We start from the raw sequence: 112415 nt of genomic DNA, 5'->3' as shown, positions 1-112415 counted from the left end.
GGCGATCCTTCGGGCGCGCTCATTGCGCCGAAGCCGTGGCCGCCGCGCTCGAAGAAATGCGCCTCGACCGGCACCTTGGCCGCACGCGCCTGGGTCAGGACGTCGATCGACTGGTCGAGCGGGACCAGCCCGTCATCTACGGCATGGACCAGGAATAGCGGCGGCGTGCTCGCGCCGATCCGGCGTGGCGTGTCGTAGCGTGCCTTCGTCGCCGCGTCCGGATTGGGGCCGAGCAGATTGTCGCGCGATCCCGAATGGGTGCTCGGCGTCGACAGGCTGGCGACGGGATAGACCAGCCCTGAGAAGCGTGGCTTGGCCGATTGTCGGTCGGCGGCGTCGACGGGCGTATAGACCGCGTCTTCATATCCCACGGTCAGCGAAGCGGCGAGGTGACCGCCGGCCGAGAAGCCGACAATGCCCAGATTTGCAGGATCGATACCATAGCGGCCGGCATTGGCGCGGATCAGCCGCATTGCGCGCTGCGCATCCTGGAGCGGGACGTCCGCCTGCCGGTCCCAGCCTTCGGAGGGCAGGCGATAGGAGAGCGCGAAGACGGTGATCCCGTGCGGGTTGAGCGTCCTGGCGACGTCGATCCCCTCATTCTGGATCGACACGAACCCATAGCCGCCGCCGGGAATGGTCAGCACCGCTCGGCCATCGGGACGTTCGGGGCGGAAGACCGCGACGATCGGATTGGCGGTGCCACGCAGCCACAATTCCTGGCGTCCTGCGGGGCCGTTCATCGACGGGTTCGGCGTGGGCAGCTTGGCGCGCGCACCCGGCGGACGGCCGGGCCAGAGCGGAAAATGCTCGGCGGGCGGCCAGGGCGTCATGGCGGCGGGCGTCGCCTGCCCGGCGGCCTTGGCCGTCGCATGGGCGGTGAGCGGCACGGTGGCCATCGCCCCCAGCAACGTGCGTCGATCGATCATGGCATCCCTCTCCTCAGCGCATGGGAGCGCTCATCCCCCACGAAACTGCCGGGGCGGGAGAGGGGGAGCAAGCAAAAAGAAAAGGGGCGGAAACCTTGCGGTTCCGCCCCCGATCTCAATGGCCGTATTTCTTGATCCCACGTCGACGCAGCTTCTCGCGCTTGCGGCGACGGCTATACGGGATTGCGAAGGCCAGCCCGGCAACCAGGACGAAGCCGATGATCACATAGGCCAGCTGTTCGCGTTCAAGAAATTCCAGCATTAGTCGAAAATCGCTCCCCAACGACGCTTCACGCGCTCCCGCCAGTGGCCGCGATGATAGGCGTCCGAGGCGAGCAGCGGCATCACCGAACCCGCTTCCGCGAACACCATCTGCTCGAGCGCGGTATCGACCTTGCCCCAGCTCGCCGCTTCCTTGAGCGTCGAGGACGAGCAGGCACCGTCACGAACATCGGCCACCGTGATCTGCACCGCGTATTTGTGCATTTCGACGTCGTCATGGCCCAGGATCTCGGCACAGACAACCGTGTCCTGGATGAAATTCTTCGGCACGCCGCCGCCGATCATCAGAAGGCCGGTGGTGCCCGCCTTGATCTTGATGTCGGTCAGTTCGCGGAAGTCGGCAATGGCATCGAGCACCATGTAAGGCTTGCCTTCCTTGGCGCGCTCGACCTGATGCTTGACCAGACCGAAGCCGGCCGACGAGTCGACGAACGCCGGGCAGAAGATCGGCACGTCATGCTCATAGGCGAGCTTGACGAGGCTGTTTTCCTTCTTGCCGTGCTCGGCGAGATACTTGCCCATCTCGCGGATGAAGGCGCGGCTCGAATAGGCCTTGGGCTCCAGCGAGTCCGCGATCTTGCCGATCGTGTGGTCGCAGTCCTGCAACTGCTCTTCGTCGATATAGGTGTCGTAGATGCGGTCGATGTAGAGCGAACGCAGCGTGTTGTCGTCCGGCACTTCCAGCGCCTGGTAATGCTTGTGACCCAGGCCTTCGAAGAAATCCATGTCGACGATCGACGCGCCGGTCGCGACGACGCCGTCGATCATGTTCGAGCGCAGCAGTTCGGCATAGAGGTCCATGCAGCCGCCGGCCGAGGTCGAACCCGCGATGACGAGGAAGATCGAGCAGTCCTTGTCGGCCAGCATCTGGTTATAGATGCCGGTCGCGCGCGCCAGGTCGCGGCTGGTGAAGCTCATCTTGCCCATCGAATCGATGATCGGGCGGGCGTCGAACTTGGTGATGTCGATATGCTCGACCACGCTGGAGAGCAGCTCGGCCTTGCGGTTGTCGTTGATCGTGTCGGTCATGATGGTTCCATCATCATCGAGAAGCCGTCGTCGTTATTGGGGACGCGGTAACCCGGCTGGCCCGGTCCTGCGGCCAAGCGCGGGAACGGGTATGGGAAGGGGCCTTATCGCGGTCGAAACCGCAATGCCACCCCATTCCCCTCCCGCCGGAGCGGGAGGGTTATGAAGATTGCTAGTGACGCTGGGTTACAGCTTGACGACGTTCGCGGTGCGGACCTGCTCGGCCTCGTCGCGGTAGACCGACAGCATCGGCTCATCGTCGGTCACGACGAACTCGTGACAGGAAAAGCCGTTGAACTGCGTCCGCATCGCCTGGCCGTACGCGCCCAGCATCCCGATCTCGAAATAATCGCCGGTATTCGTGTCCGCGGGCAGCGGGAACGGACCCTGCATGAAATCGAGATCGTCGCAGGTCGGGCCCCAGAAGCTGAAGTCCATGTCGCGCGCGTCGGAATCCGGCTCACGCAGCAGCTGGACCGGATACTTCCACCCGATATGCGCCGCATCGAACAGCGCGCCGTATGCGCCGTCGTTGATGTACAGCTCGTTGCCGCGGCGACGCTCGACGCGCACCACGACCGATGAATATTCGGCACACAGCGCCCGACCCGGCTCGGCCCAGAGTTCGGCCGAATAGGACACCGGCAGGCTCTCGAACGCGCGGTGGATCGTCTCGAAGAAACGCTCCAGCGGCGGCGGGGTCATGCCCGGATAGGCCGAAGGGAAGCCGCCGCCGACATCGATCACGTCGACCGTGACCGCCGCCGCGACGATCGCCGCACGCACCCGCTCCATCGCCGCCGAATAGGCGTCGGGGGTCATGGTCTGGCTGCCGACATGGAAGCAGATGCCGAGCGCATCGGCGACCTGGCGGGTCGCGATCAGCAGGTCCTTCGACTCTTCCAAGCTGACGCCGAACTTCGATCCCAGGCTCAGCTTGGCATATTCCGACGACACGCGCATGCGGACGCACAGGGTCAGGTCGGTCGCGCCGTTCGTGGCGCGGACGATCTTCTCCAGCTCTTCCAGGCAGTCGAGCGAAAAGGTGCGGACGCCGTGCGTGAAATAGGCCTCGGCGATCGCCTCTTCCGACTTCACCGGATGCATGAAGCAGCAGACGGCCTGCGGGGCGACCGACTTCACCAGACGAACTTCCGCGATCGAAGCGGTGTCGAAATGGGTGATGCCATTGTCCCACAGGATCTGGATCAGATCCGCAGACGGATTCGCCTTCACCGCATACATCGGCCGGCCCGGAAACTTCTCGACGAAGAATCGGGCGGCGCGCGCAGCGGCGTGCGGGCGAAGCAGCGTGACCGGATCAGCCGGACGACGCTTGGCGATGTCGATGCCGCGCTCCAGATTGGAGGGGACGGCGGTCGAGTGGGCAGCTAGCCCCAGCGCGCGATGATTCTGGTGCAACTCAAGGGACCTCCAATTGCCTGACGGCATACGGTGACAAAAAGCTGCCTTGCGGTTGGAAGTCCCATGGGGCAGCGGAGGCGCGAAATAGGGTCCGCTTTTTCGATTGTAAAGCGGTAGAAGGGGCGTCGGAGATAAAAAGTGACAATCTTAAGACAGCCGACAAAAGCGGGGGTCCGCGACGCCGCCGAAAAGATCGCCCGCATCCTGCCGCCGAGCCCGATATTTCCCTTGTCGATCAAGGGGAAGAGGGTGGTTTTCAAGGCCGAGAACCTGCAGCCGGTCGGGGCCTTCAAATTGCGCGGGGCATGGCACCGATTAACCGCGTTGGACGAGGTTTCGCGGGCGCGAGGCGTCGTCGCCTTCTCCTCGGGCAATCATGCGCAGGGAATCGCCTGGGCCGCACGCCGACTGGGTATCGCCGCGACCATCGTCATGCCGGCCGACGCGCCGCCCTCCAAACGCGAAGGCACGCTCGCACTGGGGGCGGAGATCGTCGATTATGACCGCGCGACGCAGAGCCGCGAGTTGATCGCACGGCAACTCGCCGAAGCACGGGGCGCGACGCTGGTACCCAGCTTCGACGACCCCTGGGTGATCGAGGGACAGGGATCGGCGGGGATCGAGGCGGCGGCGCAGATGGCCGCGCTCGGCCTGCCGGCACCGGGCCATGTGGTGACGCCGTGCGGTGGCGGCGGCCTGGCGGCGGGGCTGACGCTGGCGCTGCCCGATGCGCGGATCACCGTGGTCGAGCCCGAAGGCTGGGACGATATGCGTCGCTCGCTGGAGGCGGGGTGGATCGAGCCGGTGGGCGACAATCCGCCACCGACCGCCTGCGATTCTCTCCAGACGACGCGCGTGTCGCCGCTGACCTTCGAGGTGCTGGCGCGGCGCGGGGCGGAGGGCGTCGCGGTCAGCGAGGCCGAGGTTGCGACGGCGCAGCGTTTCGCCGCCGATCGGCTGCGGCTGGTGGTCGAACCCGGCGGCGCGGTGGCGCTGGCCGCGTTGCTGGCGGGCAAGGTCGCGGCGGAGGACGGCATGCTCGTGCTGCTGTCGGGCGGCAATGTCGACCGCGCCGCCTATGCGCGCGTGCTGGCGGGCTGATGGAGGCGATCGCCCAGGCCGCGCCGGGGATCGCGATGCTGGCGGCCTTCGCCTGCGTCGCGGGTGGCGTGGCGACGATCCGGCGCGGGGATCGGCGCAAGGGTGTGCTGATGCTGGTGATGGCGGTCGTGCTGGTCGGCAATGTGCTGATCTGGACGTTGTAGCGTTCCGTCCTTTTAGGTTCCGTTCCCCGGCGAAGGCCGGGGCCCAGTTCCTTTGTCGTTCGGGGTGCGCGATTTGTCGGAGGCAGATGTTGCGTGCCAGGAGGCTTCGACGCCGTGCCGATTCTCCTACCCACCACATAGCAACTGGACCCCGGCCTTCGCCGGGGAACAGGGAATTTTGCGGTCCGTGACCTCCACCACAAACCCCGCTAAAGCCCCGCGCATGTTCCGCATCGCTCGCTGGGCCATGAAGGCCGTGCTCGCCTTTGTCATTTTCAGTGTCGTGTGGGTCGGCATCTATCGCTTCGTGCCGCCGCCCATTACCTTCACCATGCTGGGCGATGTGATCGGCGGGCATGGCGTGACCAAGGACTGGATGCCGCTGTCCGAGATGGACCCCGACATGGCGCGCGCCGCCATCGCCGGCGAGGATGCGCGTTTCTGCTCGCATAATGGATTCGATTTCCAGGCGATGGCCAGCGCCGCCTATCGCAACGCCAAGGGCGGCCGGATTCGCGGTGGTTCGACGATCAGCCAGCAGACCGCGAAGAACGCCTTCCTGTTCCAGAATGGCGGCTATGTCCGCAAAGCCTTCGAGGCCTGGTTCACATTCCTGATCGAGACGCTGTGGGGCAAGCGGCGGATCATGGAGGTCTATCTCAACATCGCCGAGACGGGGATCGGCACCTATGGCGCCAATGCCGGGGCGATGCGCTATTTCGGGCATGACGCCTCCCGACTGTCGCCCACCGAAGCGGCGCGGATCGCGGCGGTGCTGCCGCTGCCCAAGAAGCGCGAGGCGGTGGCGCCGACCGGGTTCGTCCGGCGGCATGGCAATGTCATTGCGCGCTATGTCGGGGTCGTTCGGCGGCAGGGGTTGGATAGTTGTATTCGGTAGGGTGGGGGCTCGGTGAGACACCGTTCCCTCCCCCATCCCCTCCCGCCTGCGGGAGGGGCGTGCCTGGTGCGATCTGGTGGTCTTAAAACGTATCGAATGGCGCTTGTCATCTGACAGGAACACGCCCCTCCCGCAGGCGGGAGGGGATGGGGGAGGGCGGTTGCCACGCGCTGCGAGGCTTCTCGCTTGACCCCACATCGCACCACAATCGAACTACTCCCAGACCCGTGCGGTGATTTTCGTATATCGCCCCCGCGTTGTCGCCTGCCTCACCCGCGCAAACTGGGAGGGGCGGGCACAACCTGCGCGGCAGTCACATTTCGGGCAGTAAACAACCGTGCGGCATTCAGGCCATCCATAGTTCTATGCTTTTGACGAAACTGGCGCATCAGTTACGGAGCCGGGCGCGATCCGCTGACGTTCGGCCGAAAAACCCCACCACCGCTGATCGACCCCGACGCAGCGGCCAATCCCCCCGCCATCACCACCAGCCGGACGCAGATCAGCCCGGCCGGTGGCAAGTCACCTTATTTCGCGTCGCCGGAAATCGCGTCACCGGCCTTCTTGGCGGTATCCCCGACGCTCTTGGCAGCGGAGGTCACGGCTGCGTCACGGCGGTTTTCCGCGCCGCCCCGGCTGAACAGGTAGAAGCCGCCCACCAGCACCGCGATCAGCAGGACGATGGCGATCGCCATGCCGCCACCGCCGCCGCTGCGACGCTCGATCACCGTGGTGTGCGGCTGCTGATTGCCATAGGTTTCGGTAACGCGTTCATCGGCCATGACATTCCCTCCTTTATTGATGGGGAGAGCAACGCCATGGCTGCCATGTCGTTCCCGAAACGACGGGACCGGATCAGAAGGGCAGCTTGAAGCCCGGCGGCAGCGGCAGGCCGCTGGTCATCTTCGACATCTCGCTGCCCGAGGCGGCATCCGCCTTGGCCCGCGCATCGTTGATCGCGGCGGCGAGCAGGTCCTCCAGCATGCCCTTTTCCGACGGCTGCATCAGCGAGTCGTCGATGGTGATGCCGATGATCCGGCCCTTGGCCGACGCCTTGACCTTCACCAGACCGCCGCCGGAGACGCCTTCGACCTCGATATTGTCGAGATTGGCCTGCGCCTTTTCCAACTCGTTCTGGACGTTCTGGGCCATCGCCAGGATTTCGTCGAGATTCTTCACATCATGCTCCGTTCACACTGCGTTTGCCGGGCCATTCCATCAATTCGGCCTCGGGGAAAGCCTCTCGCGCGGCGCGGACCATGTCCGATTCCCACGCGGCGGTCTTGATCGCTTCCTCGGCGGCGACCTGCTGCTCGTGCAGGGTCGGCTGGCCGGGGACGTCCTCCAGCGTGACGCGCCAGTTCTGGCCCGTCGCCGTCTTCAGCGCCGCGATCAGCTCGCTCAGCGTATCGGCCGCGATCGGGCGCGATCCGCTGAACACCATCTCCGGTGGGGTGTAACGCACGAGACGCGCGCCGTGACGCAAACGCGCCGCCAGCGCCAGCTGCCCCATATCGTCCAGCCGGTCGATCATCGCGACGAAGCTGTCGGGCAGCTTGGGCGGTTCGGGTTCGGCGGGTGGCGGGGGTGGGGCGAGCGCGACCGGTGCGGCGGCGGGCGCCGTCTGTTGCGTCACCGCCGGCGCGCTCGATGCCGCGACGCCACCGTCACGGATCTGCCGCGCCAGCTCGCCCGGATCGGGGAGCGTCGAGGCATGGATCGCCCGTAGCAGCGCCATCTCCGCGGCCTCGATGGGCAAAGCGGCGCGCGCGACTTCGTCATGCCCCTTCAGGAACAGCTGCCACAGCCGGTGCAGCGCGGGAAAGCTGAGGGCGCCCGCCCATTCCTCACGCGCGGCGCGCTCTTCCAGCGGTTGCGCGGCGTCGGGCGGCGTGCCGACCTTGGTCAGGGTGATGCCATGCACCGTCTCCAGCAGCGAACGCAGCACCGATTGCGGATCGACGCCATAATCATATTGCCGCCGCAGTGAGGCGAGTGCGCCTGCGCCGTCGCCATTCAGCACCAACCCGAGCAGGTCGCGAACCGCGCCACGATCCGACAGGCCCAGCATCTCGCGAACCGCCGTTGCGGTCACGCCTCCGCCCTCCAGATCGGCATGGGCGATCGCCTGGTCCAGGATCGACAGGCCATCGCGCGCCGAGCCTTCCGCCGCGCGCGCCACCAGCATCAGCGCCTCGTCCTCGGCCGCCACGCCTTCCTTGACGCAGATGTCGGCGAAATGCGCGGCCAGCTTGTCCGCCGTGATGCGCCGCAGGTCGAAACGTTGGCAGCGCGACAGGACGGTGATCGGAACCTTGTTCACTTCCGTAGTGGCGAACAGGAACTTCACATGCGCGGGCGGCTCCTCCAGCGTCTTCAACAGCGCGTTGAAGGCGTTCTTGGAGAGCATGTGGACTTCGTCGACGATATAGATCTTGAAGCGCGCCGAGACGGCGGCATAGCGCGACGCCTCGATGATCTCGCGCACGTCGTCGACGCCGGTATGGCTGGCGGCGTCCATCTCGATCACGTCGATATGGCGACCCTCTGCGATGGCGCGGCAGGGCTCGCATTGGCCGCAGGGCTGGATTGTCGGGCCGCCGTTACCGTCCGGGCCGACGCAGTTGAGCGCCTTGGCGATCAGCCGCGCGGTCGAGGTCTTGCCGACCCCGCGCACGCCGGTCATCAGGAACGCATGGGCCAGCCGGTCGCGCTTGATCGCATTGCCCAGCGTCTGGACCATGGCATCCTGCCCGATCAGCGCGTCAAAGGTCTGCGGCCGGTATTTGCGCGCGAGGACGCGGTAAGCCTCGGCCTTGGCAGGCTGGGGCGGTTCGCCCAGGTCGAACGAATCAGCCATGACGGGTCGGACAAGTCGGGGTGAGGGAAATCATCGCCGACCAACATAGGCGCTCGGGCGCGCGGCGTCATCAACGGATACGCCGATGGTCGATCGGGCATGGCGTTTACAATGTGCGGAGGGTGGGAGCCGGGACGACCCGCAGCGAAATCGTTACGGCTGCTTCCGTCAGGACCTGACCGGGTTGGCGACGACTACGTCCGCCCGACTCCCGGTCGCGCATATGGCGAAACGGGGCCGGGGGATCAAGTCCTTATCCCACGGCCCCGCGCGCGACGAAGATTTACGCCTTAGCGATAGGTGTTGAAGCAGCGGCGCACCGGACCGTTCCAGGTCCGCTCCCAGCGGCACACGACGCGCGGGCGGCTATAGCCACCGCGATGCCAGCGCGGGCCACGGTTCCAGCCCGGTCCGCGATCCCAGCGGGGGCCCCGATGCCAGCCGGGGCCACGATCCCAGCCCGGTCCGCGATGATGCCAGCCGGGACCGCGATCCCAACCCGGCCCGCGGCCCCAGCGGTCATGCGGCGCGGCGTCGGCCGGCGCGGCGGCGATACCCGTGACGGCGATCAGGCCGGCACCCAATACAGCAAGAAGTTTCATAACGCTTTACTCCCGGTCGTCTCGCCTGTCAGCGAGCATGGGGAGAGAATGGCGAATCGGCGATGATTGCGTGCTGAACCAGTTCGTTATCCCAGGTTCAGGGAATGCGGACGCTACACCCCGCCATGTCGGGCGTCAGTATGATCTGGCAGGCCAGCCGGCTGGTGCGGGTGGCGTCGGGCACCAGGTCGAGCATGTCTTCCTCCTCGGCGGCGGGGGCGGGCAAACGGTCGAGATAGGCGGGGTCGATCAGGACATGGCAGGTCGCACAGGCCATCTGCCCGCCGCATGTGCCCTCCAGCGGTTGCCCCGCACGCTGGCCGGCGCGGAGCAGGGTTTCGCCGGGCATGGCCTCGGCGGGGATGGCGTGACCGTCGCGGGCGATGAAGGTCAGCGCGATCATGGCCGCTGCGCCCTGGCGGCGGTGACCAGTTGGTCGATGGCCTGGATCAATTCCTCCTCGCTGGTGTAGCGGCCGAAGCCGATGCGGATCGATGATTTCGCCTGGGGCACCGACAGGCCGAGTGCGGTCAGCACATGGCTGGTCCGCCCCGATCCGCTGGCACAGGCGCTGCCGGCCGAAAAGGCGATGTCGCGGCAATCGGACATCAGCCGTGCGACATCCAGCCCGTCGCGGCGGACATTGAGATTGCCGTGATAGCGCTGCGCCACCGATCCGTTGATCGTCCAGCCTGTACCCAGCCGCTCGACCGCCAGTGTCCAGAGCCGCTCGACATGGGTGGCATCCTCTTCGGTCCGCATCGCCATCAGCCGTGCCGCCGCGCCGAACCCGGCACAAAGCGCAGGGCTGAGGGTGCCCGAGCGGCCGCCCTCCTGATCGCCGCCGTGCAGCAGCGGGGGGAGGGTAATGCCGTCGCGTATCCAGAGCGCGCCGATCCCCTTGGGACCGTGGATCTTGTGAGCGGAGATCGCGACCATGTCGACTGACGTGGGAATGGCGATCCGGCCATAGCCCTGTACCGCGTCGCACAGCATCAGCGCGCCTGCTTGATGGGCTTGCTCGGCCACCGCGTCGATCGGCTGGACGGTACCGATCTCGTTGTTGACCAGCATCGCGGCGACCAGGCCGGTGCCGTGGGGCAGGGCCTGCGTAGCAGGATGCGAACCAGAATCACCCCTTCCCTTCAGGAGTGGCAGGTCGGTCATACCCCCGGCATGACCTAAACGATGCGGGGCATCGTTTACGTGCCACTGGGTCGGGGGTGGGGCGCTTCCACCGGCGTATGGCCCGTGGTGAGGCCCCACCCCAACCCCTCCCCTGAAGGGGAGGGGCTCGCGCTGATCCGAGTCGATGTAATCGGAGCCTGTTGCGACCAGCCCCTTGCCGTCGACCGGCAAGACGGTCAGCGGCCGCCCCGTCGCGGCGGCACTATCGAGCACGGCAGCATGTTCGATCGCGGTGGTGACGATCCCGCCATTTGCGCCCTTGATCGCCCAGTTCAGCGCCTCGGTCGCGCCGCTGGTGAACACCAGCCGCCCCCCCGGGGGCAGCAGCGCCGCGACCTGATCGCGCGCAACTTCCACGGCGGCACGCGCCTGTCGCCCGGCGCGGTGGGGTGAGTGCGGATTGGCATGGCCCTGCTCCAGCCAGGGGAGCATCGCCTTCAGCGCTTCGGGCGCGAGCGGGGTCGTCGCCTGATAGTCGAGATAGATCACAGGACGCGCTTCCCCCGTGCGATCGCGCGCCAGGCGCTGACGAAGCGGTCGACATCCTCGCGCGTCGTCGTGCGGCCGAAGCTGACCCGCACGACCTCGCGCCCCGCGTCCACATCCCAGCCGAGCGCGGCGAGGACATGACTCGGTTTCAGGCTGCCGCTGGCGCAGGCGCTGCCCGCCGAGACCGAGATTTGCGCGAGGTCGAACTGGATCAACTGCGCCGCCGATGGCTTGCCGGGCATGTGATAGCTGGCGATGGCCGGATGACGGCGGCTGGCGTCCGCGACGACGATCCCGCCGGAGCGACGGATCGCATCGTCCAGATGCGCGCGAAGTTCCGCATGGTCCGGCTCCGCTTCCGCCAGCGCGGCGGCATAGCCCAGCACGCCCGGCATATTCTCGGTGCCGGGGCGATAACCGCGCTCCTGCCCGCCGGTCGGTGCCAGCAACGCCAGGTCGCGGACCAGCAATGCGCCGATCCCCGGCGGGCCGCCGCGCTTGTGCGCCGACAACGCGACGAGGTCGGCATGCTCGATCACCTCCGGGTCCGCGCCGGGGGGCATCTGCGCGGCGTCGAGCAGCAGGATATGGCCGGCGGCATGGATCGCCTCGGCCAGTTGCGCGATCGGCTGACGCACGCCCGTCTCGCTATTGGCCCATTGCACCGTCACGACCGCGCGCGGGCCGCTCAGGTCGGGGAGGCGCAGCACGCCGTCGGGCCCGACCGGCATGACGATCGCCTCCGGCGCGGCACGCAACACCGCATCATGGTCGATCGCCCCGACGAAGCGCTGCTCCGCCATGGCTCGGGTCAATGCGATCGACAGCGATTCGCTCGCACCACTGGTGAACAATATCTCGTGCTTCCAGCCCAGCGCGCGGGCGACGGCGGCGCGGGCATCCTCCAGCGCGCGCTTGGCGGCGCGCCCCTCGGCATGGGGGGAGGAGGGGTTGGCCCAGATCGCGCACCCCTCCGCCAGCGCGGCACGCGCCGCCTCGGTCATCGGGGTGGTGGCGGCATGGTCGAGATATAGGCGAGGCAGGGCTTGTTCCGTCTTTGAAATGATCGAACAATTGCGAAAATGGCGTGTCGGCCTATATAGCGCAACGTTCCCGGCGCTCCACCAGCGCGCATCCAGATCGGCGAGTTTTGATGCCCGAAGTCATTTTCCCCGGCCCCGAAGGCCGCCTCGAAGGCCGTTTCGCTCCCGCTCCGCGTACGCGTGCGCCCGTCGCCATGATCCTGCATCCGCACCCCAATGCGGGCGGCACGATGAACAACCGGATCGTGCAGGAACTCTACAAGACCTTCCAGCGGCGCGGCTTCGCGACCCTGCGCTTCAACTTCCGCGGCGTGGGCAAGAGCCAGGGCGTGTTCGACAACGGCATCGGTGAACTGTCCGACGCCGCCTCGGCGCTCGACTGGGTGCAGAGCTTCCACCCCGAAGCCTCGACCACCTGGATCGCGGGCGTCAGCTTCGGCGCTTGGATCGGCATGCAGTTGCTGATGCGCCGCCCCGAAATCCGCGGCTTCATCTCGGTCGCGCCGCCCGCCAACATGTATGACTTCACCTTCCTGGCGCCGTGCCCCTCCTCGGGCATCATCATCCAGGGCGAGGCCGATGAGGTCGCGACCCCGGCGGCGACCCAGAAGCTGGTCGACAAGCTGCGCACTCAGAAGCACATCACCATCCATCACGATACGATTCCGAAGGCCAACCACTTCTTCGAGCATGAAATGCCCGAGCTGATGGGATCGGTGGACCGCTATCTGGACATGCGACTGGACCCGAACTCGCCGATCCGGTGAGTTGATCGGCTTGCGGAATGGAAAAGGGCCTCGGTGAAAACCGGGGCCTTTTTTATGTGGGGCGATCAGTCGGCCAATGCCATATCGATGGCTGCCTGGGCATGTAGCGCGGTCGTATCGAAAATTGGCACCGGGCTGTCGTCGGGACCGATGAGCAGCATGATCTCGGTGCACCCCAGGATGATTGCTTCGGCACCCTCTTCGACTAGGCGCCGGATGATAGCGCGATAGGCGTCGCGGGACGACGCCAGCACCTGGCCCGCGACCAACTCGTCATAGATCACCTGATGCACCGTCGCGCGGTCGACGGCATCGGGAATCACGACGTTCAGCCCATGGCGATCTGCCAGTCGCCCCTTGTAGAAGTCCTGTTCCATCGTGAAGGCCGTGCCCAGCAGCCCCACCGTGCGCAGGCCCGCCGCCTTGATCCGTTCTGCCGTCGGATCGGCGATGTGCAGCAATGGGATGCCCGTCGTCGCCTCCACGGCGGGGGCGGTTCGGTGCATGGTATTGGTGCAGATCACCAAGAAATCCGCGCCAGCGGCCTCCAGTTTTTGCCCGGCGTCGGTCATGCGGGCGGTCAGGCTGGCCCAGTCGCCCTTGTGCTGAAGCGCTTCGATGTCGGCGAAGTTGAAGGACCAGAGAAGGCACGATGCCGATGCCGTGGGACTCAGCCGTTCGCGAACCCCCTGATTGATGAGGCGATAATATTCGGCTGAGCTTTCCCAGCTCATCCCGCCTATCAATCCTATCGTCCGCATCTGCTCACCCCCATGGCTGTCATGGGCAAGATAGAGGGATGGACCGAACTCACAAGGCGGAGCGAACGATCTGGTTCGCCGCCGCCACGCCCGTCGCATGAGCCCCATGCGCGGTCGAAAAATCCTCGCGCGAGCAGGCCTCGCCCGCGAACAGGATTCGATTTTCGACGGGCTCGGCTAATGTCTGGCGGGCGCCAGCGTGGCCGACCGTCGCGTGACTGTAGCTGCCGCCGATCAGCGGCACATGCCGCCAGCGGGTCGCGTCCAGCGGGGTGAACCGCCGCCGCCAGTCGCTCCCCAGCAACGCCACCAGTTCGTTGATGGCGAAGGCCGCCGCCGCGCCGTCTTCCTCCAGCATTTCGGCGCAGGGGCCGCCGAAGAAGCTTTCGACGATCGGCCAGTCGAAGGGGGAGAGGCGGTGGCTGGCGGTGCAGGCGCTATGCGGATTGCCGGTCAGATGCGCATGAGCGGGCCAGGGCAGGGGTCCCTCGACCGACAGGAAGACCTTGTCGGCGATGCCCAGCGGCAGGTTGGCGGCGGCGTCCTGCTTGGCGGGGAGTGGTGGGTCGAAGGTCAGTTTGCCCTCCGCTAGCACCGTGGTGGGGACGGCGACGATGACGTGATCCGCCTCGATCGTACCTACCGAGGTGTCGATGCGGATCGTCCGGCCGCGATGGTCGATGCGCGTCGCGGTGACGCCGGTACGGATGGACAGCCCGGCGGCGTGATGCGTGACGACGGTGCCATAGCCCTCGACCACCGCCCAATTATCGTCGGTGGCGGCATTCTCATAGGCTGCCCAGTCGTGCAGCGACACTTCGGCCAGCGACGCGCCATTGGCATAGCCCGAGATCGCGTCGATCATCGGCCGCCACGGATCGTGCCTGTCGACAAAGTCCGACAGCGGCCGATCCGGCCCGTCGAGCGCGGCCATCGCGGCCTCCTCGAACCGGGCATAGGCCTCGCCCGAGGCGCGCTTTTCGTCAGGGGAAAAGCCCAGGTCGTTCCACTGGACCTGCCAGTTGGGCGAGCGGCGATCGACCGTGAAGCCCGCCTGTTCGGCAATGGCGGTCCAAGGGTTGCGCCCAGCCGAATGGAGCCAGCCACAACCATGATCGACGACATGGCCGGTCGGCAAGCGGACGCTATGCGCCCGCCCGCCCAGCCGGTCCGCTGCCTCGATCAGCAGGACCTCGCGCCCCGCATCGTGCAGCGTCCGCGCCGCCGCGATTCCGGCCGCGCCGCCGCCGATGACGACGGTACGGCCGATCATGCTCAAGCGGCCGCCAGCAGCCGCTTTTCACCGGCGATGCGCATCATCGCCTTTTGCAGCTTCTCGAACGCGCGGACCTCGATCTGGCGGACGCGCTCGCGGCTGACGCCATAGACCTGGCTCAGCTCCTCGAGGGTCTTGGGATCGTCGGTCAGGCGACGTTCGGTCAGTATGTGCTTCTCGCGGTCGTTCAGGTCGTCCATCGCGCTGACCAGCATGTCGTGGCGGACATCCGCCTCCTGCTGCTCGGCCACGACCGAGTCCTGCAAGGGCGCGTCATCGGCCAGCCAGTCCTGCCACTGGCCCTCGCCATCCTCGCGCATCGAGACGTTGAGCGACGTATCGCCCCCCATCGCCATGCGGCGGTTCATGCTGATGACCTCGTCCTCGTTGACGCCCAGATCGGTGGCGATCTTGGTCACGTCCTCGGGGCGCAGGTCGCCATCCTCGAACGCGTCGAGCTTCGACTTCATCCGGCGCAGGTTGAAGAACAGCTTCTTCTGCGCCGCGGTGGTGCCCATCTTCACCAGGCTCCACGAGCGCAGGATATATTCCTGGATCGAGGCCCTGATCCACCACATCGCATAGGTGGCGAGGCGGAAGCCGCGATCGGGCTCGAACTTCTTCACGCCCTGCATCAGGCCGATATTGCCCTCTGAGATCAGTTCGGAGGTGGGCAGGCCATAGCCGCGATAACCCATCGCGATCTTCGCCACGAGACGCAGGTGCGAGGTGACGAGCTGCGCCGCCGCCTCCGGGTCGCCATGCTCCTGAAAGCGCTTGGCGAGCATATATTCCTGCTCCGGGGCAAGGATCGGGAATTTCTTGATCTCGGCGAGATAGCGGTTGAGCGACTGCTCCCCGCCCAGTGCAGGAATCGTCGCCGGGACGTTGCTGCCTTTTGCCATGATCCTTATCTCCCTTTCTGGAGCGTCATTCCGTCCGTCCCGTCGCCGGGCGCGAGGCGGTCTTCTGCTATACGTGAAGCCGGCTGAACAGTTCCTGCATGTCGGGCGGCATTGGGCTCTCAAACGCCAAAGCGTTACCACTTATGGGATGAATAAAGCCCAGATGCGCCGCGTGCAGGGCTTGGCGCCGGAAATCGAGTTCATCGAGCAGGGCTTTTTGAGCACCCTTTGTTCTACCATAGACGGGATCGCCCAGCAAGGCGTGACCCAGCGACTGCATATGGACGCGCACCTGATGCGTGCGGCCCGTCTCCAGCCGGCATTCGACCAGCGCGGCGTTGTTCAGCTTTTCGATGGTGCGGTAATGCGTCACGGCGCGCTTGCCGCCCTGCACGATCGCCACTTTCTTGCGGTTCTGCGGACTGCGCGCGAGGGGGGCATCGACCGAGCCATCGGCGGGACGGGGGATGCCCCCGGTGATCGCGCGGTAGCGGCGGTCGATCGAGTGCGCCGCGAACTGCTTGGCCAGCCCCTCATGCGTGCGGTCGGTCTTGGCCGCGACCATCAGGCCGGAGGTATCCTTGTCGATCCGGTGGACGATGCCGGGCCGCGCGACGCCGCCGATACCCGACAGCGATCCGCCGCAATGATGCAGCAACGCATTGACCAGCGTGCCGTCCAGATTGCCCGCGGCGGGATGCACGACCAGCCCGGCGGGCTTGTTGATCACGATCAGATGCTCGTCTTCATAGGCGATGACGAGCGGAATATCCTGCGCCTCGTTATGCGCCGGTGTCGGGGCGGGGACCGCGACCTGGAACAGATCGCCCGCCGCCGCGCGCTTGGCGGGGTCGCGCGCCATCACGCCGTCGCGCGTCACCGCGCCGCTGGCGATCAACACCTTCAGCCGCTCGCGCGATAACGTCGGCACCGCATCGGCCAGCGCACGGTCCAACCGCCAGCCATCCGCTGTGGGCGCGATCCGCGCATCGATGATGGAAACCCCCCGGTCCATGGCTTAGTAAATTGGGCATGACCGTAACGATTTCAAGCGAGGCGCTCGACTTCCTGTTGATAACCGCCGCCGCGTCGCCCGACCGCGAGGTGTGCGGGCTGTTGCTGGGTGAGGAGAACCGCATCGTCGCGGTCGTGCCCTGCGCTAATGTTTCGCCCGAACCCTGGCACCGGTTCGAGATCGATCCGGCCGCGCTGATCGCCGCGCACCGGTCCGCGCGCGGCGGCGGACCGGCGGTGATCGGCCACTATCATTCGCACCCGAACGGGCTCGCCGCGCCGTCGCCGCACGACGCCGCCGATGCCGCCCCCGATGGCACGATCTGGCTGATCATCGGCGGCGGGGCGGTCACCGCCTGGCGTGCCGTCGCGGCGGGCCGACGCCATGGCCGGTTCGATCCGCTCACGCTTGCTTGCGCCGACGGCCCGCCCACGTCAAAAAGGGAAACTTCGTCAAGGGATTTTGCATGACCGTCAGCCCGGTGGATTTCGCGAGCCTGCTCTGTTCGCGACTGTGCCACGATCTTCTGTCGCCGGTGGGGGCGCTCAACAACGGGCTGGAATTGCTCGCCGACGAAACCGATCCGGCGATGCGCGCGCGGTGCATGGAATTGCTGGCCGACAGCGCGCGCGCATCAGCCAACAAGCTGAAATTCTTCCGCCTGGCCTTTGGCGCTGGCGGCGGCTTCAGCGAGCGGGTCGACATGGCCGAGGCGAAGGCGGCGATCGAGGGGCTGCTGGTCGACAATCGCCGCACCACGCTGGGCTGGCTGGTCGAGGCGCCGTCGCTGCCCAAGCCGGCGGTGCGCATCCTGGTCAATCTGGCGTTGATCGCGGTCGAGGCGCTGGCGCGCGGCGGCACGATCGACATCGGTGCCGAGGCGGGGCGCGAGGCGATCGAGATCGCGATCCGGCTGGAGGGGCCGCGCATCCTGCTCGACCCCGAAATCCGCCGCACCCTGATGGAGGGGCAGGGGATCGAGCCGCTCGGCTCGCGCACCGCACCCGCCTTCCTGATCCACACGCTGACGGTCGAGCATGGCGGCATGACCCTGGTCACCGAGCCCGCGCCCAATACCATGATCCTGGGGGCCGCGATCCGGGCTGGGTAAACGCCCTTTTAATCTTGTGGCGGCAAGACGGGGTCCGAAATCTCGGTGTCCCGGGGAAATATGGACGACCTGCTGCAGGAATTCATTGCCGAAACCCGCGAGACGCTGGACGCGCTGTCCGGCGAGATCGTCGCGTGGGAAGCGGACCCTGCCGATCGCGGGCGGCTCGATGCGATCTTCCGCTTCGTCCATACGGTGAAGGGCAGCTGCGGCTTTCTCGACCTGCCGCGCCTTTCGCGGCTCAGCCATGCCGCCGAGGATGCGCTGGCGGCGGTGCGCGACGGCGGCCGAGTGCCCGACACGGCGCTGGTCAACGGCGTGCTGGCGATCGTCGACCGGATCGGCGCGGTGGTCGAGGCGATCGCGGCGGGGGTGCCGCTCGATGATTCGGACGACGAGGCGCTGATCGCCGCCCTTTCGCAGGTCGAGATGCCGATCGCCGCGCCCAGCCCGCGCCGGGTGATGACGGCGGCCCGCGCCGCGCCGCGCAGCATCCGCCTGAACGTCGATCTGCTCGACCGGATGATGAGCGGCATGTCCGACATGGTGTTGGCGCGCAACGAACTGGCCCGGCGGTTGCGCGACGACGTGCTCGACCCACGTGTCGAGGCGGCGCTCGACCGGCTGTCGCTGACCGTCGCCGATATGCGCGATACGGTGACGCGCACCCGGATGCAGAAGGTCGACGCGCTGTTCGCCGCGCTTCCCCGCATGGTGCGCGACACGGCGGCGGAGCTGGGCAAGGCGGTCAATCTGCGCATCGAGGGGTCGGACGTCGATCTGGACCGCGAGATGATCGAGATGATGCGCGACCCGCTGGTCCACATCATCCGCAACGCGATCGACCACGGGATCGAGTCACCCGCCGAGCGCCGGCGGTGCGGCAAGCCGCCCACCGGCCAGATCTGCGTGACGGCGCGCCAGTCGGGCAACCAGATCCTGATCGAGATCGAGGATGACGGCGCCGGCATCGACGTCGGCCGCATCGCCGCCAAGGCGGTGGCGAGCGATCTGCACAGCGCCGGCCAGGTCGCCGCGATGAGCGCGGCGGACCGGCTGAACCTGGTGTTCGCGCCTGGCCTGTCGAGCCGCGACACCGTGTCCACCCTGTCGGGACGCGGCGTCGGCATGGACGTGGTGCGCGCCAATATCGAGCATGTCGGCGGCCGCATCGCGCTGGACAACCGGCCGGGGCGCGGGCTGGCCATCACCATCCAGGTGCCGCTGACCCTGTCGATCATGTCGACCATCGTCGTCGCGGTCGGTCGGCAACGTTTCGCGCTGGCTCGCCAGTCGATCGAGGAGATCGTCCGCGTGCGCGGCGACCAGGTGCGGATCGATCCCGTCGGCCCGGTCCAGATCGCGACCGTGCGCGGGCGGCGGCTGCCCATGCTGCCGCTGGGGACCTTCCTGCGCATGGGGGACGACGCGCCCACGACGCTGGTCATCGTCGCGACCCGCGACGGCGACTATGCGCTGGGCGTCGACGATGTGCTGGATACCGAGGAGGTGGTGGTCAAGCCCGCCGCGCCGGCGGTGATGGCGACCGGCCTTTATGCCGGACAGACTTTGCCCGACAGCGGGCTGCCGATGCTGCTGCTGGACGGCAGCGGACTTGCCCAGGCGGCGGGGCTGCGCTTCGATCGCGGCGCGGATGTCGCGGCGGCGGCGGAGGTCCAGCGGGCGACCCCGGCCCTGCTGTTCGACGATCTCGACGGATCGCGCCGGGCCATTCCGCTGGGAGCGATCGACCGGGTCGAGAAGGTCGCACCCGGCGCCATCCACCGGTCGGGCGGGCAGCTCCGCCTGATTGTCGGCGAGACGACGATGCCGCTCCACGCCGTCAGCCACGAGGCGCTGGCGAGCGCGGCCGGGGACGCGACCGTCGAGGTGTTGCGCCTGACCGATGGCGAGGCCGAATGCGCCTATGCGATGGCCGGCGCGATCGAGATCATTCCGCTGCCCGCCGATGTCGCGCCCGCCGCCGGTGGCGGTGCGATCCTGGGCGTGACCGTGTGGGAGGGGCAGGCGATCGAGATCATCGATCCGCTGGCGCTGTTCATGGCCACCACGCCGGCCCAGTCCGAAGGCGCGGCGCCGCTCTGCCTGCTCGACGGGGCGGGTGCCGAGTGGATGGACCGGTTCCTGCGTCCCGCGCTGGAGGCACATGGCTATCGCTGCGCGTTGCGTCTGCCCGATGGCGAGGCGGCCGATGTCCGGCTGGTCATGGACGACGACGCCTCCACCACGACGCTGGTCAGCGCGCCGGTCGTCCGGTTGCGACGTGACCGTGACGGGCCGGCCGATCCCGACAGCATCTATCGCTATGACCGGTCCGCGCTGATCGCCGCCTTGGCCGGCCATGCCCGCCGGGGAGGCCGCTGATGCCCTTGTTCCTGATCGCCCGCATCGCCGGGCAGGGTGTGGTGTTCGACGCCGATCAGGTCGACGCCGTGGTCGATATCGGCGAGGTGGTCGACGTGCCGCGCGCCGATCCGTCGATCCGGGGCCTGGCGGCGCTGCGCAGCCGGGTGGTGACGGTGGTCGACACCCGGCTGGCGCTGGGGCTGGAGCCGGTGGCGGATCATGTCCGGCGCGCGGTCATCACCCGGCAAGACGGTCATTATTACGCGATGCTGGTGGACGAACTCGACGATATCGAAACCTTCGAGACCAGCCCGATGCCGCACACGCCACCCGCGCATGGCCGCTGGGGCCGGGCGGCTGATGGCATCGTGGTGCGCGACGGCGAGCCCTTGCTGATCCTCGATCTGGCGCGACTGGTGCCGCAGGGAAGCGCGCTGGTGTGCTGACCGATTAACCCGGTCCTTACTTTCGCCCGGCTAAAATGCCGCAAGGTCCCGGCGGGATCGGTTGCAGTAGAAGGCGTGCCGCATGAAAACCTGTCTGGTCGTGGACGATTCCAAGGTGATCCGGAAAGTCGCGCGCCATATCCTCGAGACGCTCGACCTGGAGGTCCGCGAGGCGGGGGACGGTCGCGAGGCGCTGGAGGCCTGTCTCGAATCGGTGCCCGACGTGGTTCTGCTCGACTGGAACATGCCGGTGATGAGCGGGATGGATTTCCTGCGGGCGCTGCGCGAGGCCCGGATCGAGCCGCGTCCGCGCATCGTCTTCTGCACCACCGAAAACGGCATGGCGCATATCCGCGCGGCGATCGATGCGGGCGCGGACGAATATATCATGAAGCCGTTCGACCGCGAGACGCTGGAAAGCAAGCTTCAGCTCGTCGGCATGATCTGACGTCGACGCCCGGACTTTTGCGCGGAGCCGCCCTCGCATGGCCTCTTCCCCCTATCCCAGACCCGCGATGCCGGATGCCGGCACCCGCATCCTGATCGTCGACGATTCGGCGGTGGCGCGCGCGCTGATTGCGCGACAGATCGAACCCCTGGCGCGCTTCGCGGTCGTCGGCGCGGTCACCCATGTCGATGCCGCGCTGGCCTTTCTGGCGGAGCATGACGTCGACATCATCCTGCTCGACGTCGCGATGCCCGGCATCGACGGCATCACCGCGCTGCCCAGGCTGCTCGCCGCCGGGCGGGGCGCGCGGATCATCATCGTCTCGTCCTCGACCCCCGATGGTGGCGCGGCGACGGTCCAGGCACTGGCGCACGGCGCGGCCGACACGCTGGTGAAGCCCCAGCCGAAAGGGCTGTCCGAATTCGGCGAGGCCCTGCGCCAGAAGCTCGACGCGCTGGCGGTGCCGAACGGCGTGACGACCCTTGCCCGCGCACCCGTCGCGCCCCTGCCGGCGACGCGCGGCGCCTTGCCCGACATCATCGGGATCGGCGCGTCGACGGGCGGCATCCATGCGCTCGCCAAGCTGCTCGCGCCCTTGCCAGCGACGATGACGGTGCCGATCGTCGTGACCCAGCATCTGCCCGCGTCGTTCATGTCCTATTTCGCCGCGCAGTTGGCCGCGGTCGCGCGCCGGCCCTGCGACGTCGCCCAGGATCGCCAGCGGCTGCGTCCCGGGCGCATCGTCGTGGCCCCCGGCGACGCGCACATGACCTTCGCCGCCTTGCCCGATGGCGGTGCGGCGATCCGCCTGCAATGCGGACGCGCGCGCAGCGGATGCCTGCCCTCGGTCGATCCGATGTTCGCCGCCATGGCGCGCGTCTGGGGCCGGCGCGCGCTCGGCATCGTGCTGACCGGCATGGGCCGCGACGGGCTGGAGGGGGCGGAGACGCTGAAGGCGGCAGGGGGGACGATCATCGCACAGGACGAGGCGAGTTCGGTCGTCTGGGGCATGCCGGGCGTGATCGTCGGCCATGACCTGGCCGACATGGTGCTGCCGCCCGAAGCCATCGGCGCGATGCTGGCGCAGGCGGTGCAGCAGTGATGGCGTCCGGCCTGCGATCGGTCCCGCCCAAGGCGATCGCCCCGCCGGCCCCGCCCATGGCATCGATCCAGGCGCTCAATGTGCTCGCCGCCCTGCTGGAGGCGCGGACCGGGCAACAGATCGTCCGCCATCGCTCGACTCGCGTCGACACCGTCCTGTTGCCGCTGATGCGCGAGCGGCGGCTGGACACGCTCGACCAGCTCGTCATCGCAATCCTCGACGGCAGCGATCCGTCGCTGGCGGGGCGGGTGGTCGATGCGCTCGTCAATTGCGAGACCTCCTTCTTCCGCGATCCGCATGTCTTCGATACGATCGTCGAGACGATCGCCGCCGTCGAAAAGACGGGCCGCCGCGCCCGCATCTGGAGCGTCGGCTGTTCGACGGGGCAGGAACCGCTGTCGATCGCCATGGCCTTTGCCGAACGGCACGAACGCATCGGCACGCCCATCCCCGAGATCGTGGCGACCGACGTGTCCGAGGCCGCGCTGGCCCGGGCGCGGGCGGGCAGCTACACCCAGTTCGAGGTGCAGCGCGGGCTGCCCATCCGCCATCTGGTCCGCTGGTTCGAGGGGCGCGCGGACAATGAATGGATCGTCCGGCCCGAACTGCTGCGCCACATCGCCTTTCGCCAGATGAACCTGGTGTCCGACCCGCCGCCCGGCGGCGGCTTCGACCTGGTACTGTGCCGCAACGTCATGCTCTATTTCGCGGCAGACCCCAAGCAGCGCGCCTTCCAGACCCTGGCCTCGGCAATGCGGCCTTCCGGCGGGCTGATCCTGGGCGCGGGCGAGACGGTGATCGGGCAGACCGACCTGTTCCGGCTGAACCCCGGCGGGCGTGGGCTATACGAAAAGATCGATGGGGACACCGTGCCGCGCCCGGCATGATCGGCATATCCATCGGCGATCGATGCCGCTAGACGGGACCCAAGCGGACCGGGGCCGTTCAGGAGGTTGCATGACGATCGTCGACACGCCGTCGCCCAATTTCGACGAGCGGAGTTTGCCCATATCGATGATCGTCCTGCACTATACGGGCATGCAGGATGCGGAATCGGCGATCGCGCGGCTGCGTGATCCGGAGGCCAAGGTGTCCTGTCATTATCTGGTCGCGGAGGATGGCACCGTGCTGCGCATGGTCGCCGAGGAGAACCGCGCCTGGCACGCGGGCAAGTCGCACTGGCGCGCGATCGAGGACGTCAATTCGGCCAGTATCGGCATCGAGATCGTCAATCCCGGCCATGACTGGGGCTATCGCCCGTTCCCCGACGAACAGATCGCCGCCGTCATGGAACTGGTCGCCGACATCCAGAAGCGCCACGGCATCACGCGCGGCAATATCGTCGGCCATTCCGACATCGCGCCGGCGCGCAAGCGCGATCCGGGCGAGCTGTTCCCCTGGGGGACGCTCGCCCGGCGGCGGCTGGCGCTGCCGCGTCCGACCAAGAACCTGATGGACCCGATGTGGACCGAGGCGGGCTTCTGCCTGGCGCTGGAGCGGTTCGGCTATGACGTGACCGACCGGATGGCGGCGATCATGGCGTTCCAGCGGCGCTTTCGCCCCGAACTGATCGATGGCGAGATCGACGCGGAATGCCGGATGATCCTCCTGGCGCTGCTTCTGCCGCGTCCGCAGGGGGATGATTGAGGGGGGCGGGGCGTGGGCTTCGATTGCGCTCAGCCTGAACGGCTGTTGGGGTAAGGCCCCATTCCACCCTCCGTTCAGGCTGAGCGCAATCGAAGCCCACGCGGAACCGGCATTGCAAGTCCCTCATCTTGGGCACGGTCCCGGTCATGGGTGGGGAGGGTCAATTGATCCCGTCGGCGCTGTTGCTGCCGCGCACTCACGGGGATTACCGAGAACGATTCCCTTGGCCTTCGACTTCGCTCAGGCTGAACGGGGCGGGGAAGGGGGTTACCCGAACAGCCGCTCAGCCTTCACCCCAACAGCCGTTCAGGCTGAGCGAAGTCGAAGCCCGCGCGAGCCTGCCGACCACAAACCCCTTGCCCTGCGCCCCATTCCCGCTACAGCCGCCCGCAGTCAGAGGGCCGGGCGGCCGCGGCCTCGGGAAACCGGGGGCGAGGAAAGTCCGGGCTCCGCGGAACAACGGTGCCGGGTAACGCCCGGCGGGGGCGACCCCAGGGACAGTGCCACAGAGAGCAGACGGCCACGGCTTCGGCCAGGTCAGGGTGAAAGGGTGCGGTAAAAGCGCACCGCGGGTCCGGTAACGGAAACGGCATGGCAAACCCCACCGGGAGCAAGACCGAATAGGGATGGCATGGCGCCGCAAGGCGTCGGGGCGCGTTCCCGCCCGCTATCCGGGTTGGTTGCTTGAGGCGATGTGCAAGCATCGTCCTAGAAGAATGGTCGCCCATCCGGCCTCGGCCGGTGGACAGAACCCGGCTTACAGGCCCTCTGGCTTTCCGCCCCGAAATAGGGCAGCTTCCTTGCCGCGAGAGCTTGGGAGGGCTTTGGGGAATCATGACATCGACGATTTTCGCGCGCGCCGGTCTGGTCGGACTGGTCGTCGCCACGGGTACGGCCGCCATTGCGCAGCAGGCGACGCCGCCCGCCGCGAAGCCCAGCGCGCAGCAGCAATATGACGCCGCCACCGCGCTGGACCAAGGCACCGACGCCAATGCCGCGCTGGCCGCCTGGACGGCCTTTGCCGCGCGGTTCGAGCCGGGGACGCGGACCTGGGCAATCGGCACGGTGCGAAAGGGCGGCGCGCTATACCGGCTGGCACGGCTGGACGAGGCGGCCAAGACCATCCGTACCGGTCTGGCCGCGCTGCCCGCCACGGATGCGACGCTGGCCGAGGATCGCTTCAACGCGCACATGATGCTGGGCAAGATCGCGGCGGACTCGCTCGACTATGCCGATGCGACCGCCGAATATGGCAAGGCCGAAGCGGCGGCGACCGATGACGCGACCCGGGTCGGCGCGATGCTGGCCGGTGCGCGGATGCAGGTCTTCACCGATCCCGCCGCCGCGCAAGGGGCGCTCGACCGGGCCGACGCCATCGCCGCCCGGATGAATCTGGGCAAGACGGACCAGGCGGCGCTGGCCCAGGCGCGGCTACGGCTGCTCCTCAACACCGGTCGTTTCACCGAGGCGAACAGGATGGGGCCGCGCGTCGTCAATCTGCTGGGCGGGCTGACCCTGAACAAGGTCGATCTGCGCGACGTTGCCGCGCGGTCCGATGCGGCGATCGCCGCGCTCCTGGCTCACGATGCCGACACCGCGCGCGAATATATGGCTTACACCGGGGCCGGGCGGTCGACGAAGGGCAATTTCGTCGCGGCCAATCTGATGGAGCCGCCGGCCTGTGGCGGTGACGCCGATCTGAAGCCCGACGATGTGGCCGTCGTGCAATTCGGTGTCGGAGACGACGGTACCACCTTCAACGTCGAACCCATGTATTCCTCGGGCGGGGGGCAGAAGGCCTTGGCCTTCGCGCGCGCCGTTCGCGGATGGGTATGGACGCCCGAGGATTTGAAGACGCTGCCGCCCTTCTTCCGCTATAGCGTGCGGTTGGAAATGCGCTGTTCGACATCGTTCGCCCGGCCGTCGATCTGGCAGGATTTCGACAGCGCCTTTGGCGATTGGCTGAAGACAAAGGGCATGGCGCGCGCCGGGTCGGATGTCGGCGCGCGGGGCGGCGGGGCGGCACTGGAGACGCAACGCGCCGCGCTCAAGAGTGCGGAAAGCTCGGGGCAGGCGCCCGCCATTCTGGCGGCGAGCGACACGCTGATGCGCAATCCGGTGCTCGGTGCCGAGGAACGGCAGGCACTGGTGGCCAAGGCGGATGCGCTGGCGGCGGCGCAGTCGGATATGCCCGCCATGGCCAGGCTGCGGTTCGCCATTGTCACGCGCACCTTGCAGGGACGCGAATTCTGGCGCGACCGACGTTATGCGACGGTCGTATCGCCGATGCTGAGCGAAAAGCCCTATGTCGATGACGTTCAGGCGCGCAATGCGCTGCGCCTGATCATCGCCGACGCCATCCCGTGGAAGGACAGCGATCCCTATCTGCAGCAGGTGGTGGACGACGCCGCGCTGCCGGCGCGCGATCCGCTCAAGGTCGGCGCGCTGATCCGGCTGGCCTCGATCGCGCAGCGGCGCGGCAACAGCGAACTGGCGCGCCAGACCTTCGAGAAGACGGGGCTTGCCGCCTCGCAATGCGCCACGCTCGATGCCCAGCCCAAGCCGGTGTTCCTGAACAACGGTTCGTCCTCCTTCCCGCAGGAGGCGCTGCGCTGGGGGTTCGAGGGTTGGGTGAGGAACCAGTATGACATCGACGCCGCCGGCCGCGCGCAGAATGTCCGCACCCTCGTCAGCTATCCGCCCTTCATCTTCTCGACCGCGTCGGAAAAGATGATGCAGGGTGCCCGCTTCGACAAAAGCTATCGTCCCGATGGCGGGCTGGGCTGCGGCGCGAGCGTCACCGGCGTGCGCTTCCAGCTGCCGGGCTGAGACCGGCGGCGATGGCCGGGCCGCGATCGGGCGGCCCGGCCTGTCCGATCAGACCAGCACCTTGCCCGGCCGCTCGATCCCGTCGAGATCGGTGGTCGCGTCGATCTCCAGCAGGGTTTTGATATGCCCGTCGCGGATGTCGTAGACCCAGCCATGCAGCCATAGCTCGCGACCCTCGGCGAAGGCCTTCTGGATCGTGTCCAGCCGCGCGAGGTGGCGCAGCTGTTCCATCACGTTCACCTCGACCAGGCGATTGACCTTGGCACCCTCGTCGGGCTGCGCCGCGATCTCGTCCTGGTGGCGGTGAAGCACGTCGCGGGCATTGCCCAGCCACCGGTCGACCGGCCCCTCCGTCCCGCCGTTCAGCGTGGCGAGCACGCCGCCGCAGCCATGATGGCCGCACAGGATGACGTGGCGGACCCTCAGCACATCGACCGCATATTGCACGACCGACAACAGGTTCAGGTCGTCGTCATGGACCAGATTGGCGATGTTGCGGTGGAGGAACATGCCGCCCGGCGGCGTCATGGTCATCTGCTCGGGGGTCACCCGGCTGTCCGAACAGCCGATCCACAGAAAGTCGGGTTTCTGCCCCACCGTCTGGCGCTGGAAGAAGTCGGTCTTCTCCTCGAGGAGTTCGGTCGCCCAAGCCTTATTGGCGAGCAGCAGCTGCTTATATTCCCTCATGCGTAGCGCACTCCCGTCGATGGGGCATTGATCAACGGGGCGGTCCGCTCGGCGATGTCGCCGCGCACGATGACGCTGATCCCGCGATAGTCGGCGCCCTTGATGAAGGCGTTGATGATGTCGACATTGTCGAGATCGACATAGGAGGTCGAGGACAGGTCGATCAGCAGGTTGGCGCCGTCCGGCACCTTGGCCAGCGACTTCTGCAATTCGTACTTGTGGATGAAGTACAGGTTGCGCCGCGCCCGGATCAGGCAGTCGCCATCGTCATAGGCATAGGTCAGCGCCGGACGGAAGTTGCGCGCCACGACGAAGACGAAGCCGACGACCAGCCCGACCAGGATGCCGATCAGCAGATCGGTGCGCAGGATCGCCAGGATGGTGACGATGAAGGGGATGAACTGGCTCCACCCCTGCTTGAACCGATCGGTGAACAGCTTGGGCTTGCACAGCTTGTAGCCGGTGGCGATCAGCACGGCGGCGAGTGCGGCCAGCGGGATCTGGTTGAGCAGGACCGGGATCAGCGCGACCGATAGCAGCAGCCAGGTCGCGTGCAGCATCGCCGACATCTTGCTCTCGGCCCCGGCATCGACATTGGCCGAGGAGCGGACGATCACCGAGGTGACGGGCAGGCCGCCGAGCAGACCGGAGACGATGTTGCCGCCGCCCTGCGCCATCAATTCCCAATTCTTGTCGGTGGTGCGGCGGCGCGGATCGAGTTCGTCGACCGCCTTCACGCTCAGCAGCGACTCCAGGCTGGCGACGATCGCCAGCGTGATCGCGGTGGTCCACACCGCGCCGGTGCCGATCGCCGAGAAGTCGGGCAGCTGGAACTGGCCGAGAAACTCCGACGCGCCGCCGGCGACGGGCACGCGGACCAGATGGCTGCCGGTCAATTGCCATGCGGGCTGGAACGCGCCCAGCAGCATGTTGCCGACCACGCCGATGACGACGACGACCAGCGGCCCGGGCAGCAGCCGCAGCGGACCCTGCTTGGGCTTGGCGTGATCCCACCAGAACAGGAAGGCCAGCGACACCGCGCCGATCAGCACCGCGCCGGGTGCGATGTCCTGGCTGACGCTGGTCCACAGATCGGTGAAGGTGTTGCCGCCGGCGCGGCTGGCATATTCGAAGCTGCCCTCGAAATCGCCGTCATAGCCGATGGCGTGGGGCACCTGCTTCAGGATCAGGATCAAGCCGATCGCGGCGAGCATGCCGGTGATGACGGCCGAGGGCACGAACTCGGCCAGCACGCCGGCGCGGGTGAAGGAAAAGGCGAGCTGCAACACGCCCGCCAGCATCACCGCCAGCAGGAAGACCTGGAAACTGGGCAGCCGCTCGATCGCCTCGAACACGATTACGGTCAGGCCGGCGGCGGGGCCGGAGACGGATAGAGGCGATTTGGACAGGAAGCCGACGACCAGGCCGCCGACGATGCCGGCGATCATCCCGGCGAAGGGCGGCGCGCCGGAGGCGACCGCGATGCCCAGACAGAGTGGCAGCGCGACGAGCGCCACCACGATCGACGCCGGCACATCCGCCCTTGCGGTGGCCAGAAAGGAACGACTTTGGGCCACGGCGGCTCCTGATACAGCTGGGCGTCCGCATATGTCCGGTACGGACATGACTATATGATGACTTATATTTCATGTACGAGGGAACCATTGGCGGTCAAGCGATTCAGTAGGGGGCGGCCGGCGCTGTCTCACAAAGCGCATCGCTTGATGCTTGCACCGGCGCGCAAGTCGCCTAAATCGGCTCGGTGGCGCGATCTTCTACCCGATCCAATGACTGGGGCTTTCCTCGCTGGCGCAGCTATGGCGCGTCGCGCGAGGCCAAGCCCGTGCGTATCTGCGACCGGCATGGCTGCGACCAGCCGGGCAACTGTCCCGCGCCCAAATCCCCCAACAGCCCCGACCGCTGGTATTTTTGCGAGGCGCATGCCGCCGAGTATAATCGCGGCTGGGACTATTTTCAGGGGCTGAGCGCCGAGGAAGCCGCCGCGCGCGAAGCGTCGGAGCGGCGGACGAGTGCCGGCTACGCCCAGTCCAAGCACCAGGCCTGGGCGGGGCCGGGCGACGGCACCCGCTCGCGCGACGAGATGCGCGCACTCGACGCGCTGGGGCTGGAGCCGGACGCCGAGTTCGACTTGATCCGCGCGACGTGGCGCGGGCTTGCCAAGGCGAACCATCCCGACATCCGCCCCAATGATCCGGAGGCGGCGACGAAGTTCCAGCAAGTGCAGGCGGCCTATGAAGTCCTGCGCGCCGCCGAGGAACGGCGCAGTTGGAAGCCCGAATGATCCGTCGCGCCAAGTCGGAATGGGAAGCGACGGTCCTTGTCTGCGGCAAATGCTCGAAAAAGGTCGGCGGCGGGTTCGGGCCGAAGGGCAAGACGTCGCTCGCCAAGGCGCTCAAGCGGATATTCGGCAAGGGGCGCAAGGCCTCGATCGGGGTGGTCGAGACCAAGTGCCTGGGGCTGTGCCCGAAACATGCGGTGACGTTGGTCGATGGGCGTCGGCCGGGGGAATGGCTGGTGGTGACGCCGGACGAGGATGTCGAGGCGATCGCGGCGCGGCTGGGGCGGGGTGGTTGACGGGCGGGCGTTCGGGCGTGGCCTTCGACTTCGCTCAGGCTGAGCGTAGCGAGGGGCTCGTACCTTTTGCCAACCTCCGTTCAGCCTGAGCGCAGTCGAAGGCCACGGGGATTGGATGCTTCCGGGGTGTTTCATAGGTCGGTCTCGGTGAGACCTATTTCCCTCCCCCATCCCCTCCCGCCTGCGGGAGGGGCGTGCCAAGCGGTTGGCGTCAGGCTATTTCGACAAACCTAACCCGGTTTTCGACAGTTAAAGACCGCGTGCCACTTGGGCCTCTGGCCGCTCCCCTCCCGCAAGCGGGAGGGGATGGGGGAGGGCCGGGTGTCTCACCGAGCCCACACCCCGAAACCTCAATACCGCCCAGCCGTCTCCCGAATCAGTGCGATCATGTTCGGAATTCCCTGGGTCCGGTTCGAACTCAACTGGTTCTTCAGATCGAATGGCGCCAGCTCGCCCTCGATGTCGGTCGCCAGTATCTCCGCCGGCGTCCTGTCCTGCACCGTTTTCAGCACCAGCGCGATGATCCCCTTGGTGATCGCTGCATTGGAGTCCGCCAGGAAGTGCAGCCCCGCGGCGTCCCCCTTCATCGGATAGACCCAGACCGAGGCCGAACACCCGCGCACCAGCGTGGCGTCGGTCTTCAGCGCCTCGGGCATCGGCTCCAGCGCGCGGCCGAGGTCGATCAACAGGCGATAGCGATCGTCGGCGTCGAGGAATTCATATTCGTCGCGGATTTCGGCAAGATCGGACATGACGCCGCGCTACCGCGAACGGCGCGCCGCGACAACCGTTGCTGGCTAAGCGTTCAGGGCGCGAGCAGGGCGTCCACCGAACCGCCATTGCGCGCCAGTTCGGCCGCCACGCGGCGACGCCCTTCATAATAGGCCAGCACCCGCGCATTGGGATCGCGCGCGCGGATCAGTGCCTCGTCCTGGGGGCGGATGCTGGTTTCCCGCGCGACATAGTCGGGATAGCCCTCGCGCTTCCAGGCGGGCAGGCGCAGCGCGGCCCATTCGCCGATATGGTCGGCGACCAGCCGGTGGGTCATCTCATGCGCGATCGTACCCGACAGTGTCCGGACGCCGCCAAGGGGAGCGCCGTTGGTCACCCGGTCGGCCGCGACCGAATGACGGTTGAAGATCAGCGCGTGGGCGAAAGGGCGGCGAAAGGCGATCGCGTCGCTCGCCCCGATCGCCAGCATCCGCCACCGCCAGCCGCCATCGGTCAGCACCACCTGCCGCGCCAGCCCCGGCCGGTCGAGCGGGCTGGCGGCCAGCAGCCGGTCGGCCCGTGCCAGCACCCGGCCCATCGCGGCCCGGTCGATCGGCCGCTCCGCCAGCACCGTCGTGGTGCCGAAATCGGCGCGATAGGGAAAGGCGAGCGCGGCGGGGACGTGGACGATCCCCGCGACGATCACCGCCCCGCCGCACAGGGTCCGGGCGGTCCAGCGACGGATGGCGGCGAAGCGGACCATGATCAGAGGTCGACGCCGGCGGCGATGGCTTCGAGCTTGCGGATGCGCTCCTTCAAATCCGCCATCTCGATCCGCGACGCGGCCGAGGCGGCGGGCGGGTAGGGCATGTCGTGGTTACGCTCGAATTCGCGGCTCTTCAGCTGCAACCAGCCGCGCCAGCCGGCCAGTCCGGCGGTGACGATCATCGCCAGCCCCGCCAGGCCTGCGGTCGCGAGCACGATGTAGAGATTGGTGTCGGTCATGATCCGGGCTCCCTGTCCGTATCAATGGGTGGATCAGCGATCGCGCAGCCGCTCGATCTCACGGTCGAGATCGATGCTCTTGCGTTCGTCGGTGATGACGCGCTCCAGCACCTGGATGCGCTCCTTCAGCTGCTGGATTTCGCCGCGGAGCGCCTGGGTATCGCGGTTCCCTTCGCCGCGCAGATGTTCGACCATGTCGAGACCGGGCGAGCGGCGATGCTTCGCCTTGAAGATGCTGGCGACCATGACGATCGCGACGATCAGAACAACCATGAACTGTCCGCCGGACATAGCGGTAACTCCCCTCTAAAATCTTATGTCAGTGTTCGATGCGGGCGGGCGCTTCGCCGCCGATGCGCAGGGCATCGATCTCGTCGCTGAGCGCCAGGCCGCGATCGGTGATGATCCGTTCCAGCACCCGGACACGTTGTTCGAGCCGCTCGGTCTGGGCGGCATATTGCGCCGCCTTTTCCGCGACCATCGAGGCTTCGGTGGCCAGCTGCTTTTCGCGAAGGGCGAACCAGGGCTTCATAAAGACACCGCCGATGATCGCGACCAGGCCGCAGCTGATGCCCAGGATCGGGATAAGGATGCCGAGGACGGGGACCAGATTTTCCATCGCCTATCTCCCCCTCAGCGATCGCGCAGCGCGTCGATTTCGCGTGCGGTCCGCTCGGCGGGGTCGGTGGCGATCCGTTCCAGCACCGCGATCCGCTCTTCCAGTCGAGAGACCTGGCCGACCAGCTTCTGGTTCTCGGCGGTCAGCAATTCGACCTTGCGACCATCGGCGATGTCGCTCTTGTGCGTCATCCCGCCCCAATCATTTTCCAGGCTGTAGCCGTGCTTGGCACGTATCCAGGTGGTCACGACCCAACCGATCGTCGACATTGCGATGATCGCCAAGACGAAACCCGGTCCTCCCCAAGACATAATCCATACTCCCATAGGATAGTTGATGTATCAGCGCGGTCTTCAGCGCAGGCGGTCGATCTCGTCGGCCAGCTGGCGGTTGCGGCTGGTATAGTGAAGTTCGATATCGGCCAGGCGACGGTCGAGATCGCGGAACTTCGAGCGGACCTCGGCGGTCGAGCGGCGCGGGTTGCTGCGTACGCCCTGCCAGAACTTGGCGTCCTCGTCCGACTGGTACAGGCCCAGCGGCTTGGCGGTCGCCATCCAGGCGATCAGCAGATAGGCGAGCGGGACCCAGGGCATGCCGACCCCGGTGATGGTCAGCAGGACCGCGGCGACGCGGACCCACATCACATCGACGCCGGTATAGTCGGCGATCCCCGAACACACGCCCTTGAACTTGGCATTCTGCTTGTCGAGGTAGAAGTTGGTGCGGCTGGCGGTCATGTCAGTTCCTCCGGTCGAGGCTGTAGTCCTGTTGGCCTAGGCGCGGTTCGGGGCGCCATTCGGACTGCGACAGGCTGGGCTTGAAGTTGGGATTGTCGGCGGCGACGATCCGTTCGACGGTGTTCACCCGGTCCTCGAGCCGCCGTGCGAGCATGTGAAGCTCGTCGAGCAGCTGCTCGTCCTCATGGGTGATCTTGGGCGCCTGCTTCCACTTGGTGACATAGTGCAGGATCAGCCAGGGCAGCGCGATGAACAGCGTGAGCATCGCGATGCCGGGGGTGATGATGTCCTCCATCTCACTCCCCCTTGTTCAGGCGCGCCTTGAGCGCGGCGAGTTCGGCATCGACCCGGTCGGAGGCGCGCAGTTCGGCGATCTCGTCCTCGAGCGTCTTGGGGTTCGACCCCAGGCCCAGCGCCTCGGCGCGACCCTCGGCCTCGTCCACCTTGCGCTCCAGAATGTCGAAGCGGCTGAACGCGTCATGCGTCTTGGGCCCGTTCCACATCTCGCGCAGGCGATAGCGGTTGTTGGCGCTTTCCAGACGGGTCTGGACCGCATTCTGCTTGGTCCGCGCCTCGCGCAGCTTGTTCTGCAGCTTGGCGATGTCCTCTTCCGACGCGCGCAGCGCATCGTCGAGCACCTGGACCTCGGCCTTCAGCTGGTCGGCCATGTCGGCGGCCTTCTGGCGCTCGATCAGCGCGGCCTTGGCCAAGTCCTCGCGGTCCTTCGACAGCGCCAGCTCGGCCTTTTCGGTCCAGCTGTCCTGAAGCTGGTCCAGCTTCATGATATGGCGGCGGATTTCCTTCTGGTCGGCGATCGTGCGGGCGGCAGAGGCGCGCACCTCGACAAGCGTCTCCTCCATTTCGAGGATGATCATGCGGATCATCTTCGCGGGGTCTTCCGCCTTGTCCAGCAGGTCGGCGAAATTGGCAGCGACGATGTCGCGGGTGCGGGAGAAAATGCCCATCGGATACTCCTTGATGGCGAATGGCTTGGTTATGCGATCGGCGCCTCGATCGCTGCAACCGGAGTCTGGTTCTGTGCGGTGGCGACATGCGCGGGGGCGAGGGCGCCCATCAGGCAGGTGGCGCTCATCACGACGGTGCAGGCGATGGCGGCGATCTGGCGGGTGAAGGTGGTGGCGAACATGGTGGAAACTCCCTGATCTTTTTGTTTCGGTCCGCTCATCGGCGGGATGTCAGAAGCATTGCAGGAGCCGTGCCAATTTAAAAAAATGGCGGAAATCCGCGGGTTTTAAAAATAGTTGCGATCTGACAACGATTGTGCGCTTGCCAAGCGTTGGGAAAATCCGCCACCTGTTGGGAATGGATCGGACGAGTCAGGTCATCGGCCAATCGGGGGCCTTTCTGGATGCACTGGAACGGGCCAGCCGCGCCGCCGCGCTCGACCGTCCGGTGCTGGTCATCGGCGAGCGTGGCACGGGCAAGGAACTGGTCGCCGAACGTCTCCACCGCCTGAGCGGGCGATGGGACCAGCCCTTGGTCGTCATGAACTGCGCCGCGCTGCCCGAAACGCTGATCGAGGCCGAATTATTTGGACATGAGGCGGGCGCGTTCACCGGCGCCACCAAGGCGCGGGCCGGGCGGTTCGAGGAGGCCAATGGCGGCACGCTGTTCCTCGACGAACTCGGCACCTTGTCGATGGCGGCACAGGACCGGCTGCTGCGCGCGGTGGAATATGGCGAGGTGACGCGGATCGGTTCGTCACGTCCTTTGCGCGTCGATGTGCGTATCGTCGCGGCGACCAACGAGCATCTGCCCGACAAGGTCGCCGCGCACCAGTTCCGTGCCGACCTGCTCGACCGGCTGTGTTTCGAGGTGGTGACCCTGCCTCCCTTACGCGCGCGCAAAAGCGACATCATGGTGCTGGCCAATCATTTCGGCCGGCGCATGGCGGCGGAGGTGGGTTGGGACGACTGGCCCGGTTTCGGCGCGGCGGCGACCGATGCGCTGATGGAGCATCGCTGGCCCGGCAATGTCCGCGAACTGCGCAATGTCGTCGAGCGTGCGGTCTATCGCTGGGACCGCGAAGGGCCGGTCGATGCGATCGAGATCGATCCCTTCCGCTCGCCCTATCGCCCGCAGGGGCAGTCGCCCGCCGCCGCGAAGAGCGAGCAGGGGAGCGCACCCGCCGCCGCCGAGCCGGTCAGCGACGGCGATGAGGTGGCGGCGTGCGATGTCGGTCCGTCCGACTTCAAGTCGCGTGTCGCCCGCTTCGAGCGCGAGTTGCTGACCCGTGCGCTGGCCGAGAACCGCTTCAACCAGCGCACCACCGCCGAGGCGCTGGGCCTGTCCTATGACCAGCTTCGCCATGCGCTTCGTCGCCACGATCTGATCGGAACGGTTGCGTAACCGCGCTCGGGGAGCCATTTGAGGCGCCCGGCGTTGCCACAGGCAAACCCCAAAGGAGCATTTACGATGGCTTTCGAACTGCCGCCCCTTCCGTACGACTATGACGCGCTGGAGCCGGTCATCTCCAAGGAGACGATGACCTTCCACCACGACAAGCATCACGCTGCCTACACCAACAAGCTGAACGAGGCGGTCGCGGCCGACACGTCGCTGCAGGGCAAGTCGATCGAGGACATCCTGGCCAACATCTCGTCGGCCCCGGCCGCCGTCCGCAACAATGGCGGCGGTTTCTGGAACCATGACTTTTTCTGGAAGATCATGACCAAGCCCGGCACGACCCAGCCCTCGGGCAAGCTGGCCGAGGCGATCGAGGCGTTCGGCGGTCTCGACAAGCTGAAGGAAGAATTCAACACCAAGGGCGCGGGCCAGTTCGGTTCGGGCTGGGCCTGGGTGATCGCGGACGCCGAGGGCAAGCTGAAGGTCACCTCGACCCCGAACCAGGACAACCCCCTGATGGACGTCGTCGAGACCAAGGGCACGCCGATCCTGGGTAACGACGTGTGGGAGCACGCCTATTACCTGACCTATATGAACGACCGTCCGGGCTATCTGAAGGCCTGGTGGGACGTGGTGAACTGGGACGAGGCCGGTCGCCGGTACGAGGCGGCGGTCGCGTAAAGTCACGACTATCCGTTTCGGATAAGGAAAGGGCGGCGCCGATGGGGCCGCCCTTTTTCGTTTTGTGCCTTACTTTGCGCCAAAGTCTTTGTAATCGCGCGGTGATCGCCAATCCTTCCGCTGCGCCTGTATTAAGCGACGATGGTTTATTTATTCGAAGTCGTCCGCGTATTTCTCGTTAGGCCGAAAATCATGTATAGGCTTGTCTGAAGAGTCTTTGATAAGGCTCGGCGCGTCGGAGGAGAAGGAGGCGGTGATGCGATCCAAGTATCGGGTACTTGGCGAGTTCCTGGGAAGTGTCGCGGCCATGGGCATATGCTTCTCGGCGGCGGGGCCGGTCTTCGCGCGGGTGGGCGTATCGTCGCCCGATGTCGCGACATCATCCGCCCCCAAGAACGCTGCGGCGAAAAAGCCGGCGGCGAACGAACAGGGCCCGGTCGAGATGGGCGCGGACAAGACGATCTTCGTGCGGGGGAAGCGTCTGCCTGCGGCGGAGGCGCCCAAATGGGCGATCTGTTCGGTGATCAGCCGTTTGCCGGCTTACAACTTGATCCTGCGGCAAAATCCCGACGCGCTGCCGCCGATCATCCAGCCGACGCGTATGCCGCGCAATCCGGATTACACCGCGCGCCCCAAGGTTCCGGTCGGCTCCCCGCTTCCCCAATTGGGCAAGACCCGTTTCGGCATGACGGCGGGTGGCGACATCGCGCTGCCCGGTGCCGATGCGTCGATCGCGGCCGAGGCGGGGGCGCTGCCCGGTGGTTTCGAAGCGGGTGGGCCGGGATCGGGCGCGACCTCGCTGCAACGCGCACAGGCCTATGGTCTGGGAGCCTTGTCGGCGGACAGCGCGGCGGCGGCGAACTGCGTCCGGCTTCTCGGTGGGCCGAACGAACTGACACAGGTGCCCCACATGTCGGCGACCAGCCGCAGCGTGGAGGTCGCTGCTGCCGAATATGCGATGCGCGATACCGACCTGCCCATGGGCTTCGCCTTGTTCGACCAGGGGCGCTATGCCGAAGCGCTGCCCTATTTCGAGAAGGCGGCCAGGAATCTGAGCAACCTGAACGGTGGCGACGAAGCCGCGCTGTTCGTCGCGAAGCTGTTGCTGGCCGGATTCGGCAAGGGTGATGAAAATAAGCGCGCTATCGAGGCCCTGAAGCGCGCGGCGCTGACCCGATATGTCGAACGTTTCCATCGGCCGGTCTTCGATCCGGCCAATCCCGAATTGAACACTGCATCCGGCGAAGCCGCGATGATGCTGGGCGCCATCTATCGGCAGGGGCTGTACGGCACCCAGGTCGATATGGGGGAAGCGTGCCGCTGGTACCGACGCGCGGCCTTTGTCGGCCATGTCGCGGCGTACAAGATGTTGGGTGACATCCAATATTTCGGACTGGGCGTGCCCCGCGATCCCAAGGCAGCCTTCGCCAATTACGAGCGCGGCGCCAAGCGGCATCTGGCTGCCGCGCAGGTGGCGGTGGGCGACATGCTGCATGATGGCGATGACGGTATCGCTGTCGATCTGCCGCGCGCGATCGCCTGGTATCGCGAGGCGTTGAAGCATGACGATCCGGATGCCGCCTATGCGCTGGCGACGGCCTATGAAAGCGGCAAGGGGGTTCCCGTCGACCGCGAGGTGGCGTTCGGCCTCTACCGTCAGGCGGCGCTCAAGGGATCGACCGAGGCGCGCGTGGCGATCGGTGACTATTTTCGTACCGGCACCTTCGTCCCGCGCGACGAGGCCGCTGCGCGCCGCTGGTTCGAACTGGCGTCGCAGCAGGGCGATCCCGACGGCATGTTCAACTATGCCGCGCTTCTGGCCAATGGTCGGGGTGGCGAGCGCGACCTGCCCCGCGCCTGGGCGTGGCTGAAGGTCGCGGCGGCGAAGGGCAAGCAGGAAGCCGCCCCGGCGATGGCGGCTGTCGAGGCGCGGATGACCGCGAAGGACAAGGAAAAGGCGCTGGCGCTGAGCGGCGCGCTATAGCCTTCAGAGCCGAGCGGGCCCGGTGGAGCGCGTCACTCCACCGGCGGTTCGTCGACCTTTGCCGCTTCCGCGTCCAGGCCATGCTTCAACAGCATCGGGATGTTGGCGATGGCAAAGCCGATGGTCAGCGGCATCGCGCCCCACAGCTTGAACCCGACCCAGAAATCCCAGGTCGAATTGCGCCATACCGCCTCGTTCAGCACCGCCATGAAGGCGAAGAACAGCGCCCAGTTGCGGGTCAGCTTGCGCCAGCCCTCGGGCGTCAGGCCCGAATAGACGCTGCCCAGCACCATCTGGATCAGCGGCCGCCCGGTGACGAGGCCGAAGAACAGCATTGCCGAGAACATGGCATAGACGATGGTCGGCTTCATCTTGATGAAGCGCTCGTCGTGGAAATACAGGGTCAGCCCGCCGAACACGACGACCAGCGCGCCCGACAGCCAGAGCATCGGCGAGATGCGGCCCAGCTTTACCTTGCTGACGACCATCGACACCACGGTCGCCGCCATGAAGACGCCGGTCGCGACCAGCACGCGGGTCAGCGGTCCCAGCGGCGCCAGGAAATTGACCAGGAAGAACAGGATCAGCGGACCATATTCGATGCCGGCCTTCAGGACGGGGCTGGCTTCCTTCTCGGACGCGCTCATTTGCGGCCTCCCTCGATGCCTGCGATGATGCGGCTGACCTCATTGGCGTCGAAGGGGCGCAAGTCGGTCATGCCCTCGCCGACGCCGATGGCGTGGATGGGCAGGCCGTATTTCTCGGCCGCCGCGACCAGCACGCCGCCGCGCGCGGTGCCGTCCAGCTTGGTCATGACCAGGCCGGTGACGCCCGCGACATCCTTGAACACCTCGATCTGATTGAGTGCGTTCTGGCCCGTCGTCGCGTCGAGCACCAGCAGGATGTCGTGCGGTGCCTCGGGGTTCAGGCGGCCGAGTACACGGCGGATCTTGGACAGCTCGTCCATCAGTTCGCGCTTGTTCTGGAGGCGCCCGGCGGTGTCGACGATCAGCACGTCGATGCCGGTCGCGGTCGCCTGCTTCACCGCCTCATAGACGATGCCCGCCGCGTCGCCGCCTTCCTTGCCCGAGACGATCGGCACGCCGACCCGTTCGGCCCAGGTGGCGAGCTGGCCGATCGCGGCGGCGCGGAAGGTGTCGCCCGCCGCCAGCATCACGCCGTAATCCTGCTCCATGAACAGATGCGCCAGCTTGGCGATGGTCGTCGTCTTGCCCGATCCGTTGACGCCGATGACCAGGATCACCTGCGGCCGGGGAAAGGCGTCGATCTCTAGCGGGGTGGCGACCTTGGCCAGCGCCTTCTCCACCTCTTCGGCGACGACCAGGCGGATGCCGAGGTCCTCCATATTCCGCTCGAAGCTGCCCTCGGCCAGCCGGGTGCGGATATGCCCCGCCGTTTCGGGGCCGAGGTCGGAGGCGATCAGCGCTTCCTCGATCTCGTCGAGCGTGTCCTCGTCGAGCCGCGCGGTGCCCAGGCCGGCGAGATTGCCGACCAGCCGGTCTGAGGTGCGACGGAAACCGCCGAGCAGCTTTTCGTGCCAGGAGGAGGAAGAACTCATGCCAATTGTCCGATCAGATGGGTTTCGGTCGCCGCCGTGACCCGAACGCGGGCGATGCTGCCCGGTTCGGCGGCGGGAGAAAAGTGGATGTCGGCGAAGTCGGGCGCGTGGCCGCGTGTGCCCGGCCGCTCGACCAGCACGTCGCGGGTGTGGCCGAGCTGGGTCGCCAGCCAGTCGCGGCGGCGGCGTGCGGCGGCTTCGCGCAAGGCCGCGGCGCGTTCGCGACGGAGCGGGTGCGGCACCTGCGGCATCCGGGCGGCGGGTGTGCCGTCACGCGCCGAATAGGGGAAGATGTGCGCGTGGACGATATGGGCGTCGTCGATCAACGCCAGCGTGTCCGCCGCCATCGCCTCGTCCTCGGTCGGGAAGCCCGCGATCAGGTCGGCGCCGATCGCGATCTCCGGCCGCGCGGTCAGCAGGCGCTCGACGATCGCCACCGATTGGGCGCGGCTGTGCCGGCGCTTCATCCGCTTGAGGATCAGGTCGTTGCCCGCCTGGAGCGACAGATGGAGATGCGGCATCACCCGTGCCTCGCCCGTCACCAGCTCGAATAGCCGGTCGTCGATCTCGATCGAGTCGAGCGAGGACAGCCGCAGCCGGGGCAGGGCGGGAACATGGGTCAGGATGCGCTCGACCAGCAGGCCCAGGCTGGGCTGGCCGGGCAGGTCGTGGCCATAGCTCGTCAGGTCGACGCCGGTCAGCACCACTTCCCTATGGCCCAGCTCGACCGCGCGGGAAATGCGGTCGATGACCAGCCCGGCGGGGACCGATCGGCTGGGTCCCCGGCCGGTCGGGATGATGCAGAAGGTGCAGCTATGGTCGCAGCCATTCTGAACCTCGACGAACGCCCGCGCATGGCCGGTAAAGGCGGCGGCGAGATGCGGCGCGGTCTCGACCACGCGCGACAGGTCGGTGACCAGCATCGGCTCGGCGGAGGCCCAGCTTTCGGGGCGCAGCTTGTCGGCATTGCCCAGCACGCGCGCAACCTCGGGCATGGCGGCAAAGCTGGCCGGGTCGATCTGCGCCGCGCATCCCGTCACCACGATCTGCGCGTCGGGCCGGGCCTTGGCGGCGCGGCGGATCGCGGCGCGGGTCTGCTTGACCGCCTCGTTGGTGACGGCGCAGCTGTTGACGACGACCATGTCGGCCCGACCTGCGACCAGCGCGCGGATCGTTTCGCTCTCGGCGATGTTGAGGCGGCAGCCCAGACTGATGATCTCAGGACCAGCAATTTCAGGGCCAGAAAGGGACGACATGACCGCCGATCTAGGGATGGATGCCGCACAAGTCCACGGGACCGCGCGTGCCGTGATCGACTTCTGGTTCGCGCTGCCGCCCGAAAAGCATTTCGCGAAGGACGATGCGCTGGACCGGGAGATCGCCGATCGGTTCGGGGCGGTACGCGATCAGGTGCTGGCGACCGACGCGATCGGCTGGCGCGAGGAGCCCGATACGCTGTTGGCGGCGATCCTGCTGCTCGACCAGTTTTCGCGCAACCTGTATCGGGAATCGGCGCAGGGCTATGCCGCCGATCCGCTGGCGCTGGAGCTGTGCCTGACCGCGATCGACGCGGGGTGGGAGGACCGCTATCCCCCGGAGCGGCTGGCCTTTGTCTATATGCCGCTGATGCACGCGGAATCGCGCGCGATGCAGGATCTGAGCGTCGCCAAGTTCACCGAATTGGGGCGTGAGGAGAATCTGTCGTTCGCGCGTGACCATCGCGAGGTCATCCGGCGCTATGGCCGCTACCCCAGCCGCAACGCCGTGCTGGGTCGTGCCTCGACGCCCGAAGAACAGGATTATCTCAGCCGGCCAGACGCGGGATGGTAGGGAAGGGCGGCGCGGTGCTGCCCGCCAGCAACCGCCGTTCGGCCAGGAATTGACGGACTTGTCCCAGGTCCATCGGCGGACCGTAAAAGGGTCCCTGACCCTGGGCGCAGCCGATCAGGCGCAATCGGTCCTGCGTCTCGGCGTCGCGCAGCCCCTTGGCGGCGATCGGGAGGTTCAGCGTGTCGCCCAGCTGGACGATGGCGGTCACGATCTTCATCAGTTCCGGGTCGGCGGCCATGTCGCCGATGAAGTTCGGGTCGATCCGCACCCGGTCGAACGGCAGCGCGCGCAGATGCGCCAGGCTGGAATAGCCGCTGCCGAATTCGTCGAGCGCGAGCGCGATGCCCTGATTCTTAAGGCTGACGACGATCGACTGCGCCAGCGCCAGATTGGCGAACAGCGCATTTTCGGTGATCTCGACCTCCAGCCGGTGCGCGGGGAAGCCGCTCTCGGTCAGCGTCTTGATGACCTTCTGCGCCAGCCAGGCGTCGTGAAACTGCGCGGTACTGAGCGGGAAGGACAGGGTCAGCGACGGGTCCCAGTCGCGCGCGGCGGCCATCGCCTGTCGCATCAGCGCCAGCGAGACGTCGCCCGACAGGCCCGACGCCTCGGCCACCGGCATGAACCGATCGGCCGCCATCGCGCCCAAGGTCGGATGGTCCCAATGCGCCAGCACCTCGAACCCGGTCAGCCGGGCATTGCCCAGATCGATCTGCGGCACGAAGCGCGGCTGGATGTCGCCCTGCGCCAAAGCGGCGCGCAGATCGCTGACGATCATGTTGCGTTCGGCCATGGCGGTTTCCATCGCGGGGTCGAACCACAAGGGGCGCCCGTCGCCGCGCGCCTTGGCGGCGATCAAGGCCAGGTCGGCACGGCGGACCAGCTGGTCGATCGTCGCGGTCGGCCCCTCGACATGCGCGAGCGCGATGGCCGCGCGGGGCGCGAAATCCTGATCGGCCAGTCGGATCGGCTGCGCGATGCGGATCGCCAGCCGCTCGGCGAGTCGGTTGACGCGGTCGCGTCCGCGCGCGTCGACCGGGATCAGGCATCCGAAGCAATCGCCCTCGAACCGGGCGACGATGGCATCGGACGAGGCCTCGCTGCGCAGGGTCTTGGCGACATGCTGGAGCAGCGCGTCGCCGGCCTCATGCCCGAACGACCCGGCGATGGCGCGGAACCGATCGATATCGAGCAGCAACAGCGTGACGCCACGCTTGCGGCCGAAGGCGGTATCGATCATCGCCTGCCCGGCGCGCTGGAAATGCGGGCGGTTGGTCAATCCGGTCAGCGCGTCGGCCTGATCCAGGCGATCGGCCTCGTGCCGATGCGCCGGCGGCATCCGCCAGTAGAGGAAGGTCAGGCCGGCGGCGGTCAGGAACAAAATGGTCTTCGCGGGTAGATCGAGGCCCAACTGGATCAACAGGATCGCGACCGCCACCATGAGCGCGCCGCCAACGAGTCCCAGCGCGAACAGGCGTGCCGGAACGGGCGTTGGAATGGGGGTGGCGGGCGGCCCTTGCATGGCAGAAAGTGGTGCCATGTCAGTTATGTACAAGAGGTTAATTGTGCGCCCCGCCGCCCTCGACTTGCGCCGGGCCGCAATCTGCCGTAAGAGCGCCCCCAAGTTCCGTTTCGGAATGTGAAAGTGAAGCGCCCAAGGGTGCACGCTGGCCGGCGAGGTTTCGCCCGCCGGCGCTTTTGCGTTTGGCGGTGCGACACGGGTTTTTGAGCCGGACTCTCCGGCTCGGGTTTGACGAGGTGAGGCGATGTTCGACAGCTTGAGCGATCGGCTTGGCGGCGTATTCGACCGCCTCCGTGGCCGTGGCGCGCTGACCGAGGCGGATGTCCGCACCGCGATGCGCGAAGTGCGCGTGGCGCTGCTGGAAGCCGACGTCGCGCTGCCCGTCGCGCGCGATTTCGTCGACAAGGTCACCGAACAGGCGATCGGCCAGAACGTCCTGCGTTCGATCACGCCGGGCCAGCAGGTCGTCAAGATCGTCCATGACGCGCTGGTCGCGATGTTGGGCGCGGATGCCAGCGAGCTGCTGCTCGATGTTACGCCGCCCGCCGTCGTGATGATGGTCGGCCTTCAGGGTTCGGGTAAGACCACTACCACCGCCAAGATCGCCAAGCGGCTGTCGAGCGGTGCGATGGGCCGCGAGCGCAAGAAGGTGTTGATGGCGTCGCTCGACGTCAATCGCCCGGCCGCGCAGGAGCAGCTGGCGACGCTGGGCACCCAGGTCGAGGTATCGACCCTGCCGATCATCGCCGGGCAGCAGCCGGTCGAGATCGCGCGTCGCGCGCTCCAGGCCGCCAAGCTGCAGGGCTATGACGTCCTGATGCTCGACACCGCAGGGCGCCTGCACGTCGACCAGGCGCTGATGGACGAGATGAAGGCCGTGGCGGAGATCGCCCAGCCTCAGGAAATCCTGCTCGTCGTCGACTCGCTGACCGGCCAGGATGCGGTCAACGTCGCAACCAGCTTCTCCGAACAGGTGCCGCTGACCGGCGTGGTGCTGACCCGTATGGACGGCGACGCGCGCGGTGGTGCGGCGCTGTCGATGCGCGCGGTCACCGGCAAGCCCATCAAGTTTGCCGGTGTCGGCGAAAAGATGGATGCGCTGGAAGCCTTCCATCCGGAGCGTGTCGCAGGGCGCATCCTCGGCATGGGCGACGTGGTGTCGCTGGTCGAGCGCGCCGCCGAGACGATCCAGCAGGAAGATGCCGAGCGCATGGCCATGAAAATGGCCAAGGGGCAGTTCGATTTGAACGACCTGCGCGGCCAGCTGGCCCAGATGCGTCGCATGGGTGGCCTGGGCGCGCTGGCGGGCATGATGCCGGGCATGAAGAAGGCGCAGAACGCGCTCAATGATGCCGGTGGCGACAAGATCCTGCTCCGCATGGACGCGATCATCACCTCGATGACCGTCAAGGAGCGCGCCAAGCCCGAGTTGGTCAACGCCAAGCGCAAGATCCGTATCGCCAAGGGGTCCGGCACCACGGTGCAGGACGTGAACAAGCTCCTGAAAATGCATCAGGAAATGTCCACGGCGATGAAGAAGATCAAGAAGATGGGCGGCATCAAGGGCATGATGTCGATGCTCGGCAAGGGCGGCCTTGGCGGCCTGGGCAATGCGCTGGGCGGTCCGCAGATGGGCGAGATGCTCAACAAGGCGGGCTCGAACGGTCTGCCCGGTGGCGGTCTCGGCGGGATGGGCGGCGGCAAGCTGCCCGACGGGATGCCCAAGCTGCCCCCCGGTTTCGAAAATCTTCTGAAGAAGAAATAACCCCCGCGCCGGACGGAATTGCCGGTAATTTGAACTTTTTACTCCAAGGACTGAAATATGGCTCTCAGCATTCGTCTGTCGCGTGGTGGCTCGAAGAAGCGCCCTTACTACCGCATTGTGGTGGCCGACGCCCGTGCGCCGCGCGACGGCAAGTTCATCGAGAAGATCGGCAATTACAACCCGCTCCTCGCCAAGGACAATGAGCAGCGCGTGCAGCTCGACACCGAGCGCGCGAAGCACTGGCTCGCCAATGGCGCGCAGCCGACCGACCGCGTCGCCCGCTTCCTGGATGCCGCCGGCGTCCGTGAGCGCGCCGCGCGCAACAACCCGAAGAAGGCCGAGCCGGGCGAGAAGGCCAAGGAGCGCGCCGAGGAGCGTGCCGAGAAGCTGAAGGCCGCCGAGGAAGCCGCCAACGCGCCGGCCGAAACCGCCGAGGCCTAATTTGTCTTGGTCCTGGGTGGGCCACGGTCGGTCACGATCGAGCCCGCCCATGGCATCGGAATGCGGGGCCGTGCGTTTCTGAAAGCCCATGGCTTGAAGAGGATGACGCATGACCCCGCCGACCGAACCCGACCCCCGGACCGCACCCGACGATCATGACGACGCGACCAACCAAGGCGTCTCCGCGCCAGAGCCCGCCGAAGGCGACGACGACACCCCCGACGGCAATGCCGGTTCGCCCAACGGGTGAGCCGCGCGTCACGCTGGCGGTGATCATCGGCGCACACGGCATTACGGGCGAAGTTCGGCTGAAGGTCTTTGCCGACGATCTGTCGGACTATCGCTCGTTCAACGACGGCGCGTTGACCCTCAAGTCGGCGCGGGATGGCTCGAACGGCGTTATCGCGCGCTTTGCCGAGGTGACCGATCGCAATGCCGCCGAGGCGCTGCGCGGGACCGAACTGACGGTGGCGCGCTCTGCCCTGCCTCCTTTGGAGGAGGGCGAATATTATCACGCCGACATCATCGGCCTGTCGGCGATCGCCAGCGATGGCGAGGAACTGGGCCATGTCGCGCTGATCGAGAATTTCGGTGCGGGCGACGTGCTGGAAATCGAACGGCCCGATGGCCGCCGTTTCATGGTGCCGATGAACGCGCAGGCGGTGCTCGAATGGGATCAGGATCGCCTGATCGTGGAGCGCGCCTTCATCGCCTGATCGGGCGTTGCTCGTTCAGCAGATTGCGGATCGTCGTTGCGGCGACGCCGGCCTCGCCCATGGCGTGGCTGATCTGATCCAGCCCCTTCACCACATCTCCGGCGGCAAACAGGCCGGGAACCGAGGTCCGCTGATGGTCGTCGACCTCCAGGCATCCGCTCGGGTCCGCCTTTGCGCCCGCCGATACCGCCAGTTCCGACCGAATGCGTGACCCCATCGCGGGATAGACGCTGTCGAACGCCATCCGGCCGCTGGCGGTGTCGAGCGCGATCTGGTCCCCCTCGATCGCCCAGCCGCCACAGGGGCCGTCCACGCGCTGCACGCCCGCATCGTCCAGCGCCCGGGCGCATTCGGGATCGAGGTCATGCGCGGCATCGGGCGCAATCAACGTCACGTCGCGGGTGAAGCCGCGCAGGAAAAGCGCCTCGCGCATGCCATGGTCGCTGGTGCCGATCACGCCGACCCGCTTGTCGGTGACCTCATAGCCATCACAGACCGGGCAATAGCGGATCAATCCGCGCTCCAGCGCCGGGTCGTGCACATCGGGCAGAAGATGCTTGGGGCGGTGATTGACCACGCCCGTGGCCAACAGGACCGTGCGGGTTTGGTATTCGGCATCATCGGTGATGACGCGGAAATGATCTCCTTCGGGCCGGATCGCGGTGACCCGGTGCGGCGTGCAATGCGCACCGTAACGACGTGCCTGGTCATGCATCCGGGCCAGCAGCGCCTTGCCGCTGATCCCCTCGGGGAAGCCGGCATGATTGTGGGTGCAGGGGATCATCGCCGCGCGGCTCGATCCGCTGTCGAACATATGGATGCGCAGGTGATAGCGCGCGAGATAGATCGCCGCCGTCAACCCGGCGGGGCCCGCCCCGATGATGATGCAATCGTCCATGGCGGGGGCAAAGCGTCAGGCGGCGCAACGTTCCTTGGCCTTTGACCGAGGATCATGTATATACATAGCGTATATACGGAGGCGATATGGGTAAGGACTATCAAGCGAAGGTCTTCCGCTCGGGCAACTCGCTTGCGCTGCGCCTGCCCGCCGCACTGGGGCTGGCCGAGGGCACCGAGATGACGTTGCGCGAGGAGCAGGGCCGCTATGTGTTCGAACCCGTCCAGGCGCCGCGCAAGACGATCGACCTGACCGGCATCGCGGGCTCGATGCCGTGGCTGAAGCCGATCGAGCGGGAAGACTTCGACATGGAGCCGCGCGAACTGGATTGGGACGGAAAGCTGCTCGGCCGTGATTGAACCGCGCTATCTGCTCGACTCGAATATTTGCATCTATGTCCTTCGCGATGCCAGCGGTCGCGCGGCGCAGCGGCTCGCGACGTGCGAACCGGGCAGCGTCATGGCCTCCGCGATCACCTATGCGGAGATCATGCGTGGGCTGGGGCATCACGGCACCGAAGCCGTGGCGGCGTTCGACCGCTTTTTTGACCGTGTGCCGATATTGCCGTTCGACCAAAGGGCGGCATCCGCTTATGCGGAGATCCCGTTCCGGCGAGGACGGTTCGATCGCCTGATCGGTGCCCATGCTTTGGCGACGGGCCTGACGCTCATCACCAACAACGAAGCCGATTTCGCCGACATCCCCGGCCTGACTATCGAGAACTGGACGCTGTGACCTTCCGCGCGACAATATTGACGCTCTACCCCGAGATGTTTCCCGGACCCCTGGGCCATTCGCTGGCGGGGCGGGCGCTGCGCGAGGATCGCTGGGCGCTGGAGACGGTGCAGATTCGCGACTTCGCGACCGACAAGCATCGCTCGGTCGACGACACGCCCGCAGGCGGCGGCGCGGGCATGGTGTTGCGCGCCGATGTGTTGGCGGCGGCGGTGGACTCGGTCGCCGACGACCGGCCGGTGCTGGCGATGACGCCGCGTGGGCACCCGCTGACCCAGCCGCGCGTTCGCCAACTGGCGGCGGGACCGGGCGTCACCGTGCTGTGCGGCCGGTTCGAGGGCTTCGACGAGCGTTTGTTCGAGGCGCGGGGCATCGAACAGGTGTCGATCGGCGACTATATCCTGTCGGGTGGCGAGATGGGGGCGCTGGTGCTCCTCGACGCTTGCGTTCGGCTGCTTCCCGGCGTAATGGGCGCGGCTTCAAGCGGAGTCGAGGAAAGCTTCGAAAGCGGCCTTCTCGAATATCCGCAATATACCCGACCTGCGGAGTGGGAAGGGCGCACGATCCCTGAAGTGCTGCGATCGGGGGATCATGCGAAAATCGCAAAATGGCGTCATGCCAGGGCTTGCGAGGATACACGGTCAAGGCGGCCGGACCTTTGGGAACGTCATGAGGGCGTTCGGGTCGGTCGCCCTCTGGCGCGCGGCGACGATTGAGGAATATAGTCATGAACGTGATCCAGCAGATCGAAGCTGAGCAGATCGCCAAGTTCAACGAGACGAAGAAGATCCCGGAATTCCGCCCCGGCGACACGCTGAAGGTCGGTGTGAAGGTCGTCGAAGGCGAGCGCACCCGCGTCCAGTTCTATGAGGGCGTCTGCATCGCCCGCTCGAACAAGGGCATGGGCTCGTCGTTCACCGTCCGCAAGATCTCCTTCGGTGAGGGCGTGGAGCGTGTTTTCCCGCTCTACTCGCCGAACGTCGACTCGATCGATGTCGTCCGCAAGGGCGCCGTGCGTCGTGCCAAGCTGTACTATCTGCGTGGCCGCACCGGTAAGTCGGCGCGTATTGCCGAGCGTCGCGACACGCGTCCGGCCAAGGGCACCGCAGCCGCCGAGTAATCGGGGGCGCGGACCGTCAGCGGTTCGACAGGAAGGGGCGGTGGCACCAAGCGGTGTCGCCGCCCTTTTTCTTTGACCGCGCTCCGTTCAGCCTGAGCGAAGTCGAAGGCCAAGGGACGCCATTCGCCACGAGCGTCTGCATGGCGCATGGTCATGGTGCGGCGTGGCCTTCGGCTTCGCTCAGGCTGAACGGAGGTGGGGGCGCTTAGCCCCCGAAATTATACAGCCACATCTTCGGCTCACCGGTCGGCTTGGGCGTGCCGTCGAGCCGCTTGGCGGAGCGGATCGCGACGGGCTTCAGGATCATCTGCCCCTTCATGGCGTCCAGGCCACCGCCCGAGGGCTTGGCGAGGATTTTCTTCACCGTGTCCATTCCCGCCACCACACGCCCGAAGGCGGCATAGCCGTCATAGCCCGGCCGCGCGTCCATGCCCGGCGTCGGCCCCACGGTGATGAAGAAATTGCCGCCCGCCGAACTGGCCGACTGCCCGCGCGCCATCGAGATGGTGCCGTCCAGATGCTTGATCCCGGTCTTGGCGGTTGTCTCGAGCGGGAAGGGCGGCAGGATGCGGCGGGCATCGGTGCGGATACCGCCCTGGACGAACCCCTCCTTGGGATTCCGCTTGTCGCGCGCGGCGCGGTAGAACACCGTCCCGTCGAACCGCCCGTCATCGACATAGGCCAGGAAGTTCTTCGTGGTCGCCGGCGCACGGCGTGCGTCAAGCGCGACGACGATGGGACCTTCCGAGGTATTGAGCTGCACCCGAACATAGCCGGGGCGAGGGACGTTCTGGTTCGCTGGTGCAGCGGCGGTCAGCAGGGCGAGCAGCGGGAGCAGGCGTTTCATCCGGCGGGGATTATCGCCCCTGGGTGTAATTGTGGAGCCCAAAGCCATCGGATGCGCCGAGTGACGGCACCGATCAGGCGGTCAGATCGCGCGTGAGGAACGGATTGTGCGGGCTCGGCCGGTAATCGGCAAAGGCGTCGCACGATCGGAAGCCCGCGCTACGATAGAGCGCGACGGCAGGCCGGTATGGCGACGTGGTTCCCGTTTCCAGGCTGATCCGATGATAATCGCGGCGCTGCGCCTCCGCGATGACATGGTTGAGCAGCGTACGGCCGATACCCCGGCCTAGAAAGCCGGGCGCGACTCGCATGAATTTCACCTCGTCATGCCGGGTGTCCAGTTGCCTCAGCGCGGCGAAACCGGCGAGCGTGGAGCCGTTCCCCGATTGTCCAGAAGGAAATGCAGGGATCGGCCAGCGTGGAGGCGTCGAGCGCGAAGGAAAATTCTTCCGCCTCACCGCGCATGTTGCGCAGGTTATAGGCGAGCAGACCGGCGGCATGCGGCGCGGTCGGATCGTCGCGGCGAATATCCATGTCAGTCGCTTGGGTCCGGCGTGCGAGATGGCTGGTGACGGGCCAGTCTATCGCGGTTCGCATGGGGGCGACAGGCGATGGCCCACAAAAAAGCCGCCGACCAGGTGGTCGACGGCTTTTCCGTTTCCGTGGCGTCAGACCTTACTGGTCGAGGAAGCTGCGCATCTTGCGGCTGCGGCTGGGGTGCTTCAGCTTGCGGAGCGCCTTGGCCTCGATCTGGCGGATGCGTTCGCGGGTGACCGAGAACTGCTGCCCGACCTCTTCCAGCGTGTGGTCGGTGTTCATGCCGATGCCGAAGCGCATGCGCAGCACGCGCTCTTCGCGCGGGGTGAGCGAGGCGAGGACGCGGGTGACCGTTTCCTTCAGGTTCGCCTGGATCGCCGCGTCTACCGGGATGACCGCGTTCTTGTCCTCGATGAAGTCGCCGAGATGCGAATCCTCCTCGTCGCCGATCGGCGTTTCGAGGGAGATCGGCTCCTTGGCGATCTTCATCACCTTGCGCACCTTCTCCAGCGGCATGGAGAGGCGTTCGGCCATCTCCTCCGGGGTCGGCTCGCGCCCCTGCTCGTGCAGGAACTGGCGGCTGGTGCGGACCAGCTTGTTGATCGTCTCGATCATATGGACCGGGATACGGATGGTCCGCGCCTGGTCCGCGATAGAGCGGGTGATCGCCTGACGAATCCACCAGGTGGCATAGGTCGAGAATTTGTAACCACGGCGATATTCGAACTTATCGACCGCCTTCATCAGGCCGATATTGCCCTCCTGGATCAGGTCCAGGAATTGCAGGCCACGATTGGTGTATTTCTTGGCGATGGAGATGACGAGGCGCAGATTGGCCTCGACCATTTCCTTCTTGGCGATGCGCGCCTCGCGCTCGCCCTTCTGCACCATGTTCACGATGCGGCGGAATTCGGTAAGCGCCATGCCGGTCTGCTGCGAAATCTCGGCGATCTCGCTGCGGATGCGATCGACGGTGGCGGCTTCGTTGCTCGCGAAATTGCCCCACTTCTTGTCGAGCCCGCGCACCGTATCGAGCCAGTTCTCGTCCAGCTCATGGCCGAGGTAGCGGTCGAGGAAGTCCTTGCGGTTGACCTTGTGCCGTTCGGCCAAGCGCAGCATCTGGCCGCCCAGCGCGGTCAGGCGCCGGTTATAGGCATAGAGCTGGTCGACCAGGAATTCGATCTTGGCGTTGTGGAACTGGACGCTCTCGACCTCGGCGGTCAGCTCTTCGCGCAGCTTGTGATACTTACGCTCGTCCGCCGACGACAGCTCGCCGCCCAGCGCCATCGACTCCAGACGCTGCTGCTGGATCTTCGAGAATTTCTTGTAGATCGCGGTGATGTTGGCGAACTTCTCCAGCGCCTGCGGCTTGAGCGTTTCCTCCATCTGGGCGAGGCTGAGGGTATTGTCCTCTTCCTCGTCCTCGGCGCGCGGACCACGACGCTCGCCGCCCTCGCCATCCTCGTCATCGATCGAGGGTTCCTCGGGCTCTTCTTCTTCCTTGAACTGGGGACCGGCGTTCTTGGCGCTGATCTCGCCATTGTCGTCCTCGTCCTCCTCACCCAGATTTTCCGGGCCGGCGTCCTTGGACAGCATGGCGTCGAGATCGAGGATCTCGCGCAGCTGCATCGTGCCTTCGTTCAGCGCGGTCGACCAGTCGATGATCGCGTTGAAGGTGATCGGGCTTTCGCACAGCCCCAGGATCATCGTGTCGCGACCCGCCTCGATCCGCTTGGCGATGGCGATTTCGCCCTCACGGCTGAGCAGTTCGACCGCGCCCATCTCGCGCAGGTACATCCGGACCGGATCGTCTGTGCGATCGACGGTTTCCTTTTTCTTCGCCTCGGGCTGAGGGCCAGAATCGCCGTCGGTGTCCGTGGCCTCGGCGTCGTCGGCCTCTTCCTCGGACTCGCCGTCCTCGCCCTGCTCCTCATTCTCGACGATATTGACGCCCATCTCGTTGAGGGCGGCCATGATATCCTCGAGCTGGTCGGAGGACATCTGGTCCTGCGGCAGCGCTTCGTTCAGCTGGTCATAGGTGATGTAGCCGCGCTTCTTGGCGCGCGCGATCAGCTTCTTGATCGACGCCTCGTTCAGGTCGATCAGCGGCGCATCGCCCGTTTCCGTGGTATCGGTCGTATCCGCCGCCATATTCGCCTTCGCCATCAAATGCCCTCGGGTCTCAATGCCCGGCCTCTTTCACGCACGCCGCCGGTTTGGCAAGCGGGTGAGGGGGCCATGCGTAATTTTCCAGTGTGGGCGTAGGTCGCCCAATATGCCCCGGATATGGGGCGCGGGGTTGCCTGTATCAAGCGGCCTCCCCGGCTTGCTTCTCGGCCAGATCGCGGGCCGCCTCTAGCCAACTGTAGAGCTGGTCCATCGATTGCGCGTGCGCCGCATGGCACCGCGTCTGCTCGGCGAAGCGATCCTCGGTCATGTCCGTCTGGAACGCCTGCACCGCGCGTTCGCGGTTCGCACGCGTCTCGCTTTCTTCCAGCATGACCTCGATGATCTTTTCCAGATCGCGAACCGCGATGGCGGGATCGCTGGCCTTGCTGAAGAAGCTGAACGCCAGGTCGCGGGTATAGTCGCGCGCGTCGATCGGGTGGACGTCGGTGGTCGCCATGATCTGTTCGATCAGGCTTTCCGCCTCGGCCGCGTCTTTCCGCGACAGATGCGGGTCGTTGACCGCCGCGTCGAGCAGGTGATGCCGCCAGTCGTTGAGATAGCGGTCGCCCATGTCCAACCGGCTGATCTCGTCCATGTAGCGGCACAGCACATGCGGATAGCGCATCAGGCCGAGCAGCACCGCACGCTTCAGGCTGTATTCGACGCCGCGCCCGACATGGCGATTGGCCTCGGCCACCGCCTGATGCACGGCCGCCGCATTGACCCGCCGGATGCCGAAGATGTCGAAATAGCGCGACATCATCGCGCGCTTATACTCGTAGGCCAGATCCTTGTGCGGGATCTGCTGCGCCAGTTCCTCCAGCCGCTGTTTCAGCGCGGCGCGGCCCTCGGGCGTGTCGGTCTGGGCCTGCGCAATCTCCGACTGCCAGAGCAGGTCGCTGAGCGGCGTGGCGCGGGTAAGCACCGCCTCGAACCCGGCCGCGCCTTTTTCCTGGACCAGATCGTCGGGGTCCTGGCCTTGCGGCAAAGTGACGAAGGACAGGCTCTTGCCCGGCTGGAGCAGCGGCAGCGCACGGTGGGCGGCGCGGATCGCGGCCTTCTGCCCCGCCGCATCGCCGTCGAAGCACAGCGTGGGCACATCGACCATGCGCCACAGCCGTTCCAGCTGATGCTCGGTCAGCGCGGTGCCGAGCGGCGCGACGGCTTCCTCGATCCCGGCCTGGGCGAGGGCGATCACGTCCATATAGCCCTCGACCACCAGCACGCGGCCGGACTTGCGCACCGCAGGTGCGGCGCGGTCGAGATTGTAGAGCGTACGCCCCTTGTCGAAGAGCGGCGTGTCGGGCGAGTTGAGGTACTTCGGCTCGCCCTCGCCGATGATCCGGCCGCCGAACGCGATCACGCGGCCGCGTGCGTCGCGGATCGGGATCATCAACCGGCCGCGGAACCGATCATACGGGTCCTTGCCGTCGACCTTGATCAGCAGCCCGCACTCGATCAGTGCCGGGTCGCCATAGTCCTTGAGGGCGGCCTTCAGCTTGCCCCGGCTGTCGGGCGCGAAGCCCAGGCCGAAAGCGCGAGCGGTGTCGGGCGTGACTCGGCGGCGGGTCAGGAGTTCCCGCGCGTCGCCGCCGGACAGGCCGCCCAGTTGTTCGGAAAACCAGGCGGCGGCATCGGCCATCGCATCGTGCAGGCCCTTGGCGCGCTCCGCCTTCTGAGCGGCGCGGCGGTCCTGCGCGGGCACTTCGAGCCCCGCCGCCTGCGCCAGTTCCTTGACCGCGTCGATAAAGGGCAGGCCACGCTGATCGGTCATCCAACGAATGGCATCGCCATGCGCCGAGCAGCCGAAACAGTGGTAAAAGCCCTTGTCGTCGTTGACGTAGAAGCTGGGCGTCTTTTCGTTATGGAAAGGACAGCAGCCCTTATATTCCCGGCCCGCCTTTTGCAGCTTCACCGTCTTGCCGATCAGCGCCGACAGACTGGTCCGAGCGCGTAGCTCGTCAAGGAATTGCGGGGTCAGGCTCATGGCGTCCGCGCGATTATAATGTGTAGCGGGACGGGGGTGTTTTGGCAAGGGTTTGGGTGGTGCGGATGGTCCGGGATTGCCCTCCCCCAACCCCTCCCGCCTGCGGGAGGGGAGTTATTGGGAATCGCCCTTGCCCCGTGCGCTTCCCCTCCCGCAGGCGGGAGGGGATTGAGGGGAGGGCTTTTCCGCTAGCGCACGCGCAATGGTCGCGACGACGCCCTCCAGATTGCCCAGAACGTCGTTGTTCCAGAAGCGGATGACGCGCCAGCCTTGGGCTTTGATGTGGCGGGTGCGGGCTTCGTCATAGGCGGCGCGTTCGTCATGCTGGCCGCCATCGACCTCGACGATCAACTTTTCCGATCGGGCGGCGAAGTCGGCGATGTACGGGCCGACCGGGACCTGTCTGTTGAAGCGGACGCCCGCGACTTGGCGTCTGGACAGGGCCCGCCACAATCTGCGTTCCGCATCCGTCGGATTGAGGCGCAGTTCCCGCGCTTTTCTCGTAGGGCGGTTTTCGCGGAAAGGCCGGGAGCCCTCCCCTCGGTCCCCTCCCGCCTGCGGGAGGGGATGCGCTATTGGTGGAGGGCATTCCTCTCCACGAAGCGCAACAGGCTCCCCTCCCGCAGGCGGGAGGGGCTGGGGGAGGGGACCACGCTTGCTATCAAACCGATCCATCTCCCCACACCCACATCACGCCAGCGAAGCCTTCACCAACCCGCTCGCCTTGCTCATGTCCAGCACCGCCACATGCCGCGCCTTCAGCTCGGCCATGACGCGTCCCATGTCCTTCATGCCGCTCGCTCCGATCTCCGCCTTGATCGCCTCGATGGCGGCCTTGGTCTCGTCCTCGGTCAGCGTCTGCGGCAGGAAGCGTTCGATCACCGCGACCTCGGCCTTTTCCGCATCGGCCAGTTCCTGGCGGCCGCCCTGTTCGTACATGGCGATCGATTCGCGGCGCTGCTTGACCATCTTCTGCAGTACTTCGATCACGACCATGTCGTCATCGGCGGGCGTGGTCCCGGTGCGGAGTTCGATGTCGCGGTTCTTGATGGCGGCCTGGATCAGGCTGATCGCCGCGCGGCTTTCCTTGTCGCCCGCTTTCATGGCGGCCACCTGCGCGGCCTTGATGTCGTCGCGAATCATGATTTTTCCGTCTTGTCTGAAAGGCGGGGACGATAGCCGATGGAACCAATTCCGTGAACCGGTTGACGCGAACGCCCGATGGCCCTAGCGGACGCCACTTAGCGACATTGCAGACATTTTTAGCAGGAGTGCCCGCCGATCATGGCCGACGCCAAGCCATTCGCCATGCCCGAAAAGCCTGAAGGCGCCACGGGCGTTCTCGTTCTGGCGAACGGAGACGTGTTATGGGGGCGCGGTTTCGGCGTCGAGGGTGATGCCGTCGGAGAGGTGTGCTTCCACACCGCGATGACCGGCTATCAGGAGATCATGACCGACCCGTCCTTCGCGGGCCAGATCATCACCTTCACCTTCCCGCATATCGGCAATGTCGGCGCGAACCCCGACGATATCGAGGCGGACGCGCCGCACGCGCTGGGCATGATCGTCCGTGAGGACCCGACCGCCCCGTCCAACTTCCGCGCGATGGAGAACCTCGCCGGTTGGATGGCGCGGCACAACCGCATCGGCCTGGCGGGCATCGACACCCGCGCGCTGACCCGCCGTATCCGGGCGGCTGGCGCGCCCGACGGCGTGATCGCGCATTCGGCGTCTGGCGAGTTCGACATCGCCGCACTGCTGGAGAAAGCGCGCGCCTGGCCCGGCCTGGAGGGCATGGACCTGGCCAAGGACGTGTCGACCGAGCTGCATTATGGCTGGGGCGAGACGCGCGAAGGCGGGCTGTGGCGGCTGGGCTTCGGCTATGCGGGCTCCGAGGGCGAAGATCGCCCGCACGTCGTCGCGATCGATTATGGCAGCAAGCACAACATCTTCCGCAACCTGGTGCAGGCGGGCGCGAAGGTGTCGGTGGTCCCTGCCACTGCCTCGTTTGAGGATGTAATGGCGCTGAACCCGGACGGCATCTTCCTGTCCAACGGTCCCGGCGATCCGGCGGCGACGGGCGAATATGCGGTGCCGGTGATCCGCCAGCTGCTCGACACCGGCAAGCCGCTGTTCGGCATCTGCCTGGGCCACCAGCTTCTGGGTCTGGCGGTCGGTGCCAAGACCACCAAGATGCACCAGGGCCACCGCGGCGCGAACCACCCGGTCAAGCGCCTGTCCGACGGGCTGGTCGAGATCACCAGCATGAACCACGGCTTCGCGGTCGAGCGCGAGACGCTGCCCGCCAACGCGCGCGAGACTCACGTGTCGCTGTTCGACGGGTCGAATGCGGGGCTCGAACTGACCGACCGCCCGGCCTTCTCGGTCCAGTACCACCCCGAAGCCTCGCCGGGGCCGCAGGACAGCTTCTATCTGTTCGAGCGGTTCGTGGGGTCGCTTCGGTGACAATTATTCTCGGGAGTTATACGACTTTCGAGGAGCAGTTCCTCGTTGCTGCTTATTATACCTCAAACATCCTTGATCGGGATGAAGTGAGCTTCAGAGAGGTGTGTCAGCAATTTGCGATCGAACCTAATCGCAGATGGTTGGATCGCGCCCTTTCGCATTTTGTGGCGATGTCTTGGATCGACGGACCATTGCTGCTTGGGGGGGCTGATGAGCAACCGATCAGTTTGACGGCCTCTGGATTGCGTGAGGCGGAAAAACTGATTGAGCAGAACAAGTTTTTCACTGCTCGTGTCGAAGGTGACCCCTTAGCAGGCATTCCGGTGCCTGCTTCGGATCGCTTGGTGAATATTGGTCACAACCAAATTCTGCGAATAGATCGGCCGATAGAAGAATTTGTATCGGCTCTGCATGATGATAATGGCGATCCTGATCAACCAGGCCTACGCGAAAGGTTGCTGGGTGAAGTGAAAGCCGGTCGCGAATTGATTAGAGCGGGAACGTTTCGCTCTTATTTACTGTATGAAACTCTCGTTCGAGCTTTGGGCGAGTTTATCAAGCGCTATAAAAGTCCAACCCTTGTCGCTCTGGCAAACGCCCTTTTAGGGGCAATTGTGAGCGAACTTTTTCAGGCGAGCTAATGCCAAAACGCACCGACATCTCCTCCATCCTCGTCATCGGCGCTGGTCCGATCGTCATCGGTCAGGCGTGCGAGTTCGACTATTCGGGCACGCAGGCGATCAAGGCCCTGAAGGAAGAGGGCTATCGCATCGTCCTGGTCAATTCGAACCCGGCGACGATCATGACCGATCCCGAGCTGGCCGATGCGACCTATGTCGAGCCGATCACGCCCGCGGTCGTCGCCAAGATCATCGAGAAGGAACGCCCCGACGCGGTCCTGCCGACCATGGGCGGCCAGACCGCGCTGAACACCGCGCTGGCCCTGTTCCATGACGGCACGCTGGAGAAGTTCGGCGTCCAGATGATCGGCGCCGATGCCGAGGCGATCGACAAGGCCGAGGACCGTCAGAAGTTCAAGGTCGCGATGGAGAAGATCGGGCTGGAATCGGCCCGCTCGGCGATCGCGCATTCCGAGAAGGAAGCGCTGGAGGGCCTGGAGAAGGTCGGCCTGCCCGCCATCATCCGCCCCAGCTTCACGCTGGGCGGCACCGGCGGTGGCGTCGCATACAATCGCGAGGAGTTCATCGCGATCGTCCGCGCCGGGCTCGACGCCTCGCCGACGACCGAGGTGCTGATCGAGGAGTCGCTCCTCGGTTGGAAGGAATATGAGATGGAGGTCGTGCGCGATCGCAACGACAATTCCATCATCATCTGCTCGATCGAGAATATCGATCCGATGGGCGTCCACACCGGCGACTCGATCACCGTCGCGCCCGCGCTGACCCTGACCGACAAGGAATATCAGATCATGCGCAACGCCAGCCTGGCGGTACTGCGTGAGATCGGCGTGGAGACGGGCGGCTCGAACGTGCAGTTCGCGGTCAACCCGAAGGACGGCCGCCTGATCGTCATCGAGATGAACCCGCGCGTGTCGCGTTCGTCGGCGCTGGCGTCGAAGGCCACCGGCTTCCCGATCGCCAAGGTCGCGGCCAAGCTCGCGGTCGGCTATACGCTGGACGAGATCGAGAACGACATCACCGGCGCGACCCCGGCCTCGTTCGAGCCGACGATCGACTATGTCGTCACCAAGATCCCGCGCTTCGCCTTCGAGAAATTCAAGGGCTCCGAACCCGTCCTGTCGACCGCGATGAAGTCGGTCGGCGAAGTGATGGCGATCGGCCGCAACATCCATGAATCGATGCAGAAGGCGCTGCGCGGCCTGGAAACGGGTCTGAGCGGCTTCAACGATGTCGAGCATCTGGTCGGTGCGCCGCGTGCCGAGATCGAGGCGGCGCTGGCCAAGGCGACCCCCGACCGTCTGCTGGTCGCGGCGCAGGCGCTGCGCGAAGGCTTCACCGTCGCCGAGGTCCATGCGATCGCGAAGTATGATCCCTGGTTCCTGGAGCGGATCGCCGAGATCGTCGCGGCCGAGGCCGAGGTCATGCAGAACGGCCTGCCGCAGGACGCGGCCGGTATGCGCCGCCTGAAGGCGATGGGCTTCTCCGACAAGCGGCTGGCCTATCTGGCGCTGCAGTCTGCGAACCTGCGCGGCATGGATCGCGGCATCGCGCGCGGCTCAGGGCTCATCCACGAGGTCGTCAAGATGATGACCGGCGGCGTGACCGAGCAGGAGGTGCGCGAGCATCGCCAGAAGCTGGGCGTGCGTCCGGTCTTCAAGCGGATCGACACCTGCGCGGCCGAGTTCGACGCCAAGACGCCGTATATGTACTCGACCTATGAAGCCCCGACCTTCGGCGAGCCCGAGGACGAAGCCGTCCCCAGCGATCGCAAGAAGATCGTGATCCTGGGCGGCGGTCCGAACCGGATCGGGCAGGGGATCGAGTTCGACTATTGCTGCTGCCACGCCTGCTTCGCGCTGGCGGATGCGGGCTATGAGACGATCATGGTCAACTGCAACCCGGAAACGGTCAGCACCGACTATGACACCTCGGACCGGCTGTATTTCGAGCCGCTGACCGCCGAGGACGTGCTCGCGATCCTGGACGTCGAGAAGTCGAAGGGCGAGCTGGTCGGCGTGATCGTGCAGTTCGGCGGCCAGACCCCGCTGAACCTCGCCCGCGCTCTGGAATCGGCCGGTATCCCGATCCTGGGCACCAGCCCCGACGCCATCGACCTGGCCGAGGACCGTGAGCAGTTCGCCGCACTTGTCGACAGCCTCAAGCTTCTCCAGCCCAAGAACGGCATCGCGCGCAGCCGCGAGGAAGCGCTGATCGTCGCCGATCGCGTTGGCTATCCGGTGCTGATGCGCCCCAGCTTCGTGCTGGGCGGCCGCGCCATGGAGATCGTCGACGGCCCGCAGCAGCTGGAGGATTATATCCAGACGGCGGTGCAGGTGTCGGGCGACGCGCCGGTGCTGATCGACCAGTATTTGCGCGATGCGATCGAGGTGGACGTGGACGCGATCTGCGACGGCGATCAGGTCGTCGTGGCGGGCGTACTCCAGCATATCGAGGAAGCGGGCGTCCATTCGGGCGACTCGGCTTGCTCGCTGCCGCCCTACAGCCTGTCGGCCGAAATCATCGCCGAGATCGAACGCCAGGCCGAGGCGCTGGCGCGTGGCCTGAACGTGCGTGGCCTGATGAACATCCAGTTCGCGGTGAAGGATGGCCAGGTCTACCTCATCGAGGTCAATCCGCGCGCCAGCCGCACCGTGCCCTTCGTCGCCAAGGCGATCGGCACCCCCATCGCCAAGATCGCCGCGCGCGTCATGGCAGGCGAGAAGCTGGCCGACCTGCCGCAGATCGATCGCCACATCGATTATTATGCGGTCAAGGAAGCGGTCTTCCCCTTCGCGCGCTTCCCCGGCGTCGATCCGGTGCTGTCGCCGGAGATGAAGTCGACGGGCGAGGTCATGGGCATCGACCCCGACTTCACCACCGCCTTCGCCAAGTCGCAGCTGGGGGCGGGCACTGTCCTGCCGACCGAAGGCGCGGTCTTCATCAGTGTGAAGGACGGCGACAAGGAACAGATCGTTCCCGCCGCCCGGATGCTGGCGGAAGCCGGCTTCGCGATCGTCGCGACCGGCGGCACCGCCGATTATCTCGATCGCGCCGGGGTCACGGTCGAGAAGATCAACAAGGTGGCGCAAGGGCGTCCGCATATCGTCGACCGGATCAAGGACGGCGGCATCACCCTGATCTTCAACACGACCGAGGGGTGGCAGAGCCTGAAGGACTCCAAGCCGATCCGCGAAGCCGCGTTGGGGCAGAAGATTCCGTACTTCACCACGGCGCCCGCGAGCATCGAGGCGGCCAAGGCGATTGCGGCGTCCGGCACCCGTGGTCTTGAAGTACGTCCCCTGCAATCCTACTATTCGCGTTCGCACAACTGATCCCGACATGAGAACATGATGTGCTGGCGGGCCGCTCGTCCCCTTGGGGAGGGCGGTCCGTACCGGGAATGCGTAAGAATTGGGGACTAGGAATATGGCGACCGTCGAAAAGATGCCGATGCTCCAGGAGGGCTATGACAAGCTCACCCAGGACCTGCGGCGTCTGAAAGAAGAGCGGCCGCTGATCGTCGACGCGATCGAGGAAGCGCGTGCACACGGCGACCTGTCCGAAAACGCCGAATATCATGCGGCCAAGGAACGCCAGGGGCAGGTGGAGGCGACGATCGCCGACATCGAGGACAAGCTGAGCCGTGCGCAGATCATCGACCCAAAGGATCTGTCGGGCGACAAGATCGTGTTCGGCGCGACCGTCACGCTGCTCGACGAGGACGACAAGCCGGTCAAGTATCAGATCGTCGGCCAGACCGAGGCGGACGCCAAGACCGGCCGGATCAGCTACAACTCGCCGCTCGGCCGCGCGCTGATCGGGCGCAAGCTGGACGAAGAGGTCGAGGTGACGGTGCCGTCGGGCGACCGCTATTATCTCGTCAGCAAGATCGAATTCATCTGATCCGATGAACTGGACAGCGGCACGGGCGACGACGGCCATCGCGGCCGTCACGGCGATCGTGTCGCTGTTCCTGATCCTGACCGGCCTGGTGCCGGATGCGGCGGTCGGCGCGGGGTTCATCCCGTTGCGTTTCGAAGGGGCGGCGCTGCCCCCCGATTTCGGCTTCGCGGTGCCGATCATCCTGACGCCGCTGACCGCCACGCTGATCCATGGCGGGTTCGCGCATATCGCGTTCAACCTGATCATGCTGGTCTATTGCGGTGCGCAGGCCGAACGCGCGCTGGGGCCGCGCGGGATCGCGATCCTCTATGTCGTGGGCGCCTATGCCGCCGCGATCGCGCAATATTTTCCCGATCCCAACTCCCCCATGCCGATGATCGGCGCGAGCGGGGCGATCTCGGCGATCGTCGGGGCCTATGCGCTGCTCTTCGGGCAACGGCGTACGACGCGCGGCATCGCCGGCCTGTCGGCGGAGCTGACGCATGTGCTGTGGCTGGCGGCGGGCTGGATCGGTATCCAGCTCTTGATCGGCTATGCCGGGATGGGCATGGGCGCGATCGCGGTCGCCGCGCATATCGGCGGGTTCGTGGCTGGGCTGGTCTTCGCCAAGCCGTTGCTGTTGTGGCGTTATCGTAACGCTTAAGGCGGATGGGATTTTATCGTCCGCGCTGTTCGGTCACGGCGAAGTTTCGGGCCACGACCCGGACTCGACAATGGCCACCGTTTTCCCATGCACTTCGACTTCGCTCAGTGCGAACGGAGCTGGGGCTTAGCGCAAACGGCCGTTCAGCCTGAGCGCAGTCGAAGGCTACGACCCAACCTCGCCCAGCGACCACCGTTTTCCCGTGCACTTCGACTTCGCTCAGTGCGAGCGGAGGGGGGCGGCTCAAACAGGCGCTCGGCACGAGCGCGATGCGGTGTATGGGTCGGGTTTCTAATCCCAAACGCCGTTCAGCCTGAGCGAAGTCGAAGGCCACGCCCTCAACTTCGCCCAAAACCAGGATCAGTCGAGCGTGGGCTCCAGCAGGCGGTGCAGGTGGACGACCACGAACTTCATCTCCGCATCGTCGACCGTCCGCTGCGCGGCGGCGCGCCAGGCCTTTTCGGCGCTGGCATAATCGGGGAACACGCCCACCACTTCCAGCGCGGCGGGATCGACGAAGTCCAGGGTCTGCGGGTCGCTGACGCGGCCACCGAAGACGAGATGCAGCTTGCTCATGATGTCTCCTGAAGAATTGCCCGCTCCCTAGCGGCAAGCAGCCCGCGATTGAAGATGCTCTTTCGCGCTCGCAACGCTTTGTCATGCCCGGTGACAGCCGGGCCGGTTCCATCCTAGGTAACGGGCATGACGCACAGCCCGAACCCGCCCGCCTCCTATGACGTCCTGATCGTCGGTACCGGCCATGCCGGCGCGCAGGCGGCGATCGCACTGCGCCAGGAGGGCTTTGCCGGCACGATCACGATGATCGGCGAGGAGGCCTATCCCCCCTATGAACGCCCGCCGCTGTCCAAGGAGTATCTGGCGGGCGACAAGCCGTTCGAGCGGATCATGATCCGGCCCGAGCGCTTCTGGGAGGAACGCGGCGTCACCTTGCGTCTGGGCGAGGAAGTCACGGCGGTGGATGCCGACGCGCGGTGTGTCACGACCGCCGCCGGCGCGGTGATCGGCTATGAGCATCTGATCTGGGCGGCGGGCGGCCATGCCCGGCGGCTGAGCTGCACGGGCCATGATCTGGCGGGCGTCCACGGCGTCCGTACGCGTGCCGATGTCGACAGGCTGATCGCCGAACTGCCTGGCGTCGAGCATATCGTGGTCGTCGGTGGCGGCTATATCGGGCTGGAGGCGGCGGCCGTGCTGACCAAGTTCGGCAAGCAGGTGACGATCGTCGAAGCACAGGATCGCGTATTGGCGCGCGTCGCGGGTGAGGCGCTGTCGCGCTTCTACGAGGCCGAGCACCGCGCGCATGGCGTGACCGCGCGATTGAACGAAAGCGTGATCTGTATCGAGGGCGAGGGGGTGGTCACCGGCGTCCGGCTGGCGGATGGCATGGTGCTGCCTGCGCAAATGGCGATCGTCGGGATCGGTATCGTGCCGGCGGTCGCGCCGCTGCTTGCCGCAGGGGCTGTCGGCGACAATGGCGTGACCGTCGATGCGCAGGGGCGGACCAGCCTGCCGCACGTCTTCGCGGTCGGCGACTGCGCCGCGCACGCCAACGACTTTGCCGGCGGGGCGGTGATCCGGCTGGAGTCAGTGCAGAACGCCAATGATCAGGCGACGACAGCGGCGCGGACGATCGCCGGGCGTGAGGCGGCCTATCATGCGGTGCCCTGGTTCTGGTCCAACCAATATGATCTGAAGCTGCAGACGGTCGGGCTGTCGATCGGGCATGACCGCGCCATCCTGCGCGGCGATCCGGCGACGCGGAGCTTCTCGGTCGTCTATCTGCGCGGCGGCAAGGTGATCGCGCTCGACTGCGTCAACGCGATGCGCGACTTCGTGCAGGGCAAGGCGCTGGTCGCCGGGGGCGCGGTCGTGGCGGAGCATGCGCTGGCCGACGCGACGCGGCCGTTGAAGACGCTCTGGCCGTTGGGGTGATCCGTTAGAGCGGAATGGTATGACATGGACACACCCCTCCCCTTCAGGGGAGGGGCCGGGGGTGGGGCGCTTCCGCAAGCCCCGCGCCAAGAGGAGAGGTCCCACCCCAACCCCTCCCCTGAAGGGGAGGGGCTCGCGTTGAATCAGTACAATGTCATCACCCTCTAAATTTCTTCCCCAGCAAGGAAGGAATTTGCCAGCTTAGCTGGCCAGCGCGCGTTCGGTGTCCTCTCGGGCTTGGTCGACCAGCACGATCGTCGCGGCACGCGCGGCGGTGGCGTCGCCTTCGGCGATGGCGGCGAAGAGCTGGCGGTGCTCGGGCATCGAGTCGCGGGGCATCCGGCTGCCGCGATGCTTGTAGAGCGTGGTCCAGCGGACCGCTGCGCCGATGCTGCCCGACAGGCTGATCAGCAGCTCGTTGCCGGTCGCCTCCAGGATGATGTTGTGGAACAGCTGGTCGGCGGCGCGGCCCTGTTCGGTGTGGAGGCCATGTTCGCCCATCGCCTCCAGCGCGGCACCCATGCGTGACAGCTGGCGCGTGTTGCGGCTGAGCGCGGCGAGCTCGGCGGCGGCCGGCTCGACGATCAGGCGCAGCTGGAACAGGCTGTTGACGAAGCCGGCGGGCGGCTCGCCCTCGAACATCCAGGCGAGCAGATCGGGGTCGAGGAGATTCCACTCCAGCCGCTCGCGCACGCGGGTGCCCGCCTTGGGCTTGCTGACCACCAGTCCCTTGGCCGACAGCATGCGCAGCGCCTCGCGCACCACGGAGCGGGACATGCCGCGCTGCTCGGCGATCTCGACCTCGCCCGGCAGGGTCGATCCCGGCGCGATCCGCCCGGTGACGATCGCGATACCGATGTCGCGGGCCAGCGCGCTATGGGCGGGACCGCGTCGTTTCACTATCGTCACTCGGCCGCATCCTCCCGTGATACCGATGGCAATGTCATGCCTTGATCGACCCTTCTATGGGCGAGGGGCGGCAAAGGAAAGCGGGCTGACGCGATCGCCGTGACTTGCACGGCAAATGTAACAATGTATCGTTCGAGCATCTTGCCGGTTGCCGTGCCGTCACGCGCGCGGCACGATGGCCTATCCACCGGTTCTTGAGGGGTTCCGTTCGTCCATGACTCTCCGCACCTGCCTGCTTGCCGCGAGCGCGCTCGCCATCCTGACCCCCGCGACGGCGCAGCAGCGCCCCGCGCCCGCCGCCGCGCCGGTGAAGGTCGTCACGGACTCGACGGTCAGCGACATCCCGCCCAACTTCACCCCGCCGACCAATGTCGCCGAGCGCGATTACGACAAGCGCGTGGTGATGGTGCCGATGCGCGACGGGACGAAGCTCTACACCGTCATCGTCGTGCCCAAGGGGGCGGTCAACGCCCCGATCGTCCTGACGCGCACGCCCTATAACGCGGCGGGCCGCGCCAAGCGTTCGGACAGCACCCGCATGATCGAGGCGTTGCCGCTGGCCGATGAGGAATTCGTGAAGGCGGGCTATATCCGCGTCTATCAGGACATTCGCGGCAAATACGGCTCGGAGGGCGATTATGTCGTCACCCGCCCCGTCATCGGCCCGCTGAACGCGACCAAGGTCGATCATGTCACCGACGCCTATGACACGATCGACTGGCTGGTGAACAAGGCGAACCTGCCGGAATCGAACGGCCGCGTCGGCATGATCGGGTCGTCCTACGAGGGCTTCACCGTCGTCATGGCGCTGCTCAACCCGCACCCCGCGCTGAAGGTCGCGGCGCCCGAAAGCCCGATGATCGACGGCTGGATGGGCGATGATTGGTTCCATTACGGTGCCTTCCGCCTCGCCAACATCGCCTGGATCGGGTCGCAGACCGGATATAAGGGCGAGGGGACCGCACCGTCGAGCGGCGGCTATGACGATTACGAGAATTTCCGTTACGGCTCGGCGAATGATTGGGCCCGGAAGTCGGGTTACGACCAGCTGCCCTTCTGGCAGCGCATCGTCCAGCATCCGTCCTACGACTATTACTGGCAGGGACAGGCGCTCGACAAGCTGCTGGCAGCCAATCCCTCCAACGTGCCGACGCTCTGGGAACAGGGGCTGTGGGATCAGGAGGACATGTACGGCGCGATCACGGCCTGGGAAGCGCTGAAGGCCAAGGGCAAGATCGGCAACAACCATCTGGTCATGGGGCCGTGGCGGCACAGCCAGATCAACCGCACCGGCTCCAGCCTGGGCCCGTTCCAGTGGAATGGCGACACCGCCAGGCAGTTCCGCGAGGACATGGTCCTGCCGCTGTTCAACCAGTATCTGAAGGACGGGCCTGCCGCGAACCTGCCGGCGGCCGCGATCTACAACACCGGTGAAAATCACTGGGACAAGCTCAGCCAATGGCCGCTCGCCTGCCAGAGCGGGTGCGCCGCGCCGCTGACCCCGCTCTATCTCTCAGCGGACAAGGGGCTGAGCTTCCAGATGCCGGGTGCGGGGCAGGACAGCTATGTCTCCGACCCTGCCAATCCGGTGCCGCATCTGTCGCGGCCGGTGAACTTCAACGATGGCCGCTGGGGTGACTGGCTGGTCAGCGATCAGCGTCACGTCGATGGCCGCACCGATGTCGTCACCTACAGCACGCCCGTCCTGACCCAGGCGGTGCGTGTCTCGGGCGCGCCGATCGCCGACCTGTTCGCGCGGACGACGGGTACCGATGGCGACTTCGTGGTGAAGATCATCGACGTCTATCCGGCGGAGAATGCCAACGACCCCAAGATGGGGGGCTATGAACTGCCGATCAGCCTCGACATATTCCGCGGCCGCTATCGGCAGAGCTTCGCCAACCCCAGCGCGATCCCCGCGGGCAGGGTGCAGGAATATAAGTTCCGCCTGCCGACGGTGAACCATGTGTTCCAGCCGGGGCACCGGATCATGATCCAGGTCCAGTCGAGCCTGTTCCCGCTCTATGACCGCAACCCGCAGACCTTCGTGCCCAACATCTTCACCGCCAAGCCCGGTGACTATCGCAAGGCGACGATCACGCTGGAGCGCGGCGGGGCGAATGCCAGCCGGGTGTGGATGCCGGTGGTGCCGGTCGACCAGTCGGCGGTGACGGCGCGCTGATGTGACGCGTGGGACCGGGCGGCATGCGATGGCGTGCCGCCCGAGCCGGTAATCCGGAAACGACGATTCATCGCAATTCGCCCATCGCCCCTTGGAGCGGGACGCGGCAGTCGTTATCGTTCGCATGTGGCCCCTTCCACCACCTTCACCCTGGCGCCGTTGCCGTTCGTCGACGACGTGATCGCGCCGGTCGCGGGCGATCCCGATGCCACGCGACGCTATCTGACGCTGATCGCGGCGGCGACCGATCGCCTGATGGGGGCCGACGACCCCGCGCTGATGATCGAGGCGCTGTTCGAGCTGATCCGCGACGAGCTGCGGCTGGACCTGTTCTTCAATTTCCGTCGCGACGGCGATGTCGTTCAGCTGGAGGCCTGTGGCGGGCTGACCCCGGCCCAGCAGCGCGCCGTCATGGGGCTCGACGTCGGGGGCTCGCTATGCGGCCGGGCGATGCGTGAGCGGCGGGTGCTGCATCTTGTGGGTATCCAGCGATCCGATGACCCCGCCGCCGCCTTTGTCCGCTCGGTGGGCATCGACGTCTATCTGTGCATGCCGCTCTTCTATGGTGAACAACTGCTCGGCACGCTCAGCTTCGGGCGGCGCGCGGCTGCGCCTTTCACCGATGAGGAGCAGCGGCTGATGTCGCTGCTGTGCCATTATGTCGCGCTGGCCAAGCATCGCCTGCGGATCGAGCAGGCGCTGCGCGAGGGGATCGAGACGCAGACGCGGTTGCTGGCCGAGTTGAACCACCGCGTGCGCAACGCGCTGCAGGTTGCGATCGGGCTGGTGTCGAACGAGGTGCGAAGCGCCGCCGATCCGGTCACCCGTGCCGCACTGGCGCGCGCGGCGGAGCGGTTGCAGGTGCTGGCCAGCGCGCATCGCCCGCTCTACGCGACCGCCGAACCCGGACTGGTCGATCTGGCCGCGCTCTTCGGCGACGTGATCGGGCAGTTGCGCGGCGACGAGGCCACGCCCGAGATCATCGTGCCCGAACCGGTTGCGGTCCCGATCGAGCGCGCGGTGGCCGCCGCGCTGCTGCTCGACACGCTGTTGACGGGGCCGACCGCCGTGCCGCGCATCGTCATGACGATGTGTCGCGACGGCGGGAACGAAATATTGCGCATCGCGTTTGACGGCGTTGGATGGGAGCGTGGCGTCGATCTGGTCGGGACGGATCGTCTCATTTCGCGGCTCTGCCATCAATTGCGTGCGACGCTGACGAGCGAGGGAAGTGGGTGCCTGATTTTGGTCATGCCGCATGATGGCGGCGAACATCGGCACCGCGTCCCGGACTGACGAAAACCGTTTCGGCAGCGACGCGCTCAAGCTGCTGATCGTCGAGGACGAGGCGCTCGTGGCCATGCTCGTTGAGGATGCGCTGACCCTCCACGGCCACCACGTCACCGGCATCGCCGATACCGTCGCCGCCGCGATCGATCTGGTCGAGGCCGATCGCCCCGATCTGGTTCTATGCGACGTCAAGCTGGCGGACGGTGACAGCGGGATCACGGCTGCGCAACTGATCGCCGATCGCGGCATCCCATGCGTTTTCCTCAGCGGCAATTGCCCCCACCAAGGCGGGCACCCGCTGGTCATCGGCTGCATATCGAAGCCGTTCCGTGCGGGCACGCTGGGGGCGGCGGTCCATGCCGCCTATGTCATCGCGCAAGGGGGCCGACCCGGCGACACGCCCGCCGCGCTGCGCCTCTATAGCGAGCAATAGGGGCCGCGACCGACGTCAACGATCGAGGGGGAAGGGGCTATGCCAGGAACAGGGCGGGACTTAGCGACCGGTGGCCCAGGAACCGGGCAGATCCTCGACCTCGGCGGCGATCGCATCTTCCAGCTTGGCCAGGATATGGTCGAGCTGCGCGGCTTCCTCCGCCGTCAGCGTGCCGAACGCCAGATCGACGACCGCGCGCCGCAACGGCTCGGTCTGTTCCAGCACCTGTCGGCCGGTTTCGGTGATGTCCAGCCGCTTGGCCCGGCGGTCGACCGGATCGGGCACGCGCCGCACCAACCCGTCGCGCTCCATCGTATCGATCGCCTGGGTGACGGTGCGCGGCGCCAGGCTGAAGCAGTCGGCGATGTCGGCGGCGCGGACCGGCGCATGCTTGTTCATGAACATCAGCATCTTGGCCCGCGCGAGCGAGGCGCCCTGCGCCGCCATGCGCCGGTCGAGCAGCCGATGGAGGCGCATATACAAGCGCCCGTAGCGCACAAGCAGGGGTTCGAGGTCAGCCATAATGTGAGGTAACTCAATAAATGGTCTTGCCTTATTGTGCAAGCGCGAGCAAATGCACGGTCAAGTTCTATTGATTCCATCGACAGGGAGGCCGGCATGGCCGACGCTAACCAAGTGAATGACGGCCAGGAAACCGCCGCGACCGACGAGTCCCAGGAAAGCCCGGTGGAAACCGCGTCGCCGCAGAAGAAGCGGCGCATCCGCCTGATCCTGATCATCGTTGCCGCCGTCGCGATCATCGGCGGCGTGTTCTGGTATGCGCGCTACAAGAGCGTCGGCCAGTATATGCAGTCGACCAACGACGCCTTCATCCAGGCCGACGCGGTCACCGTCGCGCCCAAGGTGTCGGGCTATGTCGACAAGGTGTTCGTCGGTGAGAACCAGGCCGTTCAGGCCGGTCAGCCGCTGCTCCAAATCGACACCCGCGATTACCGCGCGCAGACCGCGCAGATCGAGGCGCAGATCGGCGTCGCCCGCGCCAATGCCGAGGGCGTCCAGGCCCAGATCAAGGAACAACAGGCGGCGATCGACCGTGCCGAGGCCGATCTGCGCGCCGCGCAGAGCGATGCCGCCTTCGCCCAGACCGAGGTCGCGCGCTACACCCCGCTCGCCGCGTCGGGGGCCGAAAGCCGCGAGCGCCTGTCGCAGCTGCAGAACCAGGCGCGTCAGGCCAATGCCAAGGTCGCGGCGGCCAATGCCGCGCTGGCCGCGTCGCGTCGCCGCATCGGTACGCTGAACGCGCAGGTCCAGCAGGCCCGTTCGCAGGGGCAGGCCGCAAGGGCGCAGTTGGACGCCGCCGAGGTCAATCTCGTCTCGACCACGATCCGCGCCGCGATCGCCGGCCGGGTCGGCAACAAGACGGTACGCGTCGGCCAGTTCGTCCAGGCCGGCACCCGCACCATGTCGATCGTGCCGGTCAGCCAGCTGTATATCGAGGCGAACTTCAAGGAAACGCAACTGGGCCTGATGCGCCCCGGCCAGCCGGTGAAGATCGAGGTCGACGCGCTGGAAGGTGTCGAGATCAAGGGCCATGTCGAAAGCGTGGCACCGGGTACCGGCGCGCAATTCTCGCTGCTGCCGCCGCAGAACGCGACCGGCAACTTCACCAAGATCGTTCAGCGTATTCCCGTGCGCATCGCCGTCGACGCCGATCCGCAGACGCGCAGCCTGCTCGTGCCCGGCATGTCGGTCGAAGTGGTCGTCGACACCCGTTCGGCCAAGGGCGCGCTGAAGCGCATCGCCGAACAGCAGGACCAGCATAACGAAGCGCGGGAGGGGGCGCAGGGCCGGTGAGCGCCGCTGCGGCCCCCGCCCGGGGCGGCCCGGCCAAGGCACCCGCCCGCGCGAGCGGCGGTGCCCCGGCCAAGGCCGACCTGACCGCCTGGCTCGCCGTCGCGGCGGGCAGCATCGGCGCGCTGATGGCGACGCTCGACATCTCGATCGTCAATTCCGCGCTCCCCACCATCCAGGGCGAGATCGGCGCGAGCGGCACGGAGGGGACATGGATCGCGACCTCCTATCTGGTCGCCGAGATCATCATCATCCCTTTGTCCGCTTGGCTCGAGCGGCTGCTCGGCCTTCGCACCTTCCTGCTGATCGCTTCGATCCTGTTCACCGCCTTTTCGGTGCTGTGCGGCCTGTCGACCAATTTGACGATGATGATCGTCGGGCGCGCGGGGCAGGGCATCACCGGCGGCGCGCTGATCCCGACCGCGCTGACCATCATCGCCACGCGCCTGCCGCGCGAGCAGCAACCGATCGGCACCGCCTTTTTCGGCGTCACCGCCATTCTGGGCCCCGTCATGGGGCCGCTGATCGGCGGCTGGCTGACCGAGAATATCAGCTGGCATTACGCCTTCTTCCTCAACGTGCCGGTCGGCGCGGTGCTGGTCACGCTGCTGCTTGTCGGCCTGCCGCACCAGAAGCCGCATCTGTCCGAGCTGATGAAGGCCGACTGGCTGGGCATCGCCGGCCTGGCGCTCGGCCTGGGCGGCCTGACCGTCGTGCTGGAGGAAGGGCAGCGCGAGCAATGGTTCGAGTCGCGTGAGATCATCGAGCTGACGATCTTGTCCCTCATCGGCTTCGGCCTGCTCTTCGCCGGTCAGTTCGTGGCGTCACGCCCGGTCATCCGGTTGAAGCTGCTGCTCGACCGCCAGTTCGGCAGCGTGGTGATCATGGGCATCGTCTTGGGCATGGTGCTCTACGGCACCTCCTATGTGATCCCGCAGTTCCTGGCCTCTATCGCCGGCTATAACGCGTTCCAGGCGGGCAAGGTCGTGCTGCTCAGCGGCATTCCCAGCCTGATCATGATGCCCTTCACCCCGATCCTAATCAAGAAGGTCGACATCCGTATCGCGGTGGGGCTGGGCCTGGGCATCATGGCGCTGAGCGCCGGGATCGACACGGTGTTGACCGCCGATTCGACCGGTAGTTCGTTCACCGACTCGCAGCTCCTGCGCGGCGTCGGCACGATCCTGGGCATGTTGTTCCTGAACCAGGCGGCGATCTCCTCGGTGCCGCCCGAGCAGGCGGGCGACGCCGCCGGTTTGTTCAGCGCGGCGCGCAACCTGGGCGGCTCGTTCGCGCTGGCCGGCATCGCGACCGTGCAGGACCAGCGCAGCTTCCTGCATGAGCGCCGGCTGGAGGAATCGCTGTCGGCCAATGCCCAGTCGGTGCAGGACTGGATCGGCGGGCTGTCGCAGCAATTCGGCAGCACCGAGGCGGCCTATCGCATGATCGGCAACACCATCCGCCAACAGGCGCTGGTGATGACCTATAACGACCTGTTCTTCATCCTGTGCGTCGGCATCGTGATGGTGATGCCGCTCGTCCTCTTCCTCCGCCCGCTGCCCCAGGGCGGCCCCGTGGCGATGCATTGAGACCCATGATGCGCAAGCAGCTTTCCCTGATCCCGCTTCTCCTGCTGGGGGCCTGCACTGTCGGGCCGAACTATGCCGGCCCGCCGCAAGGCGTGGGCTCGGCCGCGACGCCGCCCGCCGGCTTCGTGCGCGCCGACAATACGCTGGCGACCACCGCACCGGCGGTCGCCGACTGGTGGACGACGCTGAACGACCCGATGCTCACCTGGCTGGAGGAGCGGGCGCTGGCGTCCAATCCCAATGTCGCGGTGGCGCAAGCGCGGCTGAAGCAGGCGCGCTCCGCCCTACGACTGGAGCGCGCCAATCAGGCGCCCAACGCCAATGCCAGCGCGACCTATCTCCACGCCGATCTGCCCGGCCTTAATCTGGGCGGCCAGTCGGGCGAGGGGCAGGGGGGTGCCAATGGCGGCGCGGCGAGCGACGGCAATTCGGGTGGCCAGAGCCTGAACTTCTTCAACCTGGGCTTCGACGCCAGTTGGGAGATCGACCTGTTCGGCGGTCGCCGCCGCACGGTCGAGGCGGCGCGCGCGAATGCGGCGGCGGCGGAGGCCAATGTTGCCGACGCGCAGGTCTCGCTCAGCGCCGATGTCGCCCAGGCCTATGTGGGTCTGCGCGACGCACAGCAGCGGCTGATCCTGGCGCGCGAAGCGTCGCGGATGCAGCGCGACACGCTGAACCTGACCGAGCAGCGCTTCCGCAACGGCACCGCCTCGCAGCTCGAGGTCGAACGGCTGCGCAATCAGGTGGAGAGCACCGATGCGCAGATCCTACCGCTGTCGGCCTCGGTCGAGACCTATCTGAACGCACTCGCCATCCTGATCGGCGAGGCGCCGGGCACGCTCGACCAGCGGCTGGGTCAGGCGGCGCCGGTGCCGTTGCCGCCCGCGCAGGTCGCGGTCGGCGATCCGACCGCGCTGCTCCAGCGCCGCCCGGACATCCGGGCCGCCGAGCGCAACCTGGCGGCGCAGACCGCGCGCATCGGCGTCGCGGAGGCCGCCAAATTCCCGCGCCTCAACCTGATGGGGATCATCGGCATCGGCGGCACCTCGCTCGACGCGCTGACCGATCTCGACAATTTGGTGACGGTCGGCGCGCCGATGCTGCAATGGAACGTGCTGAACTTCGGCCGCGCCAACGCTCGTGTCGGCCAGGCCGAGGGCGCGCGCGACGAGGCCGAGGCGCAGTATCGCGGAGCCATTCTGTCGGCGCTGCGCGATGCCGAGGATTCGCTTTCCCGGTTCCGCGCGCGGCGCAACACGGTCGCGACGCTGGCGCGGGCCAAGGCCTCGGCCGACCGTTCGGCGGCGTTGATGCAACAACGTTACCGCGCCGGGGCCGCGACGCTGATCGACACGCTCGACGCGGAGCGCCAGCGCGTGTCGGCGCAACAGTCGCTGTCGCAGGCGGTCGCCGGGCTGACCAACGACTATGTGGCATTGCAAAAGGCGCTGGGCCTGGGCTGGCGCGCGTCGCAGTCGTAAGGGGGGCAGAAGGTAGACTGGCGCTTTCGCGTGTCAGCTCGAGCCCGTCCTTTCGTTAGAATGACGACCAGTCATCCTCGTCGATCGCCAGCGCCGTATTTCCCACGACGCGCGCCCGCGGCGCTGCGGTGCGGCGAGGGGGCGGTTCGGCGGGGGCGGGCTTCGGGGCGGGGGGTGCCGCCATGCTGCCGATGCGGAAGCTGGCGATCTGGCGGGTCATGCCATCGGCCTCGGAGGCCAGGCTGCGGGCCGCCGCTGTGGTCTGTTCGACCATCGCGGCATTCTGCTGGGTCATGCCGTCCATCTCGGCGACGGCGGTGTTCACCTGTTGCAGGCCGGTCGCCTGACGGTCGGCCGAATTGGCGATGCTGGCGACCAACCCGTCGATGTCGGCGATCCGCTGGATGATGCGGTTCAGTGCCTCGCCCGTCTCGCCGACCAGGCGCACGCCTTCCTCCACCTGATCCGCCGAGGCGGTGATCCGCGTCTTGACGTCCTTGGCGGCGTCGGCGGAGCGCTGGGCGAGGGCGCGCACCTCGCTGGCGACGACGGCGAAGCCCTTGCCGGCGTCGCCCGCGCGCGCCGCCTCGACACCGGCGTTCAGCGCGAGCAGGTTGGTCTGGAACGAGATGCCGTCGATGACCGCGATGATCTCGCCGATTTCGGTCGAGGCGCGCTCGATGCCGCCCATGGCCTCCACCGCACGGCGTACGATCTCGCCCGATTCGCGCGCCTCTTCGCGTGCTTCGCCGACGATACGGTTGGCTTGGGTCGCACCGGCGGCGGTTTCGCGTACCGTCGTCGTGATTTCGTCCATCGCGGCGGCGGTCTCTTCGAGCGAGGCGGCCTGTTGCTCGGTGCGCTGCGACAGGTCGTCCGAGGCCTGACGGATGTCGCCGGCGCCGTTGTTGATGCTGGTCGCGGCCGTCACCACGCTGCCGAGCGTGCGCTGGAGCGACGATACGGCGGCGTTGAAGTCCTGCTTGATCTGGTTGAACGGCCCGGTCAGGTCGGCATCGACGCGTGCCACCAGATCGCCCTGCGCCAGCTGGGACAGCGCCGTGCCGAAGCTGTCGCAGATCAGCCGGGTCTGTTCGTCCTTGGCGCGCTCGGCCGCGACGAGCTGGTCGCGAAGCGCGCCCGTCGCGCCGGCCAGCTGGCCCAGCTCGTCGCGGCGCGTGCCTGAGGGAATGGCCATGTCCATCCGGCCCGAGGTCATGCCCTTCAGCGCGTCGATCAGCAGCAGGAGGGGAGCGACGACATGGCGGCGCGTGGCGAAGCCGATGGCGAGCACCAGCGCCAGCGTCGCGAAGGTCGTCACCGCCAGCAGGATATTGGCCAACATCGCCACCCGTGCCGCCTCGTCCCGGACGGCGACCAGATGCGCCTCGATCCGGTCGGACAGGTCGCTCATCCCGCCCTCCAGTTTCTCGAACGCGGTGAGGAAGCGGGGCAGCAGGGCGGAGGCGCGCGCCTTGTCCGTGGTCGCGACCTGCGCGATCTGGTCGGCGGTGGCGATATACTGGTCGACCAGCGGCTGGATACGCCGGGCCTGGGCGGCGACCTCGGGCGCGGCGCCATAGTTCGCATCGGCGAGCACCGATTTGCGCAGCAGCGCGGCGTCGTCCGACAGCCCCTCGCGGCTGTGCGCCAGATCGAGGTCGCCGATATTGGCGGCGCGAAGGATCGACAGCACATCGCCGCGAACCGAATCGTGCATCATGTCGGCGGTCATGTGATTGCGCAGCAGCACCGACCCCCGGGTGATCCCGTCGCGCGCCGCCGCCTGTTTGCGATTGGACCAGACATTGCCCGCACCCGACACCAGCACCAGCATGACGATGGCGGCGATCGCGACGGTGACCATCTTGTTGATCGAGTGCATTCGATCCCTCTGCCCCTGTAAAAGAGCCTGATGTCATAGCGGCGGATGCTCTAATATTGGGTTACCGGGATCGGCGTGAATGAATGTCATTCGCAAGTATAGGAAGGCGTGTCGGTGGCTTTGCCGGCGATCGTCCGGTGCGACCAAATAGATCGGCCGTGTTTACCAATTCTCTGAACCCGGACTGCAGGGTTTTGCGCTATGAAGCCATCTTCATCATTTGTTTTGCAAGCGAACGGGGCCATGACGAACATGATGCGCAAGGCGGCTATGCTGTCGATGGCGGGGGCGATATTCGCGGCGCCGGCGCTTGCGCAAGACACCGAGCCGACTGGGAATCCCTTTACGATCAAGGCCCTATACAAGGCCGATGTGATGGGCGTGGCGGATGGCGGGATCGCGCGGGGGGCGCGTTTCCTCGACAATATCGATGTGATCGCCGACGCCGATCTGGATGCCGCGCTCCGGTGGAAGCGTGCGACGGCGCATCTGTCGCTGCTTAACAATCTGGGTGGTAAGCCCAATGATCTGGCCGGGTCGATCCAGGGCATCGACAATATCGAGGTCGCCGATCGGCGGCTGAAAATCTACGAGGCGTGGCTGGAGCAGGGGCTGGGCGAGCATGTGACGGTCAAGACGGGCCTCTATGACGTCAACAGCGAATTCTATCAGAATGATGCCGCCGGGTTGCTGATCTCGCCGATGTTCGGCGTGGGGTCGGAACTGGCGGCGACGGGGACGAACGGGCCGGCGATCTTTCCCTCGACCGCGCTGGCCGTGCGACTAAGGGCCACGACCGAGACGATGTATGGCGCGGTCGCGGTGGTGAATGCCAAGGCGGGGACGATCGGTGACGAGGACGGGGTCGATCTGTCGGGGCGCGCGGGCGCGCTGCTGATCGCCGAGGCGGGCTGGACCGGGCGTGGCAAGCTGGCGGTCGGTGCGTGGCGTTATACCCGCAGGCAGCCCGGCGTCGTCCCGCCGGGCATCACCCAGACCGACGAAACGCACTTCTCGCACGGCGTCTATCTGCTGGCGGAGCAGGACCTGATCGGGACGGCCGATGGCGACGACACGCATGTCGTCGGCTTCCTGCGCCTGGGCCTGTCGGACGGGCGGACGACGCCGTTTCGCGGCGGCTGGCAGAGCGGCGTGCTGTGGGAACGGCCGTTCGACGCGCGCCCGGAGAGCGCGCTGTCCTTCGGGGCGGGCAATGGGGCCCTGTCGCGCTATTACCGCATCGGCAATCCCAGCGAGCTTCCCGCACTTGGCGGCAGCGAGACGATCTTCGAGCTGACCTATAGCGACGAGATCGTGAAGGGCATCTCGGTTCAGCCCGACATCCAATATGTCATGAACCCATCGGCGGATTCCACCGTCGACGATGCGCTGGTGCTGGGCATGCGATTGACGATCGGCTGGTCCAGTCATTGAGGTGAAGCATCCCCGCCATCGCGCGATCGGTCGTTGACACGCCTTATATATGAAAACATGCTGCCACCTGCAAAAGTGACAGGGCGCCTGAGCGAGCGTCCCGGCTGTAGCGGGAGAGACGGGCATGAAGACGACACGACGCGCGATGATCGGCGGGGGCGTCGCCGCCGCCGCGCTGGCACCCGCCGCGGTGTCCGCCGTGACGACCGCCCCGACGCCGACCGGCGCCGGACGCGCGCTGAAGGTGCCGCCGCCCGCGCGCTTCACCCCCGATTGGGCCTCGCTGACCGCCGGCTATAGCGTCCCCGACTGGTTCCGCGACGCCAAGTTCGGCATCTGGGCGCATTGGACCGCGCAATGCGTGCCGGAGGCGGGCGACTGGTATGCCCGCGAGATGTATCTGCCGGGCAGCCGCGCCTATAAGCATCACCTCGAACATTACGGCCATCCGGCCGATGTCGGCTTCATGGAAATCCAGAATCTGTGGAAGGCCGAACGCTGGGACCCCGCGCGGCAGCTCGACCTCTATAAGCGGGCCGGCGCGCGCTACTTCATGGCGCTGGCCAATCACCACGACAATCTCGACACCTATGCCTCGCGCCATCACCCCTGGAACACGACCCGCGTCGGCCCGCGCAAGGACATTATCGGCACATGGGCGAAGCTGGCGCGCGAGCGGAACCTGCGCTTCGCCGTGTCCAACCACTCGGCCCATGCCTGGCACTGGAACCAGCCGGCCTATGGCTATGATCCCGAAGGGTCGCGCGCTGGCCAGCGTTATGACGCGTTCACGCTGACCGCCGCAAAAGGGGCGGGGAAATGGTGGCAGGGCCTCGATCCTCAGCAACTCTATACCGGTCGCCACATGCCCATGCCCGACGGCATCCGCACCGTCGACGAAGCCAATGCCTGGCATGAGGCGACCGACCGGCTGTGGACCGAGGGTGTTCCGGCGGGCACCGACTTCGCCCGCAACTGGCTGCTGCGCTGTCAGGATCTGATCGAACAGCACCGGCCGGACATGGTCTATTTCGACAATTTCGATCTGCCGCTCGAACAGCATGGGCTGGAGTTCGCGGCCTGGTATTACAACCAGTCGATGCAATGGCATGGCGGGCGGCTGGAGGCGGTGGTGACCGCCAAGACCACTCCGCCGCAGCGGCGCATGGGGATCGTCGACGATGTCGAGCGCGGCGGCAAGAATTACATCGAGCGCTTTCCGTGGCAGACGGACACCTGTCTCGGCAACTGGCATTACGACGCCGATCTCTATGCCCGTGACGGCTACAAGTCGGCGGCGACGGTAATCCATACGCTGTGCGATGTCGTGTCGAAGAACGGCAATCTGATGCTGTCCGTGCCCATGCGCGGCGACGGTACGATCGACGACAAGGAAGAACGCATCCTGGAAGAGCTTGCCGGCTGGATGAGGCGCTTTGGCGAGGCCATTTACGGAACGCGCCCCTGGCGACTGCATGGCGAGGGGCCGACGCGCGGCAATGCCGGGCTGTTCTCCGAGGACGGGCCGACGTCGCGCTATACGGCCAGGGACATCCGCTATGTGACCCGGGACGGGAATCTCCACGCGCTGGTGCTGGGTTGGCCCGAGGATAATATCGTCCGCCTGACGCTGCTCGGGCGCGACAATCCGACGCTGCGGGGGCAGGTCGCGCGTGTGACCCTGCCGGGTGATGCGGCGCCGCTGGCCTTTCGTCGGACGGGTAGCGCGCTGGAGGTCACGCTGCCGGCGGGCGCACGCCATCCGATCGGCGTGGCGCTGATCCTGTCGGGGCAGGGGGTGGCGGCCTGATCCTGTCGTATCGACATTCAGGTCAAGCCCCCTTCATTCCTCCCCTGTAAGGGGAGGGAGACCATGCGAAGCATGGTGGAGGGGTGTCACCGGTGGCGAGGGCAGGCTTCACTTGCCGGGCGCGACACCCCTCCGTCAGGCCTGCGGCCTGCCACCTCCCCTTACAGGGGAGGAATGTCCTCCCGCCTAGGGCTCCAGGCCCAGCGCGACGCGGTCGGCGGTGGCGGCGGCGAGTTCGGCGCGGGCGGCGGCGATCCGGGCTTGCGCGTCGATCACCCGGACTCGCGCGTCATTGGCGGTTTCCTCGCGCTGGTTGACGAGGAAGAAGTCGCTCGACCCCAGCTCGAAGCGTCGCCGCTCGGCCGCCGCCAGCCGTTCGGCAAGCTGGCGTTCCTGTTCGGCGATGGTCGCCAGCTGTTCGGCGGCACCGACGCCGATGCTGATCCCCTCGACCTCGACCGTGATCTGGTCACGCAGGAAGCGGCTGCGCGCCTCCAGCGCGTCCATCTCGGCGCGCGCCTCGACGACCCGGCCTTTCGCTGCGCGGTTCTGGAGCGGCAGCGAGAAGCGGAAGCCGACGGCGGCCTCCAGCGGCGTGCGATTGGGGCCGCCCAGACCCACCGGGCCGATGTCCTTGGCCATCTCGCCGCGCAGGTCCAGCCGGGGCTTCAGGTCGTTCTGCGCCAGCGCCAGCCGCGCCGATCCCTGGTCGATCCGCGCCAGCAGCATCTGCAGGTCGGGCCGCTTCTGCTCGAAATTGGCGCGCGCGACGGCGGCGACGCCGGCCAGCGCCTCGCCATTGCCGGGTAGCCGCTCCGCGCCGACCAGCACCGGCTGGCCCGCCATGTCGCGATAATAGAGCGACAGGGCATTGGCCGCCGCCTGGAAATCGCCCTCGGCCCGGACCACCAGCGCGCGGCGGCGCACGAGGTTCTGGTCGTTCTCGGTCAGCAATATGTCGGGCCGTGCGCCCAGTTCGACCTGTCGCGCCAGCCCGCCGCGCCGACTTTCCGACAGTTCCAGCAGATCGCGATAGGCGCGCAGGCGAAGGCCGGCGGCGACCCAGTTCTGATAGGCGTCGATCGCCCGCCGCTGGACGCCGATCGCCACCGCCTCGCGCTCGAACTGGGCGATGTCGATGTCGCCCGCCGCCAGCGTCCGCTTGGTGCGGCGCTCGTCGATCAGCCGGTCGCGCAACAGGGCATAGAGCGCGCCGACCTTTACCTCGCCGAGGCGGTTGGTATAGTTTTTGTCCTCATAGACCGGGAAGTCGCCCCGGCTGACGCGATAGTCGCCGTAGAGATAACCGCCATTGTCATTGAGCGGCCGGGTCACCCCCGCCGAGGCGACGGTGCCGTCATAATAGCCCAGCGCGCGCGAGCGACCCTCCGCCTCGAACACGGTGTCGAACGCCCCGGCGGCGGTGATCGCGCGTCCCTCGGCCGCGCGGACCTTGGCCAGCGCCTCGACGATCTGGGGCGCGGCGCGCGCGGAGGAGCGCAGCACCTCGTCCAGGGTTAGCGGAGCCGTGCTCGGCTGCGCGACGGGCGCGGGGTTGGGCCGGATACGCTGCGCATCGGCGGGCAAGAGCAGCGCGGGCGCGGCGATCAGCGCGGAGGCGAGGAGGAGCGAGCGGATCATTTCGGCTTGCCCGCCTTGGCCGCGATCTTGCGGGTATCTTCCTTCTCGGCGTCCAGACCCCCGTCCTTGTCGGTCGCGGTCTTGCCGAACTCCATCGGGAAGTCGTTGAGCTGGCGCCAGAGTTCATAGCCGACCGTGACGGTCTCGCCCTGGACCCAGCCATGGACCTTGCCGCCCAGCCGCACGAAGTTGCGCTCGGGCCAGGCGGGCTTGCCGGGCATCGGTTCGACCAGGATGCGGAACAGTCCCTGGACATTGGCATTGGGATCGATGCTACGGATGCGCCCGTCGAAAAAGCCATAGGCGATCGAGGGCCAGCCGCTGAACTGGATGGCGGGCCAGCCTTCGAACTCCAGCCGCACCCGCCGGCCAGGCTTGAGCAGCGGCACGTCGCGGCCGTCGATCAGCAGTTCGACGGCGCGCTCGACCTGTTCGGGCGCGACCACGGCCAGCGCGGTGCCGGCCGACACATAGGCGCCACCGGCGGCGGCGTTCAGATTCTGGATACGGCCGGCGCGTGGCGCGCGGACCAGCTGCGCCGACTGGCGGTTCAACTGGACGTCGATGCGGTTCAGCTTGGCGCGCGACTCCGCCAGCTTGGCGCCCGAGTCCGCAACCTTGATCTGCGCCTGTTCATAGTCGCGGCGCGAGGCGAGACCCTCCGAATAGAGCTGGCGGGTGCGGTTGACGTCGATCTGCGCGACCGCCTGCGACTGGCGGACCGAGGCGATCTCGGCCTCCACCTGCGCGCGTTCGGCGGCCAGGCGGGACAGCAGGTTGGGATCGAGGTCGACGATGCGCGCGATCGGATCGCCCCGGTTCACATGCTGGCCGTCCTGCACATACCAGCGCTCGACCCGGCCGGGCACCAGCGCGGTCACGTCTTGCGCGCGGTCGGTCGGATCGAGCGAGACGACCTGGCCGCGCCCCTGTGCGGTCTGCAGCCAGGGGACGCAGAACAGGATGAACGCCGCCGCGGCGATGCCCACCATCAGCATCCACGCGATCGCGACGGTCACGCGCGGCGGGCGCAGCGAGGACAGGGTGCGGAAATGCGCGAGATGTTCAGGCAGATGCGACATCGCCACCCTCCCGGTTGGAAGCGGCCTGCAGCGCGGCCAGATCATCGAAACGATCCTGCCGGGTCATGCCCAGATAGAGATAGCCGTCCAGCGTCAGATCCTCCGGTCGGCCGGTGCACAGCAACACGGTCGTGCCATGCGCCTTCAGCAGGCGCAGCGCCGCGAGCAGCCGCCGGGGCGGCAACAGGTCGTAGAGTTGCCCGAGCAGCAGCAGCTTGGGCCGGACGATCAGCGCATTGGCCAGCTTCAGCGCCATTGTCTCGCCGACGCTCAGCGGATAGCCGGTCGAGCCGAGCGGCGTGTCCAGCCCCTGTGGCAGGCTGGCAAGGCGGCGCTCCAGCCCGACAATGGCGAGCGCCTCCATCGCCTCCTCGGCCAGTTCGCCCGAGGCGAGGCGGAGATACTCGCGGATCGTGACCTCGACGATGGTCGAGCGGTCCAGCACCGTGACGTCGGAGCGCAGATGATACATGTCGAACGAGCCGAGATCGGTGCCGCCGATCCGCACCAGCCCGCGTTCGGGCAAGGCATGGCGTTTCAGGAGCATCGCCAGACGCCGCTCCGCTCCCGGTTCGGTGACGGTGACGAGCTGTTCGCCGGCGGCCAGGGTCAGGTCGTACTGCGCCTCGTCGAACACGACGTCGGTCAGCTTCACCGATCCGTCGCGCGGCCCGTTGTCGCCGCGCACCGTCGGCTCCTGCGGAATGGCGAACAGCAGCGACAGCTCCTCGGAGCTGGCGACGAGATCGTAGAAGGTGTCGAGATACCAGCCGAACTGCGAGATGCCGTAGAAGACGCCCGACAGGATCAGCTCGGCGGCGACCAGCTGGCCCAGCGACAACTGCCCGCGCAGGATCAACATGCCGCCCAGCAGCAACAGGCCTGCGCTGGCAAAGGCGTAGATGAGCAGGAACGCGATCGTCTGTGCGAACTGATAGCGGAAATAGCGGCGGTGCGTGTTGACGTAATTGGCGGTCATCGCCTCCGACCGGGTCATGGCGAAGTCGAGATGGCGCAGCGACTTGTAGAAGCCGTTCGACCCGCCGACGCTTTCCAGCCAACGCGCGGCGTTATGCTTGGCGTGGCTCAGCGCCACCGCCCCGCTGATCGCGCCGCGCCGCCACAGCAGCCAGACGAGCAGCACCGCGGCCACCAGCACGACGTTGAAGGCGAGGAAGACGGGGTGATAGAAGCTGGTGATCGTCAGGCCGATGACCGCCTGCAACACGATGGTGAAGGCGCCGATCACCAGGCTGGGCACCGATTTCTGGACGACGACCAGATCGAAATAGCGGTTGAACAGATCGCTGCGATTACCGTCGGCGAAGAAGGGGTCCTGCGCATGGACCGCTCGCACCGTGACCTCGGCGACGATGCGCGAGAACAGCCGGCGCTCGAACGCCGCCATGATCCAGACACGCAGCGCGCTCAGCCCCGCGACCAGCAGCAGCAGCAGCAGTAGTACCCCCGACAACGCCCACAGGGGCGCGGGCATCGCGGTGTTGGCGACGCTGTTGATCAGCAGCTGTACCGAAATGGGGGTGGCCAGCGCCAACAGGCTGATCGCGATGGTATAGACGATGCCAAGCCGGACATAGGCCGAATCGGGCCCTATGATCTGTGACAGCCAGCTTATCGCGTCCCGAAATCCCAGTCGTTCCGCTGCCAAAACAGTCCCCCTTTTCGCATCTCGCGCGAGCCGTTAGCGGCGAATCTTTGCTGAATCTTTGCTGGACGTTTAAAAAAGGTTCGTCGCGGCTTAATCCATGTGATGCCAAGGTAACGACATATCATCGACTTGGCCAATCGGAATTGGGATGCCGAGGCTATAGAGATTGGCTATAATGGGACATGCCCACGCTGCGTCAGCTCGAATATCTGGTCACGATCGCGGATACGGGATCGTTCGCGCTGGCCGCCCGCGTCGCCAACGTGTCGCAACCGACCCTCAGCCAGCAGATCCGCACCCTGGAGCAGCGGCTGGGCACAACGCTGTTGGAGCGTAGCGCGACCGGCGCGATGCTGACACCGGTCGGGCGCAGCATCGTGGTGACCGCGCGGCGCATGCTGAGCGATGCCAGCGACATCGTCGCGCTGGCGGCGGGTGCGTCGGACCGGCTGACCGGCACGTTGAAGCTGGGCACGACGCCGACGCTGGGGCCCTATCTATTGTCGCCGATCATCGCCGAGCTGCACCGCATGGCGCCGCAACTGCGTCTGCATGTGCGGGAGGGGATACCCGACGAACAGCTGCTCGAACTGTCGCGTGGCAATATCGATGTGATGCTCGGGCCGCTGCCCATGGCCGGGGACGATCTGGCCATCGAACCGCTATTCCGCGAGCCGCTGCATCTGGTCGCCGCTCTGGATCATCCGATCGATGCAGGGGGCGCGATGACGCGCGATGCGCTGACGGGCAGTCCGCTGCTGACGCTGGACCCGCGCCACCATCTGGCGCGGCAGGCGGCCGAGATCGCCGAGCGGCACGGCATGACCATCGCGCCCGATTACTATGGCACCAGCCTGGAGAGCCTGCACCAGATGGTGGCGAGCGGGTTGGGCCTGGCGCTGCTGCCCAGCCTGTATCTGCGCTCCGCCGGCGGTATGGCGGGGCTGAAGATATTGCCGGTCGAGGGCTGGCGGGTGCACCGGTCGATCGCCATCGCCTGGCGCCGGCAATCGCCGATGAGCGCGGCGTTCAAGCTGATCGCCGGCCATGTCCAGAGCTGCGCCGAGCGCTTGCTGGCGGAATAGCATGGGCGCTGTGCCGTTGCGGGCCCTGCGACGTTGTCGCGGGCGAAGGAGACGCGCGGATGGCGGGCAAGGTTCTGATCACCGGGGCGAGCATCGCCGGCAATACGCTGGCCTGGTGGCTGGGCCGTGCCGGCTGGGACGTAACCGTGGTCGAACGCGCGCCGGCCTTTCGCGATGGCGGCCAGAATGTCGATGTGCGCGGCGTCGGGCGACAGGTGCTGCGTGAAATGGGGCTGGAGGAGGCAGCGCTGGCGGCCGGAACCGGTGAGGAGGGGACCGCCTGGGTCGATGCGCGCGGCCGAATCGCGGCGCAGTTCCTGACCGCCGAGTTGGGCAAGGACGGCCCGACCGCCGAAATGGAAATCCTGCGCGGCGATCTCGCCCGGCTGCTCCATGACGCGGCGAAGGGCCATGCGACCTATCGCTATGGCGATCACGTCATCGCGATCGACCAGAAAGGCGAGGGGGCGTATGTCACCTTCGCGAGCGGCGCATCCGAGCGGTTCGACCTGGTGCTGATCGCCGAGGGGGTGGGGGCGGCCACGCGCGAGCTGATCTTTCCGGGCGAGAACCGGCCGCGCTGGATGAACATGACCATGGCCTATTTCACTATCCCGCGTGTCGCGGACGATGATCGGCTGTGGCGCTGGTATCACGCGCCGGGCGGGCGCAGCATCTCGTTGCGACCCGACCGGCACGGCACGACCCGCGTGATGCTGGGCGTGCAGAAGCCGCCCGAGGGCGAACAGGACTGGGGCCGCGACCGGCAAAAGGCGTGGCTACGCGAGACCTTCGTCGATGCCGGGTGGCAGGCGTCGCGTGTGCTGGCGGGCATGGCCGAGACCTCCGACTTCTATTTCGACGTGCTGCGTCAGGTGCGGATGACGCGCTGGTCGAATGGCCGCGTGGCGCTGTGCGGCGATGCGGCGTGGTGCGTGACGCCGCTGGGCGGCATCGGGGCGACGCTGGCGGTCACTGGCGCGCGGGTGCTGGCGGGCGAGTTGTCGCGGTCGGCCGATCCGGCGACGGCGCTGGCGGCCTATGAGCGGGCGATGCGGCCGATGGTCGACAAGGCGCAAGGGATACCGGGCTTCGTGCCCCGGCTGGCCAATCCGCATAGCCGTGCCGGTATCAGGCTGCTCCATGCGGTTCTGGCGCTGGCGAGCCGGCCGGCCATCACCGCGACGGCGGGCAGGATATTTAGCGGCGGGGATGCGAAGGAACCCGATCTCTCGCCCTATGCCGGGCAAATTCAGGAGAATGGATGATGCGGCCCAAGCCAGATCCGATCGGCCCCGGACAGGAAAGCGTCTGGGACTATCCGCGCCCCGCCATCGCCGAGCCGAGCGATCGGCATGTCCGCATCGTGCATCACGGCGTCCTGATCGCGGAGAGCCGCGCGCCGGTCCGCACGCTGGAGACCAGCCATCCGCCCAGCTGGTACATCCCACCCAACGATGTGACCCAGCGGCTGCTCCACTGCTCCGACCGGCGCTCCTTCTGCGAATGGAAGGGTGAGGCGGTCTATTGGCATGTCGAGGTGGATGGGCAGATGCTGCGCGACGTCGCATGGAGCTATCCGCGCCCGACCCCCGCCTTCGCCTGTCTGCGCGATCACCTGGCCTTTTATGCCGCCCCCTTCGACCAGTGCACGGTGGACGGCGAGGTGGTAAGGCCCCAGCCGGGCGGCTTCTACGGCGGCTGGATCACCGCGGACCTCGCCGGGCCGTTCAAAGGCGCGCCCGGCAGCATGGGCTGGTGAGGATCGTCAGCGGGTGACCTGCCGGACGAAGTTTGCGACATCGGTGACGACCGGCGCGCGTCCCCGGAAGGGGCGCGACACCGCCAGGATCAGGCCGACATGCCCCAGCTTGGGGTAGGAGCGTAGCGTTACCGGCACGCCACCCGCCCGGAGTTTCGCGGCGAGCGCCTCGCTGTTGCGCGGCAGGACCGTCTTGTCGTCGCCCCCGACCAGCAGCAGCGCGGGCGGATCGCCGGTGCCCGCCCAATGGACGGGCTGCGTCTCTTCGGGGCGCGGCCAGGCACCGAACGCCGCGCGGCTGACATCGACGTCGAAGGGCGCGAAGTCGTAAGGCCCTGCCAGCCCGACCAAGCCCCGCACCGCCGACCGGTCGGCCCCCAGCCAGCGATCGTCGACCGCCAGCATCGCGGCGATATAGGCCCCCGCCGAATGGCCCATCAGGACGAGGCGGCGGGGATCGCCGCCGAACTGGCCGATATGCCCCTTCGTCCAGCGTACCGCCGCCGCGCCGTCCTCGACGAAGGCGGGATAGCGGACGCCGGGGACCAGACGGTAATCGGGGATGACGGTGACGAAGCCCTGCGCCGCGAGCGCGCGACCGACAAAGGCATAGCCGGCGCGCGTCCCGCTGTTCCAGCTGCCGCCATAGAAGAAGACGACCACTGGCTTCGGCCCCGCCACCACCTGGCGCGGGGCGTAGATGTCGAGCGTCTGGCGCGCGTCCCCGCCATAGGCCACGCCGCTCGCCACGCGCTGGCCCTCGCTGTCCTTGGGCACCAGCGCATCGAAGGTCTTGAGCGGCGAGCAGGCGGCCACCATCAGGCCGAGCGCCAGCGACAGGGCGACGCGCCGGGATCGCGGCGTGCGGGAGAATATCGTCATCCGCCCATGATGGGCATTGCCGGGGCCGCCCGCCAGGGTGATGACAAAGATGACATTTTTCGCGCGTGACGCGCGCCGCGAAGCGGTTAGGATGCCTTATAGATTAGGGGAAAATCCGCTTCGTGAACCACCGCGCCATGACCGCCGTCGCCCTGTGCCTGCTCGCCGCACCGCTCGCGGCGCAAGTGACCCCGCCAACCGACAAGCCCGTCGAACAGACCCAGGCCCCGGAAAACGAGGCGACCGCCCCCATACTGGCCCCCGCGACCGCGCTGCCCCCGCCCGCGCCGGCCAAGGGCGATGCGACGGCCAAGGCCGACAAGCCGGCCAAATGGGACGTCAACGCGCCGCGCGGCCTGCGCACCAAGCCGGTGCGGATGACGGTCGACGAGGGCAGCTGGATGAATGTCGATGTCGCGCCCGACGGCCGGACGATCGCCTTCGACCTGCTGGGCGACATCTACACCATGCCGATCGCCGGCGGCACGCCGACGCGGATCGCCGAGGGGCTGGCCTTCGAGCATCAACCGCGCTTCTCGCCCGATGGCCGGCGCATCGCCTTCACCTCCGACCGGGGCGGCGGCGACAATATTTGGGTCATGAACGTCGATGGTAGCGACAAGCGGCAGGTGACGAAGGAGGATTTCCGCCTGCTCAACCAGCCGACATGGAGCCCGGACGGGCGCTTCATCGCGGCCAAGAAGCATTTCACCACCGGCCGTTCGCTCGGCACCGGCGAGGTGTGGCTCTATCACGTCTCGGGCGGCGGCGGGGTACAGCTCGTCAAGCGCGCCAGCGAGGTTTTACAGAAGGAACTGGGCGAACCGATCTATGCGCCCGATGGCAAAAGCATCTTCTACACCCGCAACGTGTCGTCGGGGCCGATCTTCGAATATGCGCAGAACTCGCGCACCGACCTGTTCGACATCGAACGCTACGACATCGACACCGGCGAGGTGACGACGGCGGTCAGCGGGGTGGGCGGATCGGTGCGCCCGACCCCGTCGCGCGACGGCAAGCGGATCGCCTTCGTCCGCCGCGATAACAATATCAGCAAGCTATGGGTCAAGGACCTGGCCACCGGTGTCGAGCGGATCGTCTATGGCCCGCTCGACCGCGACGTGCAGGAAACCTGGGCGGTGACCGGCGTCTATCCGAATATGAGCTGGACACCCGACGATATGGGCATCGTCCTGTGGTCGGGCGGCAAGCTGCGCCGGGTGAATGTCGCCGATGGCACGGCGGCGGTGATCCCGTTCCGCGTTGACGACACCCGCATCGTCGTCGAGGCGATCCATCCCCAGATTGCGGTAGCGCCTGATCGCTTCATGACCAGGGCGACGCGCTGGGCCAGCGTCTCGCCCGATGGCCGACAGGTGGTGTTCGAGACGCTGGGGAAGCTGTGGGTCAAGCCGATGGCGGGCGGCGCGCCGAAGCGGCTGACGCGCGGCGACGACGGGTTCGAGCTGTGGCCGAGCTGGTCGCGCGATGGCCGGACGATCGTCTTCACCGGCTGGACCGATGCCGGGCTGGGCCAGATCCGCACCGTCGCGGCCGGCGGCGGCGCTGTCAGGACGGTGACGAGCGTGCCGGGTCACTATGCCCGCGCGCGCTTCTCGCCCGATGGCAAGACGATCGTGTTCGAACAGGGCGAGGGGGGTAATCTGACCGCGCCGCGCGGCCATGCCGGGACCGGCGTCTATCGCGTCGCGGCGAGCGGCGGCGCACCCGTCCGTATCGCCAAGGACGCCGCCGGCCCGCAATTCGGCTTGGGCAACGACCGGCTGTTCATGATCGCCAATGAAGGCGATAAGCGCGAGTTGATCAGCACCGATCTGTCGGGCGAGAATCGCCGCGTTCACGCGCGCGGTGAACTGGTCAACGACTTCCAGGTATCGCCTGGCGGCGACTATGTCGCGTTCCGCCAGAATTACGAAGCCTTCGTCATGCCGCTGATGCCCGGCAAGCAGGCGGTCGAGGTCGATGCCAAGTCCGGCGCGCTGCCGGTCACGCGGGTCAGCGCGGATGGTGCGGACTTCATCAACTGGTCGGAGGGCGGCAAGCGCATCCACTGGAGCACCGGCCCGACCCTCTATTCGGCCGATACCGCCGCGCTGTTCCGCCCCGCGCCCGCCGGCGAGGATGCCGCGAAGTTCGCCGCGCCGACCAGCGGCGTCTCGCTGTCGATGGACGTCGCCGCCGCCAAGCCGACCGCGACCGTCGCGCTGACCGGTGCACGGGTCGTCACCATGGCGGCCAAGGACGGCGGGATCATCGATGACGCGGTGGTGCTGATCCGCGGCGACCGTATCGTCGCGGTCGGGCCGCGCGCCTCGGTCGCGATCCCGGCGGGCGCGACGCTGGTCGATGTGACCGGCAAGACGATCGTCCCCGGCTTCGTCGATGCGCATGCCCATGGCTCGCAGGGCGAGGACGAGCTGGTGCCGCAGCAGAACTGGTCGGCCATGGCCAATCTGGCGCTGGGCACCACCACCGTTCACGACCCGTCGTCGCGCTCGGCCGAAATCTTCCCGGCGGCGGAGATGCAGCAGGCCGGCCTGATCCTCAGCCCCCGGACCTTCTCGACCGGCGAGGTGATCTATGGCGCGAAGAGCCCCGACGTCTATGCGCAGATCGACAGCTATGAGGACGCCCTGTCGATCGTCCGCCGCCTGAAGGCGCAAGGGGCGCGCAGCGTCAAGAACTACAACCAGCCGCGCCGCGAACAGCGCCAGATGGTGGTCGCCGCCGCGCAGGCCGAGGGGATGGAGGTCGTGCCCGAGGGCGGCTCGCTCTACACGCTCGACATGTCGCTGGTGCAGGACGGCAATTCGACCGTCGAGCACAATGTCCCGCTCGAGCATTTCTATAATGACGTGCTGAACCTGTGGTCGCAGACGACGGTCGGCTACACGCCGACACTGGTCGTCGCCTATGGCGGCCTGGCGGGCGATCCCTATTGGCGGGCGCATACCGATGTCTGGCGCCATCCGCTGCTTAGCCGCCATGCGCCGCCGGCGCTCCTTGCCGCGCAGAATGCCCGCCGGTCGATCGCGCCCGAGGAAGATTATGTCGACGGCGTCACCGCGCGCGAGGCCAAGAAGCTGGCCGATCGCGGCGTGCCGGTGGCGATCGGCGCGCATGGCCAGCAATCGGGGCTGGGCGCGCATTGGGAGCTGTGGAGCTTCGTGCGCGGCGGCATGACCCCGGTCGAGGCGCTGCGCGCCGGCACGATCGCGGCGGCGACGTCGCTGGGCTATCAGAAGGATGTCGGCTCGCTGGAACCGGGCAAGCTGGCCGACCTGGTGGTGCTGAACGCCGACCCGACCACCGACATCCGCAACAGCGACAAGGTGGCGCAGGTGATGCTGGGCGGCCGGCTCTACGACGCCGCGACGCTCAACGAGGTCGCGACCGGATCGCGCAAGCGCATGCCTTATTGGTGGGAGAATGGCAGCGCGAGCGGCGCGGACACGGGTGCGAAGCTGACCGTCGGTCATGGCTATGGCGATCTGGATTAGAGGGAGGGACAGAATCGCCCCTCCCCTCCAGGGGAGGGGCGCGTTTTGGTAACGACATGGTAAGCGTGTTCCAGAGAGGATAACGGACTGAGCGGCCTGGCCTTGTTCCTGATCGCGGTGGGCTATGCCGGGCTGTTGACCGGCGTGGCCTTCCTCAGTGAGCGGGCGCGGCTGCGTGGTGCGCGGCGGCGGATCGTCTATACGCTGGGCCTTGCGGTCTATTGCACCAGCTGGACCTTCCATGGCGCGGTCGGCAGCGCGGTGGCGACGGGCTGGGCCTATCTGCCCATCTATCTGGGACCGATCCTCGTCTTCCTGCTGATGCCGGGCTTTCTCGCGCGGCTGGTCAAGGCGGCGCAGGAGGAGGGGGCGACGTCGATCGCCGACTTCATCGGCGCGCGGTTCGGCAAGAGCCGGGGGGTGGCGGCGCTCGTCACGATCCTGGCCCTGTTCGGCACCGTGCCCTATCTGGCGCTGCAATTGCGCTCGGTCGGCACGACCTATGCCGACCTGACCGGCAGCGCCAATAGCGGCGGACCGATCGTCGTCACCGCGATCGTGCTGGCGGGGTTCGCGATGCTGTTCGGTAACCGTCGGCTGGAGCGCGCCGGGGGCAATGACGGCGTACTGGTCGCGGTATCGATCGAGTCCGTGGTCAAGTTCGCGGCCTTCGTCGCGATCGGGCTGTTCTCGCTGCTGCTGATCGCACAGGCCGCACCCGCCGACCGGAGCATCGCGGTGGCCGCGCTGGCCGGGCGGTTCGCGCCGGGTGCGCTTGATGCCAATTTCGTCGTCATCACCCTGCTCGCGGCGGCGGCGATCATCTGCCTGCCGCGCCAGTTCTTCGTGGCGGTGGTCGCGGCGACCTCGCCCGGCGATCCGGTGGCGGCGCGCTGGCCGTTGATCACCTATCTGGCGGTTATCGCGCTGCTCGTGGTGCCGATAGCCTTGGCGGGTTTTCTCGGCACGGCGGCGGTCGCCGATCCCGACCTGCTGGTGATCGACATGCCGCTGGCGCGCGGCGAATCCTGGCTGGCGCTGCTGGTTTTCCTGGGTGGCTTTTCCGCCGCGACCGGCATGGTGCTGGTCGAGACGATCGCGCTGGCGACCATGGTGTCGAACGATCTGGTCGGCCCGATCCTGCTCCGCTTGCCCAGTCTCGCCAAGGCACGCGACATCGGCGGCGCGCTGCTTTGGGTGCGCCGTGCGGTCATGCTGCTGCTGATGGCGGTGGCGTTGGCCTATGCGCTGGTCATCCCGCCCGGACAGCGACTGGCCGCCATCGGCTTGGTCGCCTTCGCCGCGATGGCACAGTTCGCGCCCGCGCTGATCCTGGCGGTGTGTGCACGCGGCCATGATCCGGTATCGGCCAAGGCGGGGCTGACCGCCGGGCTGGTGATGTGGGCGATCACGTTGTTCGTGCCGACGATCATCGGCCGCCCGATCCTGCCGCATCCGGGGTTCGCCGGGCTCGACCTGGTGTCGGAGGGTGCGGTGGCCAGCCTGCTGGTCAATCTGCTCGTCCATGGCGCGGTACTGGCGCGCCGCATCCGCACGCCGCGCCTCGTCTTTCACCGTGACGACCGGATCGCCACCATCCGTGACCGCGCCGAGCTGATCCGGCTGGCCGGCCGGTTCGTCGGCATGGAGCGCGCCACGGCGGTGCTGGGCGAGGGTGAGCGCATCGACCAGCAGACCGCCCGCCGCGCCGAGCGGCTGATCGCCGAGGTGGTGGGCGCGCCTTCCGCCCGTGTCCTCGTCGCCTCGGCCTTGTCGGGTGCGGCGATGTCGGTCGACGACGTGACCCGGATGCTCGACGAGAGCGGGCAGAGCCTGCAATTCTCCAAGGGGCTGCTGGCGGCGACGCTGGAGAATATCGATTCCGGCGTCAGCGTGGTCGATGCTGACCTGAACCTGATCGCGTGGAACGGCCGCTATCTGGAGCTGTTCGACTTTCCGCCAGGGCTGATCCGGGTCGGCGCGCCGATCGCCGATGCGATCGCCTTCAATGCGCTGGCCGGCGAATGCGGGCCGGGCGAGGTACGCGATCATGTCGAGCGGCGGCTGGCGCATATGCGACGCGGCACGCCGCACAGCTTTGTTCGCGTCCGTCCCGATGGCCGCGTGCTCAAGACGGTCGGCGGCCCGATGCCCGGCGGCGGCTATGTCATGAGCTTCACCGACACCACCGCCGAGGCCAGGGCGCTGGCGGCGGCGGAGGCGGCGCGCGACGCGCTGGAAAGCCGGGTCCGCGAACGCACCGCCGCGCTGTCGCAGGCCAACAGCGCGCTCGCCGCCGCGACCCGCGACAAGACCCGCTTCCTGGCGGCGGCCAGCCATGACCTGCTTCAGCCGCTGCACGCCGCGCGGTTGTTCGCGGCGGCGCTCGCCCGCGAGCGCGAGGACCCGTTGGTCGAGCGGATCGACCGCTCGATCGTCGCGGCCGAGCAGTTGCTGCGTGCGCTCCTCGACATCTCCAAGCTGGATGCCGGGGGGATCGTGCCCAAGCCGGCCGTGTTCGGCCTGCGTGCGCTGCTCGAGGATCTGGTCGCGGGCTTCGCCGGGCAGGCGGCGGCCAAGGGGCTGCGGCTGCGGGTCATGGGCGGCGACGTGACGGTTCGGACCGACCGGGTGCTGCTGCGCCAGATCATCCAGAACCTGATCGGCAATGCGGTGCGCTACACGATGGCGGGCGGGATCGTCGTCGCCGTGCGGCGGCGCGGGAGCGACGTCCGGATCGAGGTGATCGATACCGGGCCGGGTATCCCGGAGGACCGGCGCGGCGTCATCTTTCGCGAGTTCGAACGGCTGGACACGGGCGAGGATGCCGGTGTCGGACTGGGGCTGGCGATCGTCGAGCGGACGGTGCGGTTGCTCGGCCTCTCGCTGGACCTCGACAGCGTCGTCGGGCGGGGGAGTCGTTTCACCCTCACGCTGCCGGTCGTATGGGAGAGCGCAGCGGATGCCGTTCCGAGGCCATCCGACACCATTCCGCATGCGCGAGCGCGGCCGGTGAGGGGCCTGACGCTGCTGGTCGTCGATGACGATCCGGCTGTCCGCGCCGGGATGGATGCCTTGCTCGGCCGGTCGGGGCATAGGGTGCGAACCGCATCCGACCGCACCGGCGCGCTGGGCCTTGTCCACGGGATCGACGCCGCACTGGTCGATTATGATCTGGGGGACGATGACGGCCTTGCGCTGATCGCCGAACTGCGCCGCGACCGGCCTTCGCTACCGGTCATCCTGATCACCGCCGATGGCAGCCCGTCGCTGGCCGAACGGGCGAAGGCATCCGGGATCGCCGTGTTGCTGAAGCCGGTCGATACGGACCTGCTGGAGGAGTGGCTGTCCGGGATCGCCCGCCGCTAAGGCCAATCGAGCCCCTCCCCTTTAGGGGAGGGGTTGGGGTGGGGCTTATCCGCGAGCGTAAGCTTTGGGGAAACGCCCCACCCCCGTCCCCTCCCCTGAAGGGGAGGGGTGATTTCTCCCCAAACCACCCCGCGCTAAACCCCGTGTCCCGCCGTCTCCAGCCCCAGCGTCCGCGCGGCCAGCGCGGCCTGGGTGCGGTTGCCGACGTTCAGCTTGCGGAGGACCGCGGTCATATGGGTCTTCACCGTCGCCTCGCTGATGCCGAGGTCGAAGGCGATCTGTTTGTTGAGCCGCCCGTTCAGCACGCCGATCAGCACGCGCAACTGGGTCGGGGTCAGCGCGGCGACCCGCTCGGCCATGTCGTGATCGGCGTCGCCGGTGTCGATCGCCATCCGCTTACCGGCCAACGCCGCGCCTATCGCGGTTTCGATCGTCTGGAGGCTTTCGTCCTTGCCCAGGAAACCGACCGCGCCGAACCGCGCCACTTGCGGCCGGGCGGCGGCGAGGTCGGCGCTGGAGATCACCAGGATCGGCACCGCCGGCACCTCGGCATGCAGCAGCGCGACCGCCGAATAGCCGACCGCGCCCGGCATGTTGAGGTCGAGCAGGATCAGCGCCAGCGCCTCGCCCGCCTCACGCACCACCATGGTGGCCCGGTCGAGCGTCCCGGCCTCGACCACCTGCGCGTCCGGGGCAATCCGCGCGACCGCCAGGCCCAGCGCCTGGCGGAACAGCGGGTGGTCGTCGGCGATCAGGATCTTTCGCGTCAGTGCACCCGCTCCGCGACCAATGTCTCCACCACCGACGGATCGGCCAGCGTCGAGGTATCGCCCAGATTGCCGGTGTCGTTCTCGGCGATCTTGCGCAGGATGCGGCGCATGATCTTGCCCGAGCGGGTCTTCGGCAGGCCCGGCGCGAATTGCAGCGCGTCGGGACTGGCGATCGGCCCGATCTCGCGCCGCACCCATTGGCGCAGTTCGTCGCGCAGCGCGTCTCCGGGTTCCTCGCCGCTGTTGAGCGTGACGAAGGCATAGATGCCCTGGCCCTTCACGTCGTGCGGCATGCCGACGACCGCCGCCTCGGCGACCTTGGTGTGGGCGACCAACGCGGACTCGACCTCGGCCGTACCCATGCGGTGGCCCGACACGTTGATGACGTCGTCGACCCGGCCGGTGATCCAGTAATAGCCGTCCGCGTCGCGGCGGCATCCGTCGCCGGTGAAATATTTCCCCGGATAGGTGGTGAAATAGGTCTGGAAGAAACGATCATGATCGCCCCAGACGGTGCGCATCTGCCCCGGCCAGCTGTCGGCGATGACCAGATTGCCCTTGACCGCGCCGTCCAGCACCTTGCCCTCGGCATCGACGATCTGGGGCAGCACGCCGGGCAGCGGCTTGGTCGCCGATCCGGGTTTCAGGTCGGTGGCATAGGGCAGGGGGGCGATCAGGATGCCGCCGGTCTCGGTCTGCCACCAGGTATCGACGACGGGGCAGCGCCCATTGCCCGCGACGCGCCAATACCATTCCCACGCCTCCGGATTGATCGGCTCGCCGACCGTGCCGAGCAGGCGCAGGCTTTGGCGCGAATGGCGGGTGACCCAGTCGTCGCCCTCGCGCATCAGCGCGCGGATTGCGGTAGGAGCGGTGTAGAGGATGTTGACGCCGAGCCGATCGACCGTCTCCCACAGCCGGCCATGGTCGGGATAGCTGGGCACGCCGTCGAACATCACCGTCGTCGCGCCATTGGCGAGCGGACCATAGACGACATAACTATGCCCGGTGACCCAGCCGATGTCGGCGGTGCACCAGAACACTTCCCCGTCGCGATAGTCGAACACGTCGCGGAAGGTCTGCGTCACCCAGAGCAGATAGCCGGCGGTGGTATGCAGCACACCCTTGGGCTTGCCGGTCGACCCGCTGGTATAGAGGATGAACAGCGGGTCCTCGGCCGCCATCGGCTCGGGCGCGCAGTCGGGCGAGGCGGCGGCGAGCGCATCGTCCAGCCAGAGGTCGCGGCCTTCCACCATCGGGATGTCCTTGTGCGTGCGGCGCAGCACCAGCACGCGCTCGACGCCGGGGCATTTCTCCAGCGCGGCGTCGACATTGGCCTTAAGCGGGATGCGCTTGCCGCCGCGACAGCCTTCGTCGGCGGTGATGACCAGCTTAGAGTCGCAATCCTGGATGCGGTTGGCGAGGCTGTCGGGCGAAAAGCCGCCGAACACGATCGAGTGGATCGCGCCGATCCGGGTACAGGCGAGCATCGCGGCAGCCGCCTCGGCGACCATCGGCAGATAGAGGGTCACGCGGTCGCCCTTGGCGACGCCATTGTCCTTCAGGACATTGGCGAAGCGACAGGTCAGCGCGTGGAGTTCGCGATAGGTCAGCGTCTTGGTCTCGCCCGGCTCGTCGCCTTCCCAGACGATCGCCGGCTGGTCGCCGCGTGTCGCCAGATGCCGGTCGAGGCAATTGGCCGATACGTTGAGTTCGCCGCCGTCGAACCAGCGGATGCGGAAGTCGGCCTCGTCGAACGACACGTCCTTGACGCGCTCGAACGGGGCCATCCAGTCAAGGCGCTTGGCCTGTTCGCGCCAATAGCCCTCCGGATCGGCGGCGGCCGCCTGATAGCGGCGGTCATACTCCTGGCGATCGATGCTGCCGGCCGGGGCGGTCGGGGCGGGGCGGACGTCGGGCATGATTCTCTCCTTGCCGTTGAACCTTTCGCAACGTGGGGGCGTGGGTCAAGTTGCTCAGGGGTCCGGACGCCTACGACTTTGGTCGCATTTACGGCCGACCGGCACTGCCCCACGCTGTGGGGAACGAGCCGAGACCCGACAATCAGGGCCGGCCGCATCGCCTGAGGAGGGGATCGCATGCAGAGAGGTGCATTGCGGGCGCGTCGCGTCATGTGGTGGACGGGGGTCGGGCTGATGGCCGGCCTGCCGGTGCCCGCCATGGCCCAGACCGCGCGCGAGGCCGAGCTGGAGGCTCGGCTGAAGCTGTTGGAACAGGCGGTGCAGGACCTGCGCGCCGAATTGCGCAACCGCCCACCGCCCGCACCGACCGGCCCGGTGGCGATCACGCAGACCGCGCCCGGCGTCACCGAACCGGGCACCTCCACCGCCACGCCCACCGTCGTCGCGCGGACGGGGCCGCCGCCAGCGGGCCGCCGCTCCGAAAGCAGCGTCGGGGCGCTGGCCGCCGCACCGACCGACGGGTTCCGCGTCGGCAACACCACGGTCAAGATCGGCGGCTTCGTCCGTTTGAACGTCATCGGCAGCCGCTATAATGACGGTGAGGTCGCGGTCGGCGGACTGGGCAAGGAATTCTTCCTGCCGCAGCAGATCCCGGTCGGCGGCGGCTTCTCCAGCCAGGACCTGCTCTTCTCGGCGCGGCAGACGCGCCTGTCGGTCAGCACCGCGACGCCGGTGAACGGGATCGAGGCCAAGACGCTGATCGAGTTCGACTTCGCGCTGGCCACCGCCCCCGTCGGTGCGCAGCGGGCGACCAATCCCTATGTCCCGACCTTCCGGCGCGGCTTCATCGAATATGGCGGGCTGCTGGTCGGGCAGGAATGGTCGACCTTCCAGAATATCGGCGTGTTGCCCGAGACGACCGATTTCGTCGGCCCGCTCGACGGCACCGTGTTCAATCGCCAGGCGCTGATCCGCTATTCGACCCCGTTGTCGAAGCAGGTCACGCTCCAGGTCGCGCTGGAGAACCCGGAGACGCAGACCGCGCTGCCCACCAATCCCGCGCTGGTCGATACCGATGACGACAATGTCCCCGATGTCGTCGCCCGTCTGAACTGGAAGCCGGGCTTCGGCGACTTCGCGCTGGCCGGCATCGCGCGGCAATTGCGCACCGAGACGCTGGGCATCGGCGATACCGCGTTCGGCTGGGGCCTGTCGGGATCGGGCAAGGTGCCGCTCGGCAAGCTGAGCGACCTGCGTTTCATGGTCACGTACGGCGACGGCATCGGCCGCTATCTGGGCCTCGGCTATGTGCCCGACGCTATCTATGGCGGGGCGGTCGGCAACCGGCTGCGCACCATCGGCAATTTCGCCGCCTTCGCCGCGGTGAAGCTGGGTTGGACGCCGACGATCCGCTCGACCTTCATGGGCAGCTATCAGGACACGCGCTACCCGGACGGCTTCGTGCTGACGGGCCTGGCCAATGCCAAGGCGTATAGCGGGGCGGCTAACCTGTTCTGGTCGCCGGGCAAGGGTTTCGACATCGGCGTCGAATATCGACACGCGATCCGCGAGTTGACCTCGGGTGACCGGGGTGCGCTGGATCGCATTGAATTCGCCTTCAAATATGGTTTCTAAGCGGAGGAGCGATCGCATGGCGACGACCTATGACAGCGGCGGGGCGCATGGCTCCGCCGTAAAGCAGAATGACAAGCTGGTGATCGGCGCCTCGTCGCTGGGCACCGTGTTCGAGTGGTACGACTTCTATCTCTACGGCCTGCTGGCGACCTATATCTCGCGGCACTTCTTCTCGGGCGTGAACGAGACGACGGGCTTCATCCTGGCGCTCGGCGCGTTCGCGGCGGGCTTCGCGGTGCGGCCGTTCGGGGCGATCGTGTTCGGCCGGATCGGCGACATGGTCGGGCGCAAGAACACCTTTCTGGTCACCATGGGCATCATGGGCCTGTCGACCTTCGCGGTCGGCCTGCTGCCCTCCTATGGCACGATCGGGGTGGCCGCACCGATCATCCTCGTCCTTCTTCGCATCCTCCAGGGCCTCGCGCTGGGCGGCGAATATGGCGGGGCGGCGACCTATGTCGCCGAACATGCGCCCGCCGGCCGCCGTGGCCTTTATACCAGCTTCATCCAGACGACCGCGACGATGGGCCTGTTCGCCGCGCTGCTGGTCGTCATCGGCTTCCGCACCGCGCTGGGCGAGGAGTTCTTCGGCGATCTGGGCTGGCGCCTGCCCTTCCTCGTGTCGATCATCCTGCTCGGCGTGTCGATGTGGATTCGCCTGCAACTGTCGGAAAGCCCGGTCTTCCAGAAGATGAAGGACGAGGGCACCGTCTCCAAGGCGCCGCTGACCGAAGCGTTCGGTCGCTGGTCGAACCTGAAGATCGTCCTGATCGCGCTGTTCGGCGCGGCAATGGGGCAGGGTGTCGTCTGGTATACCGGGCAATTCTACGCGCTGTTCTTCCTCGAGAAGATGCTGAAGGTCGATGGCGCGACGACCAACGTCCTGATGGCGGTCGCGCTGCTGTTCGGTACGCCCTTCTTCGTCTTCTTCGGCTGGCTGTCGGACCGGATCGGGCGCAAGCCGATCATCATGGCGGGCTGTGCGCTGGCGTGCCTGACCTATTTCCCGCTGTTCGGTGCGCTGACCAATGCCGCCAATCCCACGCTGGCCCGCGCGCAGGCGGCATCGCCGGTCACGGTGGTCAGCCATGACGGCGACTGCTCGTTCCAGTTCGACCCCGTGGGCAAGAACAAGTTCGATGCGCGGTCGTGCGACATCGCCAAGTCCTTCCTGGCAAAGAACGGCATCAACTATGACAATGTCGAGGCACCGGCGGGCACCATCGCCTCGGTGCGGATCGGCGGGCAGAGCTTCACCGCGCCCGATCCGTCGAAGGTGACCGGGGCCGATCGTGCCGCCGCCATCACCGCCTATCAGGACCAGCTGAAGACCGCGATCACGGCGGCGGGCTATCCGACCAAGGCGGAGGGGATGAATAAGGCCAAGGTCGTCCTGATCCTGTGGTTCATGGTGATCCTGGTGACCATGGTCTATGGCCCGATCGCGGCGCTGCTGGTCGAACTCTTCCCCAGCCGTATCCGCTACACCTCGATGTCGCTGCCCTATCATATCGGCAATGGCTGGTTCGGCGGGTTCCTGCCCACCACCGCCTTCGCCATGGTCGCGGCGACCGGCGACATCTATTACGGCCTCTGGTATCCAGTCGTGCTGGCGGCGATCACGCTGGCCATCGGCATCGTGTTCCTGCCGGAGACCTTCCGCCGCCGTATCGAGGACTAAGGCGGTCCCGCGAAGGAGAGAAGGGGTCCGGCAAGCGAAAGCCTGCCGGACCCTTTCGTGATTAGAAGCGGTCCGCGTTCATGACCTTGGTCCACGCCGCGACGAAGTCGGTGACGAACGTCTCCTTGGCGTCGTCGGCGGCATAGGCCTCCGCCACGGCGCGCAGTTCGGAGTTCGATCCGAAGATCAGGTCGACCGGCGTCGCGGTCCAGCGGGCCGCCCCCGTCGCCCGGTCCTTGCCCTCATACAGGCCCGGCGTCGCCGACTTGGTCCAGACCGTGTCCATGCTGAGCAGGTTGACGAAGACATCGTTGCTCAGCGTCCCCGGACGGGTCGTCAGCACGCCGTTTTTCGACCCGCCGCTATTGGCACCCATCGCCCGCATGCCGCCGACCAGCACCGTCATTTCCGGCACCGTCAGGTCGAGCGAGTCTGCCTTGTCGACCAGCGCCTCGGGCGCGCTCACCTCCGCCTTGGGGCCGTAATAGTTGCGGAAGCCATCGGCGACCGGTTCCAGATGGGCGAAGGAGGCGACGTCGGTCTGCGCCTGGGTGGCGTCGACGCGTCCGGGGGTGAAGGGAACACTGACCGTCATGCCGCCGGCCCGTGCGGCCTGCTCGACCGCCGCATTGCCGCCCAGCACGATCAGGTCGGCCAGCGATACCTGCCGTCCGCCGCGCGCGAAATCCTTTTGGATCGCGGTCAGCTTGGCCAGCACCGTCTTCAGCTCGGCGGGATCGTTGACCGCCCAACCCTGTTGCGGGTCGAGCCGCAGCCGCGCGCCGTTCGCCCCGCCGCGCATGTCGGTGCTGCGGAAGGTCGAGGCCGAGGCCCAGGCGGTACGGATCAGCGCCGGGCCCGACAGGCCCGAGGCCAGCACCATCGCCTTCAGCTTCGCCTGATCCTCCGCACCGATGGGGGCGAAGCTGGCGGCGGGCAGGGGGTCCTGCCAGACATAGGTCTCGCTCGGCACGTCCTTGCCCAGATAGCGGGCGCGGGGGCCGAGATCGCGGTGGGTCAGCTTGAACCAGGCGCGGGCGAAGGCCTTGCTGAACAGCTCCGGGTTCTTCTGCCAGCTTTCCAGGATCTTGCGAAAGGCGGGATCGTCCTTCAGCGCGATGTCGGTGGTGAACATGATCGGCGCATGGCGGACGTTCGGCAGATGCGCGTCGGGCACCAACTGCGCCGCCGCCGGATCGGTCGGAATCCACTGGGTCGCGCCGGCCGGGCTCTTGGTCTTCACCCAGTCATAGTTCAGCAGATTGTCGATATATTGGGTGGTGAACTGGGTGGGGGCGGCCGACCAAGCGCCTTCCAGGCCGGAGGTGATCGTATCCTCGGAATGGCCCTTGCCACATTTGTTGGCCCAGCCCAGGCCCTGCTGCTCGATCGCGCCGGCGGTCGGCTCGACGCCCAGGCACGGCTTCTGGGCATGCGCGCCATGCGCCTTGCCGAAGGTGTGGCCACCCGCGATCAGCGCCAGCGTCTCCTCATCGTTCATCGCCATGTTGCCGAAAGCGCGGCGGATGTCGGCGGCGGCGCCGATCGGATCGTGATTGCCGTTCGGCCCTTCCGGGTTGACGTAGATGAGGCCCATGGTGGTCGCCGCCAGCGGGCGCTTCAGCGAGCCGTCCGCATTGGTGCGCTCGCTGCCCATCATCTTGGTCTCGGGCCCCCAGAAGACGACGTCCGGTTGCCATGCATCGACGCGCCCACCCGCGAAGCCGACCGTCTTGAAGCCCATATCCTCCAGCGCGACATTGCCGCTGAGCACCATCAGGTCGCCCCAGCTAAGCTTGCGGCCATATTTCTGCTTGATCGGCCAGACCAGGCGGCGGGCCTTGTCCAGGCTGACATTGTCGGGCCAGCTGTTGAGCGGATCGAAGCGCTGCTCGCCACCGTCCGAGCCGCCACGCCCGTCACCGGCGCGGTACGTGCCGGCGCTGTGCCAGGCCATGCGGATGAAGAAGGGGCCGTAATTGCCATAGTCGGACGGCCACCAGGGCTGCGACGTGTGAAGAACCTTGCGGATGTCGGCCTTGACCGCGTCCAGGTCCAGGCTGTTGAATTCCTTCACATAGTCATAGTCGGCGCCGTAGGGGTTGGCGCGCGTCGCCTCATGCTGACGCAGCGCCGTCAGGTCGAGCCGGCTGGGCCACCAGTCGCGGTTGGTCATGCCGCCGGGGCGGGCGACGACCGGTGCGGGCGGGTCCTGCGTCACGGTCTTGGCGGCAGTGGCGGGCTTGTTGGGCTTGGGTCCGTCGACCTGCTGCGGCGCGCCGGCGAGCGCGGCCGCCATGGCGAACAGGGAAATGGGTGCAATCGGCATAAGGCCCCTTTGGCTTTCGGTTATCGTGCCGGGGCCGATTAGAAATGCGGGGGCGGCCTGCAAAACGGGATAACCCGATCACTGTCATCGATTGCAGGGTGCGGTGCGGTATCGACGATCCGCGCGCAGCTCTTGGCGTTGCCGGATGTACAGGTCTGGTGGGGGCGGCCTCAGTCAGAGACCGGCACGTTGAAGGCCGACGCCAGGATACGCTCGACCTTCACGATGCCCGCATGGGTGAACTGCACGTTGCGCTCGGGCGTCGAGCAGGTTTCTAAGATGCCGCGCTTGCTCAGGACATCGACCCAGCGTGCGGTCAGGCTTGGCGGGATGTCGCATTCGGTGGAGATGTCCGCCAGCCCGACGATGCGGCCCTCGGCCTCGGCGAGATAGACGCAGTTCAGCACGGACCCCACCGGATCGGTCGCGAGTTCGACACCCAGCTCGGCCTTGCGTACCTCGCGCAGCCGCTTGACGCGCAGCGCCATATCCCACAGCTGGGCCGGGGGCAGATCGCGACCCTGCTCGTTCCAGAACAGGGTGCTGACTAGCCGGTCGGGATTGTCGAACCGGGTGACGTACAGATTGGCCGCGATCGTGATGCCATCGGGGCGGAGATAGCGCTTCTGCAACCGGATAGGCGCGGCGCGCTTGACCAGCGAGACCAGCATGTCGGCGCTACGGCCTATGTCGTCGGGATGGGTGATGCTTTGATAGGTGGCGCCGATCACCTCGTCTTCGGGCCGGCCGACCAGTTCGAGAAAGGCCTGGTCGGCGGCGAGGATGATGCCGTCGATCGTGGAGACGCAATGTGCGGTCGGCATCTTTACCCTGTATTCTGAACGCCCTCGCCTGCGACTATGCCGCTCTTGCAACTAAATCTCAATCAGCTTGGTGGCGTTCCCGGTCAGGGGCCTATCGTATGAATGGCCGGTCGCGCCGCAGATAGACCAGGCTATGCCCCTCTTCCCGCGATACGCGCAGCACTAGCCGATAGTCGCGGGCGATGGCCTGTTCGACCAGAGCGTGCGTCGCGCGGTTCCATGTCGCGAAGGGCTGGTCGAGCGTCACGATCACCGGCGAGCGGGTCGCCAGGATGCGGCGGACCTCGGCCACCTCGTCCACGCCGCTCGCCCCGCGCTCCGGCTCATAGGCGAGGGTCGAGGGGAAGGCGCGCGCGGTCGGGATGCAGGTGCCCGCCAGCAGATAGGTGACGGAATCGCCGGCAAAGACATAGGGACATTCGCCGCCGCTGTTCACGCCGACGACCCGGCCGACCAGTCGCGCGCCGGCGGCATCGCTCGGCACCGTCAGGACGCGGGTCGCGAACAGGGTCAGCCCGGTCGCCAGCAACAGCGGGATCGCCCAGCGCCGCCGACCGAGCATCGTCGCGGCGATCATCGTCAGGGGTGCGAGGACGGGCAGGGCATAATGGTCGAAGAACGCGCCGATCATCGCATAGGCGATCAACGCGGCGGCCAGCCAGCCAAAGGCCAGGCCAAGTTCCGCCCGCCACGGCCGGGTGCGGAGCGCCAGCACCGCGCACAGGACGAAGGGCGACAGCTGCGACCAGCTGCCCGCCAGCCGCCCGGCGATCTTGGCGGCGGGATAGCCCTTGCGCAGGGTGACGGACGCGAAATTGGCGAACCAGAAGGCCTCGAACACCGCCGGCCCGCGCTGCCAATAAACCGCCATGACGGCCAGCGTCGGCAGCAGGGCCAGGATGATCCAGGTCAGCGCGGCGAGGATCAGCACCCCCCACGAGACACCCGCCCGCCGCGCATACCAGCAATGGGCCAGCCCGAACCACGCGCCCTCGACCACGGGCGTATATTTGGTCTGGATCGCCAGCCCCGACAGGAAACAGGCCGCCGCACCGCTCAACAGGATCGCGCGCGTGTCGCGCCGCGCCGCCCATTGCGGCAGATGCAGCGTCAACAGCGCGGCCCCGACGGTGAACAGATTGTAGAAGACCGGCGACTGGCCACCACCGCCGCTGAACAGCGACAGCCAGATGAGATAGGCGACGCCCCCCGCCAGCGCAGGTCCCGCCGTCGCGCCCAGCCGAACCGCGCCGCGCGCAATCAGGAAGGCGGTCCCGGTGGCGAACAGGGTCGCGGTCAGCTGATAGCCCAGAATGGGGTCGCCGGGCAGCATCCGCATCGCCGCGAACAGCGCGAACAGCCCGACCGGCTTGCGATCCCACAGGTCGAGATAGGGCCAGGCCCCGTGCAGCATCCGGTCGCCGACCAGCAGATAATATTGCTCGTCGACATGGATGACCGGGTTTCCGAAGTCGTGCGCGCGTAGCAGCACCGCGACCAGCAGGAGCAACAGGGCCGAGGGCAGGGGCGACCGGGCGACGGCGGATAGGGTTCGCATCATGTCTCGAACGGGATGAAGAAGGGCCTGCGCAGATGCGATCGGCACCCCGATCTCTACGGCCGACCGCCCTGAAAATCGATTCAACAATTTTTCACGAGGGTGGTGCGGATCGTCGTGATCGGCGTCGTCATGCCCTTGGAGGGAGGTTGCCGGGGGGCATTCGACTGACGTGGGAAGGGAGGGGCGATGCCCGCCCGTGTCCCGCGCCCCAAGGTGATCGACCGGGAAGCTCATGGATCGCGAACGATGCTGCTCGACGTCACTCAATGTTCCGACGCCCTTGCCATGGCCAAGCCGGCCATCGTCCACGGGTCGCACGACTGGACCATCCTGATCCCCTTCTTCAACGAAGAGGATTATCTGGCCGCCACGATCGAAAGCCTGGCCGCACAGACCCGCACGGCGCGACTGATCCTGATCGACAATGGCTCGACCGATGCCAGCGCCGCGACGGCACGGGCGACCTGCGAGCGGCTGGGCCTCGACCATCTGTTGCTGACCGAGCGGCGGCCGGGCAAGGTCCAGGCGTTGCAGACCGGGCTGGTCTGGGTCCACACCCCCTATGTCGCGACCTGCGACGCCGACACCTATTATCCCGCCAACTATCTGGAAGCCGCCGAAACGCTGTTGCGCCAGGACGGGTGTGTCGTCGCCGGGGCCTATTGGGCGGCGGCGGACTCCGATGCCGCCGCACGAATGGGGCCGGGGCGCTTGATCCTCACCCAGGCGCGCGCGCTGCCGCATCAATGCCATACCGGGGGCGCGGGCGAGTGCTTCCGTACCGAGGTGTTGGTCGCCGCTGGCGGCTTCGATCCCGCCATCTGGGGCTATGTGCTGGAGGATCACGAGATCGTCCACCGCATGATGCGGTACGGCACGATGCGCTATGCGATGGACCTGTGGTGCGCGCCTTCGCCCCGCAAGCGCGACCGCGTGTCGATCCGGTGGACGCTGTTCGAGCGGCTGGCCTATAGCGCCTGCGCGCCGCGTGCGGGGGACTGGTTCTTCTATCGCTTCCTCGGCCCGCGTCTGGCCCGGCGGCGGTTGATGAGCAGCAGCATCCGCGAACAGGTTCATCAGACGGCCGAACCCGTGGCGCCGCCGGTGCTGGCCGCCGCCCAGCCGGCGCTCGCCTGAGGTCGCATCGATGTCGCGATTGATCTTGTGCGCCGACGACTTCGCCTTCTCGCCGGCCGTGAGCGCGACCATCGCCGAGCTGGCGGGCGAGGGGCGGCTGAACGCCACGAGCTGCATGACGCTGATGCCCAATTGGGCGGCGGACAGCGCGTTGTTGCAGGGGCTGTCGCCGCAGGTCGCGATCGGGCTTCACCTCGTCCTGACCGAGGAGCACCCCGTGACCACCATGGCGGGACTGGCGCCATCGGGCACGTTGCCGACCATCCAGACGCTCGAGCGACAGGCGACCAAAGCCGACCTGCCGCTCGCCGAGATCGCCGCCGAGGTGGAGGCGCAGTTCGACCGGTTCGAGCAGGCAATGGGCCGCGCGCCGGCGTTCGTCGACGGACACCAGCACAGCCATGCGCTGCCGCAAATCCGCGAGGTGGTGCTCGACATCGCCGCGCGTCGTGCGCCGGGCGCATGGCTGCGCACCAATGAGGATGCGTTGCCGGCCCTGCTGGCACGTCCGTTCCGGGGCAAGGCATTGGCCAGCGCCTGGCACTCGCGCGGCTTCCGCGCGGCGGCGGCGCGGCGGGGGCTGGCCTGCAATCAGGGCTTTGCCGGCCATTACGACTTTCGCGGCGACTATGCCGCACTGTTCCCCGCCTTTCTCCGCCGGCCGGGGGAGGCGCATCTAGTGATGTGCCATCCGGGCGCGGGTGAGCGGGCGGGCGATGCGATCGCGGCGGCGCGTCCGGTCGAGGCCGAGGCGCTGCGCCGTCTGCCGCTGGCACAGCTCGCGACGGATCGGGGTTTGACCTTTCCCACCTGAATGCCGCATCAGCCCTGACGATGAGCGGCGGTCTTCAGGCGTTGATCCTCGAACAGCGGCCGGCGCTGCTCCGGCTGCTCGTCGCGCGTCTGGGCAGCCATGCCGAGGCGGAAGATGTGCTGCAGGACATGTGGCTGCGCATCGACACCATGGTCGACCGGCCGATCGACCAGCCCGCCGCCTTTCTGTTCCGGGTTGCCGCCAATCTGGCGACCGATCGGCGGATCGCGATGCAGCGCCGCACCGCGCGCGACAGCGCCTGGCACGCGGTCCAGCCGGGGGCGGAGGAATGGCCCGACACCGAGCGCCAACTGATCGCACGCGACCAGCTGGCCCGGGTCGAGGGCGCGATGGCCGACATGCCCGAGCGGATGCGTACCGCGCTGCGCCTATCCCGCTTCGAGCAGCAGCCGCAGCGCCGGATCGCCGAGACGCTGGGGATCAGCGTCAGCGGGGTCGAAAAGCTGCTGCGCCGGGGTTTCCGGCGCTTGGTCGAGGCGGCCGGGGACGATGGTGCGGATCGGGGCGATCGGCGTCGTCTTGATGATGAAGGGACGGGTTGATGATGAAGGAAGGGGCGGGCGGTGACCACTGACGCGACGATCATCGACACGGCGATCGACTGGCATCTGCGCCAGCCGGAGATGACCGCCGACGACTGGATGGCGTTCGTCGCCTGGCTGGAGGCGGACCCGGCGCATGCCGCCGCCTTCGACCGGGTGGCGATGGTCGACCGCGCGATCCCGCCGGCCCCGGCTCCGGCCCCGCTGGAGGCCGCGAATGACGATGCGGCGCCGGTCCGGCGCTGGCGCGGCGTGATCGGTGGATCGGTGGCGGCGGCCGTCGCGGCGGCGCTGCTGGCCCCGGTAATGCTAGCGCAGCGCCCCGACCCCTACAGCGTCGAGACGGCGGCGGGCGAGCGGCGCGTCGTCGCGCTGGGCGATGGCACCCGGATCGAGATGAGCGGTAGCACCCGCCTGACGCTCGACCATCATGACGACCGGGTCGCCGCGCTCGATCGCGGGCAGGCGCTGTTCACCGTCCGGCACGATGCCGCGCACCCCTTTACTCTCACGGCGGGGGGCGTGGCGGTGCGCGATCTGGGCACGGTGTTCGACGTCGCGCGCGACGGCCCTCGCCTGGCGGTGCAGGTCGCCTCGGGTTCGGTCATGGTCCAGCCCGATCGCGACCGCATCACCCTGACCCCCGGACAGACGCTGCTGACCGACGAGGCCAGTGGCCATGCCGTGCGGGGCACCGTCGCCCCGGCGGATGTCGGCGGCTGGCGACAGGGCCGGATCGCGCTGACGGGCGCGACGCTGGGCGATCTGGCGTCGGCGTGGCGACGTCTCTATGGGACGCGCCTGAACCTGACGGGGGCATTGGCGCAGCGCCCGTTTACCGGCATGGTCGCGCTAACGGGGAAGGCGGAGCGCGACGTGCCTCATGTGGCGGCGCTGATCGGGGCGGACTGGCGACGCAATGGCGAGGACTGGATCATCGAGGCGCCGGGCGGTTCGTCCCGCTAGGCCGCACGCGCTGATCCTGGCCGCGATCGTCGCCGGCCTCGCCACGCCCGCCGCCGCGCAGCCCGCGCCGCGCCTTGCCATTCCCGCGACGACGCTCGACCGCGCCTTGACGATGCTCGGTCGGCAGGCGGGTGTGGATATTGTCAGCCTCGATCCCGGCCTGGCGCGGGTGCGGACGCCGGCGGTGACGGGGGCGGTCTCGGCGGCGGCGGCGCTCGGCCGATTGCTGCGGGGGTCGGGCTATCGTGCCGAGCGGATCGACGCGCGCAGCTTTCGCGTGGTGCGCGACACGGCACCCCTCCGTCGAGCCCAGCCCGAACGACGCGGCGCGCCCGTTCCGCGCGCCGACATACCGCCGCCCGTCACCACCAGCGCCGACATCATCGTCACCGCCAGCAAGCAGCGCGTGTCGCTGCTGCGCTATCCCGGCAGCCTGTCGACGGCCGGTCATGCCATGCCGCCCGGCGCGCCGGCCCCGGATCTGGGCACGCTGGCCCGCGTCTCGCCCATTCTCCAGACGACCGGCTTCGGTCCCGGCCGTGACAAGGTGTTTATCCGCGGCATCGCCGACAGCAGCTTCATCGGCGCGACCCAGTCGACCGCCAGCGTCTATTTCGGCGATGTCCAGCTGGGCTTTTCCGGCGCCGATCCCGCGATCCGTCTGTACGACATGGCCGGGGTGGAGGTGCTGGAGGGGCCGCAGGGCACGCTCTATGGCGCGGGCGCGATCGGTGGCGTCATCCACCTGATGCCCAATCCGGTCGATCTGCGCCATGCCGGCGGCAGCATGACGGCGGGCGTCACGGCGACGCGCGGCGGCGCGGGCGGTGCCGATCTGGCCACGACGCTCAACCTGCCGCTGATCGCCGATGTCGCAGGGGTTCGCGGCACCCTCTATCGGGTGCGGGACGGCGGCTATATCGATGATGCCTATCGCGGCGCGCGCGACGTGAATCGGGTGGATACGCAAGGGGGACGGCTGGCGCTGCGGGTCGTGCCGGGGGCCGGGTGGACCGTCGATCTGGGCGGGCTGTACCAGTCGATCCGCGCCGCCGATGCGGGCTATGCCGAGCGCCAGGTCGGCGATCTGGCCCGGCGATCGGGACTGGCCCAGCCCTATGACAACGACATCCTGCTGGGCAGTATCGGCGTCACGCGCCGGTTCGACAGCGGGCTGGAGCTCGTGTCCGCCACCGGACTGGCGGCCGTATCGGCCGATGATCTGTTCGAGGCGTCGCGCCGGCAGGCGGGGGCAGGGGCGCCGATCATCTATCAGACCCAGCGGACCAAGCGGTTGCTCAGCCATGAGATGCGGCTGTCGCGACATGGCGCGGATGGCAGCTCCTGGGTCGTCGGGCTGAGCCTGCTCGACAATCGCGACAGCCAGAACCGCGCCTTTGGTTTTGCCGCGACCCCGATGGAGATCATCGGCGTCACCAACCGCACGCGCAGCGCCTCGCTGTTCGGGGAGGCGAGCATCGCGGTGCGGCCCGACGTCACGCTGACGCTGGGCCTGCGCGCCACCCAGGCGCGGACCGATGGCGACCCGTCCTTTCGCCCGCGATCGCAGAATTTCATCGCCGGCCAGTTGACCCGGCGTGTCGATCCGACCGTGGCCTTCTCGTGGAAGCTGGCCCCTGAGCTGGCGATGTTTGGGCGGGTGCAGACCGGCTTTCGCACCGGCGGCCTGGCGGTGGCGCGCCTGATCGGCCGTGTCGCCGATTTCCGGCCCGATGCGATCATCCTGGCTGAGCTGGGCCTGCGCCGCTTGCGCCAGGGGCCAACCGGCGTCGCCTTCACCGCCACCCTGTCGCAGGCGCGGTGGCGCGACATCCAGGCCGATCTGGTGACGCGGCGCGGCCTGCCCTATACCGCCAATATCGGCGACGCCCGGATCGGCGCGGTCGAGGGCATGGCGGACTGGGTGCCGTTCGCCGGGTTCGACGCGACCCTGTCCTTCCTCTATACCGGCAACCGGGTGCGCGGCGCGCTGGCGGATACGTCGCTGCGCGACAATCGCCGCCTGCCCGATACCCCACCGATCGCCGTCAGCGGAGCGCTGCGTTACGAATGGGCGGCCGGGGCGCGAAGCCGGCTGGGCGTCGCGGCAGGCGCCTCCTATGTCGGCCGTTCCGTGCTCGGCGCGGGCGATCTGTTCGATGTTACCCAAGGCCGCTACGGCGTGGCGGATGCGTCGGCCTGGTGGACGCAGGGCCGATCGACCGTGACCCTGTCGGTGGACAACGCCCTCAACGATAGCGGCAATCGCTTCGCCTCCGGCAACCCGCTGATCTTGAGCGCTCGCGATCAGACGACGCCGCTCCGCCCCGTCAATGCGCGCCTTGGCGTAAAGATCGGATTTTGAAGTACTTGCCGTCTGCGAGTTTCCACTGGCCGCCATGTCAGTCGTGACTTTCGAAGCCACAGACCTTTTACAATCGTCGCTGTCGTCATAGCGGTAACATTTTAACAATCCGGTAAGAGTGTCAGGGATAAGCGCCCCCTCGCAGCGTCGGCTCGTGCCGCTGCACTCATGGGGGGAATGATTTCGTGAATGTGACGAATTCCGCATCTTCGGCGCTGCGCGTCGGGATTTCGACGGCCGCCTTGCTGATCGCGATGGCCACCCCGGCCTATGCGCAGGAGACGGCGACGACGGCACCGGCGACGGAGGCCACCGACCAGAGCGCGACGCCGGACACGCCGGCAGACCAGAATGTCCAGATCAAGAAGGCGCCGGTCGCCCCCGACGCCGGGCAGGCCGGGACGGTCGTCGTCACCGGCACGCTGTTCCGCGATTCGAACGCCAGCTCGATCTCGCCGGTCACCGTCCTGACCTCGCAGACGCTGCTGCGCGCCAACATCACGACCGCGCAGGACGCGATCCGCTCGGTCTCGGCCGACAGCGCCGGGTCGATCTCGACCGGTTTCCGCAACGGCTTCTCGGCCGGCGGCGCGGCGGTGTCGCTGCGCGGTCTGGGCGTGTCGTCGACCGTGGTACTGATCGACGGCCTACGCTCGGCGAACTTCCCGCTGAACGATGACGGCCACAACGCCTATGTCGATCTGAACTCGATCCCGTTCAGCACCATCGACCGCATCGAAGTGCTGAAGGACGGCGCCTCCTCCACCTACGGCGCCGACGCGATCGGCGGCGTGGTCAACCTGATCAGCCGCAAGAACGTCCAGGGCATCGAGGGATCGGTCCAGGGCGGCACGACCGAAAAGGCGGACGGCGCACGCTACCGCGCGACGCTGACCGCCGGCATCGGCGACTATCGCGAGCAGGGCTTCAACTTCTATGTGAACGGTGAATATACCTATGACGGGTTCATCACCAATAACTCGCGCGGCTATCCGTTCAACACGCTGGACCTGCGCCCGAGCGGACTGTCGGACCGTAACCGCAACGATGACTCGCTGCTGGCGGCCAACCCGCAGGCCGTCGTCACCCGCGTAAGCCAGAGCGACCTCAACAATCCGCTCGCCGGTCAGGTCGGGGCGCCCCCGACCAACCAGTATCAGCTGCTCAACCCCAATGCCTGCCCGTTCGGCACCTTCACGGTGACCTCGGGCGCGGCGCAGGGCACCGGCTGCGCGCATAACCTGCCCGCCGAATATTCGATCATCCAGCCGCGTCAGCAGCGTTACTCGACCACCGCGCGCCTGAACGTCCGCCTGGCGGAAGGCTGGGAAGCGTTCGCCAGCGCCAGCTTCTCGCATTCCGAGGTCGACATCCGGGGTACTCCGGCGGGTATTCGGCAGACCCAGCCCTTCGGCGGCTCGGCCGCGCTGGCATCCACCAGCCCGGGCATCGTCCTGCCGGTCTATGTCTGCGCGACCGGCATCAACTGCGCCAATGCGGCGGACCGCCGGCTCAACCCGAACAACCCCTATGCCGCGGCCTTTGCGAACAATCCGGGACAGGGTGCGGCGCGCATCTACTATCTGTTCGGTGACATCCCCGCGGGCAGCCACCGCTATGTCGACGTGTTCCGCACCACGGCGGGTATTTCGGGCGATCTGGGCGGCGGCTTCAAATTCCGTCTGAACGGCGTCTATGCCCGCGATTATCTGAGCGTGACTCAGTTTGGCGCGATCAACATCCAGGGACTGCTGAGCGCGATCAACACGGGCGCCTATAACTTCGTGAATCCCGAGCAGAATAGCGCGGCGGTGCGTGCGCAGGTCTCGCCGATCCGCACCACCCCGTCCTATTCGACGGTCGCGACCATCGGCGGCTCGCTGCTGAAGTCGCTGATGGAACTGCCAGGTGGCGATCTCAATGTCGGCGCAGGCTTCCAGCTTCGCCGCGAGACGTTGATGAACCGCAACCAGAATGCGGACCTCAGCTATTACGGGCTGAACACCTCCTCGGCGCAAGGGCGCCAGACGGTGACCGCAGGCTTCTTCGAAGTCGACATGCCGTTCCTGCGCGAGTTCGACCTGAACGTGTCGGGCCGCTACGATCACTACTCGCAGGGCTATGGCCACTTCTCGCCCAAGGTCGGCATGAAGTTCACGCCCGTCGAGCAGTTCTCGCTGCGCGCAACCTA

General features: G+C 67.1%; 105 protein-coding genes, 2 other RNA genes and 1 pseudogene (2 of these 108 cut by a window edge). 55 read left to right on the top strand and 53 right to left on the bottom strand.

Annotation, left to right across the window (positions count from 1 at the left end; genetic code table 11):
• The 4 genes from ACQHGV_RS09695 to ACQHGV_RS09680 form a co-directional block, all read right to left on the bottom strand.
• Positions 1-929 carry the 5' portion of an alpha/beta hydrolase gene (locus tag ACQHGV_RS09695; RefSeq protein WP_440978030.1) on the bottom strand. It extends 58 nt beyond the left edge of the window, so 929 of the gene's 987 nt are visible here — the first part of the coding sequence; its start codon is at positions 927-929; its stop codon lies beyond the left edge, outside the window.
• A gap of 115 nt (positions 930-1044) precedes the next feature.
• On the bottom strand, positions 1045-1191 hold the full coding sequence (locus tag ACQHGV_RS09690; protein ID WP_183952067.1) for a hypothetical protein: 147 nt from the start codon (positions 1189-1191) through the stop codon (positions 1045-1047).
• On the bottom strand, positions 1191-2240 hold the full coding sequence (locus ACQHGV_RS09685; protein ID WP_183952068.1) for a 1,9-bis(guanidino)-5-aza-nonane synthase: 1050 nt from the start codon (positions 2238-2240) through the stop codon (positions 1191-1193). The genes ACQHGV_RS09690 and ACQHGV_RS09685 overlap by 1 nt, the downstream gene beginning before the upstream one ends.
• Before the next feature lie 186 nt (positions 2241-2426).
• A complete protein-coding gene (locus ACQHGV_RS09680; RefSeq protein WP_440978029.1) occupies positions 2427-3662 on the bottom strand; it encodes a type III PLP-dependent enzyme in 1236 nt (411 codons plus the stop codon).
• 195 nt (positions 3663-3857) lie between these two features.
• On the opposite strand from ACQHGV_RS09680, the gene ACQHGV_RS09675 reads away from it, so the two are divergent.
• The 3 genes from ACQHGV_RS09675 to mtgA all read left to right on the top strand — a co-directional run bounded on the left by ACQHGV_RS09675 (position 3858) and on the right by mtgA (position 5828).
• Positions 3858-4766 carry a threonine ammonia-lyase gene (locus tag ACQHGV_RS09675; protein ID WP_440980186.1) on the top strand — a complete coding sequence of 303 codons (909 nt, stop codon included), beginning with the start codon at positions 3858-3860 and terminating at the stop codon, positions 4764-4766.
• The gene (locus ACQHGV_RS09670; protein WP_440978028.1) at positions 4766-4930 is read left to right on the top strand and encodes a hypothetical protein; all 165 of its coding nucleotides are present in this window, start codon (positions 4766-4768) and stop codon (positions 4928-4930) included. Before ACQHGV_RS09675 ends, ACQHGV_RS09670 begins: the two co-directional genes overlap by 1 nt.
• 223 nt (positions 4931-5153) lie before the next feature.
• Positions 5154-5828 (top strand): monofunctional biosynthetic peptidoglycan transglycosylase, encoded by a 675-nt coding sequence (gene mtgA, locus ACQHGV_RS09665; RefSeq protein ID WP_440978027.1) that lies wholly within the window; start codon positions 5154-5156, stop codon positions 5826-5828.
• Between the two features lie 527 nt (positions 5829-6355).
• Here the strand turns inward: mtgA and ACQHGV_RS09660 are convergent.
• The 8 genes from ACQHGV_RS09660 to ACQHGV_RS09625 all read right to left on the bottom strand — a co-directional run bounded on the left by ACQHGV_RS09660 (position 6356) and on the right by ACQHGV_RS09625 (position 12031).
• Complete coding sequence (locus ACQHGV_RS09660; RefSeq protein ID WP_076716850.1) at positions 6356-6610, bottom strand: hypothetical protein; 255 nt, start codon at positions 6608-6610, stop codon at positions 6356-6358.
• A gap of 73 nt (positions 6611-6683) precedes the next feature.
• A complete protein-coding gene (locus tag ACQHGV_RS09655) occupies positions 6684-7007 on the bottom strand; it encodes a YbaB/EbfC family nucleoid-associated protein (protein WP_440978026.1) in 324 nt (107 codons plus the stop codon).
• A gap of 1 nt (position 7008) precedes the next feature.
• Complete coding sequence (locus ACQHGV_RS09650; RefSeq protein ID WP_440978025.1) at positions 7009-8688, bottom strand: DNA polymerase III subunit gamma/tau; 1680 nt, start codon at positions 8686-8688, stop codon at positions 7009-7011.
• Positions 8689-8806: 118 nt separating this feature from the next.
• Positions 8807-8904: signal recognition particle sRNA small type (gene ffs, locus ACQHGV_RS09645), an RNA gene on the bottom strand.
• Positions 8905-8978: 74 nt separating this feature from the next.
• Positions 8979-9290 carry a hypothetical protein gene (locus tag ACQHGV_RS09640; RefSeq protein ID WP_440978024.1) on the bottom strand — a complete coding sequence of 104 codons (312 nt, stop codon included), beginning with the start codon at positions 9288-9290 and terminating at the stop codon, positions 8979-8981.
• 97 nt (positions 9291-9387) lie between these two features.
• Complete coding sequence (locus ACQHGV_RS09635) at positions 9388-9693, bottom strand: 2Fe-2S iron-sulfur cluster-binding protein (RefSeq protein ID WP_440978023.1); 306 nt, start codon at positions 9691-9693, stop codon at positions 9388-9390.
• Entirely contained in the window at positions 9690-10967 is a 1278-nt protein-coding gene (locus ACQHGV_RS09630) for a cysteine desulfurase family protein (protein WP_440978022.1), read from the bottom strand. Before ACQHGV_RS09630 ends, ACQHGV_RS09635 begins: the two co-directional genes overlap by 4 nt.
• Positions 10964-12031: a cysteine desulfurase family protein gene (locus ACQHGV_RS09625; protein ID WP_440980185.1), complete on the bottom strand. Its 1068-nt coding sequence runs from the start codon at positions 12029-12031 to the stop codon at positions 10964-10966. The genes ACQHGV_RS09630 and ACQHGV_RS09625 overlap by 4 nt, the downstream gene beginning before the upstream one ends.
• 89 nt (positions 12032-12120) lie before the next feature.
• Here ACQHGV_RS09625 and ACQHGV_RS09620 point away from each other — a divergent pair, with 89 nt between their 5' ends.
• The gene (locus tag ACQHGV_RS09620; protein WP_440978021.1) at positions 12121-12777 is read left to right on the top strand and encodes an alpha/beta hydrolase; all 657 of its coding nucleotides are present in this window, start codon (positions 12121-12123) and stop codon (positions 12775-12777) included.
• 65 nt (positions 12778-12842) lie between these two features.
• Here ACQHGV_RS09620 and ACQHGV_RS09615 read toward each other — a convergent pair whose 3' ends face one another.
• The 4 genes from ACQHGV_RS09615 to ACQHGV_RS09600 form a co-directional block, all read right to left on the bottom strand.
• The gene (locus tag ACQHGV_RS09615; RefSeq protein WP_440978020.1) at positions 12843-13538 is read right to left on the bottom strand and encodes an aspartate/glutamate racemase family protein; all 696 of its coding nucleotides are present in this window, start codon (positions 13536-13538) and stop codon (positions 12843-12845) included.
• Between the two features lie 49 nt (positions 13539-13587).
• A complete protein-coding gene (locus ACQHGV_RS09610) occupies positions 13588-14811 on the bottom strand; it encodes a flavin monoamine oxidase family protein (protein ID WP_440978019.1) in 1224 nt (407 codons plus the stop codon).
• 2 nt (positions 14812-14813) lie between these two features.
• Positions 14814-15719 carry an RNA polymerase sigma factor RpoH gene (rpoH, locus tag ACQHGV_RS09605; protein ID WP_007404166.1) on the bottom strand — a complete coding sequence of 302 codons (906 nt, stop codon included), beginning with the start codon at positions 15717-15719 and terminating at the stop codon, positions 14814-14816.
• 67 nt (positions 15720-15786) lie between these two features.
• Positions 15787-16734 carry an RluA family pseudouridine synthase gene (locus ACQHGV_RS09600; protein ID WP_440978018.1) on the bottom strand — a complete coding sequence of 316 codons (948 nt, stop codon included), beginning with the start codon at positions 16732-16734 and terminating at the stop codon, positions 15787-15789.
• A gap of 17 nt (positions 16735-16751) precedes the next feature.
• Here ACQHGV_RS09600 and ACQHGV_RS09595 point away from each other — a divergent pair, with 17 nt between their 5' ends.
• The 10 genes from ACQHGV_RS09595 (at position 16752) to ACQHGV_RS09550 (ending at position 26684) form a co-directional block, all read left to right on the top strand.
• Entirely contained in the window at positions 16752-17204 is a 453-nt protein-coding gene (locus ACQHGV_RS09595) for a M67 family metallopeptidase (RefSeq protein ID WP_440978017.1), read from the top strand.
• The gene (locus ACQHGV_RS09590; RefSeq protein ID WP_183952081.1) at positions 17201-17845 is read left to right on the top strand and encodes a histidine phosphotransferase family protein; all 645 of its coding nucleotides are present in this window, start codon (positions 17201-17203) and stop codon (positions 17843-17845) included. The genes ACQHGV_RS09595 and ACQHGV_RS09590 overlap by 4 nt, the downstream gene beginning before the upstream one ends.
• A 60-nt stretch (positions 17846-17905) precedes the next feature.
• Positions 17906-20230, top strand: a complete 2325-nt coding sequence (locus ACQHGV_RS09585) for a chemotaxis protein CheW (protein WP_440978016.1) — start codon at positions 17906-17908, stop codon at positions 20228-20230.
• Complete coding sequence (locus ACQHGV_RS09580; protein ID WP_440978015.1) at positions 20230-20658, top strand: chemotaxis protein CheW; 429 nt, start codon at positions 20230-20232, stop codon at positions 20656-20658. The genes ACQHGV_RS09585 and ACQHGV_RS09580 overlap by 1 nt, the downstream gene beginning before the upstream one ends.
• A gap of 82 nt (positions 20659-20740) precedes the next feature.
• On the top strand, positions 20741-21106 hold the full coding sequence (locus ACQHGV_RS09575; RefSeq protein WP_183952084.1) for a response regulator: 366 nt from the start codon (positions 20741-20743) through the stop codon (positions 21104-21106).
• Between the two features lie 37 nt (positions 21107-21143).
• The gene (gene cheB / locus ACQHGV_RS09570; protein WP_440978014.1) at positions 21144-22208 is read left to right on the top strand and encodes a chemotaxis-specific protein-glutamate methyltransferase CheB; all 1065 of its coding nucleotides are present in this window, start codon (positions 21144-21146) and stop codon (positions 22206-22208) included.
• Entirely contained in the window at positions 22208-23095 is an 888-nt protein-coding gene (locus tag ACQHGV_RS09565) for a CheR family methyltransferase (RefSeq protein ID WP_440978013.1), read from the top strand. The genes cheB and ACQHGV_RS09565 overlap by 1 nt, the downstream gene beginning before the upstream one ends.
• Before the next feature lie 70 nt (positions 23096-23165).
• Positions 23166-23855 carry an N-acetylmuramoyl-L-alanine amidase gene (locus ACQHGV_RS09560; RefSeq protein WP_440978012.1) on the top strand — a complete coding sequence of 230 codons (690 nt, stop codon included), beginning with the start codon at positions 23166-23168 and terminating at the stop codon, positions 23853-23855.
• A 393-nt stretch (positions 23856-24248) separates the two neighbouring features.
• An RNA gene (rnpB, locus tag ACQHGV_RS09555) (RNase P RNA component class A) lies at positions 24249-24631 on the top strand.
• Between the two features lie 58 nt (positions 24632-24689).
• The gene (locus ACQHGV_RS09550) at positions 24690-26684 is read left to right on the top strand and encodes a hypothetical protein (RefSeq protein WP_440978011.1); all 1995 of its coding nucleotides are present in this window, start codon (positions 24690-24692) and stop codon (positions 26682-26684) included.
• A 48-nt stretch (positions 26685-26732) separates the two neighbouring features.
• Here ACQHGV_RS09550 and ACQHGV_RS09545 read toward each other — a convergent pair whose 3' ends face one another.
• Both ACQHGV_RS09545 and ACQHGV_RS09540 read right to left on the bottom strand, forming a co-directional pair.
• Positions 26733-27371, bottom strand: coding sequence for a carbonic anhydrase (locus tag ACQHGV_RS09545; RefSeq protein ID WP_440978010.1), 639 nt, complete (start codon positions 27369-27371; stop codon positions 26733-26735).
• A complete protein-coding gene (locus tag ACQHGV_RS09540; RefSeq protein ID WP_183952090.1) occupies positions 27368-28948 on the bottom strand; it encodes a SulP family inorganic anion transporter in 1581 nt (526 codons plus the stop codon). The genes ACQHGV_RS09545 and ACQHGV_RS09540 overlap by 4 nt, the downstream gene beginning before the upstream one ends.
• 185 nt (positions 28949-29133) lie before the next feature.
• Here ACQHGV_RS09540 and ACQHGV_RS09535 point away from each other — a divergent pair, with 185 nt between their 5' ends.
• Both ACQHGV_RS09535 and ACQHGV_RS09530 read left to right on the top strand, forming a co-directional pair.
• Entirely contained in the window at positions 29134-29673 is a 540-nt protein-coding gene (locus ACQHGV_RS09535) for a J domain-containing protein (RefSeq protein WP_322963339.1), read from the top strand.
• Positions 29670-29966: a (2Fe-2S) ferredoxin domain-containing protein gene (locus tag ACQHGV_RS09530; protein WP_440978009.1), complete on the top strand. Its 297-nt coding sequence runs from the start codon at positions 29670-29672 to the stop codon at positions 29964-29966. Before ACQHGV_RS09535 ends, ACQHGV_RS09530 begins: the two co-directional genes overlap by 4 nt.
• 350 nt (positions 29967-30316) lie before the next feature.
• On the opposite strand, the gene ACQHGV_RS09525 is transcribed toward ACQHGV_RS09530, so the two are convergent.
• Genes ACQHGV_RS09525 through ACQHGV_RS09480 form a run of 10 tightly spaced genes read right to left on the bottom strand, consistent with a single transcriptional unit; the run spans position 30317 to position 34185 of the window.
• Positions 30317-30718 (bottom strand): SufE family protein, encoded by a 402-nt coding sequence (locus tag ACQHGV_RS09525; RefSeq protein WP_440978008.1) that lies wholly within the window; start codon positions 30716-30718, stop codon positions 30317-30319.
• A 53-nt stretch (positions 30719-30771) separates the two neighbouring features.
• A complete protein-coding gene (locus ACQHGV_RS09520) occupies positions 30772-31440 on the bottom strand; it encodes a hypothetical protein (protein ID WP_440978007.1) in 669 nt (222 codons plus the stop codon).
• Positions 31441-31442: 2 nt separating this feature from the next.
• Positions 31443-31682, bottom strand: coding sequence for a hypothetical protein (locus ACQHGV_RS09515; protein WP_183952095.1), 240 nt, complete (start codon positions 31680-31682; stop codon positions 31443-31445).
• A gap of 33 nt (positions 31683-31715) precedes the next feature.
• Positions 31716-31955 (bottom strand): hypothetical protein, encoded by a 240-nt coding sequence (locus ACQHGV_RS09510; protein WP_440978006.1) that lies wholly within the window; start codon positions 31953-31955, stop codon positions 31716-31718.
• 46 nt (positions 31956-32001) lie between these two features.
• Positions 32002-32301 (bottom strand): hypothetical protein, encoded by a 300-nt coding sequence (locus ACQHGV_RS09505; protein ID WP_440978005.1) that lies wholly within the window; start codon positions 32299-32301, stop codon positions 32002-32004.
• Positions 32302-32315: 14 nt separating this feature from the next.
• A complete protein-coding gene (locus ACQHGV_RS09500) occupies positions 32316-32612 on the bottom strand; it encodes a hypothetical protein (protein WP_058717805.1) in 297 nt (98 codons plus the stop codon).
• Positions 32613-32654: 42 nt separating this feature from the next.
• The gene (pspC, locus tag ACQHGV_RS09495; protein WP_409790035.1) at positions 32655-33038 is read right to left on the bottom strand and encodes an envelope stress response membrane protein PspC; all 384 of its coding nucleotides are present in this window, start codon (positions 33036-33038) and stop codon (positions 32655-32657) included.
• 1 nt (position 33039) lies between these two features.
• On the bottom strand, positions 33040-33333 hold the full coding sequence (gene pspB, locus ACQHGV_RS09490) for an envelope stress response membrane protein PspB (protein ID WP_183952099.1): 294 nt from the start codon (positions 33331-33333) through the stop codon (positions 33040-33042).
• A gap of 1 nt (position 33334) precedes the next feature.
• Positions 33335-34003: a phage shock protein PspA gene (gene pspA / locus ACQHGV_RS09485; protein WP_183952100.1), complete on the bottom strand. Its 669-nt coding sequence runs from the start codon at positions 34001-34003 to the stop codon at positions 33335-33337.
• Positions 34004-34032: 29 nt separating this feature from the next.
• Entirely contained in the window at positions 34033-34185 is a 153-nt protein-coding gene (locus ACQHGV_RS09480; RefSeq protein WP_409790039.1) for a hypothetical protein, read from the bottom strand.
• A 176-nt stretch (positions 34186-34361) separates the two neighbouring features.
• Here ACQHGV_RS09480 and pspF point away from each other — a divergent pair, with 176 nt between their 5' ends.
• The 3 genes from pspF (at position 34362) to ACQHGV_RS09465 (ending at position 38070) form a co-directional block, all read left to right on the top strand.
• Entirely contained in the window at positions 34362-35408 is a 1047-nt protein-coding gene (pspF, locus tag ACQHGV_RS09475) for a phage shock protein operon transcriptional activator (RefSeq protein WP_440978004.1), read from the top strand.
• Between the two features lie 66 nt (positions 35409-35474).
• On the top strand, positions 35475-36086 hold the full coding sequence (locus ACQHGV_RS09470) for a superoxide dismutase (RefSeq protein ID WP_440978003.1): 612 nt from the start codon (positions 35475-35477) through the stop codon (positions 36084-36086).
• Positions 36087-36342: 256 nt separating this feature from the next.
• Positions 36343-38070, top strand: a complete 1728-nt coding sequence (locus ACQHGV_RS09465; protein WP_440978002.1) for an SEL1-like repeat protein — start codon at positions 36343-36345, stop codon at positions 38068-38070.
• A 32-nt stretch (positions 38071-38102) separates the two neighbouring features.
• On the opposite strand, the gene ACQHGV_RS09460 is transcribed toward ACQHGV_RS09465, so the two are convergent.
• Genes ACQHGV_RS09460 through mtaB form a run of 3 tightly spaced genes read right to left on the bottom strand, consistent with a single transcriptional unit; the run spans position 38103 to position 40905 of the window.
• The gene (locus ACQHGV_RS09460) at positions 38103-38717 is read right to left on the bottom strand and encodes a septation protein A (protein WP_440978001.1); all 615 of its coding nucleotides are present in this window, start codon (positions 38715-38717) and stop codon (positions 38103-38105) included.
• Positions 38714-39649, bottom strand: coding sequence for a signal recognition particle-docking protein FtsY (gene ftsY / locus ACQHGV_RS09455; RefSeq protein ID WP_440978000.1), 936 nt, complete (start codon positions 39647-39649; stop codon positions 38714-38716). The genes ACQHGV_RS09460 and ftsY overlap by 4 nt, the downstream gene beginning before the upstream one ends.
• On the bottom strand, positions 39646-40905 hold the full coding sequence (gene mtaB / locus ACQHGV_RS09450) for a tRNA (N(6)-L-threonylcarbamoyladenosine(37)-C(2))-methylthiotransferase MtaB (RefSeq protein ID WP_440977999.1): 1260 nt from the start codon (positions 40903-40905) through the stop codon (positions 39646-39648). The genes ftsY and mtaB overlap by 4 nt, the downstream gene beginning before the upstream one ends.
• Between mtaB and ACQHGV_RS09445 the strand changes: the two genes are divergently transcribed.
• Positions 40904-41479: a DUF924 family protein gene (locus tag ACQHGV_RS09445; RefSeq protein WP_440977998.1), complete on the top strand. Its 576-nt coding sequence runs from the start codon at positions 40904-40906 to the stop codon at positions 41477-41479. The two genes, mtaB and ACQHGV_RS09445, sit on opposite strands and share 2 nt — an antisense overlap.
• Here ACQHGV_RS09445 and ACQHGV_RS09440 read toward each other — a convergent pair.
• The gene (locus tag ACQHGV_RS09440; RefSeq protein WP_440977997.1) at positions 41454-43019 is read right to left on the bottom strand and encodes a putative bifunctional diguanylate cyclase/phosphodiesterase; all 1566 of its coding nucleotides are present in this window, start codon (positions 43017-43019) and stop codon (positions 41454-41456) included. The genes ACQHGV_RS09445 and ACQHGV_RS09440 overlap by 26 nt on opposite strands.
• A gap of 226 nt (positions 43020-43245) precedes the next feature.
• Here ACQHGV_RS09440 and ffh point away from each other — a divergent pair, with 226 nt between their 5' ends.
• The 4 genes from ffh to rimM all read left to right on the top strand — a co-directional run bounded on the left by ffh (position 43246) and on the right by rimM (position 45923).
• Entirely contained in the window at positions 43246-44766 is a 1521-nt protein-coding gene (ffh, locus tag ACQHGV_RS09435) for a signal recognition particle protein (protein WP_183952108.1), read from the top strand.
• A 57-nt stretch (positions 44767-44823) separates the two neighbouring features.
• On the top strand, positions 44824-45207 hold the full coding sequence (gene rpsP, locus ACQHGV_RS09430) for a 30S ribosomal protein S16 (RefSeq protein WP_183952109.1): 384 nt from the start codon (positions 44824-44826) through the stop codon (positions 45205-45207).
• Positions 45208-45316: 109 nt separating this feature from the next.
• A complete protein-coding gene (locus tag ACQHGV_RS09425; RefSeq protein ID WP_440977996.1) occupies positions 45317-45457 on the top strand; it encodes a hypothetical protein in 141 nt (46 codons plus the stop codon).
• The gene (gene rimM, locus ACQHGV_RS09420) at positions 45435-45923 is read left to right on the top strand and encodes a ribosome maturation factor RimM (RefSeq protein WP_440977995.1); all 489 of its coding nucleotides are present in this window, start codon (positions 45435-45437) and stop codon (positions 45921-45923) included. Before ACQHGV_RS09425 ends, rimM begins: the two co-directional genes overlap by 23 nt.
• On the opposite strand, the gene ACQHGV_RS09415 is transcribed toward rimM, so the two are convergent.
• Entirely contained in the window at positions 45913-46821 is a 909-nt protein-coding gene (locus tag ACQHGV_RS09415; protein ID WP_440977994.1) for an NAD(P)/FAD-dependent oxidoreductase, read from the bottom strand. The genes rimM and ACQHGV_RS09415 overlap by 11 nt on opposite strands.
• Positions 46822-46907: 86 nt before the next feature.
• Here ACQHGV_RS09415 and ACQHGV_RS09410 point away from each other — a divergent pair, with 86 nt between their 5' ends.
• The 4 genes and pseudogenes from ACQHGV_RS09410 (at position 46908) to rplS (ending at position 48676) form a co-directional block, all read left to right on the top strand.
• Positions 46908-47180 (top strand): AbrB/MazE/SpoVT family DNA-binding domain-containing protein, encoded by a 273-nt coding sequence (locus ACQHGV_RS09410; RefSeq protein WP_183952113.1) that lies wholly within the window; start codon positions 46908-46910, stop codon positions 47178-47180.
• Positions 47173-47556, top strand: coding sequence for a type II toxin-antitoxin system VapC family toxin (locus ACQHGV_RS09405; RefSeq protein ID WP_440977993.1), 384 nt, complete (start codon positions 47173-47175; stop codon positions 47554-47556). Before ACQHGV_RS09410 ends, ACQHGV_RS09405 begins: the two co-directional genes overlap by 8 nt.
• A pseudogene (gene trmD, locus ACQHGV_RS09400) lies at positions 47553-48268 on the top strand (tRNA (guanosine(37)-N1)-methyltransferase TrmD); the annotation flags it as partial. The gene ACQHGV_RS09405 and the pseudogene trmD, both read left to right, overlap by 4 nt.
• Before the next feature lie 15 nt (positions 48269-48283).
• Positions 48284-48676 (top strand): 50S ribosomal protein L19, encoded by a 393-nt coding sequence (gene rplS / locus ACQHGV_RS09395; RefSeq protein WP_175310865.1) that lies wholly within the window; start codon positions 48284-48286, stop codon positions 48674-48676.
• 205 nt (positions 48677-48881) lie between these two features.
• On the opposite strand, the gene ACQHGV_RS09390 is transcribed toward rplS, so the two are convergent.
• The 7 genes from ACQHGV_RS09390 to ACQHGV_RS09360 all read right to left on the bottom strand — a co-directional run bounded on the left by ACQHGV_RS09390 (position 48882) and on the right by ACQHGV_RS09360 (position 55358).
• Positions 48882-49523 (bottom strand): peptidylprolyl isomerase, encoded by a 642-nt coding sequence (locus ACQHGV_RS09390; protein WP_440977992.1) that lies wholly within the window; start codon positions 49521-49523, stop codon positions 48882-48884.
• Positions 49524-49596: 73 nt separating this feature from the next.
• Positions 49597-49842: a GNAT family N-acetyltransferase gene (locus ACQHGV_RS09385; protein WP_440977991.1), complete on the bottom strand. Its 246-nt coding sequence runs from the start codon at positions 49840-49842 to the stop codon at positions 49597-49599.
• Positions 49843-49846: 4 nt separating this feature from the next.
• Positions 49847-50056, bottom strand: coding sequence for a hypothetical protein (locus ACQHGV_RS09380; protein WP_440977990.1), 210 nt, complete (start codon positions 50054-50056; stop codon positions 49847-49849).
• A 141-nt stretch (positions 50057-50197) separates the two neighbouring features.
• Complete coding sequence (gene rpoD, locus ACQHGV_RS09375; RefSeq protein ID WP_440977989.1) at positions 50198-52225, bottom strand: RNA polymerase sigma factor RpoD; 2028 nt, start codon at positions 52223-52225, stop codon at positions 50198-50200.
• Positions 52226-52367: 142 nt separating this feature from the next.
• Positions 52368-54215: a DNA primase gene (gene dnaG / locus ACQHGV_RS09370; protein WP_440977988.1), complete on the bottom strand. Its 1848-nt coding sequence runs from the start codon at positions 54213-54215 to the stop codon at positions 52368-52370.
• Positions 54216-54329: 114 nt separating this feature from the next.
• Positions 54330-54890, bottom strand: coding sequence for an endonuclease domain-containing protein (locus tag ACQHGV_RS09365; protein WP_440977987.1), 561 nt, complete (start codon positions 54888-54890; stop codon positions 54330-54332).
• Between the two features lie 15 nt (positions 54891-54905).
• Positions 54906-55358 (bottom strand): GatB/YqeY domain-containing protein, encoded by a 453-nt coding sequence (locus ACQHGV_RS09360; RefSeq protein WP_440977986.1) that lies wholly within the window; start codon positions 55356-55358, stop codon positions 54906-54908.
• 141 nt (positions 55359-55499) lie between these two features.
• Here ACQHGV_RS09360 and carA point away from each other — a divergent pair, with 141 nt between their 5' ends.
• The 5 genes from carA (at position 55500) to ACQHGV_RS09335 (ending at position 61868) form a co-directional block, all read left to right on the top strand.
• A complete protein-coding gene (gene carA, locus ACQHGV_RS09355) occupies positions 55500-56681 on the top strand; it encodes a glutamine-hydrolyzing carbamoyl-phosphate synthase small subunit (RefSeq protein ID WP_440977985.1) in 1182 nt (393 codons plus the stop codon).
• Complete coding sequence (locus tag ACQHGV_RS09350) at positions 56678-57322, top strand: hypothetical protein (RefSeq protein ID WP_440977984.1); 645 nt, start codon at positions 56678-56680, stop codon at positions 57320-57322. Before carA ends, ACQHGV_RS09350 begins: the two co-directional genes overlap by 4 nt.
• Positions 57322-60654 carry a carbamoyl-phosphate synthase large subunit gene (gene carB, locus ACQHGV_RS09345; RefSeq protein ID WP_440977983.1) on the top strand — a complete coding sequence of 1111 codons (3333 nt, stop codon included), beginning with the start codon at positions 57322-57324 and terminating at the stop codon, positions 60652-60654. The genes ACQHGV_RS09350 and carB overlap by 1 nt, the downstream gene beginning before the upstream one ends.
• A 94-nt stretch (positions 60655-60748) precedes the next feature.
• On the top strand, positions 60749-61225 hold the full coding sequence (greA, locus tag ACQHGV_RS09340; protein WP_183953050.1) for a transcription elongation factor GreA: 477 nt from the start codon (positions 60749-60751) through the stop codon (positions 61223-61225).
• A 4-nt stretch (positions 61226-61229) separates the two neighbouring features.
• Positions 61230-61868, top strand: coding sequence for a rhomboid family intramembrane serine protease (locus tag ACQHGV_RS09335; RefSeq protein ID WP_440977982.1), 639 nt, complete (start codon positions 61230-61232; stop codon positions 61866-61868).
• Positions 61869-62228: 360 nt separating this feature from the next.
• Here ACQHGV_RS09335 and ACQHGV_RS09330 read toward each other — a convergent pair whose 3' ends face one another.
• Positions 62229-62444 carry a DUF4170 domain-containing protein gene (locus ACQHGV_RS09330; protein ID WP_007403996.1) on the bottom strand — a complete coding sequence of 72 codons (216 nt, stop codon included), beginning with the start codon at positions 62442-62444 and terminating at the stop codon, positions 62229-62231.
• A gap of 126 nt (positions 62445-62570) precedes the next feature.
• On the opposite strand from ACQHGV_RS09330, the gene ACQHGV_RS09325 reads away from it, so the two are divergent.
• On the top strand, positions 62571-63821 hold the full coding sequence (locus ACQHGV_RS09325; RefSeq protein WP_440977981.1) for an NAD(P)/FAD-dependent oxidoreductase: 1251 nt from the start codon (positions 62571-62573) through the stop codon (positions 63819-63821).
• A gap of 201 nt (positions 63822-64022) precedes the next feature.
• On the opposite strand, the gene ACQHGV_RS09320 is transcribed toward ACQHGV_RS09325, so the two are convergent.
• Positions 64023-64730 (bottom strand): FCD domain-containing protein, encoded by a 708-nt coding sequence (locus tag ACQHGV_RS09320; RefSeq protein WP_183953046.1) that lies wholly within the window; start codon positions 64728-64730, stop codon positions 64023-64025.
• Positions 64731-64944: 214 nt separating this feature from the next.
• Between ACQHGV_RS09320 and ACQHGV_RS09315 the strand changes: the two genes are divergently transcribed.
• The 3 genes from ACQHGV_RS09315 (at position 64945) to ACQHGV_RS09305 (ending at position 68635) form a co-directional block, all read left to right on the top strand.
• A complete protein-coding gene (locus ACQHGV_RS09315) occupies positions 64945-66912 on the top strand; it encodes a CocE/NonD family hydrolase (protein ID WP_440977980.1) in 1968 nt (655 codons plus the stop codon).
• A 126-nt stretch (positions 66913-67038) separates the two neighbouring features.
• Positions 67039-68208 carry a GAF domain-containing protein gene (locus ACQHGV_RS09310; RefSeq protein ID WP_440977979.1) on the top strand — a complete coding sequence of 390 codons (1170 nt, stop codon included), beginning with the start codon at positions 67039-67041 and terminating at the stop codon, positions 68206-68208.
• Positions 68171-68635, top strand: coding sequence for a response regulator (locus tag ACQHGV_RS09305; RefSeq protein WP_440977978.1), 465 nt, complete (start codon positions 68171-68173; stop codon positions 68633-68635). Before ACQHGV_RS09310 ends, ACQHGV_RS09305 begins: the two co-directional genes overlap by 38 nt.
• A gap of 60 nt (positions 68636-68695) precedes the next feature.
• On the opposite strand, the gene ACQHGV_RS09300 is transcribed toward ACQHGV_RS09305, so the two are convergent.
• Complete coding sequence (locus ACQHGV_RS09300; RefSeq protein WP_440977977.1) at positions 68696-69112, bottom strand: MarR family winged helix-turn-helix transcriptional regulator; 417 nt, start codon at positions 69110-69112, stop codon at positions 68696-68698.
• A gap of 141 nt (positions 69113-69253) precedes the next feature.
• Here ACQHGV_RS09300 and ACQHGV_RS09295 point away from each other — a divergent pair, with 141 nt between their 5' ends.
• The 3 genes from ACQHGV_RS09295 to ACQHGV_RS09285 are packed head-to-tail and all read left to right on the top strand — an operon-like array spanning position 69254 to position 73517.
• Positions 69254-70450, top strand: coding sequence for an HlyD family secretion protein (locus tag ACQHGV_RS09295; RefSeq protein WP_440977976.1), 1197 nt, complete (start codon positions 69254-69256; stop codon positions 70448-70450).
• A complete protein-coding gene (locus ACQHGV_RS09290; protein WP_440977975.1) occupies positions 70447-72036 on the top strand; it encodes an MDR family MFS transporter in 1590 nt (529 codons plus the stop codon). Before ACQHGV_RS09295 ends, ACQHGV_RS09290 begins: the two co-directional genes overlap by 4 nt.
• 8 nt (positions 72037-72044) lie before the next feature.
• Positions 72045-73517: an efflux transporter outer membrane subunit gene (locus tag ACQHGV_RS09285; protein WP_440980184.1), complete on the top strand. Its 1473-nt coding sequence runs from the start codon at positions 72045-72047 to the stop codon at positions 73515-73517.
• Positions 73518-73572: 55 nt separating this feature from the next.
• Here the strand turns inward: ACQHGV_RS09285 and ACQHGV_RS09280 are convergent, their stop codons facing one another.
• Positions 73573-75402, bottom strand: a complete 1830-nt coding sequence (locus ACQHGV_RS09280) for a methyl-accepting chemotaxis protein (RefSeq protein WP_440977974.1) — start codon at positions 75400-75402, stop codon at positions 73573-73575.
• A 243-nt stretch (positions 75403-75645) separates the two neighbouring features.
• Between ACQHGV_RS09280 and ACQHGV_RS09275 the strand changes: the two genes are divergently transcribed.
• The gene (locus ACQHGV_RS09275) at positions 75646-76836 is read left to right on the top strand and encodes a carbohydrate porin (protein ID WP_440977973.1); all 1191 of its coding nucleotides are present in this window, start codon (positions 75646-75648) and stop codon (positions 76834-76836) included.
• 124 nt (positions 76837-76960) lie between these two features.
• The gene (locus tag ACQHGV_RS09270; RefSeq protein WP_440977972.1) at positions 76961-78646 is read left to right on the top strand and encodes an alpha-L-fucosidase; all 1686 of its coding nucleotides are present in this window, start codon (positions 76961-76963) and stop codon (positions 78644-78646) included.
• 186 nt (positions 78647-78832) lie between these two features.
• On the opposite strand, the gene ACQHGV_RS09265 is transcribed toward ACQHGV_RS09270, so the two are convergent.
• From ACQHGV_RS09265 to ACQHGV_RS09255, 3 genes are read right to left on the bottom strand one after another with little or no spacing between them, the layout of a single operon-like run.
• Positions 78833-80287: a TolC family protein gene (locus ACQHGV_RS09265; protein ID WP_240455899.1), complete on the bottom strand. Its 1455-nt coding sequence runs from the start codon at positions 80285-80287 to the stop codon at positions 78833-78835.
• On the bottom strand, positions 80284-81369 hold the full coding sequence (locus ACQHGV_RS09260; protein WP_440977971.1) for an efflux RND transporter periplasmic adaptor subunit: 1086 nt from the start codon (positions 81367-81369) through the stop codon (positions 80284-80286). Before ACQHGV_RS09260 ends, ACQHGV_RS09265 begins: the two co-directional genes overlap by 4 nt.
• A complete protein-coding gene (locus tag ACQHGV_RS09255) occupies positions 81353-83038 on the bottom strand; it encodes an ABC transporter transmembrane domain-containing protein (protein ID WP_440977970.1) in 1686 nt (561 codons plus the stop codon). Before ACQHGV_RS09255 ends, ACQHGV_RS09260 begins: the two co-directional genes overlap by 17 nt.
• A 182-nt stretch (positions 83039-83220) precedes the next feature.
• Here ACQHGV_RS09255 and ACQHGV_RS09250 point away from each other — a divergent pair, with 182 nt between their 5' ends.
• Genes ACQHGV_RS09250 through ACQHGV_RS09240 form a run of 3 tightly spaced genes read left to right on the top strand, consistent with a single transcriptional unit; the run spans position 83221 to position 85885 of the window.
• Positions 83221-84123, top strand: coding sequence for a LysR family transcriptional regulator (locus ACQHGV_RS09250; RefSeq protein ID WP_440977969.1), 903 nt, complete (start codon positions 83221-83223; stop codon positions 84121-84123).
• Positions 84124-84182: 59 nt separating this feature from the next.
• Positions 84183-85391, top strand: coding sequence for an FAD-dependent monooxygenase (locus ACQHGV_RS09245; protein WP_440977968.1), 1209 nt, complete (start codon positions 84183-84185; stop codon positions 85389-85391).
• Complete coding sequence (locus tag ACQHGV_RS09240; protein ID WP_440980183.1) at positions 85391-85885, top strand: DUF427 domain-containing protein; 495 nt, start codon at positions 85391-85393, stop codon at positions 85883-85885. Before ACQHGV_RS09245 ends, ACQHGV_RS09240 begins: the two co-directional genes overlap by 1 nt.
• 6 nt (positions 85886-85891) lie before the next feature.
• Here ACQHGV_RS09240 and ACQHGV_RS09235 read toward each other — a convergent pair whose 3' ends face one another.
• On the bottom strand, positions 85892-86767 hold the full coding sequence (locus tag ACQHGV_RS09235) for an alpha/beta hydrolase (protein ID WP_440977967.1): 876 nt from the start codon (positions 86765-86767) through the stop codon (positions 85892-85894).
• Between the two features lie 137 nt (positions 86768-86904).
• Here ACQHGV_RS09235 and ACQHGV_RS09230 point away from each other — a divergent pair, with 137 nt between their 5' ends.
• Together ACQHGV_RS09230 and ACQHGV_RS09225 are read left to right on the top strand one after the other, a co-directional pair.
• Positions 86905-90288 (top strand): amidohydrolase family protein, encoded by a 3384-nt coding sequence (locus ACQHGV_RS09230; protein WP_440977966.1) that lies wholly within the window; start codon positions 86905-86907, stop codon positions 90286-90288.
• 102 nt (positions 90289-90390) lie between these two features.
• Positions 90391-93657, top strand: a complete 3267-nt coding sequence (locus ACQHGV_RS09225; protein WP_440977965.1) for a PAS-domain containing protein — start codon at positions 90391-90393, stop codon at positions 93655-93657.
• Between the two features lie 134 nt (positions 93658-93791).
• On the opposite strand, the gene ACQHGV_RS09220 is transcribed toward ACQHGV_RS09225, so the two are convergent.
• Positions 93792-94427, bottom strand: coding sequence for a response regulator transcription factor (locus ACQHGV_RS09220; RefSeq protein WP_440980182.1), 636 nt, complete (start codon positions 94425-94427; stop codon positions 93792-93794).
• Positions 94424-96349: an acetate--CoA ligase gene (acs, locus tag ACQHGV_RS09215; protein ID WP_440977964.1), complete on the bottom strand. Its 1926-nt coding sequence runs from the start codon at positions 96347-96349 to the stop codon at positions 94424-94426. Before acs ends, ACQHGV_RS09220 begins: the two co-directional genes overlap by 4 nt.
• Positions 96350-96541: 192 nt before the next feature.
• Here acs and ACQHGV_RS09210 point away from each other — a divergent pair, with 192 nt between their 5' ends.
• Positions 96542-97984: a DcaP family trimeric outer membrane transporter gene (locus ACQHGV_RS09210; protein WP_440977963.1), complete on the top strand. Its 1443-nt coding sequence runs from the start codon at positions 96542-96544 to the stop codon at positions 97982-97984.
• Between the two features lie 16 nt (positions 97985-98000).
• Positions 98001-99665 carry an MFS transporter gene (locus ACQHGV_RS09205; RefSeq protein WP_440977962.1) on the top strand — a complete coding sequence of 555 codons (1665 nt, stop codon included), beginning with the start codon at positions 98001-98003 and terminating at the stop codon, positions 99663-99665.
• A 61-nt stretch (positions 99666-99726) separates the two neighbouring features.
• On the opposite strand, the gene katG is transcribed toward ACQHGV_RS09205, so the two are convergent.
• The 3 genes from katG to ACQHGV_RS09190 all read right to left on the bottom strand — a co-directional run bounded on the left by katG (position 99727) and on the right by ACQHGV_RS09190 (position 104379).
• Positions 99727-101994 (bottom strand): catalase/peroxidase HPI, encoded by a 2268-nt coding sequence (gene katG / locus ACQHGV_RS09200; protein ID WP_440977961.1) that lies wholly within the window; start codon positions 101992-101994, stop codon positions 99727-99729.
• Between the two features lie 170 nt (positions 101995-102164).
• Positions 102165-102818 carry a PAS domain-containing protein gene (locus ACQHGV_RS09195; RefSeq protein WP_440977960.1) on the bottom strand — a complete coding sequence of 218 codons (654 nt, stop codon included), beginning with the start codon at positions 102816-102818 and terminating at the stop codon, positions 102165-102167.
• Between the two features lie 91 nt (positions 102819-102909).
• A complete protein-coding gene (locus ACQHGV_RS09190; protein WP_440977959.1) occupies positions 102910-104379 on the bottom strand; it encodes a hypothetical protein in 1470 nt (489 codons plus the stop codon).
• A gap of 186 nt (positions 104380-104565) precedes the next feature.
• Between ACQHGV_RS09190 and ACQHGV_RS09185 the strand changes: the two genes are divergently transcribed.
• The 6 genes from ACQHGV_RS09185 to ACQHGV_RS09160 all read left to right on the top strand — a co-directional run.
• Positions 104566-105516: a glycosyltransferase family 2 protein gene (locus ACQHGV_RS09185; RefSeq protein WP_440977958.1), complete on the top strand. Its 951-nt coding sequence runs from the start codon at positions 104566-104568 to the stop codon at positions 105514-105516.
• A gap of 10 nt (positions 105517-105526) precedes the next feature.
• Positions 105527-106330 carry a ChbG/HpnK family deacetylase gene (locus ACQHGV_RS09180; protein ID WP_440977957.1) on the top strand — a complete coding sequence of 268 codons (804 nt, stop codon included), beginning with the start codon at positions 105527-105529 and terminating at the stop codon, positions 106328-106330.
• A gap of 20 nt (positions 106331-106350) precedes the next feature.
• Positions 106351-106893, top strand: coding sequence for an RNA polymerase sigma factor (locus tag ACQHGV_RS09175; protein WP_183953103.1), 543 nt, complete (start codon positions 106351-106353; stop codon positions 106891-106893).
• Between the two features lie 21 nt (positions 106894-106914).
• Positions 106915-107859: a FecR family protein gene (locus ACQHGV_RS09170; protein ID WP_440977956.1), complete on the top strand. Its 945-nt coding sequence runs from the start codon at positions 106915-106917 to the stop codon at positions 107857-107859.
• On the top strand, positions 107813-110224 hold the full coding sequence (locus tag ACQHGV_RS09165) for a TonB-dependent receptor domain-containing protein (protein WP_440977955.1): 2412 nt from the start codon (positions 107813-107815) through the stop codon (positions 110222-110224). Before ACQHGV_RS09170 ends, ACQHGV_RS09165 begins: the two co-directional genes overlap by 47 nt.
• Positions 110225-110478: 254 nt before the next feature.
• Positions 110479-112415 carry the 5' portion of a TonB-dependent receptor domain-containing protein gene (locus ACQHGV_RS09160; RefSeq protein WP_440980181.1) on the top strand. It continues 1042 nt past the right edge of the window, so the window shows 1937 of its 2979 coding nt (coding positions 1-1937); the start codon lies at positions 110479-110481; its stop codon lies beyond the right edge, outside the window.

This window comes from Sphingomonas pseudosanguinis (assembly GCF_052056765.1).
GTDB classification, from domain to species: Bacteria; Pseudomonadota; Alphaproteobacteria; order Sphingomonadales; family Sphingomonadaceae; genus Sphingomonas; species Sphingomonas pseudosanguinis.
The sequence above is the reverse complement of the archived record's forward strand: the minus strand, read 5'-3'. Positions and strand labels throughout refer to the sequence as shown.

What these genes read in the sequence shown, in the direction of transcription:
- ACQHGV_RS09380 (WP_440977990.1), bottom strand. Translation starts at nt 50,056, where the DNA reads ATGGATATTCGCCGCGACGATCCGACCGCGCCGCATGCCGCCGGTCTG.
- ACQHGV_RS09580 (WP_440978015.1), top strand. Translation starts at nt 20,230, where the DNA reads ATGCCCTTGTTCCTGATCGCCCGCATCGCCGGGCAGGGTGTGGTGTTC.
- ACQHGV_RS09635 (WP_440978023.1), bottom strand. Translation starts at nt 9,693, where the DNA reads ATGATCGCGCTGACCTTCATCGCCCGCGACGGTCACGCCATCCCCGCC.
- ACQHGV_RS09410 (WP_183952113.1), top strand. Translation starts at nt 46,908, where the DNA reads ATGGGTAAGGACTATCAAGCGAAGGTCTTCCGCTCGGGCAACTCGCTT.
- ACQHGV_RS09520 (WP_440978007.1), bottom strand. Translation starts at nt 31,440, where the DNA reads ATGGTCCGCTTCGCCGCCATCCGTCGCTGGACCGCCCGGACCCTGTGC.
- ACQHGV_RS09660 (WP_076716850.1), bottom strand. Translation starts at nt 6,610, where the DNA reads ATGGCCGATGAACGCGTTACCGAAACCTATGGCAATCAGCAGCCGCAC.
- rpoD (WP_440977989.1), bottom strand. Translation starts at nt 52,225, where the DNA reads ATGGCGAAGGCGAATATGGCGGCGGATACGACCGATACCACGGAAACG.
- ACQHGV_RS09445 (WP_440977998.1), top strand. Translation starts at nt 40,904, where the DNA reads ATGACCGCCGATCTAGGGATGGATGCCGCACAAGTCCACGGGACCGCG.
- acs (WP_440977964.1), bottom strand. Translation starts at nt 96,349, where the DNA reads ATGCCCGACGTCCGCCCCGCCCCGACCGCCCCGGCCGGCAGCATCGAT.
- ACQHGV_RS09265 (WP_240455899.1), bottom strand. Translation starts at nt 80,287, where the DNA reads ATGATCCGCTCGCTCCTCCTCGCCTCCGCGCTGATCGCCGCGCCCGCG.
- mtaB (WP_440977999.1), bottom strand. Translation starts at nt 40,905, where the DNA reads ATGTCGTCCCTTTCTGGCCCTGAAATTGCTGGTCCTGAGATCATCAGT.
- ACQHGV_RS09530 (WP_440978009.1), top strand. Translation starts at nt 29,670, where the DNA reads ATGATCCGTCGCGCCAAGTCGGAATGGGAAGCGACGGTCCTTGTCTGC.
- ACQHGV_RS09185 (WP_440977958.1), top strand. Translation starts at nt 104,566, where the DNA reads ATGCCCGCCCGTGTCCCGCGCCCCAAGGTGATCGACCGGGAAGCTCAT.
- ACQHGV_RS09390 (WP_440977992.1), bottom strand. Translation starts at nt 49,523, where the DNA reads ATGAAACGCCTGCTCCCGCTGCTCGCCCTGCTGACCGCCGCTGCACCA.
- ACQHGV_RS09205 (WP_440977962.1), top strand. Translation starts at nt 98,001, where the DNA reads ATGGCGACGACCTATGACAGCGGCGGGGCGCATGGCTCCGCCGTAAAG.
- ACQHGV_RS09360 (WP_440977986.1), bottom strand. Translation starts at nt 55,358, where the DNA reads ATGATTCGCGACGACATCAAGGCCGCGCAGGTGGCCGCCATGAAAGCG.
- cheB (WP_440978014.1), top strand. Translation starts at nt 21,144, where the DNA reads ATGGCCTCTTCCCCCTATCCCAGACCCGCGATGCCGGATGCCGGCACC.
- ACQHGV_RS09270 (WP_440977972.1), top strand. Translation starts at nt 76,961, where the DNA reads ATGAAGACGACACGACGCGCGATGATCGGCGGGGGCGTCGCCGCCGCC.
- ACQHGV_RS09240 (WP_440980183.1), top strand. Translation starts at nt 85,391, where the DNA reads ATGCGGCCCAAGCCAGATCCGATCGGCCCCGGACAGGAAAGCGTCTGG.
- ACQHGV_RS09415 (WP_440977994.1), bottom strand. Translation starts at nt 46,821, where the DNA reads ATGGACGATTGCATCATCATCGGGGCGGGCCCCGCCGGGTTGACGGCG.
- ACQHGV_RS09525 (WP_440978008.1), bottom strand. Translation starts at nt 30,718, where the DNA reads ATGTCCGATCTTGCCGAAATCCGCGACGAATATGAATTCCTCGACGCC.
- ACQHGV_RS09460 (WP_440978001.1), bottom strand. Translation starts at nt 38,717, where the DNA reads ATGAGCGCGTCCGAGAAGGAAGCCAGCCCCGTCCTGAAGGCCGGCATC.
- ACQHGV_RS09180 (WP_440977957.1), top strand. Translation starts at nt 105,527, where the DNA reads ATGTCGCGATTGATCTTGTGCGCCGACGACTTCGCCTTCTCGCCGGCC.
- ACQHGV_RS09685 (WP_183952068.1), bottom strand. Translation starts at nt 2,240, where the DNA reads ATGACCGACACGATCAACGACAACCGCAAGGCCGAGCTGCTCTCCAGC.
- ACQHGV_RS09515 (WP_183952095.1), bottom strand. Translation starts at nt 31,682, where the DNA reads ATGACCGACACCAATCTCTACATCGTGCTCGCGACCGCAGGCCTGGCG.
- mtgA (WP_440978027.1), top strand. Translation starts at nt 5,154, where the DNA reads ATGTTCCGCATCGCTCGCTGGGCCATGAAGGCCGTGCTCGCCTTTGTC.
- ACQHGV_RS09365 (WP_440977987.1), bottom strand. Translation starts at nt 54,890, where the DNA reads ATGGATCGGTTTGATAGCAAGCGTGGTCCCCTCCCCCAGCCCCTCCCG.
- ACQHGV_RS09510 (WP_440978006.1), bottom strand. Translation starts at nt 31,955, where the DNA reads ATGGTTGTTCTGATCGTCGCGATCGTCATGGTCGCCAGCATCTTCAAG.
- ACQHGV_RS09325 (WP_440977981.1), top strand. Translation starts at nt 62,571, where the DNA reads ATGACGCACAGCCCGAACCCGCCCGCCTCCTATGACGTCCTGATCGTC.
- ACQHGV_RS09315 (WP_440977980.1), top strand. Translation starts at nt 64,945, where the DNA reads ATGACTCTCCGCACCTGCCTGCTTGCCGCGAGCGCGCTCGCCATCCTG.
- ACQHGV_RS09245 (WP_440977968.1), top strand. Translation starts at nt 84,183, where the DNA reads ATGGCGGGCAAGGTTCTGATCACCGGGGCGAGCATCGCCGGCAATACG.
- ACQHGV_RS09230 (WP_440977966.1), top strand. Translation starts at nt 86,905, where the DNA reads ATGACCGCCGTCGCCCTGTGCCTGCTCGCCGCACCGCTCGCGGCGCAA.
- ACQHGV_RS09670 (WP_440978028.1), top strand. Translation starts at nt 4,766, where the DNA reads ATGGAGGCGATCGCCCAGGCCGCGCCGGGGATCGCGATGCTGGCGGCC.
- ACQHGV_RS09300 (WP_440977977.1), bottom strand. Translation starts at nt 69,112, where the DNA reads ATGCGCCTCCATCGGCTGCTCGACCGGCGCATGGCGGCGCAGGGCGCC.
- dnaG (WP_440977988.1), bottom strand. Translation starts at nt 54,215, where the DNA reads ATGAGCCTGACCCCGCAATTCCTTGACGAGCTACGCGCTCGGACCAGT.
- ACQHGV_RS09465 (WP_440978002.1), top strand. Translation starts at nt 36,343, where the DNA reads ATGCGATCCAAGTATCGGGTACTTGGCGAGTTCCTGGGAAGTGTCGCG.
- ACQHGV_RS09575 (WP_183952084.1), top strand. Translation starts at nt 20,741, where the DNA reads ATGAAAACCTGTCTGGTCGTGGACGATTCCAAGGTGATCCGGAAAGTC.
- ACQHGV_RS09275 (WP_440977973.1), top strand. Translation starts at nt 75,646, where the DNA reads ATGACGAACATGATGCGCAAGGCGGCTATGCTGTCGATGGCGGGGGCG.
- ACQHGV_RS09565 (WP_440978013.1), top strand. Translation starts at nt 22,208, where the DNA reads ATGGCGTCCGGCCTGCGATCGGTCCCGCCCAAGGCGATCGCCCCGCCG.
- carA (WP_440977985.1), top strand. Translation starts at nt 55,500, where the DNA reads ATGGCCGACGCCAAGCCATTCGCCATGCCCGAAAAGCCTGAAGGCGCC.
- ACQHGV_RS09585 (WP_440978016.1), top strand. Translation starts at nt 17,906, where the DNA reads ATGGACGACCTGCTGCAGGAATTCATTGCCGAAACCCGCGAGACGCTG.
- ftsY (WP_440978000.1), bottom strand. Translation starts at nt 39,649, where the DNA reads ATGAGTTCTTCCTCCTCCTGGCACGAAAAGCTGCTCGGCGGTTTCCGT.
- ACQHGV_RS09190 (WP_440977959.1), bottom strand. Translation starts at nt 104,379, where the DNA reads ATGATGCGAACCCTATCCGCCGTCGCCCGGTCGCCCCTGCCCTCGGCC.
- ACQHGV_RS09295 (WP_440977976.1), top strand. Translation starts at nt 69,254, where the DNA reads ATGGCCGACGCTAACCAAGTGAATGACGGCCAGGAAACCGCCGCGACC.
- ACQHGV_RS09250 (WP_440977969.1), top strand. Translation starts at nt 83,221, where the DNA reads ATGCCCACGCTGCGTCAGCTCGAATATCTGGTCACGATCGCGGATACG.
- pspB (WP_183952099.1), bottom strand. Translation starts at nt 33,333, where the DNA reads ATGGAGGACATCATCACCCCCGGCATCGCGATGCTCACGCTGTTCATC.
- pspA (WP_183952100.1), bottom strand. Translation starts at nt 34,003, where the DNA reads ATGGGCATTTTCTCCCGCACCCGCGACATCGTCGCTGCCAATTTCGCC.
- ACQHGV_RS09590 (WP_183952081.1), top strand. Translation starts at nt 17,201, where the DNA reads ATGACCGTCAGCCCGGTGGATTTCGCGAGCCTGCTCTGTTCGCGACTG.
- ACQHGV_RS09615 (WP_440978020.1), bottom strand. Translation starts at nt 13,538, where the DNA reads ATGCGGACGATAGGATTGATAGGCGGGATGAGCTGGGAAAGCTCAGCC.
- ACQHGV_RS09260 (WP_440977971.1), bottom strand. Translation starts at nt 81,369, where the DNA reads ATGTCGCATCTGCCTGAACATCTCGCGCATTTCCGCACCCTGTCCTCG.
- ACQHGV_RS09335 (WP_440977982.1), top strand. Translation starts at nt 61,230, where the DNA reads ATGAACTGGACAGCGGCACGGGCGACGACGGCCATCGCGGCCGTCACG.
- ACQHGV_RS09280 (WP_440977974.1), bottom strand. Translation starts at nt 75,402, where the DNA reads ATGCACTCGATCAACAAGATGGTCACCGTCGCGATCGCCGCCATCGTC.
- ACQHGV_RS09480 (WP_409790039.1), bottom strand. Translation starts at nt 34,185, where the DNA reads ATGTTCGCCACCACCTTCACCCGCCAGATCGCCGCCATCGCCTGCACC.
- ACQHGV_RS09305 (WP_440977978.1), top strand. Translation starts at nt 68,171, where the DNA reads ATGATGGCGGCGAACATCGGCACCGCGTCCCGGACTGACGAAAACCGT.
- ACQHGV_RS09650 (WP_440978025.1), bottom strand. Translation starts at nt 8,688, where the DNA reads ATGGCTGATTCGTTCGACCTGGGCGAACCGCCCCAGCCTGCCAAGGCC.
- ACQHGV_RS09470 (WP_440978003.1), top strand. Translation starts at nt 35,475, where the DNA reads ATGGCTTTCGAACTGCCGCCCCTTCCGTACGACTATGACGCGCTGGAG.
- ACQHGV_RS09620 (WP_440978021.1), top strand. Translation starts at nt 12,121, where the DNA reads ATGCCCGAAGTCATTTTCCCCGGCCCCGAAGGCCGCCTCGAAGGCCGT.
- ACQHGV_RS09425 (WP_440977996.1), top strand. Translation starts at nt 45,317, where the DNA reads ATGACCCCGCCGACCGAACCCGACCCCCGGACCGCACCCGACGATCAT.
- rimM (WP_440977995.1), top strand. Translation starts at nt 45,435, where the DNA reads ATGCCGGTTCGCCCAACGGGTGAGCCGCGCGTCACGCTGGCGGTGATC.
- ACQHGV_RS09235 (WP_440977967.1), bottom strand. Translation starts at nt 86,767, where the DNA reads ATGACGATATTCTCCCGCACGCCGCGATCCCGGCGCGTCGCCCTGTCG.
- pspC (WP_409790035.1), bottom strand. Translation starts at nt 33,038, where the DNA reads ATGACCGCCAGCCGCACCAACTTCTACCTCGACAAGCAGAATGCCAAG.
- ACQHGV_RS09600 (WP_440978018.1), bottom strand. Translation starts at nt 16,734, where the DNA reads ATGGACCGGGGGGTTTCCATCATCGATGCGCGGATCGCGCCCACAGCG.
- ACQHGV_RS09330 (WP_007403996.1), bottom strand. Translation starts at nt 62,444, where the DNA reads ATGAGCAAGCTGCATCTCGTCTTCGGTGGCCGCGTCAGCGACCCGCAG.
- ACQHGV_RS09175 (WP_183953103.1), top strand. Translation starts at nt 106,351, where the DNA reads ATGAGCGGCGGTCTTCAGGCGTTGATCCTCGAACAGCGGCCGGCGCTG.
- ACQHGV_RS09440 (WP_440977997.1), bottom strand. Translation starts at nt 43,019, where the DNA reads ATGGCACCACTTTCTGCCATGCAAGGGCCGCCCGCCACCCCCATTCCA.
- ACQHGV_RS09195 (WP_440977960.1), bottom strand. Translation starts at nt 102,818, where the DNA reads ATGCCGACCGCACATTGCGTCTCCACGATCGACGGCATCATCCTCGCC.
- carB (WP_440977983.1), top strand. Translation starts at nt 57,322, where the DNA reads ATGCCAAAACGCACCGACATCTCCTCCATCCTCGTCATCGGCGCTGGT.
- ACQHGV_RS09165 (WP_440977955.1), top strand. Translation starts at nt 107,813, where the DNA reads ATGGCGAGGACTGGATCATCGAGGCGCCGGGCGGTTCGTCCCGCTAGG.
- greA (WP_183953050.1), top strand. Translation starts at nt 60,749, where the DNA reads ATGGCGACCGTCGAAAAGATGCCGATGCTCCAGGAGGGCTATGACAAG.
- ACQHGV_RS09505 (WP_440978005.1), bottom strand. Translation starts at nt 32,301, where the DNA reads ATGGAAAATCTGGTCCCCGTCCTCGGCATCCTTATCCCGATCCTGGGC.
- ACQHGV_RS09285 (WP_440980184.1), top strand. Translation starts at nt 72,045, where the DNA reads ATGCGCAAGCAGCTTTCCCTGATCCCGCTTCTCCTGCTGGGGGCCTGC.
- ACQHGV_RS09595 (WP_440978017.1), top strand. Translation starts at nt 16,752, where the DNA reads ATGACCGTAACGATTTCAAGCGAGGCGCTCGACTTCCTGTTGATAACC.
- ACQHGV_RS09640 (WP_440978024.1), bottom strand. Translation starts at nt 9,290, where the DNA reads ATGAAACTTCTTGCTGTATTGGGTGCCGGCCTGATCGCCGTCACGGGT.
- ACQHGV_RS09545 (WP_440978010.1), bottom strand. Translation starts at nt 27,371, where the DNA reads ATGAGGGAATATAAGCAGCTGCTGCTCGCCAATAAGGCTTGGGCGACC.
- pspF (WP_440978004.1), top strand. Translation starts at nt 34,362, where the DNA reads ATGGATCGGACGAGTCAGGTCATCGGCCAATCGGGGGCCTTTCTGGAT.
- ACQHGV_RS09560 (WP_440978012.1), top strand. Translation starts at nt 23,166, where the DNA reads ATGACGATCGTCGACACGCCGTCGCCCAATTTCGACGAGCGGAGTTTG.
- ACQHGV_RS09690 (WP_183952067.1), bottom strand. Translation starts at nt 1,191, where the DNA reads ATGCTGGAATTTCTTGAACGCGAACAGCTGGCCTATGTGATCATCGGC.
- ACQHGV_RS09550 (WP_440978011.1), top strand. Translation starts at nt 24,690, where the DNA reads ATGACATCGACGATTTTCGCGCGCGCCGGTCTGGTCGGACTGGTCGTC.
- ACQHGV_RS09610 (WP_440978019.1), bottom strand. Translation starts at nt 14,811, where the DNA reads ATGATCGGCCGTACCGTCGTCATCGGCGGCGGCGCGGCCGGAATCGCG.
- rpsP (WP_183952109.1), top strand. Translation starts at nt 44,824, where the DNA reads ATGGCTCTCAGCATTCGTCTGTCGCGTGGTGGCTCGAAGAAGCGCCCT.
- ffh (WP_183952108.1), top strand. Translation starts at nt 43,246, where the DNA reads ATGTTCGACAGCTTGAGCGATCGGCTTGGCGGCGTATTCGACCGCCTC.
- rplS (WP_175310865.1), top strand. Translation starts at nt 48,284, where the DNA reads ATGAACGTGATCCAGCAGATCGAAGCTGAGCAGATCGCCAAGTTCAAC.
- rpoH (WP_007404166.1), bottom strand. Translation starts at nt 15,719, where the DNA reads ATGGCAAAAGGCAGCAACGTCCCGGCGACGATTCCTGCACTGGGCGGG.
- ACQHGV_RS09500 (WP_058717805.1), bottom strand. Translation starts at nt 32,612, where the DNA reads ATGTCTTGGGGAGGACCGGGTTTCGTCTTGGCGATCATCGCAATGTCG.
- katG (WP_440977961.1), bottom strand. Translation starts at nt 101,994, where the DNA reads ATGCCGATTGCACCCATTTCCCTGTTCGCCATGGCGGCCGCGCTCGCC.